Source organism: Sphingomonas aquatilis, from assembly GCF_014196115.1.
Lineage (GTDB): Bacteria > Pseudomonadota > Alphaproteobacteria > Sphingomonadales > Sphingomonadaceae > Sphingomonas > Sphingomonas aquatilis.
The window spans coordinates 341,026-447,938 of sequence record NZ_JACIDB010000003.1; the positions used below are offsets into that span (position 1 = coordinate 341,026).

Sequence of the window (106,913 nt, forward strand, 5' to 3'; positions counted from 1 at the left end):
ACGCTGCCGTCGCGCCGCGAGCACGAGCAGGACGTCAATAAGACGGCGCTCGATACGATCATGGGTGAAGTCGACGAGCTCAGCCGCGGGCGTTGAGGCACCCGCTGCTGGCGGGAATCAATGCGTCGCGCTATCGATCCGCTTCAATAGCACCGCGAAGTCATCGGGTATGCCGGGACTTCCGAATGCGCCGCGCAGGCTATGGCCGAGTGCGTCGGTCGAGCGCGGGCGACGGACGACATAGTCGCCCTGACGGCTTTTCTCGACGGGATGCGCATCGGCGTTCATAATCGTTCCAACGGCCGGATACGCGAATTGTTGCGTGCGAACGAAACCGGTCGTTCGCGAAGGATGTGACGCGATGCCCCCCGGTTCTGGCCCCGATTTTACCGACGCCATCCAGCGCGCGCGGTCACATGCGCCGTTCCTGTCGCTGCTACTTGATCGTGAGCCAGTGCTGGCGGAGCGACTGGCGGCGGGGCAGATCGAGCTGGGATTCACTAGCGCCGAGGCGGATATGCCAGTTGCACGGCAATTGCGATTGGATCGGAGAGCGCTGGCGCTGTCGGTAGCGATCGGCGATCTGGCCGGGGCGCTCGATCTCACCGCGGTCACACACGCCTTGACGGATTTCGCCGACGCAGCGCTCGATCGCGCGATCCGTGCCGCGATTGCGGAACGTACCCCGGGGGAGGAGCCGCGCGGCTTCGTCGCGATCGCGCTGGGCAAGCAGGGCAGTCGCGAGCTCAATTATTCGTCCGACATCGATCCGATCCTGCTGTTCGACCCCAGAACGCTGCCGCACCGGGCGCGTGAGGAACCGGAAGAGGCGGCGGTGCGGGTCGCCAAGCGTGTCGTCGAGTTGCTGCAGGCGCGCGACGGCGACGGCTATGTGCTGCGCGTCGATCTACGGCTACGGCCATCGCCCGAAGCGACGCCGATCGCGCTGCCGGTCGAAGGGGCGATCGGCTATTACGAAAGTCAGGCGCTGGCGTGGGAACGGGCGGCGTTCATCCGGGCCCGGGTAGCGGCTGGTGATAAGGCGCTCGGCAGCTATTTCCTCGACGCGATCCGACCGTTCGTGTGGCGGCGCGGTTTGGACTTTGGCGCGATCGGCGAAATCCGCGACCTGTCGCGGCGCATCCGCGACCATTATGCGAGCGGTCAACGCTTCGGCCCCGGCTACGACCTGAAGCGGGGGCGGGGCGGTATCCGCGAGGCGGAGTTTTTCGCGCAGATCCATCAACTGATCCATGGCGGGCGCGATCCTGCGCTGCGGGCACCGGCGACGCGCGATGGATTGGCGGCACTCGCCGGGGCCGGCTGGATCGGCGCGGACGAGGCTGCCGCGCTCGCCCAATCGTACACCTTGCTGCGCACGATCGAGCATCGCGTTCAGATGGTGGACGATCGGCAGACGCACACGCTGCCGACCGGCGAGGCGCTGGACGGGGTGGCGCGACTTCATGGGCTGGCGGACGGCGCAGACTTGGTCGAGCTGTTGCGCGAACCGGTGGCGACCGCCGGGCGTATTTATGATGCGCTCGACGACGGGCAGGCGGCGGGGCTGCCGCACGAGCCACAGGCGCTGGCCGATTGGCTCGAGACGGCGGGGTTCGCGGCAGACGGCGAGGGGGCGAGCAAGGCCGCCGCGCGGATCGCAGGGTGGCGGGCAGGGCGCTATCCCGCGCTGCGCAGCCCGGCGGCGCGTGCGGCGCTGGAGGCGGTGCTGCCGGTGCTGATGCCGGCGCTGGCCGGGGCGCCGGACCCCGCCGCGGCCCTGCTGCGGCTGGATGTCCTGTTCGAGCGGCTGTCGAGCGCGATCAACATCCTCCGCTTGCTGGAGGCGCGGCCGGGGCTGGCGACGTTGCTCGCGACGATCCTCAGCCATGCAGCGCCGCTCGCCGACGCTCTGGCGACACGGCCGGAACTGATCGACTGGTTGATCGACGCGAGCGCGTTCGAACCCCTGGGCAGCGTTGCCGAACTGGCCACCGAATTGGGGGCGGCGGACGAGGGCGATTATCAGGCGCTGCTGGATACCGTGCGGCGCTTGGTCGGCGAGAAGCGCTTTGCCGTGGGGGCGCAGATCGTCGCGGGGGCGGCGGACCCGCTCGACGCGGCGGGCGGTTATGCGCGGCTGGCAGAGGCGGCGATCGAGGTGCTGGCGGCGGGGACGGTCGCCGAATTCGCGCGGGCACATGGCCGGGTGCCGGACAGTGAATTGGTGATCCTTGCCTTCGGTCGCACGGGCGGTGGTGCGTTGACGCATGCCAGCGATCTCGATCTCGTCTATCTGTTCACCGGCGACTTTGCGGCGGAATCGGATGGCGCGAAGCCGTTGGGTGCGACGCTCTATTATAATCGGCTGGCGCAGCGGATCACGGCCGCGCTGTCGGTGCCGACGGCGGCGGGGCCGCTCTATCCGGTCGATACGCGGCTGCGGCCGTCGGGAACGCAAGGGCCGCTGGTGGTGTCGGTCGAGTCCTTCGCGCGCTATCAGCGGGAGGACGCCTGGACGTGGGAGCATATGGCGCTGACGCGGGCGCGGCCGGTGTTCGGATCGCCCGCGGCCCGTGCGGCCGTCACCGGGGTGATCGCCGAGGTGCTGGAGGGCGCGCGGCCCGAGCGGGATCTGCCCGCAGAGGCGGCGACGATGCGGGCCGATATGGCGCGGCACAAGCCGCCCGCCGGGCCGCTCGACGCGAAGCTACTGCCGGGAGGGCTCGTCGATCTGGAGTTCACCGTGCATCTGGCGCAGCTGCTGCATCGGAGCGGCTTCGACCCCGATCTGCGCGTCGCCATCCCAACGCTGACCGCAGCGGGGGCGTTGCCCGATGGGCTGTTGACCGCGCACGATCTGCTGACGCGGCTGCTCGTGACGCTGCGACTGGTCGCGCCGGATGCGCAGGAGCCGCCGCCCGCGACGCAAGCTTTGATCGCGCGGGCGTTGCGGCTGCCCGACTGGCCGGCGGTGCTTGCCGCCTTTGCAGCGACGCGGCAGGAGGTAGAGGCCGCATGGCGCGGCATGATAGGAGGATGTGATGGATGACGGCGCGCCGATCCCGGCGGTGAGCGTGACGACCCCCGATGGTCAGACGATCCGGCTGACCGATCTGCCGCTGCCGGCCGTCGTCTATTTCTACCCCAAGGACGACACCAGCGGCTGCACCCGCGAGGCGCAGGATTTCTCCGCGCTGGCCGAGGACTTCGCCGCCGCGGGCGCAAGTGTGATGGGGATCAGCAAGGATTCACCGGCCGCGCATACCAAGTTCATCGCCAAGCATGGCCTGATCGTGACCCTGGGCAGCGATGAGGACGGCAGCGTCTGCGAGGCCTTCGGCGTGTGGGGCGAGAAGAAGCTCTACGGCAAGACGTATATGGGAATCGAGCGCGCGACCTTCCTGTTCGGTGCTGACGGCACGCTGGTGCGCGCGTGGCGCAAGGTGAAGGTGCCGGGCCATGCTGCTGCCGTACTGGAGGCGGTGCGCGCGCTCTGACGGCGGGCCGGCGGCACCATCGGTGCCGTAGCGGGTTCCTGTTCGCGTCGCTTGCGCCTACAGGGAAGCCATCGTGACCCGTCAGACCTTGTCCACCGCGCCGGCCGTTGCCGGCGCCCCGTCCATCGTTGCCCCGGAACCTGCGGGCGCCCCGATCGGCTTCGTCGAGTTCGTCGCGCTGGTGGCGGCGCTGATGTCGCTGGCGGCGCTGGGTATCGACTCGATGCTCCCCGCGCTGCCGGCGATGGGGCGGTCGCTGGGCGTGGCGACCGAGAACCAGCGCCAGTTCATCATCACCGCCTTCATCCTGGGCTTCGGCATCGCGCAGCTGGCGCATGGGCCGCTGGCCGATCGCTATGGGCGGCGGGCGGTGCTGCTGTGGGCGATCGGGGGCTATGTGGTCGCCAATATCGCCTGCGCGGTCTCGGCGAGCTTCACGCTCCTGCTCGCGGCGCGCGTGTTCGGCGGTGCGATGGTCGCGGCGACGCGGGTGGCGACGGTGGCGATCGTGCGCGATTGCTATCACGGCCGGCCGATGGCGCGGGTGATGTCGATCGCGTTCATGGTGTTCATGGTCGTGCCGGTCATGGCCCCGGCGTTCGGGCAGACGGTGCTATTGTTCGCCAATTGGCGCGGCATCTTCTGGGTGGTCGCGGGGCTCAGCCTCGGCATCTGGATGTGGTTCTTTGTCCGGATGCCCGAGACACTGCGCCCCGAAGCGCGGCAGCCGCTGTCGGTGTCGCGGATCTGGGCGGGGTGGAAGCAGACGCTCGGCGACCGTTTGTCGTTGGGGTATACGCTGGCGTCGACGTCGCTGATGGGGGCGCTGTACGGCTACCTCAACTCGGTGCAGCAGATCATGTTCGATACGTTCGACCGGCCCAAGCTGCTCGCGGTGATGTTCGCCGTGACCGCGACGCTGATGGCGGGGGCGAACCTGACCAATGCGCGGCTGGTGATGCGGCTGGGCACGCGGCTGATCAGCCATAGTGCGGTGACGATGCTGGTGGTGCTGAGCGCGATCCACCTCGCCATCGCGCTCGCCGGATATGAGACGCTGGTCGGCTTCGTCGTGTTGCAGGCGCTGACCATGGGGTGCTTCGGCCTCGCCACGTCCAACTTCTCGTCGATGGCGATGGAGAATATGGGCGGGATCGCCGGCACCGCCTCCAGCGTGCAGGGGTTCACCAGCATCACCGTCGGCGCCGTGGTGGGCGTCGTCATCGGGCAGGCCTTCAACGGCACCACCGCGCCGCTGGCCGCGGGGTTCCTGATCTGCGGCCTGATGTCGCTGCTGGTCGTCGCGATCACCGAGCGGTTCCGCCTGTTCCGTCCCGCCTGACGGAACCCGGCCCGCATCCCCGCCGTTCGACCCGGGTAATCCAGGAGAGATACGATGGGTGGACATCAGGTGCAGAGCCACGGGTCGGGCGACGACGGCTATGACGAGGAAGGCTATGACGAGAGCCAGCGCGCCGAAATCCTGGAGGCGACGCGCAACGGCCCCAGCGACGGCCTGGTCCTGACCGATCTGAACCCGGACCTGGGCGATGACGATGTCGAGGACGAATCGATCGACGAGGTCGACATGGATTCCGAGGAGGTCGGCGAGACCGACGCCAGCGTGACCATGGACGAAGCCGACATGGACGAGGACGACGCGCAGGACGATTTCGACGCCGGCGCGACCGACAACGACACGCTGGACGACGCCGACGACGCCGCTCTGCGGCCCTGATCGTCCCCCCGTTCCATCATATGCTGACGGCGCTGCCTTCCGCCCGGAAGGTGGCGCCGTAGCCACGTCTGGCCCCGATCCTTTCGCACCTGCGTTAGTAGATTTGCCGGCGCCTTGATATTTCCGTCACAGCGAAATTGCGGCGCGACTAGGGCATATGCCTTGCAATTGCGCGCTTTCGTTCATCGGCTAGACAGGAACTGTGGCAAGTTTGTCACGTTTCCCGGCCGATCCGGTAAAAGCCGTCCCGCGCTGCAACAAAGCCGTAATCTCCGTGTTTGGAGGGGCCTGGGCAGCGAGTGGACACGGTCCCCGCCGCCCGAGTTGAGGCAATAAAGGTATTCACATCATGCGTAAGCTCGCCCTCGCGGCCGCCGTTGCGGCAGCGTCTTTTGCCGTCCCTGCCTTCGCGCAGGACATGTCGACCACCGCGACGACCGACGCGACCGCGCCGGCCCCCGTCGACGCGCAGGCCGACACCGCGCCCAAGGCTCCGGACGGCACGCGCGCTTTCGGTATCGAGCCCTATGTCGCCGTGATGGGCGGCTGGGAGCAGTTCGATCGTCAGACCGTCGCCGGCATCCCCGCGCAGCCCAAGGGCTATAACCTGGACGGCGCGCTGATCGAAGGCATCGTCGGCTTCAACGTGCCGCTGGGCCCCGTGTTCGTCGGCGCCGAGGGCGCGGTCGCCAAGGGCGTGTCGGGTGACATCGACTGGCAGTATGGCGCGTACGGCCGCTTCGGCTTCCGCGCCGGCGACAGCGGCCTGTTCTACGGTAAGGTCGGCTACCGCTGGAACAACTTCAACAACTTCGCACCGGGCGTGCAGGGCGACCTGAAGCGTGACTATCACGCGACCGTGTACGGCATCGGCACCGAAGTCGGCCCGAAGGACATCGGTCTGGGCGGTCTGACCGGCAATTCGGGCCTGCGCCTGCGTCTCGAAGTGTCGACCTTCGACAACGCGCACAGCTTCCGTCCGATGGGCGGCGTGGTCGCGCACTTCTAAGTGCATGACGCACCCGGCAACGGGTGACGACTGACACGCGAGGGGGCGGATCTGCTGCGGGCAGGTCCGCCCCCTTTGCATTGGGGCGGGGCGCGGGCGTCCCTATATCCGGGCGATGACCGGACGCGTGAAGCGCAAGGCGGGGTTGGCCGCCGCCGAGGCCCTGGCCGCCCGCACCACGGCGCCCGCGACGTGCGCGCTGTGCGAGCGGCCGCTGGGCGCAAAGGTGGAGTGGCACCATCTGGTCCCCAAATCCGAAGGCGGCCGCGTGACCGCGCCGGTCCATCCGATCTGCCACCGCACCATCCATGCGACCCTGCCCAACGCGCAGCTGGCCCGCGACTATGCCGAGCCCACCGTGCTGCGCGCGCATCCCGACATCGCGCGGTTTCTGGCGTGGATCGCCGACAAGCCCGCCGATTTCCAGGTGCCGGTGCGGCGGCGACGCTGAGCCGCGGACGGTTCGAAAAGTCACAAAAGTCACGCCGACGCACGTGTTTTACGGTTCGTGTTCGGGCGGCGGGTGCGGGCGGTAATCGTCGATGTCGATCAGGTCCGCCTCGACATCGGTGTCGGTGATCGCCTCCATCGCCGGTCCGAAGCCCATCGCGCGCACGGCGAGATGATGCGCCCGCAGGTTCGCCGCATCGCGTGAATCGAACAGCCCCGGATTGAGGTGCCGCAGCAGGAACATCAGCATCCGGTCCGACGGCCGGCAGATTTCGGCGGCGATGCGGCCTTCGCGCCAGACGACCTGCGGCGTACCGCTGATCGCGCGCTCCATCGCGACGCTGAGCAATCGGCCGCTGGCCCGCATCATCGCGGCATCCCACGCCTTGGCAAAGGCCGCGCCCTTCGGATGGTTGCGCAGGCGATAGGCGGAGCGCGGCGTGATGTCCGCCATCTCGGCCGCTTCGGTGACGCGGCCGGTGTTGGCCAGCGTGTTGAGGAAGATGCGCTGGCGTTCCGCGGTCCAGCCGTCGTGGCGACGGCGCAGCTCGACGGTCAGGCGATCCTCGACGATCTCGCGCGGCGCGCGGGGCGGGGGTTTGCGCTTGGGCCGGCGATAGGACGGTGGGTCGAAGGCGTTGTCGTCCGCATGCGAGCGCGGGATGGGGCCGGGATCGTCGTCGGGGAAGGATGACATACACGATGCTCCTGTTCGAGGAGCCGATCCAGCTACGCGCGATCGGGCGTGTAGGACAGGGGGCGTCGTGGGACGCAGGAAAAGCCGCCATCGGTCAGCGGCTTGGCCGGGCGGCGGGCGCGGTGCGATCCAACAGGCCATGCCGGACTGCCGCGGCGCAGCCCCGGTGCGCGCGATCAGGGGGCGAGCAGGTTGGCGACGGCGGCGACGTCGGCGGCATTGGCGCTGGTGGCCGTCGCATCGGTGGCGGCGCCGTTGCCGGCGGGCGCCGATCCGGCGACGTCATAGGCGAACCACAGGACGCCGCCCGCCCAGAGCAGCGCCGCCCAGCGGCTGCGGAAGAGGCGCGGGTTGGGGAGCATCGCACCAGTCTGGCCCGGCCCGTGTTGCCGGACGGTTGCGGGGGAGGGTTAATCGCCGTCCTTGACGACGGACAGGCATCGTGATGGTCTACCATCACATCGATAAGGAGACGTCAGGATGCCACGCAAGCGTGCCTTCTCCGCCCCGGCCGGCGCCGCCTTTGACGCGCCGCTGTCCGACCTCAACATCACGCCGCTGATCGACGTGATGCTGGTGTTGCTGGTGATGATGATCCTGACGTTGCCGACGGTGCTGCACAAAGTGCCGATCGACCTGCCGCAGGGCAAGGCACCGCCGTCCGAAACCGTGACGCACCCGCTGGTGCTGGCGCGCGACGGCACGGTGACGCTGGATGGCGTGGGCCTGAGCGACGCCGGCATGCCCGCGCGGTTCAAGGCCCTGGACGCCGACCCCAAGGCGCTGCTGGTGATGCGCACCGACCCGGAGGCGCGCTACGCCCGGTTCGACGCGGTGCTCGCCGAGGTGAAGCGCGCGGGGATCACGCGGCTGGGGTTCGCGGGGAATGAGGCGATGGTGGAGTGAGGGCGCGGGTCTTACATTGCAGCTGCGGATGAGGTATCCTTCTAGCATGGCATCCGTGGTCGATCAGCGCGACAAACTCGACGCCGAACCGGTCGCGACCGAGTCCGGGTACGACGCGTGGAAGCGCGCCAAGATCGAGCGGGGGCTGGAGCAGAGCCGCGATCGCGCTGCGATGATCCCGGTGGATCAGGTGCTGCGAAACCTCTCGCTTGAGGGTTAACTTCACGCCGCAAGCGCAGGATGACCTTCAGGCGATCCGCGACTGGATCGCTGAAGACGATCGCGCCGCAGCGGATCGAGTGGTCAGCCGGATCGCGCAGACGGCGATGATGTTCGGGCAGTTTCCGTTTCTAGGTCGTGTCGGTCAGGTGGACGGAACGCGGGAGTTTTCGGTCGTCGGCCTGCCCTATCTGATCGTGTACGCCATCGCCTCGGAAAGCGAGATCGATGTGCTGACCGTGCTGCATACGCGGCGGCGGTATCCGCCGCTGGCTTAGCGTGATTAGAGTCGGCGACGAATGAAGAGGTAAGCGCAGGTTAGGGCGGCGTTACGCCTACTTTACGTGCCTGTTGCAAAATGCTCCGATCTTCATGTCCTCTAAGCACGTTTGTATTAAGTGCCGCTTTGATATCAGGCGATAAGTATTCTTCGCGCGTTAAGCTGCAATTGACTTATGCCGCTTTGCTCTATTTCTTTCTACTAATTTTGGCAGAGTGAATACATATGTGAGAAAAGCCTCGGCAAACTTTTGCATTGCAGCAACATCATCATGCGTCTCTGGTGTTTCATCATGAACCGCATCATTGCCTTCCAAGCGAATTTCGTGAGCCCACTCGCCCATGGCCGGTGTTAGATGACCAGCAGTGACAAGTAGTTCGATTCGCTTGAAAAGCGTTGCTGTCCGTGCTTCGGGGCTGATTAATTTCGTTGCTACGTCTAACGACTTTCTAAACATGGCTCCGGCAGCATCCCATCGTTGAGCTGCCTGATTTTCCATGGCCTGCTGATAATAGTGCTCAACGTTTTCAGGAACATCGGCAAGCGTATAGGATGCGATGCTCGGCCATGTAGCCAATATTTTAAAACGGGTGCCCGGATAATGACTCACATATTGAGTCACATCCGGGTGTGCAGACGAACCAATATCAAGTGATAAAATTAGTAGCCCGTTGGCGCATACGCGGCAAACGCTAACAATATTTGCGTGGGCCCCACTAATCGTTGATGGCCACTGGCCAAGCATTCTGAATCCAGCAAGCTTGGTATTGCAGTGCGGACAGTCGTGCTGAAGCTCAGTGGACATCTTGATTCACTCCGCCGCCACACCAGCCCGCGAGAACATGTCGCCGCCGTCCAGCAGCCCCAGATCCTCGTTCGCCGGCTTGACCGCCTTGGCCTTCTGGCGCTTGTCGAAGCTGTCCCAGACGTCGTTCCACTGGCCCTTGGTCGCGGCCTTCGAATATTCGGTCGCGCGGGTTTCGAAGAAGTTGGCGTGCTCGACGCCGTTGAGCAGCGGGGCGAGCCAGGGCAGGGGGTGTTCGTCGATCATGTAGATCGGCTTCAGGCCGAGCTGGCCCAGGCGCCAGTCCGCGATGTAGCGGATGTACTTCTTGATCTCCTTGGGCGTCATGCCGTTGACCGGGCCCATTTCGAACGCGAGGTCGATGAAATTGTCCTCGAGCCGGATCGTAGTCTGGCAGACGTCGGCGATATCGTCCTTCACCGCCTTGGTCAGGCACTGACGTTCCTTCACGAAGGTGTGGAACATCTTGATGATGCCTTCGCAGTGCAGGGACTCGTCGCGCACCGACCAGCTGACGATCTGGCCCATGCCCTTCATCTTGTTGAAGCGCGGGAAGTTCATCAGCATCGCGAAGCTGGCGAACAGCTGCACGCCTTCGGTGAAGCCGCCGAACATGGCGAGCGTGCGGGCGATGTCCTCGTCGCTGTCGACGCCGAAGTTCTGCATGTAATCATGCTTTTCCTTCATCTCGGCATATTCGAGGAAGGCGCCGTACTCGCTCTCGGGCATGCCGATCGTGTCGAGCAGGTGGCTGTAGGCGGCGATGTGGACCGTCTCCATGTTGCTGAACGCGGTCAGCATCATCTTGATCTCGGTCGGCTTGAACACGCGGCCGTATTTCTCGTGGTAGCAATCCTGCACCTCGACGTCCGCCTGCGTGAAGAAGCGGAAGATCTGCGTCAGCAGGTTGCGCTCGTGATCGGTCAGCTTCTGCGCCCAGTCGCGGCAATCCTCACCCAACGGCACCTCTTCGGGGAGCCAGTGGAGCTGCTGCTGACGCTTCCAGAATTCGAACGCCCAGGGGTATTCGAACGGCTTGTACTGCTTGGAGGCTTGGAGGAGGGACATGGGGTTACTCCGGGATAAGCGATTAGAAATAATGGAAAGTGTGAAGGTAGAAAAGGCAGACAAGGAGGGTCACGATCGGCGCGGTAATGACCGCGCGGCGACCGCGGGCATTGATCTGCGCGACGGTGAGATGTCGGGGTAGCAGGCCAGGGCCGGGGCCTGAGAACAGTCCACCGAGCGGGGCATTTGCCCACGGGTTCTGGTCAAGCCGGCTCCAGCGATAGCCGTCGATCGTTTTGGCGACGCCGATCGTGACGATGAACGGCAGCATGAACAGGGCGCTCATCCGTGCGCGCTCCATTGCCACATTGCATAGGCTGAAAAGCCGAGGACGATGCCGCCGGCGACCATCATGATGCCGGCCATGCGATAGACGTAGACGCGCGCCGGGCCCTGGGGCGTGCGCAGCTGGAGCAGCAGCCACAGGCCGGCGAGGCCTAGCACCGCGGCGACGGCGAACATGATGAGGCTCTCGCGCGGCATCAGTGCTGCGCCTCCGATGCATCCATTTGGAACACGGGTCGTTTCACCGCCGAACCCAAGCCAGGAGACGCATGATGCACGATCACAGCAACATCAAGGAACATATGAAGGTCATCGGCGCGGACGGCGTCCACGTCGGCACCGTCGACCATGTCGAAGGCGAGCGCATCAAGCTCACCAAGAACGACAGCCCCAGCACCGAAGACGGGCAGGGCGCCAAGCACCATTACCTGCCGGCCGGCCTGGTCGCCGAGATCGAAGGCGACACGGTGCGCCTGTCGGCCACCGCGCAGAACGCCCAGGACATGTTCGAAGAGGCGTGATGGGCCGTCTCCCTCTCCCGGCGGGAGAGGGAGGGAGCCGCCGTCAGGCGGCGGAAGGGTGAGGGTGGTGCCGCTCATGCGGTGCCGCCCTTTTTCTTTGGTGCGACACCCTCATCCTTCCGCGGCTTCGCCGCTCCTTCCTTCTCCCGGAGGGAGAAGGAGATGTGTTCGATCACGCCGTCGAGATTGGTCATCACGTCCGTGTTCGAGACGCGGATCGTTCTGTAGCCTTCACGGGCCATGAAACCTGCGCGGGACGCGTCTGAGCCTTCCGCGCCGGCGTGGGTGTCGCCGTCGACCTCGATGACCAGCTTTTCGGAAAAGCACAGCATGTCGGCGTAGAAAGGTCCCAGCGGCGCCTGGTGGCGCCATTTCAGATGCGGATAGGCGTTGCGGAGCGCGCGGAGCAGGTGGCGTTCGGGCTCGGGGGCATTGCGGCGTAGGTTTCGGGCGCGTTGGACGGTGCCGGACGGTGCGTCTTCGTATCGCATGTCACCCTCACCCTTCCGCGCCCTGACGGGCGCTCCCTCCCTCTCCCAGGGGGAGAGGGAATTGGCGGCACCTCACCCCTCTCCCCCCGGGAGAGGGAGGGGCCCGCCCGCGTCAGCGGGTGGGAGGGTGAGGGCAGCCCTTCGCCGGCTACCCCACGCCGTCAGACATCGTCGGCTCATGCCGACGCTGCTGCCCGCCGTGGCGAGTCTTCGAATGGCTTACGCCATCCGAAGCCGCCCACACCTCACTGACACGCCAGGCACTCGTCATAGTCCGTCGTCTCGCCGATCTCGAACTTCGGCGCGGCGATGGTGTTGTCCGCTTCCACGCCGCCCGATCCAGCGAAGCCCGCGCGCTGCACGCTCTTCGAGCGCAGATAGTAGAGCGACTTGATGCCGAGCTCCCAGGCGCGGAAGTGGAGCATCAGGAGGTCCCACTTCTCGACGTCCGCCGGGATGAACAGGTTCAGCGACTGCGCCTGATCGATATAGGGCGTGCGGTCGCCGGCGAGTTCGAGCAGCCAGCGCTGGTCGATTTCGAAGCTGGTCTTGTAGCAGTCCTTCTCTTCCACCGACAGGAAGTCGAGGTGCTGGACCGAACCGCCGTGTTCGAGGATCGAATTCCACACCGCGTCGCTGTTCTTGGATTTCTCCTTGAGCAGCTTTTCCAGATACGGGTTCTTGACCGAGAAGCTGCCCGACAGCGTCTTGTGCGTGTAGATGTTCGCCGGGATCGGCTCGATGCAGGCGCTGGTGCCGCCGCAGATGATGCTGATCGACGCGGTCGGCGCGATCGCCATCTTGCAGCTGAACCGCTCCATCACGCCGACGTCGGCGGCGTCGGGGCAAGGCCCGCGCTCGGCGGCGAGCGTCATCGACGCCTGGTTCACCTGCGCGCTGATGTGCTTGAAGATGCGCAGGTTCCAGCTCTTCGCCATCGCGCCTTCGAACGGCAGGCCGCGCGCCTGGAGGAAGGAGTGGAAACCCATGACGCCGAGGCCGACCGAGCGTTCGCGTGCGGCGCTATAGGCGGCGCGTTCCATGCCCGGTTCGTGGCGGTCGATGTAATCCTGCAGCACGTTGTCGAGGAAGCGCATCACGTCTTCGATGAAGACCTTGTCGTCCTTCCACTCGTCCCACGTTTCGAGGTTGAGCGACGACAGGCAGCACACCGCGGTGCGATCGTTGCCGAGATGGTCGCGGCCGGTCGGCAGCGTGATTTCCGAGCACAGGTTCGACGTCGAGACCTTGAGGCCCAGGTCGCGGTGATGCTTGGGCATCGCCTTGTTCACGTGATCAGCGAAGACGATGTACGGCTCACCCGTCTGCAGGCGGGTTTCGACCAGCTTCTGGAACAGCGAGCGCGCGTCGAGCGTCGCGCGGACGGTGCCGTCCTTGGGGCTGAGCAGATTCCATTCGCGGCCGTCGCGCACCGCTTCCATGAAGGCGTCGGTCAGCAGCACGCCGTGGTGTAGGTTCAGCGCCTTGCGGTTGAAGTCGCCGCTGGGTTTGCGGATTTCGAGGAATTCCTCGATCTCCGGATGGCTGACGTCGAGGTAGCAGGCGGCCGAACCGCGGCGCAGCGACCCTTGCGAAATCGCGAGCGTCAGGCTGTCCATCACGCGGACGAAGGGGATGATGCCGCTGGTCTTGCCGTTGAGGCCGACGGGTTCGCCGATGCCGCGCACGCTGCCCCAATAGGTGCCGATGCCGCCGCCGCGCGATGCGAGCCAGACGTTCTCGTTCCAGGTGTCGACGATGCCGTTCAGACTGTCGGGCACCGAATTGAGGTAGCAGCTGATCGGCAGGCCGCGCCCCGTGCCGCCGTTCGACAGCACCGGCGTCGCGGGCATGAACCACAAGCGGCTGATATAGTCATACAGGCGCTGCGCGTGCGCGGCATCGTCGGCATAGGCCGAGGCGACGCGGACGAAGAGGTCCTGATAGCTTTCGCCCGGCAGCAGGTAGCGATCGTTCAGCGTTTCCTTGCCGAAATCGGTCAGCAGCGCGTCGCGGCTATGGTCGACCTCGACGGGATAGGGGCGGGCGTGGATCGCCTTGCTGCCGCCATTCGCCTCTGCGGCGGGCGCCTCGGCGGCGACGGTGGCGTCGATCGTATCGGTCATGGCCTCACCCTGCGTGTCCCTGAAATCCATCGATTACCGTCCCTTGTTCCATACATGTTCGACTCGGGGCGACATGCACAGCATATCACCCGGGCGCCCCGATGGTGAGAACAAAAAGGGGTCGCGGTTCACGGCCGCATTGTGCCCCATGGCGAATCCGGCACGGGATGCCGCCATCGATCTCTACCAGCGATTGGGTTCACCCCCGAACGCAACCCCCACAAATTGTGGCAAAGCGTCGCCGCGGGCAAGAGGCTTAATGACGCGGCAGCCGTGGGGTTCCGGTGCGAACGGGGCGCGGCGGGCCGGTCGAGGGGCCGCGACGCGTGGACTTCCGCGGCTTCCGGAAAGTGCAAGCGGCGAGTGGCGGCATGAAAATTTTTTTAGCGGCCGAAGAGGCCAATTCGGACGCGATTCAACCCATGTCGTCCCGTCCGCCAAACATGAACGAAAGTTTCGTTGCGGCGGCCCGGGATACCGTCGAAGCCGCGGCGATGCGCCGTCGTTCGTCCCTCGCCCTCGTCCTCTCCGCCCTGACGCTCGCCGGCTGTGCGTCGCGACCGGTGGCGGGGGTCGATATGCTAAGCCTGCTGGCCAAGGCGCGTGCGCACCAGACCCCGGCGCAGCAGCGCGCGGCGATGGTCGCCGACATCCGTGCCGACATTCGCAGCAACGATCCGGCGGCGGACACGCCGGCCCTGGCGCGCGCGCTAGCGGCGATCGGCACGATCCCGCGCGAGGACTTCGTCGACGCCAGGGGACGCGCGGCGGCCTATGTCGACCTGCCGCAGGACATCGGCCACGGCCAGACGATCTCCGATCCCTATGTCGTCGCGGTGATGACCGCGGCGCTGGACCTGCCTGCGGATCGCAGCGCCCATGTGCTCGATATCGGCACGGGATCGGGCTACCAGGCGGCGGTGCTCGCGACGGTCGCGGCGCGCGTCGCCTCGGTCGAGATCGTCGCGCCGCTCGCCCGCACGGCGGCCGCGCGCCTGCGCCGGATGGGCTATGCCACCGTCACCGTGCGGGCCGGCGACGGCTTCCTCGGCTGGCCGGAGCAGGCGCCCTTCGACGGGATCGTCGTCGCCGCCAGCGCCACCGCGGTGCCGCAACCGCTGGTCGATCAACTGAAGGTCGGCGGCCGCATCGTCATGCCCATCGGCCCGTCCGACACGAGCACGCAATTGTTGCGCATGACCAAGCGCGCTGACGGTACGCTGGATCGCTGCCGGCTGGGCCCGGCGCTGTTCGTCCCCTTCACCGGCGGCCGCGTTCCCCCGTTCGCGCTCCGCGCGCTGACCGACCGGTCGATCCCGCTGTGCTTCCGCGCGCCGATCGTGGGGGTGGTCTGAGGGGGGCGTCGTCGGTTTGCGCTGACCCCGCCGTCCGTCAAATGACGGTTGCGACCTTACCGCCGCAAGCCGTTGGCGCGGTAGAAGGCGGTCAGCGCTGCGGTGGACGCGATCTGTATCTTGGGCAGGGTGATGCCGTCGAACAGGGTGCGGTAGCGGGTCCGGTTGGCTCGGGTGGCGATGGCGATGTGCCGGATCATGTCCCATTTTACGCTGTCGCGACCGCCTTCCAGCCCGCCGCGGCGGTCGCGCTCGAACCAGCAGCGTCGGATGTATCGATACAGGCTGGTCGTCGTCGGAACGTCGAGCAGGATGACGCCGGTCGCCCGTTGCAGGCGTTGCGGGAGCAGCCGCGAGTAATTGCCGTCCATCACCCAGCGGTCGCCGGCGATCGCGGCATCATGGAGCGCCGCGAACTCGGCTGGCGGTCGTGGCACCCAATCGGTGTGCGGGAGATGGTGGAGCTGATCGAGGTGGACCACCTGCATGTCGCGGGCCTTCGCAATCGCCTGCGCGAGCGTCGACTTGCCGCTGTTCGACGGCCCCATGATGCAGATGCGTGTGCCCAGCTCGGTCAGCGTCATGGCGCAGCATAGCTCCTCGCGGAATGTACTATGCCTGCGGGTGGGGCTTCACAATGGATGATGGAGGGGGATCGGGACTTAACGCTCCGCGTCGTTGATGCTGCCCGGCATGGCATCATGCGCCCGCACCGCGGCGCCGATGCGCTGGTCGATGCAGGCGAGCAGGGCGGTACTGGTCCGCGGCCGCTGCGCGACGCAGGTGCGGGCGGCGGGGCAGGCCTGCGCGTCGATGAGCGCGTCGCCGCTGGAGACGGTGATGCGGCAGGCCTTCAGCACGCCGCCGTCGAGGTCGAGCGACAGGCGCAGGCGCGAGAGGTGGCGGCCGGTGACCTCTATGTCCGGTTGCGGCGGCGCGGCGGGCGCGGTGGCGAGCTGGGCGAGGAGGAGGGCGAGCAGCACCGGCGCGCCCGTGTCAGCGGCGGCCCTTCAGCGCGCGCATCGCGCGGACCGAGCTGTCGACGGCGGGGGGCGCTACCGGCGCCGGCGTGGGCAGCGGGCTGTTCCAGGGGCGCTCGCGGAACCACTTGGTGATGATGTACTTGGTGCCGGCGATCACCGGCTTGCCCTGATGGACCGTGTAAGGGTTGGGCTTGCCTTCGGCGTCGATGTTGTTCCAGCACAACATGGTGCCCATTTCGGGCACGAAATCGTGGTCGAGATGGTGGAAATAGGTCTCGCCGCCCGCCTCTGGTTCGTTGAGATAGATCATCGCGGTCCAGGTGCGCTGGCCGCAGCGCCGCAAGTGGGAGGTGTCTTCGGGATCGGTCGATTTGAAATAATCGGCGTGGCTGCGGAATTCCTGGCCGACGGCATAGCGCTGACCCTGCACGCTCTCGCCAAATTGCGGACCGACGCCGAGAAACAGCGAGATGCGCAGGTCGAGCAACTGGATGAGCGGTTCGTCGACATCGAACGCGCATGTTTCGCTGGTGCGCATCTGCGACACGCCATCGGCGACGCGCGACCGCTGGCGGTTGGCATCGATCATCGTACACATCAGCGCGCATTCGTCCGCGTTGAGGAAGCCGCGCGCCATGACGAGGTCGATGTAGGGATTGTGCAGTTCGACCCCGCCCGCGAAGCGCATGGCGTGGATGGCGGCTTCGTCGAGACCGAGCGTGGTGATGTCGATCGGCGCGTGCATGCTCATCGAGGGCGGTTCCTGCCACCCGGTCGGCGGAATGCCGGCGGGTGCGGACCGGGTTAGCGGGTGATGGTAAATGCGCGTTTAACGCCGGGAGGGCGTGAGGGCGGCGGCGCTGGGTGCGACTGTGGCGCGCGCGGCCGGGGTGACGTCGGGTCAGCCGTGGCGCAGGCGGTTCGGTAGAGTGCTGAGCCGGTCGAGGTCGATGCGTTCGTTGAAGGCAATGCCGGCGCGGCCGTCATGCGCCCAGGCGATGCGCGCGGCGACCATCATGTCCTCCGCCACTTCGAGCATCACGTCGACGCCCACCGCTTCGCCATCGATAGTGATGCCGTCGATCAGCGCGCCGCTGCTCGACATGTTGCGGATGCGCACGTCGCCCTGCTTGCGGCCGATTTCGATCCGGGCGGAGCGCAGCATGCGCGTGCGCGGCGCGCGACTGATGCGGCGGCCGACGGGGTGGGCGGGTGCGGCTTCGCCGAGCTGCGCCATGACGTCGGCGGCGGGCACGCCGCGGCCATAGACATAGCCCTGGATGTGGCTGCAGCCCAGATCGCGGACCAGATCGATCTCGTCCTGGATCTCGACGCCCTCCGCGGTCGTCTCCATGCCCAGCGTCTCGGCGAGCGAGACGATCGCGCGGATGATCGCGGCGTTGCGGTTGCCCGGCGCGGCGGCGCCGCGCACGAAGCTCTGGTCGATCTTGATCTTGTCGAACGGCGCGGTGCGCAGATAGCCGAGACTGGAATAGCCGGTGCCGAAATCGTCCAAAGCCAGGCGGACGCCGATCGCCTTCAGCGCCTTGAACATCGCATCGGTCGAGCCCGAGCCGGCGAGGAACACGCCTTCGGTGATCTCCAATTCCAGGCGGCGCGCGGGCAGGCCGCTATGCGCGAGCGCGGAGGTGACGAGCGCGGGGAAGGCGGGATTGCCGAACTGGATCGGCGAAACGTTGACCGCGACGCGCACGTCCCCCGGCCAGCGCGCGGCATCGGCGCAGGCGGTGCGCAACACCCATTCGCCCAAGGGCTCGATCAGTCCGCATTCCTCGGCAACCGGGATGAAATCGGCCGGCGAGATCGGCCCGCGGACCGGATGGTGCCAACGGATCAGCGCTTCATAGCCGACGATCTTGGCGTCCTTGGTCGACACGACGGGCTGATAGTGGAGGACGAAGCCGCCCTCGGTCAGCGCGAGGCGCATGTCGTCTTCGAGCGCCTTGCGGCTCTTCGCGCCGGCCAGCATGTCGTCGGAATAGAAACGGTGGACGCCGCGCCCGTCCGCCTTGGCGGCATAGAGCGCGAGGTCGGCGTTGCGGATCAGCGCCTCGGCATCCTTGCCGTCCTGCGGCGCGATCGCGATGCCGATCGAACAGCCGATCGTCACCGACGTGGCGGCGACGAAATAGGGCTGCGACAGGCCGGCGATGAGATCGCGCGCGAGAAGCGCGAGCGCGTCGCGGCGGTCGTTGCCGGGCAGCAGGACCTGGAATTCGTCGCCGCCGAGGCGCCCGACGAGGCCGGCATCGCCGACGATCCGTTGCAGGCGCTGCGCGACCTGTTTGAGCAGCTCGTCGCCCGCCTGATGGCCCAAGGTGTCGTTGACCGCCTTGAACCGGTCGAGGTCCATCAGGAACAGCGCGGCGGGGCTGTGCGTGATCGCCTGCTGCTGCAGCGTCTTGTCGAGGCTGTGGCGCATGCGCTGACGGTTGGCGAGGCCGGTCAGGCTGTCGAACAGGGCGAGGCGCGTGATCTCGGCATCCGAACGCCGCTTTTCGGTGAGGTCGCTGCCCGAACCGATGAAGCCGCCGAAGCGGCCGAGATCGTCGATCATCGGCCGGCCGGACATCGACCACCAGCGTTCGGCAACCTCCGGCGCGTCGCCCGCGCCGCAGATCATGTAATCGGCAAAGGCGGTACGCGACGACAGATGGAAGGCGAGCGTGCGCTCGGTCCCGATCGCGGCGCCATCCATGCGGAAGACGTCGGTGAGGAACTGGCCGATCGGATGCGGCTGGCCGTTCTGGACCAGATCGTCGGCGACCTTGCGCGACAGATAGGTCAGCCGGCCCTGCCGGTCGCTTTCCCAGAACCAGCCGGTGCCGTGATCTTCGAATTCGGCGATCATCTTGAGCGCGAGGCGGCCGTTGCCGCTGTCGATCATGTGATCATAAGCGGTGCGCGCATCGATCCGGGCGAGGCGCACGATCACAAAGCCGAAGGCGATGACGAAGGGGAGCGCGGCGAGCGTGGCGAGGATATGACCCGCCGCGGCCGGCATCAGCGAAAAGCCGACCGCCAGCGACAGCGTGGCGATGCGGATCGGCTGGAGCGCGAGGGCGACCAGCGCGATCGTCGCCGCGATGCTGACCCAGCAGACGATGGCAAACGACCCGGGCGGCAGATCGGCGGCGAGCACGGCGAGCGCGCCACCGATGGAGAGCGCGGCGACCCCGGTGACGCGCACGCGCTGGAACACCGGCCAGCGATCGCTATGCTGCCCGAACGCGGCGAACCACAGCACGCTGGCGCTTGCGATCATCAGCAGGATGGCGATGACGAAGGGCAGGGAGAGGCCCGTCGCATGGGCGCCGACGCCCAGCAGCACGGACATTGCGGCGAGCGACGCACAGGCCAGCGGCCACAGCGTCGCGACCATGCCGAGCCGCTGCCCGAGCGACACGACGACATAGTCCGGGCTGTCGTAGCGCACGCCCAGAATCGTCATCGCCGACGCGTCCGGTCCCCGCATATCGAGAGGTTGAGGTCGGGTCATGCGATTCATACGACCCGAATACCCCCCCGATCCTTGATAAATCCCTGCAAAGGGGCCCGAAGCGGCCGTATCGCGGCGATGCTTGGCGGGGGCGCAGCCGGGGGGTAAAGGCTGTTTCCCGAAGGAGCTTTCGCCCGTGACTAGCCTGCCCGTGACCATCCGCGCCGCCGACCTGATCGACAGCGTCGCCGACGCCCTGCAATTCATCAGTTACTATCACCCGATGGATTACATCCGCGCTCTGGGCGACGCCTATGACGCCGAACAGAGCCCGGCCGCCAAGGATGCGATCGCGCAGATCCTGACCAACAGCCGCATGTGCGCCGAGGGGCATCGCCCGATCTGCCAGGACACCGGCATCGTCAACGTCTTCGTCAAATGGGGCATGGACTGCCGTCTGGACGACAACAGCCGATCGATGCAGGAGGTGATCGACGAGGGCGTGCGCCGGGCGTACCTGCATCCTGAAAACAAGCTGCGCGCCAGCGTGCTCGCCGACCCCGCCTTCACCCGCCGCAACACCCGCGACAACACGCCGTGCGTGCTGCATGTCGAGATGGTGCCGGGCGCGACCGTTTCGGTCGATGTCGCGGCCAAGGGCGGCGGCAGTGAGAACAAGTCGAAGTTCAAGATGATGAACCCCAGCGATTCGATCGTCGACTGGGTGATCGAGATGCTGCCGCAGATGGGCGCGGGCTGGTGCCCGCCGGGGATGCTGGGCATCGGCATCGGCGGCACTGCGGAGCATTGCGTGCTGCTCGCCAAGCAGGCGCTGATGGAGCCGATCGACATGGGGCCGTTGAAGGCGCGCGGGCCGAAGAACGATATCGAGGCGCTGCGCATCGAGATTTTCGACAAGGTCAATGCGCTGGGCATCGGCGCGCAGGGGCTGGGTGGCCTGTCGACCATCCTCGACGTCAAGATCAAGGACGCGCCCTGCCATGCGGCGGGCAAGCCGGTGGCGATGATCCCGAATTGCGCCGCGACCCGCCATGCGCATTTCACGCTCAATGGCAGCGGCCCGGCTTATCTGGAGGCGCCGAAGCTCAGCGAATGGCCCGACGTCAACTGGACGCCCGACAAGGCCGCGATCCGCGTCGACCTCGACACGCTGACGCCGGAGGTGGTGCAGTCGTGGAAGCAGGGCGACCGGCTGCTGCTCAACGGCAAAATGCTGACGGGCCGCGACGCCGCGCACAAGCGCATTGCCGACATGCTGGCGAAGGGCGAGGAGCTTCCGGTCGAGTTCAAAGGCCGCGTGATCTATTACGTCGGCCCGGTCGATCCGGTCGGTGAGGAAGTGGTCGGCCCCGCCGGCCCCACCACTGCCACCCGCATGGACAAGTTCATGCGCATGATGCTGGATCAAGGCCTGCTCGCCTGCGTCGGCAAGGCGGAGCGCGGCCCCGCCGCGACCGATGCGATCCGCGAGGCGAAGAGCGCCTATCTGATGGCGGTCGGCGGCGCCGCCTATCTGGTGGCGCGTGCGATCAAGGGCAGCAAGGTCGTCGGGTTCGAGGACCTGGGGATGGAAGCGATCTACGAATTCGAGGTCAGCGACTTCCCCGTCACCGTTGCGGTGGATAGCGAGGGCAACAACGTCCACCAGCTCGCGCCGCTGGTGTGGCGCGAGAAGATCGCGAAGGAAGGGCTGCTGACGCCGGCGTGAGGCAGACGCCGGCGTCACACGGCTGAGGCCGCTGCTTCTGGGCTTGTGCGGTTCCGGCGCGCCACTTCACGTTCGTTATTGCTTCGCTGCGCTCGCAATGACGGATGAGGAGATGTCACCCCGCCTGATCGTCGTCCTGCTGCCAGCGGACCGCCCAGCTCGCTTGGGCGGCTGGGGTGGCGTTGAGGATGGTGAAGAGCAGGAATAGCGTCTGCGCTGCCCCCTGCATCAGCGCAGGCTTGGGCCAGTCCAAGGCGAGGCCGGCCATCAGCGCGAACAGCGCGAGCATCGTCGTGATCGCGAAGACGGCGAAGGTCGACAGATAGGCGCGGGCGCGAACCGCGCGGTCCCATTCGTCGGCCTTTTCGACACCGCCATACGGTTTCAGCGGGCCGACGATCTTGACGATCATGCCGACCATGAAGCCCAGCATCTCGATGCCATAGCCGGCGAGCGCGAGCGGCGTCTGCATGCCGCGGGTGAGCGACAGGGCGATGCCGGCGAAGGCCAGGACCAGCGCGATCGTTGCGGGCCAGCGCAAGGGGCGGCGGCGGGGCGGGTGCTGCGACAGCGCCGGAATGCCGGTCCAGCCGACGAGCGCGTCGAGGCGCTGAAGGGTCGTTTTGTCGGTCACAGCGGCTCATCCTCCGGGTCGGGCATCGGCACCATGAATTCGGCGAAGAGGACGGGGAGCGTCAGCATGGTCATCACCGTGGCATAGCCGATCGCGCCCCATTGGCTGGTAGTCACCGGCATCGGCCAGCCGAGACGGCTGGCGAGCATCAGCCAGATGAACAGCATGCTGACGGCGAGGATGTCGATCAGATAGGCGCGGCGCATCGCGTCCGACAGCGCGGTACGTTCGAACTCGTCGAAGGTCGCAAAACCGGCCGGACTCACCCACGCCTCGCGCGTGAAAGGGGACTGGAGCGAGGTGATGAGCAGCAGCATGCTCATCGGCATGACGTTCGGCAGCGTGGTGCCGCGATCATAGGCGCCGACCATCGCGAGGACGGGAATCGTGAGGACGAACAGGAGGCCAGCGCTCATGCCCCAGCGAACCCAGTATCGACGCGGACGCTGCTTGATCTCATTCGCCTGCCATTTGCGGATGTCGTAGCCGTCGCGGTAGCTCATGCGGCGTCCTCGGAATCGGGAAACGGGATCGCCCATTCGGCGAACAGGGTGGGCAGGTTGGAGGCGGTGGCGACAAGCGCGAGGCCCCAGACCGCCCAGTCGCCCCAGCGGTGCGGCATCGGCCAGCCGTAGGACGTGGCGAGTGCGCACCAGCCGAACGCGCCGGCACCGAGCAATGTGACGATCCAATAGGCGCGCTGTGTCGCGCGCATCAGGGCCGCGCGTTCGAACTCATCGTACGAGTCTTGCATCCAGCCTCCCTTGGCGAAGGGTGAGCGGCCCGAGCCCATGTTCATGATGCCGATGACGACGAACCATCCGATTGGCAGGCCGGTTCTTTGGTCGCCCGGCACCCAGAACTGGACGAGAGCTAGGCCAAGGCTGACGACCACGGCGGCCATCAGCCACCATCGCAAAGAACAACGCCGATAGGGCCGGCCACCGGCAAACTCCGGCGGCATCTCGCCCGGCGCATAACGCCCCGTCCAGCGGCGACTGTCATAGCCCATCAGGCGTCTCCGGCCCGGCGCAGCGCGTCGGTGAGCGAGGGGAAGGGGGCGAGCGAGAAGATCAGCTCGACCGGCACGTCAAAATAGGCGGCGATCTTCAGACCCAATTCCAGGCTGGGGTTGTAGTCGCCGCGTTCGAGATAGCCGATCGTCTGCGGATTGACGCCGACCGCCTCCGCCAGCTCGCGTCGCGACACGTTGCGGTCGTTCCGAAACAGGGCGATGCGGTTGTGCATGCGTCCATTCTGCACGATCTGTTGTGTTTACACAACGGTTCGTTCTGGCGCCGCTATGGAACGTAACAATGCCCCATATTTACCCGGCGGAAACCGAGGCGGCTTAGTATTTGATACTACGTCGAATCTGTGGGGGATGGCCATGCTGAGCAGGAAGACGCTCTCCGCCGAACATGACGAGTTGCGCGAGCTGGCCGCAGCGCTGCTGGCCTGCGTGGCGGCGCCGCATTGCGATCCGTCGCGTTTGGGAAAGGCGCGCTGGCTGTTGACCCGCAAGCTGCTGGCGCACCTCGCGAAGGAGGATGCGTTGCTCTATCCCCGGTTGCGCGCAGGGCGGGACCCGCGCGCGGCGGAGGTCGCGACGCGTTTCGCGGCGGAGATGGGGGCGCTGGCCGACCGCTACCGCGCCTATATCGCGGCCTGGCCGGCGGAGCGGATCGCGGACGACTGGATTGCCTTCGGGGCCGCCACGCGGCAGATCCTGCAGCAGCTGCTGCGTCGGATCGGAGGGGAGGAGACAATGCTCTACACGCTGATCGAGGAGACCCCGTCGCACCGGACAGCGGCGTGACGGCGCCGACGATCCGCGCGGCAAACCCCGACGACGTGGCGGGCACCGTCGTGATGCTCGCGCCTGTGATCGCCTTGGGCGAGGCCTATGCCCTGCCGCGCGACATGACCCCGGCGGCCATCGCGGACCATTGGTTCGCGGCGGCGCATCACGTGTTCGTGGCCGAGCGCGATGGCGTGCTGCTAGGCAGTTATTACATTCAAGCCAATCAGGCGGGCGGCGGCGCGCATGTCGCCAATGCGGGCTATGTCACGGCCGAAGCGGCGCGGGGGCAGGGCGTCGCGCGGGCGATGGCGGAGCATTCGTTCGACGCGGCGCGGGCCGCGGGCTTTCGGGCGATGCAATTCAATTTCGTGCTCGCCAGCAACACGGTCGCGGCGAACCTGTGGCAGGCGCTGGGCTTTGCGATCGTCGGGCGGGTGCCCGAGGCGTTCGACCATCCTCGGCTGGGCCCGGTCGATGCTTTGATAATGCACCGCTTCCTGTAGCCCGAAATGAGAAGAGGGTGCCGGACGCCTCCCGGCGACCCGACACCCCCCAAACATGGTCAGCGGCCGGAGAGCTCCAGCCCGGGAGACCATGAGGCCTCTTCAACCCATGACGGCATCGTTGATTGGGGGAGGATACCCCCCGGTGCCGCCGTATCGGGTGTTAGAAGCCAGTCCCCCGAACGAACTGAACCGACCCCACTGCTGAACCATGAGACATCGGATCACCTCCTTTCGCCTGTGATAGCCATGTGCCGGGGACCCCCGCCACACCGGCAATGTGCGCATCGCCGCGGCCACATGCAAGACTTGTAATGCAACGCGTTTTGCACGAGCATCGCGCCCCTTGGCCCCGGGCCTTTGGGCTAGCGCCGGCAATCCTCGGTCACGCGCTCGATCTCCGCCCAGGCGGGCAGGACCAACGTGCCGCTGCCGGGCTGCTCCACCACGAACCGTCCGCGGCTGAAGCCCATCGCGTCAAGCAGGCTGTCGTTGGGCGCGAGCGTGGTCGCGACATATGGCGGTGTGCCGCCGGTCGGGCGCATCGCCAGGGCGCGCGTGGTGCTGGTGGTACGGATCGTCACCGGTGCGAGCACGCTGCCGGCGCGCGACAGGAAGATCTGGCGGCCCGACAGGTCGCAGCGCAGCGTCACCAACGCGTCGCTGCCTGCCATCCCGAACAGCGCCAGGCTGCCGCGCGCATCGCGGCGATAGGTCCAGGTGCCCGGCGTCAGCGGCCAGTCGCGCCAGTCGCTGCCGCGCGGCGCCGAGACGGGCGCAGGCTGCGGGCGAACGGGCACGGGCGTCGGTGTGGCCGGCGGCGCGATCGGCTGGGGCACGCAGGCACCGAGTGCGGCGAACAGGGCGATGGCGAGACCGGAGGCAGGATTGAAGGCGAAACGGCGCATAGGCGGGGCTTATGGGGGAAGCGGCAGGCGCGCTCAAGGCGCGTGAACATGGAACCGGCGCGGCCACAAGGCGGTTCACCCGGCACGAAACAGGAGCTTTTCGATGTCCACCGACACGCAGACCGCCACCACCCAGCTGCTCGCGCAGGCCAATATCGCCCATTCGCTGAAGGTCGAAAGCCGCGACGGGGATCAGGTGGGCGCGGTCTATGCGCTGATGGTCCACAAGGGATCGGGCCGCACGACGCACGCCGTGCTGAGCCTCGGCGGGTTCCTGGGGATGGGCAAGAGCTTCTACCCGGTGCCGTTCGGCCTGTTGCAGTTCGATCCCGTCCGCGACCTGTACGTCATCACCATCGACCGCCGCATCCTGGAAGGCGGCCCGAGCTGGGCCAACAACGCCCCCGTGTTCGACCAGGCCTACGCCGATCGCGTCGCGAGCTACTACGGCGTCGGCAGCGAGAATCTTGCCGCGGGGTGAGCGGGATGCGGGCGCTCAGCCCGCATCCACCCGGAAAATATCGCCACCGGCATCGACGATATAGAGGGTGCCGCTGGCATCGGCGTTGATCGCCGTGGGTTCGTTCAGCGTCCCCACGTCCGGCGCAAAATCGGCCCGCCGCCGCTCGATCGTGCTGGCGGTGACGAGCGTGCCGCCCAGCTTCGCCGCACTCGTCGCGAAAATAGCGCCGCTGCGATCGGCAAAGACATATTGGCCCGACAGGCTGGCAATGGCGCCGCGATAGACGACCCCGCCGACGATGCCGGTGCCCATGCCGGGTCCCGTCCCGAAGCGATATTCCAGCGCGGGATCGACCAAGCCGGCCGGCGCGCCACTGCGCACGGTGATTGTACCTTCCTTATAGGGCCAGCCGAAATTGCTGCCGGCGGTAGGGTCGATCAGGTCGACCTCATGCCGGCTGTCGCCGCCGCGATCGGCGAGCAGCAAGCGGCCATCCAGCAACGTGGTGCCACGCGGATAGCGGAGGCCGCTGGCGATGCGGCGGGTGAGGAAATATTGCGGGCTGACCCCGGCAAAGGGATCGGGGTTGCGCTCGACGACATACAGTTTGCCGAACGCCGACGTCGCGGACTGGCTGCCCAAGGCGGGATCGGTGGCGCCGATGGCGTCGCTGGTGGCGATATAGAGTTTGCCGTCCGCAGCGAGCTGGGCGGTGCCCGTGGCACTTGCGCCGGCGGGCATGGCCGCAAACAACACCGTCTCGGACGTCAATGCCGGCGAACCGAAGATACCGGACCGCTGGCCGATCGCTGCTATCAACGCCCCGTTGCTCGCGGTGTACAGCACGACGAACTGCCCCGACTTCGCATAGTCCGCCATCGGCGCGATCGCGGCGACGCCGCCTTCGCCGGCGGTCGAGACATTGACCGTCAGAAAGAGCGTCTTGGTGCCGTTGGTGGGATCGAACAGGAAGATGCGCCCGCCGCGTTCGGGCACGAAGACGCGCGTGTCGCCGGGAATGGAGACGAACCCGACCGGGCGATCGAAGCCGGTGCCGATGCGGCGGACGACGACGCCTTCGCGGTCGTTGGTAACCGTTACACGCAGATCGAGCGTCGTCGTGGCCTGACCGTCGCTGGCGGTGATCTGGACGAGATAGACATTGTCCTCGTCGCTGTCGGTCGGCAGATCGTAATTCGGTGCGGTGGCAAAGCGCAGGCGATCGCCGTCCAAGACGAAGCGTGCGGCATCGCTGCCGCCGCTGATCGAATAGGTGATCGCATTGTTATCCGGATCGGTGGCTGCCGCCTGATAGAACGACCCGGCGAAATTTTCGGTGACGCTGGCAGTGGTCACCGAGGTGAACGTCGGCGGACGATTGGCGATCGGTGTCGTCCCGCCCCCGCCATTCCCGCCCCCGCCATTCCCGCCGCCGCATGCCGCCAATCCCAAGGCGCCGCTGAGCGTCGACAGTCGTAGAAGCAATTTCAAAGACTTCTTCCCGGCATTGCCGGCCGAACTACGATCCGTCACGCAAACACTCCCCCCTAAGTCTTTCGACTGTAAGGCGGAGCAGGCTGTTGTCCTAGAACAATTCGACAAGAATTTTCGCCGAGGGCCGCGGCGGCGAGATTACCGCCCCCGGCGACCACCCATCCGCATTTTCTGTTCCTTGCCGTACCGCGTTTTGCGCGTTCCCGGTTTGCCTTCGTTGCTGCGGCCCATGATCGGGGCCTTCTGTTCGTGTACGGGAAGGCCGAGTTCTTCGTTTTCGAGTTGGCGGATTTCGTCGCGCAGGCGGCCGGCGGTTTCGAATTCGAGGTCCGCGGCAGCCTTGCGCATCTGCCGTTCGAGGTCCTCGATATAGGCGCGCAGGTTGTGGCCGACCATGTGGGGGCGGTCTTCGTCGATGGGGACGGTGACCTGATCGCCCTGGCTGACGTGCGCGATGATGTCGCCGATGTTGCGGCGGATCGTCGTCGGCGTGATGCCGTGTTCGGCATTATACGCTTCCTGCTTCTCGCGACGGCGCTGCGTCTCGTTCATCGCCCGCTCCATCGAGCCGGTGATGCGGTCGGCGTAGAGGATCACGCGGCCATCGACGTTGCGCGCGGCGCGGCCGATGGTCTGGATCAGCGAGGTTTCGGAGCGGAGGAAGCCTTCCTTGTCGGCGTCGAGGATCGCGACCAGCCCGCATTCGGGAATGTCGAGGCCTTCGCGCAGAAGGTTGATGCCGATGAGGACGTCGTAGACGCCGAGGCGCAGGTCGCGGATCAGCTCGATACGCTCCAGCGTCTCGACGTCCGAGTGCATGTAGCGGACCTTGATACCCGCTTCGTGCATATATTCGGTGAGGTCCTCGGACATGCGCTTGGTGAGCGTCGTCACCAGCGTGCGATAGCCCTTGGCGGTGGTCGCCTTGCACTCCTGGATCAGGTCCTGCACCTGTTCCTCGACCGGGCGGATTTCGACGGGCGGGTCGATCAGGCCGGTCGGGCGGATGACCTGCTCAGCGAAGACGCCGCCGGTCTGTTCCATCTCCCAATTGCCGGGCGTCGCCGAGACGCTGACCGTCTGGGGGCGCATCGCGTCCCATTCGTTGAAGCGTAGCGGGCGGTTGTCGATGCACGAGGGCAGGCGGAAGCCATATTCGGCGAGCGTGATCTTCCGGCGATGGTCGCCGCGCGCCATCGCACCGATCTGCGGCACGGTCTGGTGGCTTTCGTCGACGAATAGCACGGCGTTTTCGGGGAGATATTCGAACAAGGTGGGCGGCGGTTCGCCGGGCAGGCGGCCAGTGAGGAAGCGGCTGTAATTCTCGATGCCGGCGCAGCTGCCGGTCGCCGCGATCATTTCGAGATCGAAGTTCGTGCGCTGTTCGAGGCGCTGGGCTTCGAGCAGTTTCCCTTCTGCGATCAGTTCCTTCAGCCGTTCGGACAGTTCGTGCTTGATCGCCTCGCCCGCCTGCTTGAGCGTCGGCCCGGGAGTGACATAGTGGCTGTTAGCGTAGACTCGCACGCTGTTGAGCGAGGCGACCTTCTTGCCGGTCAGCGGATCGAATTCGGTGATCTCTTCGATGTCGTCGCCGAAGAAGCTGATCCGCCACGCACTGTCTTCATAGTGCGACGGGAAGATTTCGAGCGTGTCGCCCTTCACGCGGAAATTGCCGCGCTGGAAGGCGGCGTCGTTGCGCTTGTACTGAAGCGCGACGAGCTTGCGCACGATCTCGCGCTGGTCGACCGTCGTGCCTTTTTTCAGATCGAAGATCATCGCCGAATAGGTTTCGACCGAGCCGATACCGTAGAGGCACGAGACCGAGGCGACGATGATGACGTCGTCGCGTTCGAGCAGCGAGCGCGTCGCCGAATGGCGCATGCGGTCGATCGACTCGTTGGTCGACGATTCCTTTTCGATATACGTGTCCGACCGCGGCACGTACGCCTCGGGCTGATAATAATCGTAATAGCTGACGAAATATTCGACGGCGTTCTCTGGAAAGAAACTTTTGAACTCGCCGTAGAGCTGCGCCGCCAGGATCTTGTTGGGCGCGAGGATCAGTGCGGGGCGCTGCAATTCCTCGATCACCTTGGCCATGGTAAAGGTCTTGCCCGAGCCGGTGACGCCGAGCAGCACTTGGTCCTTCTCACCCGCGCGCGCGGTCGCGGTCAGCTCGGCGATCGCGGTCGGCTGGTCGCCGGACGGCTGATATTCGCTGACCAGCTTGAACGGGCGGCCGCCCTCCACCTTGTCGGGGCGCGCCGGGCGGTGGGGGATGAAGCTCTGGCCGGTTTCCGGCTCGTCGAGGGTGGTGCGAATCTGGATGACCATATCGGGAACGGATATGGGGTGGGGGGCAAGGCTCGGCAATGTCCGGATAGGGTCCCGACAAGCTTTGCTTCGGTTGACCGTGGGGCGCGTGCTTCATATTGCGAACGCTTCTCGAACAACCCGAAGTCCTGCCCGCGATGACCGATACCCGCACGCCGAAGACGATCCCCGAAACCAAGGCGTTCGCCAACGTCAAGGTGCTGTGGGTGCGCCACTGGAACGACCGGCTGTTCAGCTTCGCGGTCGAGCGCCCGGCCAGCTTCCGCTTCCGCTCGGGCGAGTTCGTGATGATTGGCCTGCCCGGTGACGGCGAGGGCGCCAAGCCGATCATGCGCGCCTATTCGATCGCCAGCCCGCATTATGCCGAGGAATTGGAGTTCCTGTCGATCAAGGTCGAGGACGGACCGCTGACGTCGAAGCTGCAGCTGATCGAGGCGGGCGACGAAGTGTATATGGGGAAGAAGCCGACGGGGACGCTCGTCACCGACGCGCTGATCGGCGGCAAGCGGCTGTTCTTCTTCTCGACCGGCACCGGCCTTGCGCCGTTCCTCAGCCTGGCGCGCGACCCCGACGTGTACAGCATGTTCGACCAGGTGATCCTGGTCCATTCGGTGCGGCAGGTCAGCGACCTGGCCTATCATGACGAATTGCAGGCTCGCCTCGCCGACGATCCGTTGGTGTCGGAGGAAGCGGCGACGCAATTCCACTATATCCCGACGGTGACGCGCGAGCCGTTCCGCACGACGGGGCGCATCGGCGACCTGATCGAGAGCGCGGCGCTGTTCGGCGATCCGGTGCAGGGCGCGAAGAAGCTCGATCCCGAAACCGACCGCATCATGTTGTGCGGGTCGATGGCGATGATCCGCGAAACGGCGGCGATGCTGGACGGCATCGGCTTCGAGGAAGGCTCGAACGCCAAGGCCGGGACGTATGTGATCGAGCGCGCGTTCGTCGACTGATCCCTAGCGCCCTGCCGGCCCGAGCCGGCGGGGCGCGCAGGCTGGCGGCTCAGCCGTCCTGGAGCAGTTTGCCGATCGTCATCGCCTGTTCGGCCCCGGTCTTCGGCACGATCTCGCCCTCGCGGTCGGCGATGGCGTCCCATGCATCGGCGACGCCTTCGGGCGAGAGCGCCTCGCCGGTCAGCAGCGTACCGGGGGTGAGCGTAACGTAGGAGGCCTGGAAGACGCCGGCGCCGGCGCCCAAGATGACGTTGCTCGGCGCATTTTCGCTGACGAGATACAGCGCGCCGGGCGCGACCTTTTCGGGGGCGAAGGCTTCGAAAGCAGCGGCGGGGAACAGATCCTCGGTCATGCGCGTGCCGGCGGTGGGGGCAATGGTGTTGACGCGGATGTCGTTCTTCGCGCCCTCGATCCCCAGCGTCTTGGCGAGGCCGGCGAGGCCCAATTTGGCGGCGCCGTAATTGGCCTGGCCGAAATTGCCGAACAGGCCGCTGGACGACGAGGTCATCAGCACGCGGCCGTAATTCTGCTCGCGGAACGTCTCCCAGCACGCCTTGGTGGCGAAGGCCGAGCCGAGCAGGTGGACGCGGACCACGAATTCGAAATCGGCGGGCTCCATCTTTGCGAAGGTCTTGTCGCGCAGGACGCCGGCATTGTTGATGAGGACGTGGACGCCGCCCCAAGCCTCTTTGGCGCGGGCGACCATCTCGACCATCTGGTCGTATTCGGCGACGTTGCCGCCGTTCGACATCGCCCCGCCCCCAGCCGCGCGGATTTCCTCGACCACGGCCAGCGCCGCGTCGGAATGGCCCGTGCCGTCGCGGGCGCCGCCGAGATCGTTGACGACGACCTTGGCGCCACGCTTGGCAAGTTCGCGGGCGTAGTGGCGACCGAGGCCGCCGCCGGCCCCGGTGACGATGGCGACGCGATCATCGAAGCGGATCGGACTGGACATGGAAAAGGCGCTCCTTCCACGATGGGATGAAGCGCCTTCCATACCGGGCCTTCGAACGGGCGCAACACAGGATGTCGCGCCCGCCGATGGTCAGCCTTGCTTAGCGACGCGCGCGGCGCTTCGCCTTGTGCGGGGCCTGGCTCGCCTGCATGCAGCCGTCATACTGACCCTTCTTGCAGATCGGGTAGCTTTCCTTCGCCGGGGGCGGCGGGAAGGCCTGATCCGGGGTCGGCGCCTGACGGAAGACCGGGGGCAGCGTCGAACCCGGCGTACCGCCGGTCACGGCCGGGCCGGTCGGCGCATAGCCGCCGGCGGGCGAGCCGGTGGTTTCGGCGGGCGGCATGCTCGCCTGCGGTGCCGGGGCGGCGGGCGGCGGCGGCGGGGTCTGCGCGTCGGCGGGCGCCGCGGCAGGATCGGCCGGAGCCGGGGTCATCGTCTGGTCGGCGGGCGCGGGGGCCGGCGTGGTCTGCGCCATCACCGGCGCTGCGATCATCGCCGTGGCGGCGAGCAGAATGAGCTTCATCGCGGGAATCTCCTTTGAAACCTCATGCGCCGACAGGTGTCAGCACCGAGGCCCAACGTCCCATCGCAGACTTTTCTCCTTCGTTTCGCCGCCGATTCGATTCTTTGCGATTAAGTCCCTGAATCGAGGGAATAACCCGCAGAGCGCACGGTGCGGATCAGATCGGGCCGGTCGCCGATGTTGATCGCTTTGCGCAGGCGGCGGATGTGGACGTCGACCGTCCGGCTCTCGATATCGCTGTCATGGCCCCATACCGCGTCGAGCAGGCGTTCGCGGCTGAACACCCAGCCGGGGTGTTCCAGGAAGTGCTTGAGCAGGCGGAATTCGGTAGGCCCCAGCGGCACGACCTCGCCGCCGCGGCGGACCTTGTGGCCGACCGTGTCCATCTCGATATCGTCATAGGTCAGCGCTTCGCCGGCGAGCGCCGGGCGGACGCGACGCAGCACCGCGCTGACGCGGGCGACGAGTTCGCGGGGCGAGAAGGGCTTGGTGACATAATCGTCGGCGCCGGTTTCCAGGCCGCGGATGCGATCCTCTTCCTCGCCCCGCGCGGTCAGCATGATGATCGGCACGTTCTGCGTTTCGGTCATGCGGCGCAGGCGGCGGCAGACCTCGATCCCCGACAGCCCTTCGACCATCCAATCGAGCAGCACGATGTCGGGCGTCTTTTCCTTGGCGAGCAGCAACGCCTCCTCGCCATCGGGGGTATGGGCGACGTCGAAATCCTCACGCTTGAAGTGATAGATGAGCAATTCGGCGAGAGCGGCATCGTCCTCGACGAGCAGCATGGATGCGCGTGCCATCAGAATATGTCCTCATGCGTAGCGCCGTCGCGGTCGCGATCGGCCATCTGGGTTCCGGTTGCGGCGAAATAGACCATCTCGGCGACGTTGGTGGCGTGATCGCCGACGCGCTCCAGGTTCTTGGCGACGAACAGCAGGTGGGCGACCTGGCTGATCGTGCGCGGGTTCTCGACCATGTAGGTCACGAGCGTGCGGAAGATGCTGTCGTAGAAATCGTCGAGCGCGGCGTCGCTTTCGACGACGCGGATCGCGGCTTCCGGATCACGCGCCGCGAAAGCGTCGAGCGCGGCGCGGACCATGTCGCTCGCCATGCGCGCCATGGAGGGGAGCAGCGACAAAGGCTCGATGCGGTGGCTGCCGCCATCGGCATCGATCATCGGCACGCGCTTGGCGATATTCTTGGCGTAATCGCCGATGCGTTCGACGACGGCGGCGATCTTGAGCGCCGCCACCACCTCGCGCAGATCGACCGCCATGGGCGCGCGCAGCGCGATGATGCGGACCGCGAGCCGCTCCACCTCCGCCTCGATCGCATCGATCGCCTTGTCGTCGGCGCGCACGCGCGCGGCGAGTTCGGGATCGGGGCGGGCGAGCGCCTGCATGGCGAGCGCGATGGCGTCTTCCGCCAGTCCGCCCATCTGCGAGATCATGCCGCGCAGCTGGCCGATATCGGCGTCGAATGCCTTGACCGTGTGATCCACCATTAGCCGTACCGTCCGGTGATATAGTCGCGGGTCCGTTCCTCCCGCGGGTTGGTGAAGATGTCGCTGGTCGCGCCGCATTCGACCAGCTGGCCGAGATGGAAGAAGGCGGTGCGCTGGGATACGCGCGCGGCCTGCTGCATGTTATGCGTGACGATGACGATCGCGTAGCGGCCGCGCAGTTCGTGGATCAGCTCCTCGATCCGCGCGGTGGCGATGGGATCGAGCGCGCTGCACGGTTCGTCCATCAGAATGACTTCGGGTTCGACCGCGATGGCGCGGGCGATGCACAGCCGCTGTTGCTGGCCCCCCGATAAGGCCGTGCCGCTGTCGGACAGGCGGTCCTTCACCTCGTCCCACAGGCCGGCGCGCAGCAGCGATTCCTCGACCAGATCGTCCAGGTCGGCGCGTGCGGTCGCCAGGCCATGGATGCGCGGACCATAAGCGACGTTTTCATAGATCGACTTGGGGAAGGGGTTCGGCTTCTGGAACACCATGCCGACGCGCGCGCGCAGCTGCACGACGTCCATGTCGGGGGCGTAGATATCCTCGCCGTCGAGCAGGATCTGGCCCGTGACGCGCGCGCTCGCGACCGTGTCGTTCATGCGGTTGAGCGTACGCAGGAAGGTGGACTTGCCGCAGCCCGACGGGCCGATGAAGGCGACGATATTGTCCGAATCGACGTCGATCGAGACATGGTCGATCGCCTGCGTGTCGCCGTAGCGGACGCTGACGTCGCGAGCGGAAATCTTGGGGGTCACCAGCGGGTCTCGAAACGGTTGCGGAGGTAGATGGCGAGGCCGTTCATCGCGAGCAGGAAGACGAGCAACACGATGATCGCGGCGCTGGTCTTTTCGACGAAGCCGCGGTCGACCTCATCCGACCAGAGGAAGATCTGCACGGGCAGGACGGTGGCGGGATCGGTCAGGCGCGAGGGCGGCGCGGCGATGAAGGCGCGCATGCCGATCATCAGCAGCGGTGCGGTTTCGCCCAGCGCGCGGGCCATGCCGATGATCGTGCCGGTCAGGATACCGGGCAGCGCGAGGGGGAGGACATGGTCGAACACCACCTGCACCGGCGAGGCGCCGATCGCGAGCGCGGCGTCGCGGATCGACGGCGGCACCGCCTTGATTGCGTTGCGGCCGGCGATGACGATGACTGGCATCGTCATCAGCGCCAGCGTCAGCCCGCCGACCAAGGGCGCGGATCGCGGCAGGTGGAAGGTGTTGAGGAAGACCGCGAGGCCGAGCAGCCCGAAGATGATCGAGGGCACGGCGGCGAGGTTGTTGATCGATACCTCGATCAGGTCGGTCCAGCGGTTCCGCGGTGCATATTCCTCGAGGTAGAGCGCAGACAGTACGCCGATCGGGAAGGCGAGGCCGAGTGTCACCGCCATGGTGAGCAGAGATCCCTTGAGCGCCCCCCAGATGCCGACGCGCACCGGATCGGTCGCATCGGCGCCGGCGAGGAAGCGCATGTCCCACCCTTCGGACAGCACGCCGCGTGCCTGCAGCCGGGCGATGATCGCCTCGGCCCTGCGCGTGCCGTCATGCTTGGCGGCGACGTCGATCTCGGTCGCGGTGGGCAGGGCGAAGGTGGTGCGCGTGGCGAGCAGCGCGGGATCGCTCTTGATCGCGTCGCGCACGGTGAGCCAGGCGGCGTCGGACAACAGCTCGGGCCCGCGCGGACCATAGGCACGGATCGCCGCGGCATCGACCAGCTGTTCGAGCCCCGCATCGGCAAGCGCGAGATTGGCGCCGCGGCCCTTCAGCTGCACCGGCGTGATCGGCAGGTGCGCGGCAGCGAGGTCGATCGGCAGCGCGATGCGGGTTTGGCGGAAGCCGCTCGCCCCCTGCCAGATCATCGTTGCGAGCAGGAAGGCAAGGAACCCCGCCGACAGCCACACCGCGGCAAGGCCGAGCCGGCGAAAGCGACGTTCCGCGGCATAGCGACGCTGCGTCCGCCGCTTCACCGCGGCGGGATCGCGGACGGGGCGGGGATCAGTCATAGGCCTCCCGATACCGCTTCACGACGGTCAGCGCGACGACGTTAAGTGCCAGCGTGATGACGAACAGGGTAAGGCCGAGCGCGAAGGCGGCGAGCGTCTTGGCGCTGTCGAACTCCGCCTCGCCGGTCAGCAGGTCGACGATCTGCTTGGTGACGGTGGTGGTGCTGGCGAAGGGGTTGGCGGTGAGCGTCGCGACGCCGCTCGCCGCCATGACGACGATCATCGTCTCGCCGATCGCGCGGGAGACGGCGAGCAGGATACCGCCGACGACGCCGGGCAGGGCCGCGGGCAGGATCACCTTGCGGATCGTTTCCGATTGCGTGGCGCCCATCGCCAGGCTGCCGTCGCGCATCGCGGCGGGGACGGCCGCGATCGAATCGTCGGCCATCGACGAGACGAAGGGGATGATCATGATCCCCATCACCACGCCCGCCGCCAGCGCGCTTTCGGACGAGGCGTTCGCGATGCCGAGCGCGAGGCCCAGCTGGCGGACCGCGGGCGCGACGGTGAGTGCGGCGAAATAGCCGTAGACGACGGTGGGAACGCCCGCGAGCATCTCCAGCACCGGCTTCATCCAGCGGCGCGTCGCGGCATGTGCATATTGGGTGAGGTAGATCGCGCTCATCAGGCCGAAGGGGACGGCGACCGCCATCGCGATCACCGCGCCGATGAAGAACGTGCCCCAGAACAGCGGCACCGCGCCCAGGCTGGCGCCGGGATCGTCGGGCAGGATGACCTGCGGGCTCCAGTGCGTGCCGAACAGGAACTGGCCGATCGGCACGATGCCGAAGAAGCGCCCGGATTCGTACAGCAGCGACGCGACGATGCCGACCGTGGTGAGGATCGCGATGAGCGACGCGCACAGCAGCAGCAGCATGACGACGCGCTCAACCTGCGTGCGGGCGGCGAAATCGGGGCGGACGCGCGTGAAGGCGAAGGCGCCGCCGCCGATCGCGAGGCACAAGGCCAGCGCAGTGGCGATCCAGTCGTAGCGCGCCTGCGCGGCGGCATAGGCGGGGGCGAGGCGGACCGAGAGCGCGTGGAACGGTACATGGCTGCGCCCGCTCGCCAGCGCGCGTGCTTCCGACAGGATCGAGGCACGCTCGAAGCCCGGCGGGGGCAGCGTCGCCGCGGCGGGCGTCGCGATCACTGCATCGGTGACGAGCGCGGGCGAGGTGAGGCTCCATGCCGCGAGGAACAACAGCGGCGGCACAAGAGCGGCGAGCGCGACGAAATAGCCGTAATGGACGGGCAGAGCGGTGAAGCGCGCGACCCCCGGCTTGCGGAACGTCGCCGCCCGGATCCGCGCGGCGAGCCAGCCGATCAGCGCCAGGCCGAAGACGATGATGACGAGCGCGAGGCCGCTCATGCGGCGGCTCGCTTGGGGTTTGGGACGTAGGCCATACAAACACCGTCACCCCGGACTTGGTCCGGGGTCCACTCTGCGGCCAGGGGGCAGGCTAGAGGCTCCGGCGCCGCCCTCGCGGCCCGGTGGACCCCGGAACAAGTCCGGGGTGACGGGACGAAATTGGCGAAGGTCACGACGGCAGGTCCGCCGGGTTCAGCGGCGTCTCGTTCGCGATCACCGCCGCCGACGCCGCACGCACCGCAGCGGGCGCGGCGATCAGGCCGCGGCGGACCAGCGGGCCGCCCGGTCCCCATGCTGCGGCATACAGGCGCAGGAACGTGTCGAGGCCGGGGATGGCGCGCAGATGCCCCTTCTTGACGTAGAGGTACAGCGGGCGCGACCCCGGATAGCGGCCATTGGCGATCGCGTCATAGGTCGGCAGGACGCTGTTGATCGCGACGCCGTTCACCGTATCGGCATTGTGTTCGAGGTAGCTGTAACCGAACACGCCGATCGCATCGGGGTTGGCGCTCAATTTCTGGACGATCAGATTGTCGTTCTCACCCGCGTCGACATAGGCGCCGTCCTCGCGCACCCGCGTGCAGAGTGCGCGATGTGCGTCGGGCTTGGTCCGTGCCAACAGGCGCGCGCGCGGATCGATCGCGTCGCAGCCGCGCGTCAGGATCAGTTCGGCGAGCGCGTCGCGCGTGCCGCTGGTCGCGGGCGGGCCATAGACCTGGATCGGCGTCGCGGGCAGCGCCGGGTTCACGTCGCGCCACGTCTTCGCGCGATTGGGCTTGCCGAAGGGCGTCGCGGCGAGCGCGCGATACAAATCGGCGGGGGTCAGGCGCATGCCGGGCCCGTTCTTCCCCTCGGCAAAGGCGATGCCGTCGATGCCGATCTGGATTTCGAGCACCGGCCCGACGCCGTGTGCCTCGCAGGCGGCATATTCGCTACGCTTCATCCGGCGCGAGGCATCCTCGATATCGGGATGCCCCGCACCGATGCCGGCGCAGAACAGCTTCATGCCGGCGCCCGTGCCGGTCGATTCGATCACCGGCGATCGTGCGTCGGGATTGTCCGCGACGAACGCCTCGGCCACCGCGGTGGTGAAGGGATAGACGGTGGACGAGCCGACGACGGCAATCTGATCGCGCGCGCCGCTGCCGCCGCCATTCGCCTGATCCTTGCACCCTGCAAGGCAGAGCGCCAGCGTCAGCAGAGAGCCGGCCAGCAAGCGGCCGGAAGGAAGACAGCGCATCGGATCCCCGCGGGCGACTCGCGCGTCGCCCAATCCGCCTCTGTGACGGTTTTGTTGCCTTTTGATGACATGGGTGGCGGGTGCCTCATTTGCTTCGTCACCCCGGACGTGTTCCGGGGTCCACCGGGCCACGGGGGGCAGCGTGCGAGCCTCTTGCCGTCCCCCTCGCCGCGGAGTGGACCCCGGAACAAGTCCGGGGTGACGGGGTGTAGGGGGACGCGTCCCGTGATTCGGTAGCGGCTCGCGTCAGGCCTTCGCCGCCGCCGGCGTGGCGACCGCCGTCTCCGCCTCCGCTGCCGGCAGTGCGATCGTCACCGTGGTGCCGATGCCGACGCGGCTCGCGATATCCAGCCGGCCGCGGTGGCGTTCGACGATATGTTTGACGATCGCGAGGCCCAGCCCCGTGCCGCCGACGCTGCGGCTGCGGCCGGCATCGACGCGGTAGAAGCGTTCGGTGAGGCGGGGGATGTGCTGCGGCGCGATGCCTTCGCCTTCGTCGCGGACGACGAGCTGGACCAGTTTCGAGCGGTTGAGGCTCAAGGACACGCGCACCGGCGTGTTCGCACGGCCGTATTTCATCGCATTGCCGATGACGTTGTGGAACAGCTGCGACAGCTGCGCCTCGTCGCCGGTGACCGCGGGCAGGCCGGGATCGATCGTGACCGACACGTCGCCAGCGCGCGGGCTGCGCGCGGCAGCGATCTCTGCGGCGACGTCCTCCAACAATTCGCCAAGGTCCAGCCGTTCGCCGGGCAGGCGGTATTTCTCCGCCTCGATGCGGGACAGCGAGATGAGGTCCTCGACCAGCCGCTGCATGCGTCGCGCTTCGTCGAACATCACCTTCAGGAAGCGGGCGCGCAGGGCGGGCTCTTCGCCGGCCTCCTCGTTCAGCGTCTCGATGAAGCCGAGGATCGAGGCGAGCGGGGTGCGCAATTCATGGCTGGCGTTGGCGACGAAATCGACGCGCATCTTTTCGGCGGCGTAATTGCCGCTCTGGTCGACAAGATGGACGATGCGCATGCCGTCGGCGGTTTCGCCGGTGCGCATCTCCCAGCGCTGGTCGGGCGCGCCGACCCCGACCAGTTCGACCGGGCGGCCGGCCAGCGTGCCACTCGGGCCCAGGCGGTCGGCGGCGGCGGGATGGCGGATCGCGACGCGCACGTCCTCGCCGACGATATGCTTGCCCAACACGGAGCGGGCCGAGGCGTTGGCGCAGGTGACGATGCCGCGGCGGACGAGCAGCACGGGTTCGGCGATGACGTCGAGCACCTCGCCGAGCAGCGTATCGGCGTCGGGTCCCCGTGCGCGGGCGGCCGCCTGCCCCTGATCGCCGCGGCCCATGGCGGCGAGCGCGGCGGCCATGGCGCCGACCACCGTCACCGCCGCGCCGTCGACGCTGCCGCCGACCGCATAGACGCCCACGCCCGTGCCGAGCGCGATGACGAGCGCGCCGCTGAGCCGCCGGGCGAATCGGGTTAGCATGGCGCCCTCGCTAGCCGAGGATGACCGCTTGCGGGAGGGGGGCGCGCAACGCAATTTGCGGGCCGCGCGGCGCCGATGCCGCGGCAGACCGTCCCGTCACGGTACGCGCGCCATACTTGCCAGTGGCTTACGAATATGAAAGGCACGCTTGCGATAACAGGGGTGTCATGAGCGACGAAACGCCGATCGACGGTGCGGACCAGACCGCCGGACAGCCTGATGCTGCGCCGGTGACGGAGGGCGTGTCGACGCGTCGCCGGGTGTTGATGCTGGGTGCGGTGACCGCGGGTGCGGTCGTCTCGATCCGCCCGGCGCTGGCACAGAGCGCGGCGTCGGTGATGACATGCGAGATCCCGGTGCCCGACCTGGGCCGGGCGGGCCAGTATATCGACCAATATGGCAATGTCGTGCCGGCGGGCACCAAGGGCGCGTTCGCGCCGCCGGGGCGCCCGTTCAAGGGCGACGAGGTGAAGCGCGCGCTCGCCGGCGGGCAGCTACCGGGCACGACGTATGACAGCAGCCGCGCCTATATGGCCTATATCCGGCGGCTGCAGCGCGGGCAGGGCGGCTTCACCTGTTTCGCCTCGTTGCAGATGCCGCGCTGACCCGATGCGCTATCGCGCCGCGGCGCCCGACACGCTGCTGAGCCGCGAGCTGGATATGCTGGTCGCGGTCTTCCACCGATCGTCGGGGATCACGCATCTGCTTGCCAGCCCCGCGCCCGAAATTCTGGAGACATTGGCTGCCGGACCGCTCGATCGGGACGCGCTGCTCGCGCGGCTGGGCGAGGCGTTCGAGCTGGGCGATGCCGGTGCCGATGCACTGGCCGCGCGGCTCGACGAACTGGTTGCGGCCGGGCTGGTCGAAGCGGAGCTGATCGGGGCGGCATGAGGCACGTCTTCTGTGTTCGGATCGGGCCGGTCGGCTTTCGGATCGGTAGCGAATGGCGCGCGCCGATTGCGGCGCTGGAAGAGCTGTATCGCTATTACCCTTCGCCCAATCTGCCCGACTTCACCGTGCGGCTGGAGGCGACGCGGCCGTGGCGGCGCTGGGTGCGGCCATCGGTGCGGATCGGCGGCGATTACATGCTGCCCGAAGCCGCGCCGCTGCCGCTGGCGCAGGGGCTGCTCGCCGCCGAGATGGCGATGAACCTGCAATTGGCGCTGGGCTGCCGGCGCTATCTGCTGATCCATGCCTCGTGCGTCGAGCGCGATGGGCGGGCGCTTCTGATGACGGGCGAATCGGGGGCGGGCAAATCGACGCTGGCGACGTTGCTCGCCACGCGTGGGTGGCGCTTCATGGGCGATGAATTCGCGTTGATCGATCCCGAAACGGGTCTGGTCCACGCCTTTCCGCGGCTTATCAGCCTGAAGAACAACGGGATCGCGGCGGCGATGGCGGCCTGGCCGAGCGCGCGCATGGGGCCACTGCTCGCCGGGACGCCCAAGGGTGACATCCGCCACATGGTGCCCGATGCGCTGAGCGTCGGCGCGATGGACGAGCCGGCGCGGCCCGCCCTGCTGCTGTTCCCGCGGCACGGCTTTGCGGCGGAGACGCGTGCGGTCGCCGTATCTGAGGCGTTCGTGCGGCTGACGCAGGCGTCGACCAACTACGTCATGCTGGGCGAGACCGGGTTCGATGCCCTGACCCGCTTGGTGTGCGACACGCCGGCGATGGCGATCGACTATCCCGACGGCGCCGCGGCGGCCGAGCAGGTGGAGGCGCTGTGGCGGACGCTCTGATCCTCGCCCGCGCGCTCGCCGATCCGACCAGTCTGGCGCTCGACACCGATTGGGCGGGCCTCGTCACCATGGCGCGCGCCGAACAGTTGCTGGGCACGCTCGCGTGGCGGCTGCACGGCCTGCCGCTGCCCGAGGATGTCGCGCTGCTGCTGAGCGATGCGCGCGCCGCGGCCGAGAATGGGCGCCGCACGGCCTTGTGGGAGGCGGAGATGGCGCGGCGGGCGCTGGCGCCGCTCGGTGTGCCGGTGGTACTGCTGAAGGGCACCGCTTTCGTCGCAGCGGGCTTGGCGGCGGGGCAGGGGCGGTCGATCGGCGACCTCGATATCCTCGTACCGCGCGAGGCGCTGGATGCCGTCGAGGCGGCGCTGATCGCAGCGGGCTGGGAATGGGTGAAGCCCGATCCGTATGACGACGCTTATTACCGGCGCTGGATGCACGAATTGCCGCCGCTGATCCACGCGGAGCGTGACCGGATGATCGATGTGCACCATACGATCCTGCCGCTGACCGCGCGGGTACGGCCAGACGCGGCGGCGCTGATCGCGGGGGCGGTGCCGCTGGGCAACGGGCTGTCGGTGCTGTCGCCCGCGGCGATGATCGTCCATGCGGCGGCGCATCTGCTCGCCGACGGCGATCTGGCGGGGGGCCTGCGCAACCTGTGGGATATCCACTGCCTGTATGGCGAGGCGGCGGAGGGCGATCCCGCTTTCGGCCTGACGTTGGTGGACGAGGCAGGGCGCCATGGCTTGTACGAGGCGGTGGTGCGCGCGCTGCGGCTGTCGCAGCAGCTGTTCGGGACGCAGGTGCGGGCGTACGAAAGTTCGGGCCGTATCCGTCTGACGCCCCGGGTGAGCGACCGACTCTTCCGCCGCCGCCTGCTCGCGCGGGATGATTGGGGGCGGGCGACGCGGCCGGTGACGCGGCTGGCGTTCTACGTGCGTTCGCACTGGCTGCGTATGCCGCCCGCGATGCTGGCGCGGCATCTGTGGATCAAGTGGCGGCGTGGGGTGCGACCTTAGGCCCACCCACCCCGTCACCCCGGACTTGGTCCGGGGTCCACCGGGCCGCGGGGGCAGCGTACGAGCCTTAAGCCGTCCCCCTCGCCGCGGAGTGGACCCCGGAACGAGTCCGGGGTGACGGAGTGGGTGGGGCTAGCGCGCTGCCAGCCGCTCGAGCGTCGGGATCAGTTCGTCGAAGCCGTCGATGATCGCGTCCGCGCCGAGTTCCTCGACCGGCTGCATCAGGAATCCGAACGAGCACGCTATCGTCGGCAGGCCCGCCGCATGGCCCGCCTGCACGTCGAAGATCGAATCGCCGACGAATGCCGCGGTGCCCCCGCCGCAGCGGGCGAGCATTTCGTAGATCGGCTTGGGACTGGGCTTGCCGTTGCCCGGGCCCATCGTATCGCCGCCGATGATGCACGCGAAGCGCCGCGTCAGGTCCAGCGCGTCGATCACCTTGCGGGCGAGCGATTCCAGCTTGTTCGTGACGACGGCGATCCGCACGCCGCGCGCCGCCAATGTGTCGAGCGCCGCGAGCGTGCCGGGATAGGGGCGGGTCAGGACCGCGATGTTCGCTTCATAATGGTCGAGGAGCCGCCGGTGCAGCACGTCGAGCGTCGCATCGTCGCACCCGCCGGTCGCGGCGAGCCCCTGTGCCAGCATGTGCCGCGCGCCGCCGCCGATCATCGGCTTCACCTGTTCGACGGTCAGCAACGGCCGGTCGATGGAGGCGAGTGCATGGTTCACCGCCGCCGCCAGGTCGCCGCTCGTATCGAGCAACGTGCCGTCCAGGTCGAAGCCGACAATGTCGAAAAACGGATCGGGCGATGAATTTAGCGTCATATGCCGCGCCGGTGACGTCTCCCTATGGAAATGGCAAGTCTTCCGTGGCAGGCGACGTCGCCATGACCAGTCCTCTCGCCGTCATCATCCTTGCCGCGGGCAAGGGTACGCGCATGAAGTCCGATCTGCACAAGGTGCTGCACCCGATCGCCGGGCGGCCGATGCTGATCCACCTGATCGACAGTTTGAACCAGGCCGGGGCGACGCGCCGCGTCGTCGTGGTCGGCGCGAGCGGCGAGCAGGTCGAAGCGGCGGTCGCCGCCACGGGTGTCGAGATCGCGTGGCAGCGCGAGCAGCTGGGCACCGCGCATGCCGCGTTGCAGGCCAAGGACGCACTGGCCGATTTCGACGGCGTCGCGATCGTCTGCTTCGGCGACACACCTTTGCTCGCGACCGAGACGGTGGCACGGCTCGCCGCGCGGTTGGAGGCGGAGGATGCGCCGACCGTCGCGGTGCTCGGCTTCCGCCCCGCCGATGCGCGCGCCTATGGCCGGATCATCGCGGACGCGGACGGCACGATCGCCAAGATGGTCGAGTTCAAGGACGCTTCACCCGAGGAGCGCGCGGTCGACCTGTGCAATTCGGGCGTCACCGCGGTGCGCACCCGCGACCTGTGGCGGCTGCTGGAGGCGGTCGGCAACGACAATGCCGCGGGTGAATATTATCTGCCCGATATCGTCACGCTCGCCGTCGCGGAGGGCGGCCGCGCGGTGGTGATCGAAACGGGCGAGGACGAGGTCGCGGGCGTCAACAGCCGCGCCGAACTTGCCGCGGTCGAGGCGGGCTGGCAGGCGGCGCGCCGTGCCCAGGCGATGGCGGACGGCGCCACGCTGATCGCGCCCGACACGGTGTGGTTCAGCCACGACACGCAAATTGGTCGCGATGTCGTGGTCGAGCCCAACGTCGTCTTCGGCCCCGGCGTGTCGGTGGCGGACGGCGCGACGATCCGGGGCTTCAGCCACCTGGAGGGCGCAAAGGTCGGCGCCAGGGCCGACGTCGGCCCCTATGCCCGCCTGCGCCCCGGCGCGGACCTGGCCGAAAAGGCGAAGGTCGGCAATTTCGTCGAGGTGAAGAAGGCGACGATCGGCAAGGGCGCCAAGGTCAACCATTTGTCCTATATCGGCGATGCCGATGTGGGGGCGAACGCCAATATCGGCGCCGGCACGATCACCTGCAATTACGACGGCTTCTTCAAGTACAAAACCAGCATCGGCGCGGATGCCTTCATCGGCTCGAACTCCGCGCTGGTCGCGCCGGTGTCGGTCGGTGACGGCGCGATCGTCGCGGCGGGATCGGTGCTGACGAAGGACGTCGAAGCCGGCGCGCTCGCGCTCGTCCGGCCGCCGCAGATTGCCAAACCCGGCTGGGCCACCAAATTCCGCGCCATGATGCGCGCCAAGAAGGAAGCGAAATAACATGTGCGGAATCGTTGGAATCGTCGGGGCCGAGGCCGTTGCCGACCGTCTGCTCGACGGATTGAAGCGGCTGGAATATCGCGGCTACGATTCGGCGGGCATCGCCACCGACCATGACGGGCAGATCGAGCGGCGCCGCGCGAGCGGCAAGCTGGTCAACCTCGCCAAGGAACTCGCCGCCGCGCCGTTGCCCGGCACGACCGGCATCGCGCACACCCGCTGGGCGACGCATGGCGGCCCGACCACCAACAACGCCCACCCGCATGCGACCGACGAGGTCGCGGTGGTCCACAACGGCATCATCGAGAACTTCAAGGCACTCCGCGACGAACTGATCGCGCGCGGCCGCGTGTTCACCAGTGAGACCGACACCGAAGTCGTCGCGCATCTGGTGAGCGAGAAGGTGGAAGCCGGCCTCGATCCCGTCGGCGCCGTGCGTGAGGTGCTGCCGCGCCTGCACGGTGCGTTCGCGCTCGCCATCCTGTTCCGCAAGCACCCCGACATGCTGATCGGCGCGCGCCTCGGCTCGCCGCTGGTCGTGGGCTATGGCGAGGGCGAGACCTATCTCGGCTCGGACGCGCTGGCGCTCGCCCCGCTGACGCAGCGCATCGCCTATCTGGACGAGGGCGACTGGGTCGTCTGCACGACCGAGGGCGCGCAGGTCTATGACCGCGACAACCATCCCGTCGAGCGGGCGATCACCATCTCGGGCGTCACGGGCGAGCTGATCAGCAAGGGCAATCACCGCCATTACATGCTGAAGGAGATCTACGAACAGCCGATCGTCGTCGCGCAGACGCTGCGGTCGTACCTGCAGCGGATGGAGGATCGCGTGACGCTGCCGATCCCCGAATTCGACCTGGCGGGCATCAAGCGCGTAACGATCGTCGCGTGCGGCACGAGCTTCTACGCCGGTATGGTCGCCAAATATTGGTTCGAGCAGTTCGCGCGCGTGCCCGTCGATTTGGATGTCGCCTCCGAATTCCGTTACCGCGCGCCGGTGATGGAGCCGGGCGGCCTGATGATCGTCATCAGCCAGTCGGGCGAGACGGCGGACACGCTCGCCGCGCTGCGCCACGCCAAGTCGGAAGGGCAGACGATCGCCGCGGTGGTCAACGTGCCGACCAGCAGCATGGCACGCGAGGCGGACCTGCTGCTGCCGACGCATGCCGGGCCGGAGATCGGCGTCGCATCGACCAAGGCCTTCACCTGCCAGCTCGCGGTGCTCGCCGCGCTCGCCGCGAACCTCGCCCGCGCCAAGGGCAAGTTCAAGGACGGCGAGGAGCGCGAGATCGTCAAGCATCTCGCCGAGACGCCGGCGGCGCTCAACGCCGCGCTCGCCTATGATGAATCGATCCAGGAGATGGCGGGCGTCGTCGCCGCGGCGCGCGACGTGCTGTATCTGGGCCGTGGCACCGATTATCCGCTGGCGCTGGAAGGCGCGCTGAAGCTGAAGGAGATCAGCTACATCCACGCCGAGGGCTATGCCGCGGGCGAAATGAAGCACGGCCCCATCGCGCTGATCGACGAAAACGTCCCCGTCATCGTCATCGCGCCGTCGGGTCCTTTGTTCGAAAAGACCGTCAGCAACATGCAGGAAGTGCAGGCGCGCGGCGGCAAGGTCGTGCTGATCAGCGACTATGACGGCATCCAGGCGGCGGGCGAGAATTGCGTCGCGACGATCACGATGCCCAAGGTCCATCCGCTGATCGCGCCGCTGGTCTATGCGGTGCCGGTCCAGCTGCTCGCCTATCACGTCGCGGTAGCGAAGGGCACCGACGTCGACCAGCCGCGCAACCTCGCCAAATCGGTGACGGTGGAATAAGCGCGGGTCCCGCGCGATCGTTGCTGTCTCGCTCGAACATAGTTCTGGAAATTCGGACATAGTTCTGATCGCCGTCCGGACCGGGTAGCGCCGGCCGGTGCCGGGACTCGAACATAGTTCTGCGCTGAGAAGCCCCGCGTCGTAGCGGGGATAGAGGAAAAAAGAGACTTCTCGACCCGATCCGGCACCGCCGGGTCGAGCAACGTCGCTTGCGCCCAATCCGCACATCGAAAGGAGCATCCATGGACGAGACGACTCTCGAGCCGGGGACGCGTGTCCGCAGCAAGTTCCGGCGGTTGAAGCAGGGGTCCGCGACGGACCCTCTCGGCAACACCGCCGCGATCGAGGCCAGCCTGCCGGACGATCCGCGCAGCGACGACGGACTCACGCCCCGGGCCTACCTCGAAACCACCCGGGAGCGGCTGCGGCGACAGGTGGCCGAGGATCCGGACAGCGTCGGCGACAGGTGGACGGCACTGCCGTCCGGACACCTGCATGTGTTCGCCTGGGAGCGCGGAAAGATCCTGGACGACTTCGTCGTCGAGAACGATCCCGTTGGCATCAAGCACGGCACCCTGAAGGCGGCGCTCATGCAGACGCTCGGCATCCGCGCGGAAGGCGAGGGTCCCTTCAACTCGCGCATGCGCACCTTTCTCCAGCTCGGGCTCTTCGGCCCGGTCGGCGTGCAGCGCGATCGGCGCAACTATGGCTACGCGCTGAGCTCCGCGCTCAAGTGGGCGATCGCCATGACGCTCCAGCGCGCCTACGTTCCGCCGAGCGCGGTCGTCGACTTTCTCAGCCGCCACGACCACGACCTCTACGCGCTCTTCCGCCAACTGCGCCGCGGTGACGGGCCGCCACTCCGGCTCAGGATCAGCGTCGAGGCGCTGCAGGCCCTCGGCGACGAGGAGCGGTCGAAAGGCAGGGGGTCGCGCGGCGGCGACACCGGGACGCTGCACATGAACGGCCCCACCCATCAGCCGTTCGACGCGGCCGCTTCGGCACCAATGCTCGACATCGACCTGCGCGAGCTCGGCAACAAGCTGATCGCCAACCTGATCGAGGCCGGCGTGAGCAAGGTCAGGATCACACGCGCGCAGCGCATCCTACCCGACCTGAGCGCCCGGCCGATGCCGTCCCCGTCGCCATCACCATTGCCTGCTCGATCATAGGGAGGTGCACGGACCTGAGGCCGGCAGACCGCATGACCTCCCACGCCCGGCAACCAGGTCCAAGCACCGTGATCCAGTGCTGCACACGGCGCAGCCGAAAGTCGTCCAGCGCTTCCTCGGTTGCGGAGAGCGCGGCTATGGCGAGCGGGACCTTGGCCTTCCGCTTACCGAACCAGCCGGGCTTCGCGATCCTCCGCTCGATCTCGGCAGCCGTGACGCGGACCGGCGGCGCCTCAGCGCGAATGACTTCCATCTCCCGGCCGACGCGACGCACCAGCTCCCCGTCCATCGTCGCCCAGTCCACCCTGGTACGACGCCCCGTGACCGGATTGATCGCAACCGCAATCGCAACCGGCTTCGACCTCGATGCACTGGTCGCCCTCGCTCCCTCGAGCGACGCGCTCCCACCCGCCTCCAGATGGTCGAGGAAGCCCTCCATCATAAGGTGGAGCAGCGGGTGCATCGCCTTCCTGTGCCCGCGCACCATGGCCGCCGCCCAGCCCCGTTCGCCAAAGGTCGAGCAGGGCTGGGGCAGATAGGGGAGGGCGGGACCCCAGAAGCCCACCAGCCCCCCGTTCAGCAGCGCCTGATCCACCTTGCGCGGCGACCTCATCAGACCAACGGACGAGAGCCGGGAGACGTAGTGCTCCCGCCAATGGTCGAGGGGAAAGGCTGGACGCAGCATCGTCGTGATCGCGGCGGCGCGGCGAGCCAGGTCCGTTAGAAGGGCACCAGCCCGCCCGTTCGGACGCATCGCGGTCCTCTCCGGGCAGTTCGCCTCGGACGGCGGCACGTAGCCATGCCTACCCGCCGACGCGCGGGTGACCAGGCTGTCCGCCAGCATGCAGCCGTGAACGGCGCACACCGGCACGCCGGGAAGCTGGTGGACCACCATCCACGTCGGGGAGCCGAGCCACTTGTTCTGCTCGGCCATGCACTCGGCGCAGTAGCGCAGAGCGGGGCTCGAGCTGATGCGGAATGCGGCCACGCCAAGCCTGTGGTGCGCGTTGGGCACCTCGCTGGCGAGCATATCGTGCCGACCGGCCGACCGGCCCTCCTCAGGCTGGAAGGTGGCGTAGAAGGGATAAAGCGTGTGGGTGAGCAGCGCCTCCACACCCAGCCCAGATGCGGCTGGCAGCCGCGCCGCAAGCGCCGCCAGGCGGCACGGCAGATCGAAGGTCGCCACTGCCGCCCGGCGTCCGAAGAGATCGGTCGCGTGCGTCGCCGCGTCCGGCGAGCCGTCGAGGACGCCGTGCCGGGCGAGCACCCCGTAGAGGAGTTCGCCCGGCACGGGCACGGGGAAGCAGCCCAGCGTCACTGGTCCAGGATCTGGTCGGGCGTCGCGACAATGCCGGCCTCGGTCAACGCCGCGACGGCATCCTGCGCCTCCGCCGCGATCGCGCACATCTCATCGGGGTGCGCGTCCTTCGGCTTGCGACCGCCGCCCGGGCGCTTCACCTTGGCCGGGCGCGGGGCGGGCTCGGCCGCGAGCAGGTCGTTGACGGCCTCCACCATGCCCAGCATGTCGCCGGGCGCGATCCTATTGGAGGCGGACGCCTGCTCCACCACGCGCTCGACGACCTCGGGCGCGTGCCCACGCTGGACGAGGCTGGCCTTCAGCGCCGTCCAGGGCGCGTCCTTGGCCTTCGCCTCGGCGGCGGCGATCCGCTGCTGCAAGTCGCGCAGGTAGCGCAGCTCACGCGCCGAGCGGCCGGTCTCCTGGCACAGCAGCCGCTCGACGTGCTGGTGGAGCGGCTCGAGGTCCTCCCACTTCGAGAGCAGGTCCTGGCGGCCCTCGCGTAGCGCCGTGATCATCGGGCGGATCAGCGCGAACTCGTCGGCAGCCACGGAGCGGAACAGCTCCGCGGTCAGGATCTCCGGCGCATCATAAACCTCGCCGCGGCTGATCGCGCGCATCTGCGCCAGCAGGATGAGCTTGACCGCGATGTCCATGATGCCCTGCGACTCGTCGTAGATCGCGTCGCTGATCTCCCGCGTCAGATCAGTCGGCACCGCCGTCCACTGATACGGCCACAGCCGGGCGAGCCAGCCGTCCCATTCCTCGCCCTTGGGCATGCGGAACCAGTTGGGCTGGCCCAGGCCGGAGGCGCGGCGCGCCTCCCGGAACGCACCGTCCACGATCGGCCGCGCCTCGTTCGTGCCGATCAGCATGACCGGCACGCCCAGCCTGTTCACCAGCGTCACGAGGAAGTTGATGAGCGGCTTCACGCCCTCGGTGGACTGGCGGGCGTGCTGGATCTCGTCGATGACGATCAGCCCCACCGCGTGAAGCGTCGCCAGATGCTGGACAAACAGCATCATCTGGTCGCCCGAGACGCGCTTGCCCTCCGCCCCGAAGCGTTCCGCATACCGGGTGCCGAGGACCTCGTCGAAGGCGGCGAGCAGCGCGATGCACTGCTGCTTGCGACCACCCGTCGAGGGACACTCCACCTTGAGCCATCCGACCTGCTTGATCGTGGCGTAGGGCAGCGACTGCTCGATCACCTGCGGGATGCTGGCGAGCGTGCGCAGCGTGATGGTGGTCTTGCCCGTGCCGGGATCGCCGATCAGCGCGAACGCGGGCGGATTGCTGTGCGTCAGCGCCGGCAGCGCCGGCATGGCCGCGTCCGCCTCCTCCACCGTGGCGCCCGCCGCCAGCTTCTGGATGGCGGCGGCGCTGGCCATGAGCGCGGGCCGGTGTCCGCCGCGCGCCGGATCGCGTGCCTTGTAGCCCTGGCGGATGACCATCCCGACCCGCTCGGCGAGGTCCACCTGGTTGCCGTTCGGGAAGACGGCGTCCAGCAGACGCAGGCAGCAGTAGCGACGCTGCGTGTGGGAGAGCTTGCGCTCCACTTCCGAATGATCGGGCACGACCGTCAACGCGTCGAGGTGCTCGAGCCAGGTCGGCGGCACCCCCAGCTCGCGCGTGAACGGATTCCGCCACAGCTCGGGGAGCCAACCCTCGGGCACCGCCTGATCGCTGATCGGGGCGTCGACCTCGGCGAGCACCGCCTGGTCGGTAGTCGGGGCGTCCATCCCGGCAGGCACCGCGCCCTTCACGGGCGACCGCGTGGCGTTCGACGCCGAGGTGGTCGGGGTATCGATGACGAGCTCCGTGCTGAACTCGTCCCCGGCCTTCAGATCCAACATCTCACTTCCTCCTGTTGAGGCGGGCCGCCAGCGACGGCGCCGCGTAGTTGTCGTTGTTCGGCTGCTGCCCCTTCGGGGCTTCCGGTGCCGACGACGGCGGCGAGGGAACCGTGGGCGCGAAGACGGCGGCCGGCGCCATGTCCGCATGGTAGTCCGCGACCTGCTCGACGGTTTCGAACTCGCGCTCGGCGCGGGTGCTCTCGCGGATACCGGACACCTCGGCGGCTGCCGACGGTGCTGGCGGGGTCCGCGCCATCTCCGCTTCCGCGTTCGAGCGGATGCCATGCAGGGCGGTGTCGTTCTGGGTGTCGTGCGCCGCCTCCTTGAGGTCGGCCCAGGCAGCGGTCGCCCCGGCGACCTCGTGCTCGTCGAGCAGCTCCCAGTGCGAGGTGTTGCCGTAGCGCTCCTCGTCGATGGCGTGGGCCACGTGGAAACCGAACGGAGCCTTGGTCTGGTCCGGTTCGTGGACGTAGATGACCCCGCTGAACCGGCGGTCGAAGCTGATCGGGACCCTGCCGCGACCGGTCATGCTGACGCGGTCGAACCAGCCGTCGTCGAGCGCGCCCTGGAACGAGTAGGTGACGCCGTTAAAGTAGAGGCCGTTCCGGCGGACCGACGCGAAGCCCTGCTCCAGGAGCGCGAACTTGACCGCCTGCGGGTTGGGCTGCGGCGGGATCCCGAACGCCGCGACACCCCAGCGCCACATCTCGGCCGGCACCGCCGAAACACCGTCCGCAATCATCTCCGGCAGGAGCGGATAGTCCTCGATGCGGTGATGGTTGTTGTGTTGCAAGATGCACCGGATGACGGCCTGCGTGAGCTCGTGAAGGGTAAGCTCCGCCTGCCGCCGGTAGTCCTCGGCTCCGCGCTCGCGGAAATCAGGGCGGACAAAGCCCGGGACATGCGGGCTCAGCATCGCGTGGATCAGGCCGAAGCGGCGCTCGACGATGCCCTTCCAGTCGGCGCGATACGCGGTGACGTTGCCGACCGTCACGCCGAACTGCTTGATGAACCCGAGGACGCCGGAAAACTTCATCTCCCCGTTGTCGCCCTCGAGGATCGCGCAGAGGTGGTGGCAGGGCCAGTCCTCGTCATCGATCTCGATCCCGTACTTCGCGCAGAACTCGCGCTTGTCGGTCATCCCATTGGCCAGCGCGGTCATCGCCCCGATCCACGACGGCGGATCGAGCGACAGCGCGAAGCCCACGATCATCCGGCTCCAGACGTCGACCACGACGTAGAGCGTGGGACGCCACAGGAGCCGGCGCCGGTTGCGGCCCGATCGGACGTAGACGTCGACCTGGGTCGCGTCGATCTGGAAGCGGGCGCCAGGCCCCCATGCCTCGTCCGTCGAGTTCTTCAGGATCGGACGGTGGCGAAGCGCGTAGACGCGATGACCGAGACGCTTGATCAGCGCCTTCCAGGCCTTCCGCTCGCGATGGTAGTGGTAGAGATACTGCTCGTAGCGGGGCAGCCCGAGCGCCTCGTAGGCGTGGTCGGGAATCTCGGAGCCGTGATCCTCGACCAGCTTCGCCACGGCATCCGCGAAGCCGATGCGCATGCAGTAGCGGTAGCAGTCGACGTGCTTGAGGTTTCCGTCGGCGTCGTGAATGTCCCAGCCCTGCCGGAAGAGCATCTTCAGCTCCTCCGTCACGGCGACGCCATTGGGCCTGTTTTCCTTCGGCGGAGGGCCGGACTTCTTGCCGCCTTCCTTCACGGGGCGCGGCTGGCCCGGCGCGCCGCACTCGGCATACCTCGGGCGAAGCGCGTCCGGTACCATGCCGCCGTGGAAGACCTTGGACAGGTTGGCCGTGATGGTGGCGACGCTGGCGCCCCGCTTGCCGGCCGCGACCGCCGCCTTAGACGCCTCGCTGATCAGCCGCGCCCGCCGCTTCCGGTCGAACACGCCGTCGTCCGCGAGGATTGGTTGCAGGACCGACCACGCCTCATCGCGGCGGTCCAGATGCTTTTTACGTGCCTTGCCTCGTTCGGACTCCGGATCCCCGATGTAGACGTGGTCGGGGATGGAGGCCGGCGCCTGGCCCGCCTCCACCTTCCACCGCTCGACCAGGATGCGCCGCTCCAGCCCCGCGCCGACGTGGACCTCCGGCTCGGAACCGGGATCGTCGGCATCGACCGTGACCACCGCATCCTTGGACCAGTCGGTCCAGATGACCTTCAGGCGACCGAACGCCTCCCCGGTGTCGATGATCGCGTGTTGGGCGACGGCGGCCATGGCTCAGGCGACCCGCAGCTGCGTGACCGGCCCGAAGGGCATCAGGCGCGCGACGCCGTCGAGCCGGACGAGCCGCCGAGCGAGCAGCCGGCGCACAGCCGACATGCCGGTTCCGGGCACCCAGTCGTTCTGACGCTCAGCCGCCTTGCACGCGTCGGTCAGGCTGCCGTTCGCGCGGTCCGCCAGCTCGATGAGCATCACGTCCGCGCACTCGTCCCAGCCGATCGCATTGGGCGACTGGAGCATCCCGACCTTCGCCCACTGCGCGCGCTCTTGCGCCCCGATGCGCTCGGCCCGGGTGACGCTGTAGTCGAGCACCAGCTTCCACTCGACCCCGCGCCGGCGCCAGAACTCCCGCTCGATGGCGAGCTTCTCCATGACACGGCGCTTGCCGACCTCGCTGGCCGGCTTGACCGCGATCGCGACCTGCCGGCCACCAAACATGTCGATCACGAGGTCGGTCGTGACGGGCACGTCGACGCCGCGGTCGGCCGGGTGGCGCACGCCGAGCAGGTCGGCGATCACCATCGTCTCCGCGCGGCAGAGCGGATACTGCTCGCGGATGTCGATCACGTCCGGGCGCCCGTCGAACTTGAGGAACACGTCCTCCTCGACATCGGAAAACAGGTGCACCACCCGTCCCGAGGTCTGGCTGAGCCGGCGATGGACTCGGCCCCTGGAGGAGAAGTCGGTGATGGTCAGCCACGGCTTGTAGTCCGCGCCGTGGCCGCGCCCGCGACCCTCCCGGTGCATGCGCGCGATGCGCTTCTCGGTCATGCGGCGCGCCATCACGACCTCCCGCCGCGGCGGCGGACGAAGACGTCCGACCGCATGCGGACCTGACGCGAAGACGCGCCGTCCATGCCGGGCGACCCGCACGGCGAGAGGCTGAGGGTGATGAAGGCGCGCTCCACGACGCCCTTGGCGTGGGAGTGACCCGAAGTCGGGGTGTTCTGCATATCGTTCACTCGCGACGAGGCGTTCGCCCCGGCACGCGAGCCGCGGGCGTCCGCCAAGATTCATGAACGCCGTCCCGGACAGGACAGCGGGCTGGGCGAGGGGCCGGCGGGTGCCAGACGCGCGCATGCGCCATCGCAGTCGACACGGCGATGCCGGCCGTCTGCGATCTTGACCTCTCAGGTCATCACATGCGATTAGTTGTAGCGGCTGGACTGGCGACCGGCGCCTTCGCGCCGGGTGCTAGGTCATCTCGGGTTCCTCCTTCCTCTGTTCGCCCTGGTAGGCACGGTTGAAGCGCGATCCTGGAACCACGCCGCTCGCGGGGGTCGTCCGTTGGCGCGGACGATCCCCGTATCCCTATTCCTTGCGACCGGTCGCCTCGCCTCGTGCGAGCGTCCACTTGTCGCCGATGTGCTCCACCTCGCCGCGGCCGAGCATCTTGCGCAGGATGGGCGAGACGCTGGTGCGCGCAACGGTGGCGCCGAAGCTCGCCTTCATCGCGTCGATCATCTGCCGGATGCCGATCGGCTCCCCGGCCTGAGCCAGCACCTCCTTCAGCATCTCGCGGATAGTGCGCGTCCGCGCGGCTGCTTCGCCTTCACCGCCCGGGAAGTAGCGCAGCAGCGCTTTCTCGACCTCGATAGCGCGCGCGACATCGGCCAAGCGCGCTGCGAGCGCGTCATGCTCATCCGTCAGCGTCGCGATCTTGGCCAGCACGTCGCTCCTCCTCAGCGTCACGCTGACGTCGGGGCCGGGTTCCGAATCATCATTATCCATGACTTGGCATGATTCCCGTAACCCGGCCCCGAGTCAACGGTGAAACTACACGAAATCCGTAGTCGGACTACGCCGGGACTACATAGATGTTCCGGATTGGATGATCAACCGTGCAAATCGTAATCCGGCGCAACGAGTATGTGAGCGGTGGTGGGCCGCTCATCCGCCGGGGCTAAAGGTGGGCGAAGGTAGTCCATAACGTAGTCCCGAGCCCGACGGCCACAGCATCGTAGCTCCGACCAGAAGAGGGGAAAACACATGCAGATACAGGTTGAAGGCGCTGTGCCCCAGCGCCGAGCGCGGGGTCGCAAGGACCTTAAAGGGCATGGCTTCGACCTGCAGGCCAAGCGCATCATCCGCGACGAACTGATCCGAACTGGCGTAAGCCACGAGGATTTGGTGAAACGACTGGCGCGGATGGGCGTGCACGAGAACGTGTTGAACCTACGCAACAAGCTCGCGCGAGGGCGGTTCACCGCGTCTTTCCTTCTCCAGGTGATGGCGGCGCTCGGCGTCAAGACCATCGATCTCGAGGAGGCCGAGCGGAATACCATAGGGCCGACTTGACCGGCCTTCAGTGACTTGACACGTGTCGTCTCCATAGCGACATATGTCGTCCAACGATTGAGTGAGGTGACCATGGCACAGACGGCAGCAGCGACGGCGGACCCCGGCGTCGGCCGCGTGGTTGACCTGCTCGGGGGCCGGTCAACCTTCGAGCATCCGTTCTCGACGCCGCTTGAGGCGCACGAGTCGATTCAGCAGGGCTTCCCCAGCAAGTCGCTCGTCGTCTTCATCCAGCGCTTCCCCGCGATCGGGCGCGAGGACACCATCGACAAGGTCGTGGGTGTCAGCCTGCGCACCCTCCAGCGGCACAAGAAGCCCGGCGCTCGCGAGCGGCTCAGCCGCGAGCAGAGCGGCAAGCTCTACAAGGCAGCCGAGATCGTGGCCAAGGCGGTTGACGTGCTTGGCTCGCCGGAGGCGGCCGAGCGCTTCCTCGAGGAGCCCGCCATGGCGCTCGACGGCAAGCGCCCCATCGACCTGCTCTCGACGCCTGCAGGTGCCGAACTCGTCGAAAAGCACCTCGGCCGCATTGACTACGGCGTCTACACGTGACGCCCCTTCCGGCTGCGCTTGGCGGGACCGAGCTGGTCGGCTGGCGACTGGACCGCGCGAAGCACGCACCCACCTGGGACATCGGCGAGGGCGCCTTCCTGTTCGGCGGCCGCTGGAACAGCGCGGGCGTGCGCGCGGTCTACTGCGCGATCGACCCCGCCACCACGATCCTGGAGGTTGCGGTCCACAAGGGCTTCAACGTCCTCGACACCGATCCGCACATCATAACCCGCTTCCGGGTGGACGCCGCGAGCGTGCACATCGTCGAGCCGGCCGACGTGCCGAACCCGAACTGGCTCAAGCCCGGCGTGCCGAGCGCCGGCCAGCAGAAGTTCGGAGACGACCTACTCGCCGCCCACCCCTTCGTGCTGATCCCGAGCGTGGTCTCGGCCTTCAGCTGGAACCTGCTGTTTGTCGCGACCAACGCGGCGGGGCGCTACCACCTCATCGAGCAGCACCCTTTCGCGCTCGATACGCGCCTCAACCCGCCCGCAAAGAAGCCCTGAATGTCGGAAGGCTAAGCCAGGCCGCCCTCGAACGTCGCCAGGATGGGGCAAGGCTTTAGCAGGAGGTAAAGGGGAACGGCCGATCATCGCACATGATGATCCCCGATTCGCAGCCATCGCGCGCCTCGAAGTTTCCGGCCGTCCATGACGACGAGCTGCTCTACAGCATCGTCGCGCGTTACGGCGTCCTGGCGGGGAACATCGACGCCCAGTCGACGAACCTGGACTTGTTCGGTCGCGCGTTCGGTCATGCGGGCACCCACCTCCCGGCCAACCTCCAGTCAATGGCGGATAGACTCCCCGCCAGCCTTACGTTGAGCGGTCGAGACCTAGTGCAGCGACATACGCTGCTGCCCTATCAGTGTGCGTTCCTGCCACACGAGGCTATGGAGCGCACCATCGCCGCCGCGCTCGCCGATGGTGGTCGCCGGGGGCGCCCAGCGGGCTCCGCCGATCGGCCGTTGCCGCGCCCCCGCAACCTGAGGTTCTGCTACCCGTGCGTCGAGCAGATGCTTCGCGACCGCCAGGACCTGCACTGGAAGCGCGTCCACCAACTCGCGGTCGTCACCGTCTGCCCCAAGCATGAGTGCGATCTCCTAGAGAGCGCCGTGTCGCCCGGGCCGCACGACACTCGGCTGCATCCGCCCACGCTGGCCGTCTGCGATGCCGGCCAACCCAGCGTCATTCCGTCGGGTACGAACGTGGACCGCGCCGCACTCGCGGAACTCGCCCGCGACGCCGCCATGCTGCTGCGAGGCGAGTATCCAGCCGGGCTCGAGCGGCGCAGCGGGCCAGACTACGCCCAGATGTTCCGTGATCTCGGATATGGCGGCCGCGCGAGACTCGACTGGACGATCATGGAGCCCGCAATCCGAACGGCCCTCGCCGACATATCGCCAGCGATGCCGGGCGTGACCTCCGCGGCGAACAGACGTCGAGGCTGGTTCGTGGAGCTGATGAGCGAGCGGCACCCCGGGCACACGGATCGCGTGCTGATCGCCGCGTTCGTCCTTCGCCGCATCGAGTCAGTCGCCCCGCGGTTCTGGGCCGCGCTCGACGAGATAACCGGCCGACCGCTGCTTTTGCTCAAGGACGTCGCGTAGACCAAAATCCCGAGACTATGTTCCAATCTTTAGGACAATGTTCGAACGAAACCGCCTCCCGACCGGGGCGGTAGACCGACCGGACGCAGAACTATAACCTCTGATCGATGGCCAGCCGAGGCCGTTGGGCCCCAGCCTACGAGGGGGACGGCTAGGTTGGATGGAAAACTATGTTCGACCTTCACAGTTGCGCTGCTTTCATGGGATGGGATGACAGAATGGATCGTGTGCCCCCGTTGGTTGCCGGCATCGAATTGGGGGGCACGAAGATCGTCTGCATCCTCGCGCGCGGACCGGACGATATTCAGGACCGCGTGCAGATCCCGACGACCCGGCCCGACGAGGCGCTGGCGGCGGTCGAGGCTGTGCTGGACGGTTGGGGCGGGTTCGAGGCGCTGGGCATCGCGAGCTTCGGCCCGATCTCGATCGACCGGCATGCCGCCGATTACGGCCACGTCACCTCGACCCCCAAGCCGCATTGGGCGGGCACCGACGTCGCGGGCCGTTTGTCCGCGCGCTATCAGGTGCCGACCGGCTTCCACACCGATGTGGTCGGCGCGGCGCTGGCCGAGGCGCGCTGGGGCGCGGCGAAGGGGCTGCCCGATATCGCCTATGTCACCGTCGGCACCGGCATCGGCGTTGGCCTGATCGCGGGCGGCAAGCCGGTCGACGGCCTGACGCATAGCGAATTCGGCCATATCCGGCCGCAGCGTATGCCGGGCGACGACTGGATGGGCATCTGCCCGTTCCACGGCAGCTGCCTGGAGGGCCTGGCCGCCGGGCCGGCGATCGGCGCGCGCGCCGGCTGCAAGGGAGAAGACATTCCCGCGGACCATCCGGTGTGGGAACCCGTCGCGCATGTGCTGGGCCAGTTGTGCCATACGCTGGTGCTGACCGGCGTGCCGCGGCGGATCGTGATGGGCGGCGGCGTGATGGTCGGGAACGACCATCTGTTCCCGCGCGTCCGCGACGCGATGGTGCAGAGCCTCGCCGGCTATATCGCGCTGCCCGAGATCGCCGAACCCGCGTTCATCGTGCCGCCCGCGCTGGGGGGCAATGCCGGGCCGCTCGGCGCGATCGTGCTCGGTGAGCAGGCGCTGGCCGAACGCATGGGCACGGCCGCGTCGGCGGGGGCGTTTACGACGCCTTAACCGCATCTGCTTACTCCCTCGTCAACCATAAGAGGGAAGTTGCTGCAGATGACCGCCGCCGTTTCGAAGCGCCTGCTGATCGTCGATGACGAGCCGGCCATGCACGACAGCTATGCCCGCTGCTTCGCGGTGCAGCGCGGTGCGGCGGAGAATGCGCTCGACGCGATGGCGGCGGAGCTGTTCGGCGACGACGCGCCGGCGGCGGATGCGGCGGCGGACGACAGCTTCGACCTGACGCATTGCCATCAGGGCCTCGACGCGGTCGCGGCGGTGGAGGCGGCGCTGGCGGCGGGCACGCCCTATGCGGTCGCGTTCATCGACGTGCGCATGCCGCCGGGCATCGACGGCCGCGAGACCGCGCGTCGCATCCGCGCGCTCGATCCCGAGATCAACCTGTGCATCGTCACCGGCTTTTCCGACTTTTCGCCGATCGAGATCAGCAAGGTCGCAGGGCCGGCCGATAAGATCTTCTACATCGCCAAGCCGTTCGAAGTCGCGGAGATCGTGCAGACCGCGACCGCGCTGGCGCATCGCTGGCAGGTCGATCGCGAACTGGCTACGGCGCGGGAGCAGCTCGCGGCCCAGATCGTCCAGCTCGAGGAGCAGAGCGCCGAACTCGCTGCGAACGAAAGCCGCGCGATCCACATGGCGACGCACGATTCGCTGACCGATGCGCCCAATCGCCTCGCCTTCCTGCGCGCGCTGGGTGATCGCGCCAAGCGGCCCGGCCTGTTCGCGACCGCGATGTTCGATCTCGACCGATTCAAGATCGTCAACGACACGCTGGGCCACCTCGCCGGCGACGCGCTGATCCGCGAAGTGTGCAGCATCCTCCATGCGCAGGCGCCCGAGGGGGCGATCGTCGCGCGTCTGGGTGGCGACGAATTCGGCGTGCTGTTCGATGCGCCGGGCGACGAGGCGGCGGTCATGGCCTGCGACCGCATCGTCGCGGCCTGTGCCGGCACGCATCAGGTGTTCGGCAATTCGGTGCAGAGCGGCGCGTCCGCCGGCCTCGTCGTGGTCGAGGGGGCAGGGGTGTGCGATCCCATCGACGCGCTGCGCCGCGCCGACCTGGCGCTCAACGATGCCAAGCGCGCCGGCCGCGGCGTGACCCGCCTGTTCGACGAGAGCATGGACGAGGGCATCCGCTTCCGCCGCCGGATCGAACATGGGCTGGGCCAGGCGATCGCGCGCGACGAGCTGAGCCTCGTCTATCAGCCGATCGTCGCGCGCAACCAGCTGGAGGTGACGGGCTTCGAGGCGCTGGTCCGCTGGAACACGCAGGAATATGGGCCGATCAGCCCGGCGACCTTCATCCCGATCGCCGAGGAATCGAACGTCATCCACGAACTGGGCGACTGGATCCTCGATACCGCGCTCGCCATGGTGACGCGCTTCCCCGGCCAATATGTCTCGGTCAACTTCAGCCCCCGCCAGTTCCGCCGCCACAATTTCGTCGGCCACATCATGGAGGCGGTGCAGCGCGCCGGCGTGACGCCGAACCGCGTGCAGATCGAGATCACCGAGACCGCGATCTTTGACGACGCCGAACGCGCCGCCGAAACGCTGTACAAGCTGCGCCAGATGGGATTCCGCATCGCTCTGGACGATTTCGGCACCGGCTATTCGTCGCTCTACAATATCCGGAAATTCGCGCTCGACAGCCTGAAGATCGATCGCAGCTTCATCGACGGCATGGGCCGCGAGCGCGAGAGTGCGGCGATCGTCCATTCGATCATCCATCTGGGCCGCGCGCTGGGGCTGGAGGTGATCGCCGAGGGCGTCGAGACGGAGGCGCAGGTGCAGGCGCTGCGACTCGCGGGGGCGAGCCATTTGCAGGGCTATTTCTTCTCGCGGCCGGTCGCGCCCGATGCGGCGCTGGCGCTGGCTGAGCAGCGGTTCCTCAATCAGGACCTGGTCGAAGCCGGAGCCGCCACGGGCACGCACGGATGATCCCCGCGCTACGGACCCGGTGGCCCTTCGGGCGCCGGCGACCGATCGGTCCTGCCTCGCTCGGTGCCAAGCTGGTGCTGATCCTGACCGCGGTCGGCGTCGCCGGCGCGCTGGGGATCACGCTGCTGCTCGCCAGCGTCATCACGCCGAGCTTCTCCGCGCTGGAGGCCAAGGCGATTGCCGGCCATATCGAACGGACGCAGGCGGCGCTGGGCGAATATGCCGCCAAGGTCGAAAACGCCGTGCGCGACTATGGCGACTGGACGCAGAGCTACGATTATATGGCGACGCCGCCGGGGTCGCCCGCGGCGGCAACGTTCGAACGCGACAGCTTTTCGCCGCTGGCGATGACCAATCTCGGCGTGCAGGGCATGGCCTATGTGACGCCGCAGGGGACGCTGCGTATTGCACGCTGGCTCGACCCCGCCAGCGGACGCGAACGGGCGCGGCTGCGCACGGCGCTGGTGCAGCTGGCGACGCATGCCGATCTTGCCAGGGTGATCGGACGTAACAATTCCGGGCATTTCTATGCGCGGCTGGGGCCGGTGGTCGCGGCGATCGGCGTGGCGCAGGTGCGGCGTTCCGATGGGACGGGAAGCCCGCGCGGCTATGTGCTGATGGCGCGGCAGGTGACGTCGCGTCAGCTGTCCGACCTGATCCGCCTCGACGCGCGCATCGACCGGTCCGGGCTGGGTGATGCGCCGATGGTCACGCCGGGCAAGCGCACGATGGCGATTGCCGTGCCGATCGCGGGTGTCGATGGCCACGCCGTTGCCGCGGCACGATTCCATGTCGTGCGCGACGTGTCGCTGCTGGGACGGCGGATGCTGCTGCTCGCCATCGCCGGGTCGACGCTGCTGCTGCTGATCGTGCTGCTCGTCCTGCGCCGCGTCATCGCGCGGCTGGTGCTGGCGCCGCTGCTGCGCGTGGAGCGGCATATGCAGCGGGTGCGCGCGTCGGGATCGATGGCGCTGTTCCAGGACGACGGGCGGCGCGACGAATTCGGTTCGCTGGGCCGCAGCCTCAACGCGATGCTGTCGCAGCTGAAGGACCTGCGCGAGCAGATCGAGGTGCAGAGCTTTGCGCTCGGCCGCAGCGAGAGCGCAGTCGCGGTGATGCATAATGTGCGTAACGCGCTCAATCCGATCAGCACGATCCTGAGTCAGGGCATCGCGCAGGCGCCGCCGATCGATCGCGCGACGCTGGAACGGGCGATCACCGAACTTGCGCGCGACGATCTGCCGGCCGAGCGCCGCGCCAAGCTCGCCGCCTTCGTCCAGGCCGCCTTCGCCGCCAAGATGGCGAGCCGCGAGGCGATGCGCCGCGAGCTGGAGGTGGGGCGCGAGGCGATGGCGCATGTGCTGGAGATCATCGGCCAGCAGCAGAAGCAGGCGCACGAGCGCCCCAGCCTGGAACGCTGCGACCTCAGCGAGATCGTCGCGCGCAACGCGGCCATCGCGCGCTATTCCGACAGCGCATCGATCGCGTTCAGCTTTCCGGCGGAGGCGCATCTGGCCTTGGCGAACCGCGTGATCCTGAGCCAGGTGATCGGCAACCTGCTGGGCAATGCCGCGGAGTCGATCGCGGCGACCGGGCGGCAGAGCGGCTCGATCGGGGTGACGATCGACGAGGAGGGCGATCAGGTCGTCGTACGCATTCGCGACGATGGCGAGGGCTTCGACGCGGCGACGGGCGCGACCTTGTTCCAGCGCGGTTTTTCGACGCGCGCGCACAAATCGGGCGGGCTCGGCCTGCACTGGTGCGCCAATTCGATGACCGCGATGGAGGGCAGCCTGCGCCTCGAGAGCGACGGCAAGGGCCTGGGCGCGACGGCGGTGCTGACACTGCGCGGCGGAACGGGACGAGATCGCGCAGGCGGCGTGATCGCGTCCCGTGCTAACCAGCGGGATCAGAAGTCGAAGCGGACCCGGCCGAGCAGCCTGTCGCCGGCATGGCCCGCATCGGCGAACGGCCCGAACGCATCGGCGCGCGTGACGTCCGTCCCGACATAGTCGACGCCCAGCGTCAGGCGATCGCGGCGATATTCGACGCCGAGCCGCCAATCGGTATAGTCGCCGCCGGGGCGCAACCGCTGCGCGCGCAGCGGATCGGTGACCGTCCCCGACGAATGGCCGAGGCCGGCGATCGCGGTCAGCGGCGTGCCGGGCAGGCCTGCACTCGCATTGGCGTAGAGGTACAGGTTGCTGCCCCCGATCGCACGCTGCTCGGGTGCCCAGATCGCCCCCGCGGTCAGATCGGCGGGGCCATAGGTGTAGCTCGCCGATCCGCCGAGTTCGGCATAGTCCATGTTCCCACGCGCGCCGCCGAACACGTGCGCGGTGGCCTGTGGGCGCAGCCGCACCGCCCCGACGTCCCATCCGCTGCCGAGCGTCAGGTCGGCGACCGCGTCCGCGCCCCCGTGCCGGTCCGATCCGCGCAGCGCCGCGACGCGCGCGGTGAGATCGAGGTCGTAGCCGCTCACCGTGGCATCCCCCGCGATCGAGGCGCGGCCCTCGCTCCAGCTGATGCCGCGGCGATTCTCGTCCGTCGTCGCCTCGACTCCTGCGCTGGTCGCGAGTTGCGCCATGGCGGGCGTGGTCGCCAGCAGTGCGCCGGCAGCGAGGGCGGCTTTCGCAAGGATGTCGATCATCCGGCGGCAACGCTGCCGTGCAGACGGTCGAGCTCGGCACGCAATACGTCATGATCCTCGCGGGCGACCGCCTGGATGTGGCGGTCCAGAGCGATGGACTGCGCGGCGACGTCACGCGCGATGGCGTCACGCTGGGCGGCGCACCAGCCGGGACGATGGCCGGATAGCGACCGATCGCTCACAAAGCTGCGCTGCGTGGTGGCGCCGGTCGCGGTGGTGGCATGGCGCTCGACCGCGAGCTGAGCGGTCCAGTGGCAGCGCAAGCTGGAGGCGCGGCCGGCGGGTGCGACGGCGCCGATCTGGCGATGGTCGACCACCAACGCGCCGCGATACCGGGCGGTGACGGGCCCGCTGTGATGATCGAGCTGTGCGCTGTGGTCGATCGTAACCGCCGGCGCGACATCACGCGCCATGGCAGGTGCGGCCAGACCAAGCGTCAGGGCCAGCACGGGAAGATGAGGGGGCATCATGGGTCTCCTGCGGCGGTCCCGACCTTGTGGCCGGTGACCGTGATGCAGGCACAATGGCCGAGCGCGTGCCGGGTTGCCACCACGGGGTCCTGGCCGGTCAGCCGGAAACACAAAAAAACCGGAGCCTAAGCCCCGGTTTTCCCGTGTGTTTCTGCAAGATTGCCAGCGCCAGGCGCCGGCAGGTCTTACTTGCTGCGTTCGACCTGTTCGAAGTCCAGCTCGACCGGGGTCGCGCGGCCGAAGATCGACACCGACACCTTGACCTTCGCCTTGTCGAAATCGAGTTCCTCGACGACGCCGTTGAAGCTCGCGAACGGACCCTCGAGCACCTTGACCGCATCGCCGATCTCGTAATCGACCTTGATCTTGGTCTTGGGCGCGGCGGCCGCTTCTTCCTTGCTATTGAGCATGCGCGCGGCTTCCGCCTCGCTGATCGCCTGCGGCTTGCCCATGCTGCCGAGGAAGCCGGTGACCTTGGGCGTGTTCTTGACGAGGTGGTAGACGTCGTCGTTCATGTTCAGCTTGGCGAGCACATAGCCCGGCATGAACTTGCGCTCGACCGCGATCTTCTTGCCGCGACGGGCTTCCGTCACCGTCTCGGTCGGCACTTCGATCTGCTCGACCAGCTGCTCAAGGCCGAGGCGCGTCGCCTCTGCCATGATCGCGTCGCGAACCTTACCCTCGAAGCCCGAATAGGCGTGAATGATGTACCAGCGCGCCATTGCCTGAACCTTTACTTCGCGAGCTTGAGCAGCGCCTGGACGACCGCGTTGAAGAACGTATCGACGCCCAGGAAGAACAGCGCGAGGATGGTCGTCATGATGACCACCATGACGCCCGTCATGATCGTCTCGCGCCGGGTCGGCCAGACCACCTTCTTGGTTTCGGCCTGGACCTGGCGGATGAATTCGATGGGGGTCGTCTTTGCCACTGTTTTTCTCAGAAACCCGCTGGAATCACGAAAATCCGTACCGCCGGGGCATGAGCCTTCCGCCGCTTTCCCGTGATGGGAAACCGGCGCTGCCCGTCCTCAGCTGTCGGATGGCCTGCGCAAATAGCCGTACGGGGCGCCGAACGCAAGGGCGCCCCGCCTGCCTCGCGCGATCAATGGCCGTAGCGTTTGATCCCGCGCCGCCGCAGCTTGTCCCGCTTGCGCTTGCGCAACTTCAGGATGAGCACTGGCGTGCCGATCAGAAGCAGAACCGCGATGATCGCAATGACGAGGGTGTGGCGGGTCGCTTCATCCATGATGCGGGCGCGTGTAGGGATGCCCGACGGCGGCGTAAACAACCTTCGTCAAGGATTATGACAGATCATTCATCTGTCAGTCTTATTTTTCGAAGTGTTCGTCGCGATGCGCGTGTTCGCCGTCATGTGGCGAACTGGCAGGAGTGCACGGACTCGAACCGTGGGCCCTCGGTTTTGGAGACCGATGCTCTACCAACTGAGCTACACTCCTGCAGCCGGGGGCGGCCTCTAGCGCTGTCCGGGCGAAACCGCAAGCGGCTCGTGTGACGAAAGACGCCGCGCGGGCCGAATGCGTCAGGCGGCGAGGCGGATCGGGCGGCGCACGACGACATTGTCGTTCGCCGCTTGGCACCGGACGGGGGTCGGCAGCGGGAGGGCAAGGATCATCACGACGAAGCCGAGGACGCCCGGCGGCAGAGGCAAGAGCATGGCCAGCACGACGATCCCTAAGCGGGCTTCGGCGAACAAGGCGGCTGGACGGGTGATCGTGCCGCGTGCCGCCAGCCACGCACTCGTGCCGACGCCGATCGCGGCGACCAAAGCGAGGCTTGCCGGCCATGCTGCGGGAAGCAGCGCCAGATTCGGCAGCTGGGCGGCCGGCGTCGTCCACGGCAAGCGGGTGGCGACCAGCAGCCCGATGATGGCAGCCACGGGCAGGTGTCGGATCGCGCCGCGGCCGATGGCGAGGCCCAGGCATAGCGGCGCCAGTAGCAGTCCCGCCGGGGACAACGCGACGCTCAGCGCCGCGGCGATCAGCATGTCGCGATGGCGGCGTTCGTGCGCGGCGAACAGCGCGGCGGTGATGGCCAGCAATGCCAAGGCGTCGCTCCAGCCGGTATCGGGCAGCAGGCCCGCCAATACCGCCGCGCTCGCAAGCGCCGCGACCGGCATGGGGGGAGGGGCAGATCGGAACGGCGGCATGGGCGCGTTCTGCACCCGGACCGGTTGCTGCGTGGTTAAGGCGTCGTCATAGCCGTGCGGCAGCGTGCCCGGAGCGCCCCGGATTGACCGCCGGCCCGACTCTGCGTATAGGCCCGCCCGTTCCATCGGAGCGATCCGGTGGGCAAGCTTGAACATTGCTGGATGCAAAAGTTGTGGGGCCGGGGTGGCGTTTCGCCGTCCGCGTCCCTTTTTGTATTCCGAAGTGCTGTGATGGCTCCAGCAAAGTAACCCATATACGAGGTGAAGGCTTCATGCCGACGATCAACCAGCTGGTCCGCAAGGGCCGCGACCCGCAGAAGGCCAAGTCGAAGGTCCCTGCGATGGAGCAGAACCCCCAGAAGCGCGGCGTCTGCACCCGCGTCTACACGACGACCCCGAAGAAGCCGAACTCGGCGCTTCGCAAGGTGGCTAAGGTCCGCCTGACCAACAGCCGCGAAGTCATTTCGTACATCCCGGGCGAAGGCCACAACCTGCAGGAGCACTCGGTGGTGCTCATCCGCGGCGGCCGTGTGCGCGATCTTCCCGGCGTGCGCTACCACGTCCTGCGCGGCGTGCTCGACACGCAGGGCGTCAAGGATCGCCGCCAGTCCCGCTCCAAGTACGGCGCCAAGCGTCCGAAGTAAGCCGGTCGGCCTCCCGAGAGGCTCGTCCAGAAGGCTGAAGTTTGAAAGGTTTTTGAAATGGCACGTCGTCGTCGTCCCGAAAAGCGGGTCATCCTGCCTGATCCCAAGTTCGGGGATGAGGTTCTGTCGAAGTTCATGAATTCGGTGATGCTGGACGGCAAGAAGTCCGTCGCAGAACTCATCGTGTACGGTGCTCTGGAAACCGTCGAGCAGCGCGCGAAGCGCGAGCCGATCGGCGTGTTCCACGACGCGCTGAACAACATCAAGCCGGGCATCGAAGTGCGTTCGCGCCGCGTCGGTGGTGCGACCTACCAGGTCCCCGTCGAGGTCCGTCCGGAGCGCGCACAGGCGCTCGCGATCCGTTGGCTCATCGCCGCGGCGCGTGCCCGCAGCGAGAACACCATGTCGGCCCGCCTCTCGGGTGAGCTGATGGACGCCGCCAACAACCGCGGCAACGCGGTGAAGAAGCGCGAAGACACGCACCGCATGGCGGAAGCGAACCGGGCGTTCTCGCACTACCGCTGGTAAGGCTTGGAAGCGCACCGCTTTTAAACTATATCATGGGGAGCCGGCGAAAGCTGCGCTCCCCATATCTCTAAGGAAATCACGATCATGGCCCGCAGCCATCCGCTCGAGCGCTATCGCAATATCGGCATCATGGCGCACATCGACGCCGGCAAGACGACCACGACCGAGCGCATCCTCTATTACACCGGCAAGTCCTACAAGATCGGCGAAGTGCACGAAGGCACCGCGACGATGGACTGGATGGAGCAGGAGCAGGAGCGCGGGATCACGATCACGTCGGCCGCCACCACCTGCAAGTGGAAGGCCGAAGAGGGTCAGGGCCCTGAGCACCTGATCAACATCATCGACACGCCGGGCCACGTCGACTTCACGATCGAAGTCGAGCGTTCGCTGCGCGTCCTCGACGGCGCGGTCGCCTGCTTCGACGGCGTTGCCGGCGTCGAGCCGCAGTCGGAAACCGTGTGGCGTCAGGCCGACAAGTACGGCGTGCCGCGCATGTGCTTCGTCAACAAGCTCGACCGTACCGGTGCCGACTTCTACTTCTGCGTCAATTCGATCATCGATCGTCTGGGTGCGAAGCCGGCGGTCCTGTATCTGCCGATCGGCGTCGAGGGCGGCTTCAAGGGCCTGGTCGACCTGGTCGAGAACCGCGCGATCATCTGGCTCGAAGAGTCGCTGGGCGCGAAGTTCGAATATCAGGACATCCCGGCCGACATGGTCGAGAAGGCGGCGAAGTATCGCAACGACCTGATCGAACTCGCCGTCGAGCAGGACGACGAGGCGATGGAAGCGTACCTGGAGGGCAACGAGCCCGACACGAAGACGCTGAAGGCGCTGATCCGCAAGGGCACGCTGTCGATGGCGTTCGTGCCGGTCGTCTGCGGCTCGGCGTTCAAGAACAAGGGCGTGCAGCCCCTGCTCGACGCGGTCGTCGACTATCTGCCGAGCCCGCTCGACGTGCCGGCGATCAACGGCGTCAAGCTCGACGGCGAAACGCCGGACGAGCGTCCGTCGTCGGACGAGGCGCCCTTCTCGGCGCTGGCGTTCAAGATCATGAACGATCCGTTCGTCGGCTCGCTCACCTTCGCGCGCATCTATTCGGGCGTCCTGGTCAAGGGCGGCTACCTGAATTCGGTGAAGGACAAGAAGGAAAAGATCGGCCGTATGCTCCTCATGCACGCGAACTCGCGTGAGGACATCGAAGAGGCGCGTGCGGGCGACATCGTCGCGCTGGCGGGTCTCAAGGAAACGACGACGGGCGACACACTCTGCGATCCGGCGCACCCGATCATCCTGGAGCGCATGGAATTCCCCGAGCCGGTCATCGAGCTGTCGGTGGAGCCGAAGACCAAGGCCGACCAGGAAAAGATGGGCATCGCGCTCAACCGCCTGGCTGCCGAGGATCCCTCGTTCCGCGTGTCGACCGATCACGAATCGGGCCAGACGATCATCAAGGGGATGGGCGAACTCCACCTCGAGATTCTCGTCGACCGCATGAAGCGCGAGTTCAAGGTCGAGGCAAACGTCGGTGCGCCGCAGGTGGCGTATCGCGAATACCTCAAGAAGGCCGTGGACATCGACTACACGCACAAGAAGCAGTCGGGCGGCACCGGCCAGTTCGGTCGCGTGAAGGTGAAGCTGACGCCGGGCGAGCGCGGCGCGGGCATCGTCTTCAAGGACGAGATCAAGGGCGGTAACATTCCGCGCGAATATATCCCCGCGATCGAAAAGGGCTTCCGCGAGACGGCGGCCACGGGTTCGCTGGTCGGCTTCCCGATCATCGACTTCGACATCACGCTGTATGACGGCGCGTACCACGACGTCGACTCGTCGGCGCTGGCGTTCGAAATCACCGCGCGCGGTGCGATGCGTGAAGGCGCCCAGAAGGCGGGCATCACGCTGCTCGAGCCGGTCATGAAGGTCGAGGTCGTCACCCCCGAGGACTATCTCGGCGACGTCATCGGCGACATGAACTCGCGTCGTGGCCAGATCCAGGGCACCGATACGCGCGGCAACGCGCAGGCGGTGACCGCGATGGTCCCGCTGGCGAACATGTTCGGCTACGTGAACTCGCTGCGCTCGTTCACGCAGGGCCGCGCCAGCTACTCGATGCAGTTCTCGCACTATGACGAAGTGCCGCAGAACGTCGCAGACGAAGTGAAGGCGAAGATGGCCTGAGGCGCATAGGGCCAAGCCTGCTTGGCCCTAAGTCGCCGAAAGGCCGGCTGGCGGGTCGACGCAGTCGAGCCCGTCCGACGACCGGGGATTTACTCCCCGGTCGGCCTCTCCCACGAGGGGCTGGCATTACCCACAAACTCCCGCTAAAGGGCCGCGTTCGCGTAGCCCCCCGGCGGCACCGAATTCGAATCAGAAGGTAGGAAAATGGCTAAGGCAAAATTCGAGCGGAACAAGCCGCACCTCAACATCGGCACCATCGGTCACGTCGACCATGGCAAGACCTCGCTGACCGCAGCGATCACGAAGGTGCTGGCCGACCAGGGTCTGTCGGAAAAGGTCGATTTCGAAAACATCGACAAGGCTCCGGAAGAGCGCGCTCGCGGCATCACCATCTCGACCGCGCACGTCGAGTATGAGACGGCCAACCGTCACTATGCGCACGTCGACTGCCCGGGTCACGCCGACTACGTGAAGAACATGATCACCGGTGCCGCCCAGATGGACGGCGCGATCCTGGTCGTGTCCTCGACCGACGGCCCGATGCCGCAGACCCGCGAGCACATCCTGCTCGCCCGTCAGGTCGGCGTGCCGGCGATGGTCGTGTTCATGAACAAGGTCGACCTGGTCGACGACGAGGAAATCCTCGAGCTGGTCGAGCTGGAAATCCGCGAGCTGCTCAGCTCGTACGAATTCCCGGGCGACGACATCCCCGTCATCAAGGGTTCGGCGACCTGCGCGCTGTCGGGCTCGAACGACAAGTTCGGCAAGGAAGCCGTGCTCGAGCTGATGGCCGCCGTCGACGACTACATCCCGCAGCCGGAGCGTCCGCTCGACAAGCCGTTCATGATGCCGATCGAAGACGTGTTCTCGATCTCGGGTCGCGGCACCGTCGTCACCGGCCGTGTCGAAACCGGCATCATCAAGGTCGGTGAAGAAGTCGAAATCGTCGGCATCCACCCGGAAGTCCGCAAGACCACCGTCACCGGCGTCGAAATGTTCCGCAAGCTGCTCGACCAGGGTCAGGCGGGCGACAACGTCGGCGCGCTGATCCGTGGCGTCGCTCGTGACGAAGTCGAGCGTGGCCAGGTGCTCTGCAAGCCGGGTTCGATCAAGCCGCACACCGACTTCAAGTCGGAAGTGTACGTGCTGTCGAAGGAAGAAGGCGGCCGTCACACCCCGTTCTTCGCGAACTATCGTCCGCAGTTCTACTTCCGTACCACGGACGTGACCGGCACCGTCGAGCTGCCCGAGGGCACCGAGATGGTCATGCCTGGCGACAACATCGCGCTCGGCATCAAGCTGATCGCGCCGATCGCCATGGACGTCGGCCAGCGCTTCACCATCCGTGAGGGCGGTCGTACCGTCGGCGCGGGCGTTGTGAGCGCGATCGACAAGTAAGAACCAGACGGGGCGGGGGTCTTCCCCGCGCCGACCGGAACAGCAGCAGCCCGGCTCTCCTAAAAAAGGAGAGTCGGGCTGTTGCCTTTTTATGAGGGCCGCCGTATTGGGCCGCCCTTCAGTTTTATTGAGTTTCGGCTCTTTCTCGTCGTCCCGCTGTTTCAGTGGGATCTCATCCCGCCGGTCCAGGACCTGCGGCACGAGTCCTCCGCATCACCGCGGTGGAGACGGCCGGGGTCGTGCTCCTCGCATCGGTAGGGATCATGGACAGCAACATCCGTATTCGCCTCAAGGCGTTCGACCATCGCGTTCTCGACCAGGCGACCGGCGATATCGCCGACACCGCGCGTCGCACCGGCGCGCTCATCCGCGGCCCGATCCCGCTGCCGACCCGCATCGAGAAGTTCACCGTCAACCGCGGTCCGCACATCGACAAGAAGTCGCGCGAGCAGTTCGAAGTGCGCACCTACAAGCGCATGCTCGACATCGTGCAGCCGACCCCGCAGACGGTCGATGCGCTGATGAAGCTCGACCTCGCCGCTGGCGTTGACGTCGAGATCAAGCTGGCGTAATGGCCCGCATCCCCGCGGTCGACGTGAGTCCCGCGGGTTTGCTGTTTTCCGCGTGATGCGGTGGCAGCCGGTTGGGAACCCCGCCTCGCGGGGCCCCTGACAGACACGAGATACCGCCGGCTCTACGGAGCCGGGCCAGCGTCTCCCGTCACGTCCCCGGCAACGGGGGCATCCAGCCCGGGACGGGGCCGACGCAGTTACACACGGGTTGGATGATCCTTCTTCGGAAGGGTCGCACGCACGTTCGGGAATGGTCCCGGCGTGCCTCTGTAAAAGGAGTGCAGGATCATGCGTACCGGCGTGATCGCGAAGAAAATGGGGATGACCCGCCTGTTTCAGGACGACGGCCGCCACGTGCCCGTCACCGTCCTGCAGCTTGAAGGCGTTCAGGTCGTCGCCCGTCGCGAAATGGATCGTGATGGCTACACCGCCGTCCAGCTCGGTGCTGGCGTCGCCAAGGCCAAGAATGTCGCCAAGCCGCAGCGCGGCCACTTCGGCAAGGCCGAAGTCGAGCCCAAGGCGGTCGTCTGCGAGTTCCGCGTGACCGAGGACAACCTCCTCGACGTCGGCGCCGAACTGTCGGCCGACCACTTCGTTGCCGGCCAGCTGGTCGACATCCAGGGCCGTACCCAGGGTAAGGGCTTTGCCGGCGCCATGAAGCGCTGGAACTTCGGCGGTCTGCGCGCGACGCACGGCGTCTCGGTCAGCCACCGTTCGCACGGTTCGACGGGTAACCGTCAGGATCCGGGCCGCGTCTTCAAGAACAAGAAGATGGCCGGTCACATGGGCGACAAGAACCGCACCCAGCAGAACCTGGAAGTCGTCGGCACCGACGTCGAGCGCGGCCTGATCTTCGTGAAGGGCTCGGTGCCCGGTTCGAAGGGTGGCTGGCTGTTCGTGAAGGACGCCGTCAAGGTGAAGGCGCACGCCGACACCCCGTATCCCGCCAGCCTGAAGCAGGCTGCCAACAGCAACACCGCCGCCGACACGCCCGCTGAGACGAGCGCGCCGGAAGCGACCGACGGCCAGGAGGGCTGAACGTGAAGGTCAAGGTTCAATCCTTCGCCGGCACCGCCGCGGCGGACGTCGAGCTCAACGACGAGGTCTTCGGCCTCGATCCGCGCGCCGACATCCTGCACCGCGTCGTGACCTGGCAGCTGGAAAAGCGTCGCGAGACGGCACGTGGCACGCGCGAGCGCGCCGATGTCGCCCGTTCGGGCAAGAAGCTCGGTCGCCAGAAGGGCGGCGGTGTGGCCCGTCACGGCGATCGCCGGGCTCCGGTGTTCGTCGGCGGTGGTAAGGCGCATGGCGCCCGCGTCCGCGACTTCAATCCGTCGCTGAACAAGAAGATTCGCGCCCTCGGTCTCAAGATGGCTCTGTCGAGCCATGCGAAGGCCGGCTCGCTGATCGTCATGGACAGCCTGGCGGTGGAGAACGGCAAGACGAAGACGCTGGTCGGCGATCTCGCCAAGGTCGGCTTCGGCAAGACCGCGCTGGTGATCGACGGTGACGCCGTCGAGACGAGCTTCGCGCTGGCCGCCGGCAACCTGCACGGCATCAACGTCCTGCCGTCGGCTGGTGCCAACGTCTATGACATCCTGAAGGCTGACACGCTGGTGCTGACCCGCGCGGCGGTCGAAAAGCTGGAGGCTCGCTTCAATGGCTAAGCAGCAGAAGGCCGTCGACAACCGTCATTATGACGTGATCGTCGCGCCGCACATCACCGAAAAGGCGACGTTGCTCTCCGAGCATAACGCCGTCGTCTTCAAGGTCGCAGGCGATGCGACCAAGCCGCAGATCAAGGCTGCCGTCGAAGCGCTCTTCGACGTCACCGTGACCGGCGTGAACACGATCGTCCAGAAGGGCAAGACCAAGAAGTGGAAGGGCGCTCCGTACCAGCGCTCCGACATGAAGAAGGCCATTGTCACCCTGAAGGACGGCCAGTCCATCGACGTGACGACGGGGATCTAAGGGTCATGGCACTCAAGCATTACAACCCGACGACGCCCGCGCAGCGCGGCCTCGTCCTCGTCGACAAGTCCTCCCTGTGGAAGGGCAAGCCGGTCAAGGCGCTTACCGAAGGCAAGCGCAAGAGCGGCGGTCGCAACAACAAGGGCCATGTGACCTCGCGCGGCATCGCCGGCGGTCACAAGCAGAAGTACCGCTACGTCGACTTCAAGCGTCGCAAGTGGGACGTCGAGGGCACTGTCGAGCGGCTCGAATATGACCCCAACCGCACGGCGTTCATCGCGCTGGTGAAGTATGCCGACGAAGAGCTGGCCTACATCATCGCGCCGCAGCGTCTGGCGCCGGGCGACAAGATCATCGCCGCCAAGAAGACGGACACCAAGCCGGGCAACGCGATGGAGATCGGTCAGGTCCCCGTCGGCACCATCGTCCACAACGTGGAGATGAAGCCGGGCAAGGGCGGCCAGATCGCCCGTTCGGCCGGCACCTACGTGCAGGTCGTCGGTCGTGACCGCGGCATGGTCATCGTCCGCCTGAACTCGGGCGAGCAGCGCTACATCCGTGGCGAGTGCATGGCGACGGTCGGTGCGGTGTCGAACCCGGACAACCAGAACCAGAACCTGGGCAAGGCCGGTCGTTCGCGCTGGATGGGCAAGCGTCCGCTGACCCGCGGTGTCGCGAAGAACCCGGTCGACCACCCGCACGGCGGTGGTGAAGGCCGGACCTCGGGCGGCCGTCATCCGGTCACGCCTTGGGGCAAGCCGACGAAGGGTGCGCGCACCCGTCACAACAAGTCGACCGACAAGATGATCATCCGGTCGCGTCATTCGACCAAGAGGAAGGGCTAAACCATGGCTCGTTCAGTCTGGAAGGGCCCGTTCGTCGAACTGAGCCTTCTGAAGAAGGCGGAAACCGCGCAGGATGCCGGTGGCCGCGCGCCGATCAAGACCTGGTCGCGTCGTTCCACCATCCTGCCGTCGTTCGTCGGCCTCACGTTCAACGTCTACAACGGCCGCAAGTTCGTGCCGGTGTCGGTCAATGAAGACATGGTCGGCATGAAGCTGGGTGAGTTTGCGCCGACGCGCTACTTCCCGGGTCACGCCGCTGACAAGAAGGGCAAGCGCTGATGAGCAAGCCTGCATCCCCCCGTAAGGTCGGCGACAAGGAAGCCCTGTCGGTCGGCACCCAGATCCGTGGCTCGGCGCAGAAGCTGAACCTGGTCGCTGGCCTCATCCGCGGCAAGAAGGCCGGCGATGCGATGAACATCCTCTCCTTCTCGACGAAGGCGATGGCGGTCGACGCGCGCAAGGTCCTGGCTTCGGCCATCGCCAATGCCGAAAACAACCACAACCTCGACGTCGACGCGCTTGTCGTCGCCGAGGCGTCGGTCGGCAAGTCGATCACCATGAAGCGCTTCGCGACCCGCGGCCGTGGCAAGTCCACCCGCATCCTGAAGCCGTTCAGCCGTCTGCGCATCGTCGTGCGCGAGCAGGAAGAAGCATAATGGGTCACAAGAGCAACCCGATCGGCATGCGGCTCCAGATCAACCGGACCTGGGACAGCCGCTGGTTCGCCGAGGGCCATGACTATGGCCAGCTGCTGCTGGAGGATCTGAAGATCCGCCAGTACATCGTGAAGACGCTGCCGCAGGCGGCGATTTCGAAGGTGGTGATCGAGCGTCCGGCGAAGCTGTGCCGCATCTCGATCTTCGCTGCCCGTCCCGGTGTGATCATCGGCAAGAAGGGCTCGGACATCGAGAAGCTGCGCAAGACGCTCGGCGCGATGACCAAGTCGGACGTGTCGCTGAACATCGTCGAAATCCGCAAGCCGGAAATCGACGCGCGCCTCGTCGCGCAGGGCATCGCCGACCAGCTCGAGCGTCGTATCGCCTTCCGCCGCGCCATGAAGCGCGCGGTGCAGTCGGCGATGCGCCTGGGTGCCGATGGCATCAAGGTGATGTGCGGTGGCCGTCTTGGCGGCGCCGAGATCGCTCGTACCGAGAGCTATCGCGAAGGTCGCGTTCCGCTGCACACGCTGCGCGCGAACATCGACTATGCCGAGGCCGAAGCCCACACGTCCTATGGCGTGTGCGGCGTGAAGGTCTGGGTCTTCAAGGGCGAGATCCTCGGCCATGACCCGATGGCGACCGACCGGCTGATGATGGAGGCTCAGACCTCCGGCGTCCGTCCGGCTCGTGACGACCGTCGTTAAGGACTGACACACCATGTTGCAGCCAAAGCGCACCAAATTCCGCAAGGCCTTTAAGGGCCGCATCCATGGCGATGCAAAGGGCGGCACCAGCCTGAACTTCGGGTCGTACGGCCTGAAGGCGATGGAGCCGGACCGGATCACCGCCCGTCAGATCGAAGCGGCCCGCCGCGCGATCACGCGTCACATCCGCCGTCAGGGCCGGTTGTGGATCCGCGTGTTCCCGGACGTGCCGGTCTCGTCGAAGCCTGCCGAAGTCCGCATGGGCTCGGGTAAGGGTTCGCCGGAATTCTGGGCCGCCCGCGTCAAGCCGGGCCGGATCCTGTTCGAGCTGGACGGCGTCGAGGGCAAGATCGCCGCGGAGGCGTTCGAGCGCGCCGCGATGAAGCTCCCGATCAAGACCAAGGTCGTTGCCCGCCTGGGCGACACCTCGCACCTCGGAGGCGAGTAAGATGGCCAAGACCGATTTCGTCAGCCAGAGCGACGATCAGCTCGCCGAGAACCTCGGCCAGCTGAAGCGCGAGCAGTTCAACCTCCGCTTCCAGGCGGCGACGAACCAGCTCGAAAAGTCGAGCCGCGTGCGTGAAGTCCGTCGCGACATCGCGCGGATCAAGACCCTGCAGTCGCAGCGCACCCGCGCCGCGGCCGCCAAGTAAGGAATTAGCACATGCCGAAGCGCGTGCTGACCGGACTGATCGTCTCCGATAAGGGCGACAAGACGGTGGTTGTGAACGTCGAGCGTAAGGTGAAGCACCCGCTCTACGGCAAGATCATCCGCCGTTCGAAGAAGTACCACGCCCATGACGAGGCGAACGAGTACAAGCAGGGCGAGACCGTGCGCATCGAAGAGACTGCGCCGATCTCGAAGCTGAAGACCTGGAAGGTGATCGATCGGGTGAACACCCATGCGACGCCGGAACGGGTCGACGTCGACGCATAAGTCACGCCGCCGGCCTTGGTGCCGGCGGATGGCAAGGGCAGGGCTTGCGTCCTGCCAGCGGAGCGGTTACAGGGCCGCTCCCCCGGTGCAGTCCGCTGCGCCGGGGTCATTGTTTTAGGCGGGGTTGGGTCGGTATCCACCCCATTGACGAGAAGGAAATGGATCAATGATCCAGATGCAATCCAATCTCGACGTCGCTGACAACAGCGGCGCGAAGCGGGTGCAGTGCATCAAGGTGCTGGGTGGCTCGAAGCGCCGCACGGCATCGGTCGGCGACATCATCGTCGTGTCGATCAAGGAAGCGCAGCCCCGCGGCAAGGTGAAGAAGGGTGACGTGCATCGCGCGGTCATCGTTCGCACCGCCAAGGACATTCATCGTGCCGATGGCTCGACCATCCGCTTCGACGGCAACGCCGCCGTCCTGGTCAACAAGAACGAGGAGCCGATCGGCACCCGTATCTTCGGCCCGGTCGTGCGCGAGCTGCGTGGCAAGAAGCACATGAAGATCATCTCTCTGGCGCCGGAGGTGCTGTAATGGCCGCCGCGAAGATCAAGAAGGGCGATCGCGTCATCGTCCTGTCCGGCAAGGACAAGGGCAAGACCGGCACCGTGACCGTCGCCATGCCGAAGGACGGCAAGGTCGTGGTCGAGGGCGTCAACGTCGCGACCCGTCACCGCAAGCCGACCCAGGCGAACCCGCAGGGTGGCCTGGAGCGCACCGAAGCGCCGATGCACATCTCGAAGGTCGCGCACGTGACCGCCGACGGCAAGCCCACCCGCGTCCGTTTCGAGACGCAGGACGGCAAGAAGGTCCGCGTGGCCGTGAAGTCCGGGGAGAAGATCGATGGCTGATGCCTACAAGCCCCGGATGAAGGGCATTTACGAAGACACGATCATCAAGGCGATGGTCGAGAAGTTCGGCTACAAGAACGTCAACGAGATCCCCCGGATCGAGAAGATCGTGCTGAACATGGGCGTTGGCGAAGCGACCCAGGACAAGAAGCGCGTCGATCAGGCCGCGTCGGAAATGGAGCTGATCGCGGGCCAGAAGCCGGTGATCACCAAGGCCAAGAAGTCGATCGCGCAGTTCAAGCTGCGTGAAGGCATGCCGATCGGCGTCAAGGTGACGCTGCGTCGCGAGCGCATGTACGAGTTCCTGGACCGTTTCATCACGATCGCGCTGCCCCGCGTGCGCGACTTCCGTGGTCTGAACCCCAAGTCCTTCGACGGTCGCGGCAACTATGCCTGCGGCATCAAGGAACAGATCATTTTCCCCGAGATCAACTATGACCGCATCGACAAGGTGCGCGGCATGGACGTGATCGTCACCACCACCGCGAAGACGGACGACGAGGCGCGCGAGCTGCTCCGCCTGTTCGGCTTCCCGTTCCCTCAGCCCGAGGCTGAGCAGCAGAAGCAGGCCGCGTGAGCGGTCTGGCTTCCCTGAAGTAAGGAAGAGAGCTTAAGTCCATGGCGAAACTGAGTTCGATCAACAAGAACGAGCGTCGCAAGAAGCTGGTAAAGCAATATGCTCCCAAGCTTGCGAAGCTGAAGGCCCAGGCAAACGACAAGAGCCTGGACGAGAACGAGCGTCTGATCGCTCGCCTCAAGATGGCGGAACTGCCGCGCAACGCGAACCCGACCCGTATCCGCAACCGCTGCGAGATCACCGGTCGTCCGCGCGCATATTATCGCAAGTTCCGTCTTGCTCGCGTGATGCTGCGTGATCTGGCCAACAAGGGCATGATCCCCGGCCTGACCAAGTCGAGCTGGTAAGGATTTATCATGGCAGTGACCGATCCCCTGGGTGATTTGCTCACCCGCATCCGCAACGGCCAGCGCGCGAAGAAGGACAGCGTCCTTTCGCCCGCGTCGAAGCTGCGTCTGCGCGTCCTCGACGTGCTGCAGCGCGAAGGCTACATCCGTGGCTACAGCGACGAACAGATGGGCCCGGCCGCCGGCGTCCGCATCGAGCTGAAGTATTTCGAAGGCCAGCCGGCGCTCAAGCACGTCGCGCGCGTCTCGAAGCCCGGCCGCCGCGTCTATTCCGGCTCGCAGGAACTCCCGCGCGTCCGCAACGGCCTCGGCATCACCATCGTCTCGACGCCGCGTGGCGTTCTCTCGGACGCGGAAGCGCGTGAGCAGAACGTCGGTGGCGAAGTGCTCGCGGAGGTGTTCTGATGAGCCGCATCGGTAAGAAGCCGGTCACCGTACCGGCTGGCGTGACCCCGACGATCAACGACGGCATCATCAGCGTGAAGGGCCCCAAGGGCACCCTCACCATGCCGCTGCGTGACGAGATCAGCTACACGCTCGAAGACGGCGGCATTTCGGTGCAGCCGGCCAACGACACCAAGCGCGCCCGCGCCTTCTGGGGCATGCAGCGTACAATGGTGCAGAACCTGGTGACGGGCGTCACCGACGGTTTCACCAAGAAGCTGCTCATCACCGGCGTCGGCTATCGCGCCGCGGCCCAGGGTCGTACCCTGAAGCTGCAGCTCGGCTACAGCCACGACGTCAACATCGACGTGCCGGAAGGCATCGAGGTGAAGACGCCGGACGCCACCACCGTCGAAATCAGCGGCGCGGACAAGCAGAAGGTCGGCCAGCTGGCCGCTGAGATCCGCCGCTGGCGCAAGCCGGAGCCGTACAAGGGCAAGGGCATCAAGTACGACGGCGAGTTCATCTTCCGCAAGGAAGGGAAGAAGAAGTAATGACCAAGGGTCTTTCTCTGTTCGCGAAGCGCCGTCGGCGCAATCGTACCGCGCTGAAGGCGCGTGCCGGCACCCGTCCGCGGCTGTCGGTCCATCGCTCGGGCAAGCACATCTATGCCCAGGTCATCGACGACGTCGCCGGCAAGACCGTCGCGTCGGCTTCGACGCTGGAAAAGGACGTGCGCGGCACCTCGGGCGCCAACATTGCGGCAGCGACCGCAGTCGGCACCCGCGTGGCGGAAGCGGCGAAGGCAGCGGGCGTGACGCAGGTCGTGTTCGATCGCGGCGGCTTCCTGTTCCACGGCCGTGTCAAGGCGCTGGCGGAAGCCGCGCGTGAAGCCGGATTGGAGTTCTGACGATGGCTGACGAAAACAACGTGCAGCCCGCAGCGGCTGAAGGCGCGCCTCAGGACGCGCAGCAGGGCCAGGGCGGCTTCGGCGGTCCGGGCGGTGGTCGCGGTCCGCGTGGCGGCCGTGGTGGCGGTCGTGGTCCCGGTGGTCCGGGCGGCAATCGCGGTGGCCGTGACGGCGGCCGTGGCGGTCGTCGCGATGATCGTCGTGGTGGCCAGGACGACGGCGGCGAAGAGCTGATCGAGAAGCTGGTCCACATCAACCGCGTCTCGAAGACGGTGAAGGGCGGTAAGCGCTTCGGCTTCGCAGCGCTGGTCGTCGTGGGCGACGGCAAGGGCCGCGTCGGCTTCGGTCATGGCAAGGCACGCGAAGTGCCGGAAGCCATTTCGAAGGCGACCGCATCGGCGAAGAAGGCGATGGTTCGCGTTCCGCTGAAGGACGGCCGCACGCTGCATCATGACGGCAACGGCCACTTCGGTGCCGGTCGCGTGACGTTGCGCTCAGCGCCGCAGGGCACCGGCATCATCGCCGGCGGTCCGATGCGCGCGATCTTCGAGTCGCTCGGCGTCGCGGACGTCGTGACCAAGTCGGTCGGCACGTCGAACCCCTACAACATGATCCGCGCCACGTTCGAAGCGCTGGGTGAGCAGACTTCGCCGAAGTCGGTCGCACAGCGTCGTGGCAAGAAGATCGCCGACCTACTCGGCCGCGGTGGTTCGCAGACCGCCGAGGCGGACGCAGCGGCCGTCACGGAGTAACTCGACATGGCGACGATCAAGATCAAGCAGACCGGTTCGCCGATCCGCCGCACGAAGGATCAGCGCGCGACGCTGATCGGCCTTGGCCTCAACAAGATGCACAAGGTCTCGGAGCTGGAAGACAGCCCCGAAGTGCGCGGCATGATCCGCAAGGTCCAGCATATGGTCGAAGTGCAGGGCTGAGCCCTCGCATTTCGATGGACAAAAAGAAGGGGTCGGTTCGCCGGCCCCTTTTTTTGTTTGGTGGAGGTGGGCTCGCGCGGCGTGGAGCTATCGCCTTTGTCATCGGGAGTGATCAGCAAGCTCAGGCACATGGTGCATTACCCGCTGCCACTCCTCCCGTGGGCGTTCCCGCGGAGACGGGCATCTCGTGCGGCCAGCGTCAGTCGCTAGCGTGTCTGGATCCCCGCCTCCGCGGGGATGAAGGGAGGAGGAGGCGACGAGCTGTGTTTCGACGCCTAGCGCCCTCTATCGCGCAATCCATCCTATGGGCAAAGGGCAGCGATCTGTGCCACCTAGTCGCATGATCCCTGCACGACGTTTGCGCGACCGGCTTTGATGACCGCCAGGCCGCAGCCCCCCGCGCTGAGCCCCCACGTCCGCGCGCTGCTCGACGCCGCGCGCGCCTGCGCCGCGCTGTACGTCGTCGCGCACCATGTCGCCAAAGGCTATGGATTCCCCGGATTGACCGGGCACCTGCTGCGCTTCGGGCAGGAGGCGGTGATCGTCTTTTTCCTGCTCAGCGGCTTCGTGATCTTCGCGAACGAACGTATCCGGGCGCTGTCGCCGCGGGGCTATGCGTGGCGACGCGTGCGGCGCATCTATCCGCCGCTGATCGTGGCGATGATCGTCTCGACGCTCGTCTATTGGGACAATGGCACGCTCGCGCGGCATTTCGACGCGGGGCGGCTGATCGGCACGTTGCTGGCGATACAGGACGTGTCGACGCTGAAGCCCGGCGTGTGGGCCGATCCGTATCTGGGCAACGATCCGCTATGGTCGCTGTCGTATGAGATCGCCTTTTACATCATCTTCCCCCCGACGCTGGCGCTATGGACCAAGCGGCCGGCGCTGACGACGCATGCGGTGGGCGCGATCGGCTGCGCGGCCTATGCGCTGTTCGCCATAATGCCGAACCACTTGGCGTTGGTGATCGCCTATTATCCCTTGTGGTGGGCGGGCGCGATGGCAGCACAGGCCTATCTCGATGGGGCGCGGAGCGTCCGGGCGATCGCAGTACCACTGGCGTGGTTGGTCGCGCTGTGCGGCGTCGCGCTGGTGGTGGCGCTGGTGCAGCCGCGATATGGGATCGGCCTCTATCCGATCTTGCCGCTGCGGCATTTCGTGGTGGCCACCGTCGTGGTCGCGGTGATGTTCGGCCCTATCGGTCGGCTGATGGCGCGCGCCAGCGCATGGTCGCCGGCGCTCTGGTCCGGGGTCGCGAGCATCTCTTATGGCCTCTATGTCCTGCACATGCCGCTGTTGGTCGATTGGCAGCGTGCCAAGGGGGCAGGGGGCTTCGCGCTGGCGGCGGTGCTGCTGATCGTGCTCGCGTGGGCCGTGGAGCGCTGGCTTCCGCGTCTGCTGCCGCGGGCGCCGTCGCGCTGAAAGCACGTGACAAGCGGGGGCGATGCCGCTATGCGCGCCGGCTTCCAATCCATCAGCGCGTAACAAGCGAAAGCGAGTGCATATCATGAAGCTCAACGAACTCCGCGACAACCAGGGTGCCCGCAAGTCCAAGATCCGCGTCGGTCGCGGTATCGGCTCGGGCAAGGGCAAGACCGGCGGCCGCGGCGTCAAGGGTCAGAAGAGCCGCGAGGGCGTCAGCATCGCCGGCTTCGAGGGCGGCCAGATGCCGCTCCACATGCGTCTGCCGAAGCGCGGCTTCAACAACATCTTCGCCAAGGACTACGCCACGGTGAACACCGGCGCGATCCAGAAGGCGATCGATTCGGGCAAGCTGTCGGCCGAGGGCACGATCGACCAGGCGGCGCTGAAGGCGGCCGGTCTGGTGCGCGGCGGCAAGGACGGCGTGCGCGTGCTGGGCAAGGGCGACCTGACCGCCAAGCTGTCGTTCCACGTCGCGGGCGTTTCGGCCGGTGCGCGTGAGATGATCGAAAAGGCCGGTGGCTCGCTCGACATCCCGACGGTCGTCCCGGCGTCGGAGAAGGCCGCTGCCAAGAAGGGCGTCGCTCACAAGGCGCGCCAGGAAAAGAAGGCGTCGTTCAAGGCGTAAGCCGCTCTCGTCTCATCCTTCGTCATGCCGGGCTTGGCCTGGCATCCATCGGCCCGCTAGCGACACTGCGGCGGGCGAATGGACCCGGGGCCAACGACCCCGGGGGGACGAAGGGATGAGAAACGAGGGGCGTCGCGATTAGACAAGGCGCGCGTAGCGCCTATATGAGCGGCGGGGGCGGACAGACGCTTACCCGCCGTTTTCGTTTCAGGACACCGACACGCATGGCATCCGCAGCCGACCAGATGGCGCAAAGCATCAGCCTCGCGAAATTCGCGCAGGCGACCGACCTCAAAAAGCGGCTGTGGTTTACGATCGGCGCGCTGATCGTCTTCCGCCTGCTGTCCTACGTGCCGCTGCCGGGCATCGATCCGACCGCATTGGGCCTGCTGAGCCAGCGCACCACGGGCGGCGTGCTCGACTTCTTCAACACCTTCTCCGGTGGCTCGCTCAGCCGCATGTCGCTGATCGCGCTGGGCGTGATGCCGTACATTACGGCGTCGATCGTCGTGCAGCTGTCGACCTCGCTGTCGCCGCAGCTCGCCGCGATCAAGAAGGAAGGCGAATCGGGCCGCAAGAAGCTCAATCAGTACACGCGCTACGGCACCGTCGCGCTGACCGCGATCCAGGGCTATTTCATCGCCGTCGGCCTCGAAGCGCTGTCGGCCACCAATGGCGTGCAGGCGGTGATCGAGCCGGGCATGACCTTCCGCATCGCGGCGGTCATCAGCCTGATCGGCGGTACGATGTTCCTGATGTGGCTGGGTGAGCAGATCACCAGCCGCGGCATCGGCAACGGCGTGTCGCTCATCATCATGGCGGGCATCGTCGCCCACCTGCCGACCACGCTGGTCAACCTGCTGGAAGGCGGTCGGTCTGGCTCGATCGACGCGGTGCGCCTGATCGGCATCATCGTCGCGGTCGTCGCGCTGATCCTGTTCATCTGCTTCATGGAGCGCGCCCAGCGTCGCATCCTGATCCAGTACCCGAAGCGCCAGACGCAGCGCGGCATGCAGGCGGATCGCAGCCACCTGCCGCTGAAGATCAACACCGCGGGCGTCATTCCGCCGATCTTCGCCTCGTCGCTGCTGCTGATGCCGCTGACGATCTCGCAGTTCGCGGGCCAGCGCGTCGCGGGCCAGTCGAAGTGGGGCGATTTCATCATCGCGCTCAACCAGTATCTGGCGCACGGCCAGCCGGTGTACATGGCGCTCTATGCTGCCGGCATCATCTTCTTCTCGTTCTTCTACACCGCCGTCGTCTTCAATCCCGAAGAGACTGCGGACAATCTGAAGCGCTATGGCGGGTTCATTCCCGGCATCCGCCCGGGCAAGAACACCGAGACCTATTTCGACTATGTGCTGACGCGCATCACGGTGATCGGCGCGGCCTATCTGGTCATCATCTGCCTGCTGCCGGAATATCTGGTCTCGGCACTGTCGATCCCCTTCTACCTGGGCGGCACGAGCCTGTTGATCGTCGTCAACGTGACGATGGACACGGTGACGCAGATCCAGAGCCATTTGCTGGCGCATCAGTATGGCGACCTCATCAAAAAGGCGAAGCTGAAGGGCGGGCGCCTGCGTTAACGCCGCGACGACGATTGCACCGACGACAAGGGGACACGCGTGAACATCATCCTTCTCGGGCCGCCGGGGGCGGGCAAGGGCACCCAGGCGCAGCGGCTGATGGCCTCGCGCGGCATGGTGCAGCTCTCGACCGGCGACATGCTGCGCGCCGCTGTGAAGGCGGGCTCGCCCGTCGGGCTGCAGGCGAAGGCGGTGATGGATGCGGGCGAGCTGGTGTCGGACGACATCGTCTCTGCGCTGATCGGCGAGCGGCTGGACCAGGGCGTTGGCGGGGGCGCGATCTTCGACGGCTATCCGCGCACCGCGGCGCAGGCCGCCTCGCTCGACTCGCTGCTCGAAGCGCGGGGCATGACGCTGGATCACGTCATCGAGCTGGAGGTCGACGAGGCTGCGCTGATCGAGCGCGTCGAGGGTCGCTACACCTGCGCCAAGTGCGGCGAGGGCTATCATGACCGGTTCAAGCTGCCCAAGGTCGCGGGCGTTTGCGACGTGTGCGGATCGACCGAGTTCAAGCGCCGGCCGGACGACAATGCCGAAACCGTGCGCACGCGGATGAACGAATATCGCGCCAAGACCGCGCCGATCCTGCCGATCTACCAGGCGCGCGGCCTGGTGCAGCGGGTCAACGGCATGGCCGACATCGAGCATGTCGCAAACGAGATCGCGACGATCCTCGACGGCGAGTGAGCCCGCTCAGGTTCGAATAAGGAAAGGGCGGTCCGGTGGGGCCGCCCTTTTCGTTTGCCGGACATGTCGTCATTCCCGCGCAGGCGGGAATCCATAACCTCTGACCTTTCGGCTCTTGCGAGAATCTGCGCGTCTGGATTCCCGCCTGCGCGGGAATGACGGAGTGGGTGACGCGAGGCGCTCACCCCAATCGACCCGACCCTCGATACCCACTCGAATGACGCTTTTGTCATGTCGCGGTCATCGCCCCTCCACCTCGCATTCCGTACACCGGACCCATGGTCGCAAAGCGGCCGAACGGTTCGACGAGATCGGCGCCCGACACTCCCGGGGGTGCCGTGGCGGCCGGCGGAGGGCTTGCTTTCCGCCGGCCGTTCCCGTTTGAAGGCAGACGGTTGCAGACAGGCGAAAGGAGCGCGCATGACCCGCAAGATCCTGGTGGTCGAAGACGATGCGTCGACCTCGGCCTATCTCGCCAAGGGCCTGTCCGAAGCCGGTTATGCGGTCGAAGCCGCGCATGACGGGCGTGACGGCCTGTTCCTCGCCAGCGAGGGCATCTTCGACCTCATCATCGCCGACCGCATGCTGCCGGGCCTGGACGGCCTCGCGATGGTCAGCGCGATTCGCGCGGCGGGGCTCGATACGCCGGCGCTGATCCTGTCGGCGCTGGGCGCGGTGGACGACCGCGTCGACGGCCTGAAGGCAGGTGCCGACGATTACCTCTGCAAGCCCTTCTCATTCGCCGAACTATCGGCCCGGATCGAAGCGCTCGTCCGCCGATCGGACCGTGCCGGGGCGGAGCCGACCAAGACGCGCCTGTCGGTCGGCGACCTTGAGATCGATCTGCTCTCCCGCGCCGTCACCCGCGCCGGCCGGTCGATCCCGCTCGGCGCGCGCGAATTCAACCTGTTGGAATTTCTCGCGCGGCACGCGGGGCAGGTGGTGACGCGCACGATGATGCTGGAGAAGATCTGGAACTACCATTTCGATCCCGGCAGCAACGTGGTCGACGTCCATATCGGTCGCCTCCGCCGCAAGCTGGAGGAAGGCTTCCCGACCCCGATCCTCCACACCGTGCGTGGTGCGGGCTACCGTCTGGCGGCCGATCCCGCCTGACTTCGCCGGTAGCGGTTGTCCCTGGCAAGGGGCCGTCCCGGACTGTCCGCTGACCGCCGGATGCGATAGGGCGAGCCATGCGCCTGTCCGTCACCGCCCGTATCGCCCTGCTGTCGATCCTGTTGACGCTGGCCGCCAATATCGTGCTGCTCGGATTCGTCTGGAAACAGACCGATGCGGTGGTCGTCGACACGGTGCGCCGCGACACGATCGAACATGCCGAGGCGATGCGCGCGCTCTACCGCATCGGCGGGCTGCCGCCGGTGGTGGCGGCGACCGCCCAGGCCCATACGGGCGACGACAGTTCCTTCTTTATCGCGGTGCTGGATCGCAAGGGGCGAACGGTGGCGGGCTCGCTGCCCCCCGGGCTGTCGCCAGCCTTGCTGCCCACCGCGTTCCGGATCGGCGATGTCGTTTCGCCGACCACGCGCGACGGTATCGGCTATGTGCTGCGCCCGATCGGCGACCATTGGCTGTTCGCCGGCCGCCGGCTCGACGTGGTGGATACCGAACGGCGTGCGATCGAGGATGCGCTGGTGATCGCGGTGCTGCTGTCGCTGTTGCTCGGGGTGGTCGCGGCGCTGATCCTCGCGCGCTACGTCGGCCGGCGGTTGACCCGCATCGCCGCGGTGGTGGAGGCGGTGAGCGAAGGCGACCTGTCGCGACGCGTGCCGCTGACGCCCGCCCACCGCGATGCCTTCGACCGATTGGCGGACCGATTGAACCAGATGCTGTCGAAACTCGAACGGCTGATGGTCGAACTGCGCGTCGTCACCGACAGCCTCGCGCACGACCTACGCTCTCCGCTCGCGCGTCTGCGGACAAAGACCGAGCAGGCGGTGCTGATCGCCGATCCGCAGGCGCGCGAGGCAGCGCTGGGCGGGCTGCTCACCGAAACCGACCTCGTGATGCGGATGCTGACCATGGTGATCGAGATCAGCCGATCCGAATCGGTGTCGCGCGACCGGTTCACCGAGGTGGCACCCGCCGAACTGGTACGCGAGATCGCCGATCTCTACGAACCGGTCGCAGAGGACGCAGGGCTGGTCTTCACCGTCGCGATCGACGACTCGGCGCCGGTGATGCGAGTCCATCGCGAATTGCTGAGCCAGGCGATCGGCAACCTGATCGACAATGCGTTGAAACATGCCGGCGATGGCGGCGCGCTGACGCTGCGGCTGGAACGGCAGGCGACGGCAATTGCGATCCAGGTCGAGGACCGCGGCGCAGGGATCGCCGAGGCGGATCGCGAACAGGCGCTGAAGCGCTTCGGACGGCTGGATGCGGCGCGTACCACACCGGGGGCGGGCCTCGGCATGGCGCTGATCGAGGCGGTCGCACGGTTGCACGACGGGCGTTTCGAGCTTGCCGACAACGCGCCGGGTCTGATCGCGCGGATCGTGCTGCCGGTGACGCGGACCTGACCACCGGGCCGATCCGCCCACTCGTCGTGTTTTCCCCACCGCCGATGGTTAACCACTTGTCAGGGCGCGGCGCTTAGTGTGTCGGGCAGGACGCGGCCGGGGGGCTGCATGTGGGGCTTTTGCGCCGGAGACGGCAAGAAGGAGCGTTATGCTGGGGGCCATCGTTTTCACCTATGGCATGCTGATGAGCTTCGTGTTCCAGGGCGCGGCCCGGAACGCCAAGTTGAAGCGGCCCAATCCGCCGATGCTGCAATATGTCGGCTATCTGCTGGTCGGTCTGTCCGCCGGCCTGTCGGGCATGTTGCTGCTGATGGCGTTCACCGCGAAGGCGCCGTTCCCGCTGGTGTGAGGGCGCGCGCTACCGCTTTAAGGGGGGGGCGCTACCGCGTCCTCTAGCGGTTCCCGTAACCCGTTCGCCCTGAGCCTGTCAAAGGGCGCCTCACCGCAAGCGGATCGCTCGTGGGTAGGCGCCCTTCGAGAGGCTCAGGGCGAACGGCGATATATACGGTAAGGAAAGTAGGCCCTTACGCTGCCCGGCGCGTCGCGAGGGCGGCCTCAATCCGCGCGATCAGCTCGCTCATCGAGGGCGCCGACCAGGGCACCGTAGCAGGCGCGGGCATCTGCACCTTCTGGGCGATCCGGCGATAGGCGTGTTGCGACAGGGCCATGACATCTTCCTCGGACTGACCCGTGGAACGATGCCGCCAACATGCTCACCAAAAGGTTAACGGCTGGCCTCGGCGTCGCAAAGCGGTACAGCGATCGGCATGACTGCGCTCAATCTGTTCGGCCTGTTTGCCATCCTGTTCATGCTGCTGTGCTACCTGATGGAGGAGCGGTCGCCGTGGTGGACATTGGGCTTCGCCTTCGGCTGCCTGCTCAGCTCGGCCTATGGGTTCCTGCAGGGTGCCTGGCCGTTCGGCGCGGTGGAGCTGCTCTGGACGGCGATTGCCATCCGCCGCTGGTGGGTGGGGCTGAGGAAGGTGCGCGCGAATGCGGAACCGCTCGCTTGACAGGGCGTTTGCGCGCGCCTACCTGCCTGTCCTTCCGAAGCACCGGTCCCGGCGGCGCCTGTTGGCGCGCGTCGCGTGCATGCGTACAGGGCAGGTGTTGCTCGGAAGATGCGACGAGATGGGGTTTGTGCGGCCATGCCAAACCCTGTGGAGCTAGGAGAAACGTTTCATGGCACGTATCGCGGGTGTCAATATCCCGACCAACAAGCGCGTGGTGATCGCGCTGACCTACATTCACGGCATTGGCCCGGCCAAGGCCAAGGAAATCACGGAAAAGCTGAACATCGCCGCCGAGCGTCGCGTTCAGGACCTGACCGATCAGGAAGTGCTGCAGATCCGCGAGACGATCGACGCCGATCACACCGTGGAAGGTGACCTTCGTCGCGAAACCGCGATGAACATCAAGCGCCTGATGGATCTCGCCTGCTATCGTGGTCTGCGTCACCGCAAGGGCCTGCCGGTCCGCGGCCAGCGCACGCACACCAATGCGCGCACCCGCAAGGGCAAGGCGAAGCCGATCGCAGGGAAGAAGAAGTAAGCGCCTGCGCGCTTCCTTCTCCGCCGGAAGCTGGTCGGCAACGATCGCCCGGCGTTTCAGCTAGTTAAGGTCAGGACATAATCCATGGCACGTGAACCGCAGCGTCTTCGCCGTCGCGAACGCAAGAACATCACCGCCGGCGTCGCGCATGTGAACGCCAGCTTCAACAACACCATGATCACCATCACCGACGCGCAGGGCAACGCCATTTCGTGGTCGTCCGCCGGCATGATGGGCTTCAAGGGCAGCCGCAAGTCGACCCCGTACGCCGCTCAGGTGGCCGCGGAAGATGCCGGCAAGAAGGCCGCCGAGCACGGCGTCCGCACCCTCGAGGTCGAGGTGAAGGGTCCGGGTTCGGGCCGCGAATCGGCGCTGCGCGCGCTGCAGGCGGTCGGTTTCCAGATCACCTCGATCCGCGACGTCACCTCGATCCCGCACAACGGTGTGCGTCCGTCGAAGCGTCGCCGCGTCTGATTACCCACGCGCCGGCTGACGAGCCGGCGCGTCTTTCTCCCGGCTGGAGCTGCCCCCGTTCCGGCCCAAATTAGGGGACACCTGTGTCTGTCAATGCAAAGAACTGGCAGGAACTGAAGAAGCCCAACGGCCTTGAGAAGAAGGGCGGCGATGGCAAGCGCAAGGCGACCTTCGTGGCCGAGCCGCTGGAGCGTGGCTTCGGCCTGACGCTCGGCAACGCGCTGCGTCGCGTGCTGCTCTCGTCGCTGCAGGGCGCCGCGGTCACCTCGATCAAGATCGAGAACGTGCTGCATGAGTTCAGCAGCCTTGCCGGCGTGCGCGAAGACGTCACGGACATCGTCCTGAACGTCAAGCAGATCGCGCTCAAGATGCAGGGCGAAGGCCCGAAGCGTCTCCAGCTGTCCGCCACCGGTCCGGCCGAGGTGAAGGCCGGCGACATCGCCGTGTCGGGCGATATCGAGGTGATGAACCCCGATCTGGTCATCTGCCATCTGGACGAAGGCGCGACGCTCAACATGGAGCTGACCGCCGACATCGGTAAGGGCTACGTGCCCGCGACCGCCAACCGTCCGGCCGATGCGCCGATCGGCCTGATCCCGGTCGATGCGCTGTATTCGCCGGTGCGCCAGGTGTCGTACAAGGTCGATCCGACCCGCGTCGGTCAGGACCTCGATTACGACAAGCTGACGCTGACGATCGAAACCGACGGCACGGTGACCCCGGAAGACGCGGTGGCCTATGCCGGCCGCATCCTTCAGGACCAGCTAGCGCTGTTCGTCCACTTCGACGATTCGGCGATCACGCGCTCGTCGGCACCGATCGGCCAGGCGGCCGCTCCGGCAGCCGGTGGCGAGACGGCGGGCGACACGCAGCAGATCAACCGTTACCTCCTCAAGAAGGTCGACGAGTTGGAGCTGTCGGTGCGTTCGGCGAACTGCCTGAAGAACGACAACATCATCTATATCGGCGATCTGGTCGGCAAGACCGAAGCCGAGATGCTGCGTACCCCGAACTTCGGCCGCAAGTCCTTGAACGAAATCAAGGAAGTGCTCTCGTCGATGGGGCTGCGCCTGGGTATGGAAATCCCCGGCTGGCCGCCCGAGAACATCGAAGAGATGGCCAAGAAGCTCGAGCAGGAGATCATGGGCTAAGCTGCCTCGGGATAGCGATGCTATCCCGAAGACGGCGTCAGCCCGGCCGACGGGTCGGGGAGCGGCAACGCCGCAACCCGAACCCGATCGACGTGATCGGTGCGGCTTCGCCGCACCGCCACCCGGCCACCAAAAGACACCCTCCTCGGCGTGACTTTTGTGACTTTCCAAAAAGGGGCGAACGGCGGTCCCCTGATATCAAACCGCCAGCCTTGGGGTTCCGTGACACGGCCCCCTGACAAACGAAGGAAATACCCATGCGTCATCGCGTCGGCGGCCGTAAGCTGCAGCGTACCTCGGCCCATCGTACGGCCCTGTTCCGCAACATGTCGGCCGCGCTCATCAAGCATGAGCAGATCACCACCACCGTCGCCAAGGCGAAGGAACTGCGTCCCTACGTCGAAAAGCTGGTGACGCTGGCGAAGAAGGGCGGTCTCTCGAACCGTCGTCTGGCCCATGCTCGCCTGCTCGACGACGCGCAGCTGGTGAAGCTGTTCGACGTTCTCGCGTCGCGCTATGCCGACCGTAACGGCGGCTACACCCGCATCATCAAGGCCGGCATCCGCGCGTCGGACGCGTCGCCGATGGCGATCATCGAATTCGTCGACCGCGACGTCTCGGCCAAGGGTCAGGATTCGGGCCCGGTGATGTCGGACGAGGATTTCGACGAGGCGGCGTAAGTCGCAGCCCGGCTGCGACGCGGCTCAAGCCTCGTCCGGCCGGCGTCGCGGAAAGCGACGTCCGACGACTCGGCTTTGCCGAGTCGTCCTTCGAATACGAAAGGCCGCACCAGCGATGGTGCGGCCTTTTTCGTGTTTGTCAGTCACTTGGCCCGCCGCGGCAAAGCCGCGTCGTCGGACGGGGCCTTCGCCCCGCCGGCCGGGCTTGGCCTTATGCGGCTGCGCCGCTAAGGCCGGCGCCATGCAGCACAGCGACAGCATTCTCATCGTCGATTTCGGCAGCCAGGTCACGCAGCTCATCGCCCGCCGGGTGCGAGAGGCCGGGGTCTATTCGGAGATCGCGCCCTTCCAGTCCGCCGACGAGGCCTTCGACCGGGTTAAGCCTGCCGGCATCATCCTGTCCGGTGGTCCGGCCTCGGTCACTGCCGAGAACAGCCCTCGCGTGCCGCAGCGCTTCTTCGACGCCGGTCTGCCGATCCTCGGCATCTGTTACGGCCAGCAGGTCATGACCGCGCAGCTGGGAGGCCACGTCGTCGTCTCTGGCGACGGTGGCGAGTTCGGCAAGGCCTTCGTCGATGTGCAGACCAGCTGCGGTCTGTTCGACGGCCTGTGGGCCGAGGGTGAGCGCCACCAGGTGTGGATGAGCCACGGCGACAAGGTCGACGCGCTTGCGCCCGGCTTTACCCCCGTCGCCGTATCGGAAGGCGCGCCCTTCGCGATCGTCGCCGACGAGGCGCGCCGCTTCTATGGCGTGCAGTTCCACCCGGAGGTCGTCCACACGCCGGACGGCGGCAAGCTGATCGCCAATTTCGCCCGCCACGTCTGCGGCCTGACCGGCGACTGGACGATGGCCGAGTTCCGTGAGGCCAAGATCGCTGACATCCGCGCCCAGGTCGGTAGCGGCAAGGTGATCTGCGGTCTGTCGGGCGGCGTCGATTCGGCGGTCGCCGCACTGCTGATCCACGAGGCGATCGGCGACCAGCTGACCTGCGTGTTCGTCGACGGCGGCATCCTGCGCGCCGGTGAGGCGGAGCAGGTCGTCGGCCTGTTCCGGGGCCATTACAATATCCCGCTGGTCCATGTGCAGGCGCAGAGCCTGTTCATGAACGGCCTCGCCGGAGTCACCGACCCCGAGGCGAAGCGCAAGTTCATCGGCAAGACCTTCATCGACGTCTTCGAAGCGGAAGCGAAGAAGATCGGTGGGGCGGCGTTCCTCGCGCAGGGCACGCTCTATCCCGACGTGATCGAAAGCGTCAGCTTTACCGGCGGCCCGTCGGTGACGATCAAGAGCCACCACAATGTCGGCGGCCTGCCCGAGCGCATGAACATGAAGCTCGTCGAGCCGCTGCGCGAGCTGTTCAAGGACGAGGTCCGCGCGCTAGGTCGCGAGCTGGGGCTGCCCGAAATCTTCGTCGGCCGCCACCCGTTCCCCGGACCGGGCCTCGCGATTCGTATCCCCGGCGAGGTCACGCAGGAACGCTGCGACATCCTCCGGAAGGCGGATGCGATCTATCTCGAAGAGATCCGCAACGCCGGCCTGTACGATGCGATCTGGCAGGCGTTCGCGGTGCTGCTGCCGGTCCGCTCGGTCGGCGTGATGGGCGACGGTCGCACCTATGACAGCGTGCTGGCGTTGCGTGCGGTCACCTCGGTCGATGGCATGACCGCGGAGGCGTTCCAGTTCCCGGGCGACTTCCTGCCGCGGGTCGCGACTCGGATCATCAACGAGGTGAAGGGCGTCAACCGCGTCGTCTACGATTACACCAGCAAGCCCCCCGGTACGATCGAGTGGGAGTGACCGGGCCGCGATCCTGCGGGGCAGGATCGCGGCCCGGTCACTCAGCGGCGAGCAGCCGCCGCTGGCTGAGTTGCACGGCGGTCCTATTCCGTTCGTGCTGAGCCTGTCGAAGCACGCCTCGCCACACGCGGTGGCGTCGCGCGCGGCGGGCTGCCCTTCGACAGGCTCAGGGCGAACGGCGGAGTTTGGGTGAGCCGCCTACGCCACGTCCACCAGCACCAGTTCGCTGTCCTCCAGCGCGGTCACCCGCAGCACGTCCTGGTCCGCGATCGCCGCGCCGTCGCGGGCGTTGACCCGCACGCCATCGATCTCGACCGCGCCCGTTGCCGGCACCAGATAGCCGCGCCGATCCTTGCCCAGCGAATACTCCGCGCTTTCGCCCGCCTTCAGCGTCGCTGCGACCACCCGGCCGTCCGTGCGAATGCGCAGCGCATCGCCGTCCTCCTCGTAACCGCTCGCCAACACGACGAACTGCCCCGCGCGCTCGCCCTTGGGGAAGGGACGGGCACCCCAGCTCGGCTGTTCGCCGCGGCTGGTCGGCTGGATCCAGATCTGGAAGATCTTGGTCGTCACATCCTCACGATTATATTCGGCATGCGCGATGCCGGTGCCCGCGCTCATGACCTGCACGTCGCCTGCCTCGGTCCGGCCGAGGTTGCCGAGATTGTCCTGATGCGTGATCGCGCCTTCGCGGACGTAGGTGATGATTTCCATGTCGCGATGCGGGTGCGGCGGGAAACCCGATTGCGGCGCAATCGTATCGTCGTTCCAGACGCGCAGATTGCCCCAGCTTTCGCGCTTGGGATCATAGTAATTGGCGAAGCTGAAATGATGCTTGGCGTCGAGCCAGCCATGGTTGGCACCGCCCAGCGACGCGAAGGGACGAAGGTCGATCATGATACGTCTCCCGATGAGGGGCGGCGGATCGCCGGCGGCCCTCGTTGAATCGCAATATGGCGCGGGTGGGCGAGGCGATGAAGGGCGGCAAACGGCAACGGTCCGTTCGCGAATTGACGTGCGTTGACGCGGGCGCCGACACGCGAGAGGAGGGGGCATGACCAAGCCTCCTATCGGCCGCGACACGCGGCTGTGTATGTCCCTGTCGGCGCGTCCCGGCAATTTCGGCTCGCGCTTCCATAACCGGCTGTACGAGCTGACGGGGCTGGACTTCGTCTACAAATCCTTCTCGACCACCGATCTGCCCGCGGCGGTGGGCGGCATTCGGGCGCTGAATATCCGCGGCTGCGCGATCTCGATGCCGTTCAAGGAGGCGGTGATTGCGCTGCTCGACGGCCTCGCGCCCTCCGCCGCGGCGATCGACAGCGTCAACACGATCGTCAACGACGATGGCGTGCTCACCGGCCACAATACGGATTACGGCGCGGTGGTGGATCTGCTGCGCGACATCGACCCTGCCACGCGATTCGTGCTGCGCGGATCGGGTGGTATGGCCAAGGCGGTCGCTGCCGCGCTGCGCGACAGCGGCTTTGCCGACGGCACGATCGTCGCGCGCAACCGGGCGGCGGGCGAACCGCTCGCGACGCTGTACGGCTATCGCTGGGCGCCGGAGCTGACGGAGGGCGCGGCGCTGCTGATCAACGTGACGCCGCTCGGCATGACGGGTGCCGATGCCGATGCGCTCGCCTTTCCGGCCGAGATGATCGCGGACTGCACGATTGCCTTCGACGTCGTGCAATATCCGCCCGAAACGCCTTTCCTCCGCGCGGCGCACGAGGCGGGCAAGCGCTGCATCACCGGCACCGAGGTGGCGACGTTACAGGCCTTGCAGCAATTCATCCTGTACACGGGTGTGACGCCGACCGACGCGCAGGTCGCCGAGGCCGCCGCCTTCGCGCGCGGCTGAGCCGGATCGGCGAGACACCGAGTCACATTCATCGATATTTATAAAATGGCGCGCCCGGAACGATTCGAACGTCCGACCCTCAGATTCGTAGTCTGATGCTCTATCCAGCTGAGCTACGGGCGCTTGGCCGTGGCAAAAGCCACGGCGGGTATTTGGGCTGCGGGTGGGACCCGCAGCGGATATATGGTCGGGAAGAGAGGATTCGAACCTCCGGCCCCTGCCTCCCGAAGACAGTGCTCTACCAGGCTGAGCTACTCCCCGACGGAGTCCGTCCGGGTCGTTTTCGGCGACCCGACCGTGCTTGGAGGCGCGCCTATAGCCACGCCCGAAACGGGATGCAAGCGCCCCATGCACTCTCTTGCGAAATCATGCGTGTCCGCCGTAGCAGGTGGCGCGTGAACATGATCGAAGCCCTTGCTGCGGCACTGGTAATCCTGAACGTGGCGCTCGTCGCAGGCCGCAGCCTGTGGAACTATCCGGTCGCGCTGATAGCGGTGGCGATCTACGCGAGCGTCTTCTTCGAGGCGCGGCTGTATAGCGACTCGCTGCTTCAGGGCTTTTTCTTTGCGGCGAATCTGTACGGCTGGGCGAACTGGTCGCGCAGTCGGCAAGCGGCGGGCGAGGTGGTGGTCGACACGCTCGATTCGCAGGGGCGAACGCGCTGGTTGGCGGGCGGTATCACCGCCTGGGTGATCTGGAGCGCATTGATGCATCGTTACACCGATGCCTCTTACCCCTGGTGGGACGGCGCGATCGCCATCGCGTCGGTGGCAGCCCAGCTGTTGCAGGCGCGCCGTCGCATCGAAAGCTGGTGGGTGTGGATTGCGGTCGATATGGCGAGCGTGCCGCTCTACGTCGCCAAGGGGCTGTGGTTTACCGCCGGCGTGTACGGGGTGCTGCTCGCGCTGGCGGTGTATGGTTACGTCGATTGGCAGCGCGCGGCGTCGCGACGCCAGCTGGCGGTGGCGGCGTGACGCCCCGAACGATCTGCCTGCACGGGCCGGAAAGCACCGGCAAGTCGGCGATGATCCCGCGTCTCGTCCAGCATTTCGGTGGCGTGCCGCATGTCGCCGAGTTCGGGCGCACCTATTGCGAGGCGTTCGGCACCGATCTGACGATGGCCGATCTGGTCGAGATCGCGAAGGGGCATGACGGCAAGACACGCGGCGCGCTGTCAGAACGCAGCTATCCCGTGATCCTGGACACCGATCCGCTGATGACGGCGGTGTGGGCGGACATGATGTTCGGTCGCCGCGATCCCTGGTTCGCGACCTGGACCAATACGGCGGACATCTACCTCCTGTTCGATATCGATCTGCCCTGGGTCGACGATGGCACGCGGATGTTCGGCAGCCCCGCGCAACGCCAGCGTTTCTTCGATCTCAGCCGCAAGATTCTGGAGGAACGCGGCGTGCGCTGGGCGCTGGTGAGCGGGCAGGGCTCAACGCGTTACATCAACGCGCTGCACGCGATCGAGGCGCTGAGCCGCGACTAGCGCAAAGCCGTCGTCCCCTGCTAGGGGCGGCGCATGACGACCCCGCTTTCGCAGATCCGTAACTTTTCGATCATCGCCCATATCGACCATGGCAAGTCGACGCTTGCCGACCGCCTGATCCAGCGCACCGGCGGCCTGACCGACCGCGAGATGTCGAGCCAGGTGCTCGACAACATGGACATCGAGAAGGAACGTGGCATCACGATCAAGGCGCAGACCGTGCGCCTCTCGTATCCCGCGAAGGACGGCGTCACCTATACGCTGAACCTGATGGACACGCCGGGCCACGTCGACTTCGCGTACGAAGTGTCGCGGTCGCTGGCGGCGTGCGAGGGCGCGCTACTGGTGGTCGACGCAGCGCAGGGCGTCGAGGCGCAGACGCTGGCCAACGTCTATCAGTCGATCGAGCATGACCATGAGATCGTGCCCGTCATCAACAAGATCGATCTGCCCGCCGCCGAGCCCGAGAAGGTGCGCAAGGAGATCGAGGACGTCATCGGCCTCGATGCGTCGGAAGCGGTGCTGGCCAGCGCCAAGTCGGGGATCGGCATCGACGACATCCTCGACGCGATCGTCACCAAGATTCCGCCGCCCAAGGGCGATGCGACCGCGCCGCTCAAGGCGATGCTGGTCGATTCGTGGTACGATCCGTATCTCGGCGTCGTCATCCTCGTCCGCGTGATCGACGGCACGCTGAAGAAGGGGCAGCAGGTCGCCTTCATGCAGGCGGGCACCACCCACCTCGTCGATCGCGTCGGCTGCTTCCGCCCGAAGATCGAGCAGCTGACCGATTTGGGGCCGGGCGAGATCGGATTCATCACCGCGCAGATCAAGGACGTCGCGCAGGCGCGCGTCGGCGACACGCTGACCGACGCCAAGAAGCCCGCGGCCGAGCCGCTGCCGGGGTTCAAGGAAGTGCAGCCGGTGGTGTTCTGCGGCCTGTTCCCGGTCGATGCCAATGACTTCGAGAAGCTGCGCGAGTCGATCAGCAAGCTGCGGCTGAACGATGCGAGCTTCAGTTTCGAGATGGAGACGAGTGCGGCGCTGGGCTTCGGCTTCCGCTGTGGCTTCCTCGGCCTGCTGCACCTTGAAATCATCCAGGAGCGGCTGACCCGCGAATACGACCTCGACCTGATCACGACCGCGCCGTCGGTGGTCTATCAGATCGACCTGACGCATGGTGGCGGCCAGATCGACCTGCACAACCCCGCAGACATGCCCGATCCCAACAAGATCGAGAGCATCAGCGAACCGTGGATCGAGGCGACGATCTACGTCCCCGACGAATATCTCGGCAGCATCCTGAAGCTGTGCCAGGACCGCCGCGGTATCCAGAAGAACCTGACCTATGTCTCGGGCCGCGCCCAGGCGACGTACGAACTGCCGCTCAACGAAGTGGTGTTCGACTTCTACGATCGCCTGAAGTCGCTGTCGAAGGGCTATGCCAGCTTCGATTATCACCAGATCGGCTATCGCGAGGGCGACCTCGTCAAGATGAGCATCTTGGTGAACGAGGAGCCGGTCGACGCGCTAAGCATGATCGTTCACCGCGGCACCGCCGAAGTGCGCGGGCGTGGGATGGTCGAGCGGCTGAAGGAGCTGATCCCGAGGCACATGTTCAAGATTCCGATCCAGGCGGCGATCGGTGGCAAGGTCATCGCGCGCGAGACGATCAGCGCGATGCGCAAGGACGTGACCGCGAAATGCTATGGCGGCGACGCGACGCGTAAGCGCAAGCTGCTCGACAAGCAAAAGAAGGGCAAAGCCCGGATGCGGGAGTACGGCTCGGTGAGCATCCCGCAGGAGGCGTTTATCGCAGCGTTGCGGATGGGGGATGAGGGCTGAGGCTGAGGTGAGCGCCCGAGGCTAAGCGGCGCAGCTGCTTAGCCGAGGACCAGCGCCAGCTCGGCCGACGACCGCGTGACCATGTCGTCGCGCGTGTCGATCGACGACGCGGCTTTGCCGCGGCGTGGGCGTGTTTCGAAGTGTCTTCTTTCTTCGTCACTCCGGACTTGTTCCGGAGTCCACTCTGCTGCGAGGCTTGCGCTTCGAGCCTCCGGGCATCCCCTTGCCGCCTGGTAGACCCCGAACAAGTCCGGGGTGACGGGTTTGATGGGGCCGAAGTTGGTCTTCAGCGCGCCAACGCCGCGGCGAAGCCGCGTGGTCGATCGACACGGGCGAGGGTGAACTCGCCCGGTCGTCGGCCGGGCTGGCGCTGGTCCTTGACTAAGCTGTGCTTAGTCTCGGGCGCGCAGCCTTACATATAATTCTGGGGATCCGGGCTCGGCAGGTTGCAGGCGCGGGTCTTGCCGCGTTCGCAGGCATCGACCTGCGCGCGCCAGTCGGCCATCGCCATCGCATAAGCGCGCTCGCGGTCTGCCTGAAGCGCGGCATTCGCTACGATCGTCTGACGACGGGCACGCATCGCGGCGCGATAGGCGGCGACGTCGGCCTGATAGCGCGCGTCGTTGGCGGCGTTGACCGCGGTCACGGCATGGCCGTCCATCCGCGCCTGCGCCGCGACGTCGCGATTGGCGGCGGCGACGCCCGGCGCGCTTTCGGCGGCGATTGCGTTGCTGCGTGGGGTGTTGCTGTCGTGACCCGGATCATAGGGCAGCGGCGTGCTGGGCTGATCGGCGGGATTGGTGCTCTGGGTCTGCGCGATGGCCGGGGCGGCGATCACCAGGGCGGCACCAATAAGTAACGGACGAAACATGGAGAATGCTCCTTGTTGGACTGCCCGCGATAATCGGTGAACGACAGGTCCGGTTCCGAACCCCGTGTCGGCGTCAGCGTTGCAGCTTGGCCAGCATCGTGTCGAGGGTCTGCAGAAAGCGGCTGCGGTCGGAGGCGGCGAAGGGTTTGGGGCCGCCCAATTGCTCGCCGCCCGCGCGGAGGTCCGCCATGATCGCTCGCGTCGCGATCGCGCCACCGATCGACGCGGTCGTGAAGGGCTTGCCGGTAGGCGCCAGCACGGACGCGCTCGCCTTCAGGCAGCGATCGGCCAGCAAAATGTCCGCAGTGATCACCAAAGCTGCGGCATCGGCGCGCTCCGCGATCCAGTCATCGGCGGCGTCGAAGCCGTCGCTCACCACGACGCGCGTGATGAGCGGGTGCTGCGGGATGCGGAAGGGCGCGTTGCTGACCAGCGTCACGGGCACCTCCCGGCGCCACGCGACTTTGTAGATTTCGTCCTTCACCGGACAGGCGTCCGCATCGACGAGGATGCGGACGCCTGGTGCCGCCGGATCGGACGTCATTGGTCGCGCGCCTTAACCGCGGGGGCCCTTGCGATACGGCTTGGCCTGATGCCGTGCGGGTGCGCCGCCGGTACGTGGGCGACCGGCATTGTCACGCGGCGCGCGCGGACCACGCGGACCGCCGCCATGACCGCCCTCGGCGCGCGGATTGCCGGCGAAGGGGACGATCTGCAGGCTGCCTTCGTCGCTTTCCGGGTTGGCGGTACGCTGTACGCTGGCGAGCACCCGGTCGGCGACGGTGCGCGGCACTTCGAACAGCGTGTCGTTCGGGTTGATGCGGATCGCGCCGATTTCCGCCTTGGTGATATGGCCGCGGCGGCAGATCAGCGGCAAGAGCCAGCGCGGGTCGGCATTCTGGCGGCGGCCGATGTCCATGCGGAACCACACGGTATCCTCGAACCCGGGGCGGGGACCCTGCTGACGCTCACTCTGCTGCGGCGCTGCCGAATCGAGCAGGTCTTCCGCCTGTGGCATCGCAGCGCGGTGCGCGTGGACGAGCGCGGCGGCGATATCCTCGGGCGACTTTTCGGCGATCAGGCGCTGCGCCAGCTCGCGATCCTCGTCGTCATATTCGATCGGTTCGAGCAAAGTCGCGATCAGGCGCTCGCGATCCTGTTTGCGGATGTCGTCGGCGCTGGGGGCGGGGATCCAGTCGCAGGCGATCTTGGCCTGCTTCAGCATCATGTCGACGCGGCGGCGGCGCGGATAGGGGACGATGAGCACCGCGGTGCCCTTCTTGCCGGCGCGCCCCGTGCGGCCCGAGCGGTGCTGCAGCGTTTCGGCGTCGCGCGGCATTTCGACGTGGATCACGAGCGTCAGGCTGGGCAGATCGATGCCGCGCGCGGCGACGTCGGTCGCGACGCAGACGCGGGCGCGGCGATCCCGCAGCGCCTGCAACGCCTGGTTGCGCTCATTCTGGCTGTGTTCGCCCGACAGCGCGACCGCCGCGAAGCCACGCTCGACGAGGCTGGCGTGGAGGTGGCGGACGTTGTCGCGGGTGGCGCAGAACAGGATCGCCGTCTCGGCTTCGTGGAAGCGGAGCAGGTTGATGACGGCATGCTCGATATCGGCCGGCGCGACGGTGACCGCCTGATATTGGATGTCGCCGTGGCCACGCGTCTCTCCGACGGTCGAGATGCGCAGCGCGTCATTCTGGTAGCGCTTGGCGAGCGCGACGATCGGCTTGGGCATGGTCGCCGAGAACATCAGCGTGCGGCGTTCGGACGGCGACGAATCGAGGATCTGCTCGAGGTCTTCGCGGAAGCCCATGTCGAGCATCTCGTCCGCCTCGTCGAGCACGGCGACGCGCAGTGCGGACAGATCGAGCGCGCCGCGCTCGAGGTGATCGCGCAGGCGGCCCGGCGTGCCGACGACGATATGCGCGCCGTGGCTGAGCGAGCGGCGCTCCTTGCTGGCGTCCATGCCGCCGACGCAGGTGGCGATGCGCGCATGCGCTTCCTTATAGAGCCACATCAGCTCACGGCTGACCTGCAACGCGAGTTCGCGCGTCGGCGCGATGATGAGCGCGAGGGGGAGGCCCGGCGGCGGCAGCGTGCCGTCGACAAGCAGTTCGCCCGCCATGGCGAGGCCGAAGGCGACCGTCTTGCCCGAACCGGTCTGGGCGGAGACGACGAGGTCGCGGCCGGCGGCTTCGGGTTCGATCACCGCGGCCTGGACGGCGGTGGGCGCTTCATAGCCACGGGCGACGAGCGCTTCAGCGAGAAGCGGGGGCAGGGAGGAAAAGGGCATGGGAAACCTAAAATAAAAGCGGGCCCCGAAGCCCATGCCGACAGGGCAGGGCTGGAGCGCAGCAGGACAACAAAATCGCGATGGAAATCGCGGGCCAATGCGGGCGGCAATACGGGTAATGTGGCGCTTATCGCGTGCGCATCATGGCCGTGGCCGTAACCCCAAGAGACCCTGCCTGCGCGCCAAATCCGCGAAGCCGAGGCCGAGCGAGGCCGCGCGGGCTCCCTACGCCAAACCGCGCCTCGGCGCAACTCGGGCAAAATCGGGGGGCGCCACCACCACGCGCGCTGCAACATTCCGTAACATTTATTAGTCCGATGCGGGATCAAAGCCCGGCGATTGCCGTTGGGCGGCGACGGATTGGAACGGGGCCGCCGCGGCGCCGACCATCGCGGTGAGGACGACTGCATGGCGACACTGGCTCCCCCGGCCCCCCGGCACGCCCCCAGAGATCGCGGTGGTCCGCATGGCGCCGGGCGCACGCTGGATGCGCTAAACTTTTTCTTGGCGGATGTGCGCGATGGGCTGGGCCCGTATCTTGCCATCTATCTGCTCGCGGTGCGCGGGCCGGCGCATGGCTGGAACGAGGCGACCGTCGGCATGGTGCTGACCATCGCGGGCATCGTCGGGCTGGTATCGCAGACGCCGGCAGGCGGCCTGATCGATCGCAGCCGCAACAAACCGGCGATCGTCATCGCCGCCGCCTTGCTGGTGACGTTGACCAGCGTATCGCTGCCCTTCGTCCATGGTTTCGCGATGGTCACCGCGACCCAGTCGCTCGCGGCGGTGGCGGGGGCGGTGTTCGCCCCGGCGATCAGCGCGATCACGCTGGGTCTGTTCGGCCCCAAGCTGTTTTCGAAGCGCGTCGGGCGGAACGAGGCGTTCAACCATGCCGGCAACGCCGTATCCGCCGCATTGGCCGGGGCGCTGGCGTGGAAGTTCGGCCCGGTCGTCGTCTTTTGGTTGATGGGCGCGCTGACGGTGGCGAGCGTCGCCGCGGCGCTGCGGATCCGCAACGGCGACATCGACAATGCGGTGGCGCGCGGCCTCGATTGCGAACCGGACGAGACCTGCGAGCAGCCCGGCGGCTGGCGTGTACTGGTCGAGAACCGGCCGCTGCTGCTGTTCGCCGCCATCGCGTTCCTGTTTCACCTGGCCAATGCGGCAATGCTGACGTCGGTCAGCCAGCTGCTCGCAAAGACGGTGGGCAAGGATTCGGCGACCTCGCTGACCGCCGCCTGTATCGTCGCAGCGCAATTGGTGATGGTGCCGGTCGCCGTCATCGTCGGCCGCAACGTCGATAGCTGGGGGCGAAAGCCACTGTTCCTCGTCGCGTTCGGCGTGCTGGCGGCGCGCGGTGCGCTGTATACGCTGTCGAACGACGCCTGGTGGTTGGTTGGGGTGCAGGCGCTCGACGGGGTAGGGGCGGGCATCTTTGGCGCACTGTTTCCGGTGGTGATAGCGGATCTGACCAAGGGGTCGGGCCGATTCAACGTCGCGCAAGGCGCGGTCGCGACGGCGCAGGGGCTGGGCGCGGCGCTCAGCGCGACGCTGGCGGGGACGATCATCGTCGGCGCCGGCTATGCCGTAAGCTTCCTGACGTTGGCAGCGATAGCGGCGGCCGGCCTCGCGCTCTATGCGATGGCGATGCCCGAAACGAAGCCGAAGCATCCTGCGCCCAAGGCGAAGGGGCACGCCGTATGATCGCGACGGTCGCCATCTGTGCAGGCGCCACCGCAGGCGTCATCGCGCGGCCGTTCCGTTGGCCGGAGGCGATCTGGGCGGTCGGCGGCGCGTTGCTGCTGCTGCTCACCGGGTTGATCGCGCCCGCGGCGGCGTGGGGCGCGGTGCTGAAGGGCAGCGACGTCTATCTATTCCTGATCGGCATGATGCTGCTGTCCGAGGCGGCGCGTGAACAGGGCGTGTTCGACTGGGTCGCCAATCTCGCGGCGGCGCGCGCGAACGGATCGGCCACGCGCCTGTTCACATTGGTGTTCCTGACCGGGGTGGTCGTGACCACCTTCCTGTCGAACGATGCGACCGCAGTGGTGTTGACCCCGGCGGTCTATGCCGTGGCGCGACAGGCGGAGGTGAAACCGCTGCCGCTGCTGTTCGCCTGCGCGCTGGTCGCCAATGCGGCGAGTTTCGTGCTGCCGATCTCCAACCCCGCGAATCTGGTGCTCTACGCCAGCGACCTGCCGCGCCTGGGCGCGTGGCTCGGCGCGTTCGCGTTGCCGTCGGTGTTGGCGTTGGTCGCGACCTATGCGGGCCTGCGCGTCCTGTTCCGCGGTGCGTTGAGCGGAACGGCGGCGCAAGGCGAGGGGGTGAGCCTGTCGACGGGCGGCCGGCTGGCGCTGATCGGGATCGGTGCGACGGCGACCCTGCTGACGATCGCGTCGGCGGTCGGTTGGGACCTGGGCTGGCCGACCTTTGGTGCGGGCCTTGCCACCGCGATCGCGGTGCAGGCGCGGGCCGGCGAGACGCCGCTGCCCTTGCTGCGGCGCGTGTCCTGGTCGGTGTTGCTGCTGATCGCCGGGTTGTTCGTGATGGTCGAGGCGCTGGCGGAAACGGGGTTGATCCAGTGGCTCGCCACACAGTTGATGCACGGCGCCGCGACCGACCTGCGCGCGACCGCAGCGGCGGCGGGCGGTCTGCTCGCGGTCGGCAGCAATGCGATCAACAATCTGCCCGCCGGGCTGATCGCGGCGCAGACGATCGCGGCGGCGCACCCGCCCAAGCTGATCGTCGATGCGCTGCTGATCGGCGTGGACCTCGGCCCCAACCTGTCGATCACCGGTAGTCTTGCGACGATCCTGTGGCTGATCGCAATTCGCCGCGAAGGCGAGGACGTCAGCTTCTTCCAGTTCCTCCGCGTCGGTGTGGTGACCACGGTGCCCGCGCTGATTCTGGCGATCGGCGTGCGGGTGTTGCTCGGTTGACGTGATTCGCCCGAGTCGAATCGGCCGTCGTCCTAACGCGGGCTAGGATATTCGGTCGGGGCGGGCGCCAGAGGTCGAGAAAGGTCCCAGCCGTCTGGGGTGACGTTTTTCGGGACGGGGCAAATTTCAGAGCGCCTGCGCTGCGGCCCAGCCGCTCGCCCAAGCCCATTGGAAATTGTAGCCGCCGAGCCACCCGGTCACGTCCACCGCTTCGCCGATCGCGTGAAGGCCCGGCACCCGGCGCGCCTCGAGAGTCTGCGACGATAGATCGGCGGTGCTGATCCCGCCAACGGTGACCTCCGCCTTGGCAAAGCCCTCGCTGCCGTTGGGCGCGAAACGCCAGTCGGCAAGGCGCCGCGCTGCGTCGTCCAGCCGCCGGTCCGGCGTGTTGGCGAGCTCCGTGCTCACGCCGATTCGCTCGGCCAGTGCCTCGGCGAGCCGGTCTGGCAGATGCGCGGCCAGCGCGCGCCGCAAGGTGGTGCGGGGCTGCTGGCGCTTCGCCTCGATCAGCCAGCCGGGCGCTGCATTGGGCACGAAGTCGATGCCGATCGTTTCGCGGGGGCGCCAATAGCTCGACACCTGCAGGATGGCGGGACCCGACAGGCCGCGGTGGGTGAAGAGGGCGGCCTCGCGGAACCGCGCCTTGCCTGCGCTGGCGACGACCTCCGACGCGACACCAGACAGCGTGGCGAACAACGCCTCCTCGCCGCCCAGCGTCAGCGGCACCAGCGCCGGACGGGGCTCGACCACCTTCAATCCGAATCGGCGGGCGAGATCATAGGCAAATCCGGTCGCGCCCAATTTGGGGATGGAAGGACCACCGGTGGCGATGACCAGCTTCGGCGCGGTCACGGTGCGGCGGGGCAGGGCGACGCGATAGGCGTGGCCGTCATGATCGACCGTGCCGACCGACGACGACAGTGCATAATCGACGCCGCCCGCCGCGCATTCGTCGCGCAACATTGCGACGATCTGCTTGGCCGACCCGTCGCAGAACAATTGGCCAAGCGTCTTTTCGTGCCAGGCGATGCCGTAGCGATCGACGAGGGCGACGAAGTCTGCCGCCGTGTAGCGGCCCAGCGCCGATTTGGCGAAATGGGGGTTGGCGGACAGATAGCGGTCGGGCGCCGTGTGGATATTGGTGAAGTTGCAGCGCCCGCCACCCGAGATCAGGATCTTGGCGCCGACCGCGTCATTGTGGTCGACCAGCAATATGCGGCGGCCGCGTTGTCCGGCGACCGCGGCGCACATCAGACCGGCGGCGCCGGCGCCGAGGACGATCGCATCATAGGTATCGGGGCTCGTCATGCCGCGCCGGTAGCCGCTGGCGGCGGCGTCGGCTAGCACGGCGCGTCTAAGGAGAGAGCGATGCGACTGAGATCCCTGCTGTTCGTACCCGGCGACCGCCCGGAGCGATTCGCCAAGGCGGCGGCCAGCGGCGCGGATGCGATCATCCTCGACCTGGAGGATTCGGTCGCGATCCCGGCGAAGGCGGCGGCGCGCGAGGCGGTGGCGCGCTATCTGGCGGAACCGGCGGACCTGATCCGGTTCGTCCGCGTGAATCCGCTGGGGAGCGGGGACCTCGACGCCGATCTTGCCGCGGCGCGCGGCGCGGATGGCGTGATGCTGCCCAAGGCGGAGGGGGCGAAAGACATCGCGGCGCTCGTTGCGCGGATGGGCGATGCGATCGTGCCGATTCTGCCTGTGGCGACCGAGACGCCGCGCGCGGTATTTGCGCTCGGGGGCTATGACGCGGTGGCAGAGCGGCTCGCCGGCCTGACCTGGGGGGCGGAGGATCTGCCCGCCGCGATCGGCGCAAGTGCGGCACGCGAATCGGACGGGCGCTATACGCAGCCCTATGAGGTGGTTCGGACGCTCGCGTTGATGGGCGCACATGCCGCGGGGGTGGCCGCGATCGAAACCGTCTATCCGGCGATTCGCGATGCGGACGGGCTTGCAGCGTATGCCGCCCGCGGGGCGCGCGACGGCTTTACGGGTATGATGGCGATCCACCCGACCCAGGTTGCCGCGATCAACGCCGCCTTCACGCCGGGGGAGCAGGCGCTGGCCGACGCGCGTGCGGTGGTGGCGGCCTTTGCTGCCGCACCGGGGGCGGGGGCGCTGCAACTGGATGGGCGGATGATCGATGCCCCGCATCTCAAACAGGCGCGGGCGCTGCTGGCACGGGCCGGCGAGGTGCAAGACGCCAAGGGAATGTGACACTCAGGCGGCGGCCCGGGAAACCGGCCGCCGCTGGTGCGTTGAGACGCGGCGAACCCCGAGACCGGGGATCGACACCGGATCGACGCGTAGAGGGCCTCAGCAGGCCTTCTCAGCGACTTTTTTGGGTGTCCGCAAAAAATCTGCAATTTTTGTGTTGACGGCCCAGGCGCCCCCGCCTAGATGGGTGTCACCGCAGCGGTGGCCGACACGGTCACCGAGGCAGTCACAAAAAACCTGGCGCGCTGGCCGCCCCGAGAAAAAGGGGTAAGGTAGCTGTGCCGGTGTTTTTGTCGGCTCTTTGACATTGTAGGTAAGATGAAGGGACATGTGGGCGGCGGCTCGTGTGTTTCGGGTCCTCAAGGCTCGAAGCGCACGTTA

Annotated in this window: 122 protein-coding genes and 3 tRNA genes (1 of these 125 running past the window's edge); 75 read left to right on the plus strand and 50 right to left on the minus strand. The window is 66.9% G+C overall.

The window, feature by feature from the left end; genetic code table 11:
• On the plus strand, nucleotides 1-96 hold the end of the coding sequence (locus GGR47_RS10190; protein ID WP_017979558.1) for a sigma-70 family RNA polymerase sigma factor. Its footprint begins 561 nt before the window's first position; only the last 96 of its 657 coding nucleotides appear in the window; its start codon lies off the left edge, out of view; its stop codon occupies nucleotides 94-96.
• Between the two features lie 21 nt (nucleotides 97-117).
• Here GGR47_RS10190 and GGR47_RS10195 read toward each other — a convergent pair whose 3' ends face one another.
• The gene (locus GGR47_RS10195) at nucleotides 118-288 is read right to left on the minus strand and encodes a hypothetical protein (RefSeq protein ID WP_167509764.1); all 171 of its coding nucleotides are present in this window, start codon (nucleotides 286-288) and stop codon (nucleotides 118-120) included.
• A 73-nt stretch (nucleotides 289-361) separates the two neighbouring features.
• On the opposite strand from GGR47_RS10195, the gene GGR47_RS10200 reads away from it, so the two are divergent.
• The 6 genes from GGR47_RS10200 (at nucleotide 362) to GGR47_RS10225 (ending at nucleotide 6,698) form a co-directional block, all read left to right on the plus strand.
• The gene (locus GGR47_RS10200; protein ID WP_183949535.1) at nucleotides 362-3,052 is read left to right on the plus strand and encodes a bifunctional [glutamine synthetase] adenylyltransferase/[glutamine synthetase]-adenylyl-L-tyrosine phosphorylase; all 2,691 of its coding nucleotides are present in this window, start codon (nucleotides 362-364) and stop codon (nucleotides 3,050-3,052) included.
• On the plus strand, nucleotides 3,045-3,500 hold the full coding sequence (locus GGR47_RS10205; protein ID WP_147036229.1) for a peroxiredoxin: 456 nt from the start codon (nucleotides 3,045-3,047) through the stop codon (nucleotides 3,498-3,500). Before GGR47_RS10200 ends, GGR47_RS10205 begins: the two co-directional genes overlap by 8 nt.
• A 73-nt stretch (nucleotides 3,501-3,573) precedes the next feature.
• On the plus strand, nucleotides 3,574-4,842 hold the full coding sequence (locus GGR47_RS10210) for a multidrug effflux MFS transporter (protein WP_043060723.1): 1,269 nt from the start codon (nucleotides 3,574-3,576) through the stop codon (nucleotides 4,840-4,842).
• 54 nt (nucleotides 4,843-4,896) lie between these two features.
• Nucleotides 4,897-5,238 carry a DNA primase gene (locus tag GGR47_RS10215; RefSeq protein WP_147036228.1) on the plus strand — a complete coding sequence of 114 codons (342 nt, stop codon included), beginning with the start codon at nucleotides 4,897-4,899 and terminating at the stop codon, nucleotides 5,236-5,238.
• A gap of 349 nt (nucleotides 5,239-5,587) precedes the next feature.
• Nucleotides 5,588-6,247 (plus strand): hypothetical protein, encoded by a 660-nt coding sequence (locus GGR47_RS10220; protein WP_017979552.1) that lies wholly within the window; start codon nucleotides 5,588-5,590, stop codon nucleotides 6,245-6,247.
• Between the two features lie 115 nt (nucleotides 6,248-6,362).
• Complete coding sequence (locus tag GGR47_RS10225) at nucleotides 6,363-6,698, plus strand: HNH endonuclease (protein WP_244305068.1); 336 nt, start codon at nucleotides 6,363-6,365, stop codon at nucleotides 6,696-6,698.
• A gap of 48 nt (nucleotides 6,699-6,746) precedes the next feature.
• Here the strand turns inward: GGR47_RS10225 and GGR47_RS19135 are convergent, their stop codons facing one another.
• The gene (locus GGR47_RS19135) at nucleotides 6,747-7,394 is read right to left on the minus strand and encodes a hypothetical protein (protein ID WP_244305066.1); all 648 of its coding nucleotides are present in this window, start codon (nucleotides 7,392-7,394) and stop codon (nucleotides 6,747-6,749) included.
• 176 nt (nucleotides 7,395-7,570) lie between these two features.
• A complete protein-coding gene (locus tag GGR47_RS10235; RefSeq protein ID WP_147036227.1) occupies nucleotides 7,571-7,756 on the minus strand; it encodes a hypothetical protein in 186 nt (61 codons plus the stop codon).
• 118 nt (nucleotides 7,757-7,874) lie between these two features.
• Between GGR47_RS10235 and GGR47_RS10240 the strand changes: the two genes are divergently transcribed.
• From GGR47_RS10240 to GGR47_RS10250, 3 genes are read left to right on the plus strand one after another with little or no spacing between them, the layout of a single operon-like run.
• Nucleotides 7,875-8,300 (plus strand): ExbD/TolR family protein, encoded by a 426-nt coding sequence (locus GGR47_RS10240; protein ID WP_147036226.1) that lies wholly within the window; start codon nucleotides 7,875-7,877, stop codon nucleotides 8,298-8,300.
• Between the two features lie 46 nt (nucleotides 8,301-8,346).
• Entirely contained in the window at nucleotides 8,347-8,520 is a 174-nt protein-coding gene (locus GGR47_RS10245) for a hypothetical protein (RefSeq protein WP_167509744.1), read from the plus strand.
• A complete protein-coding gene (locus tag GGR47_RS10250) occupies nucleotides 8,510-8,797 on the plus strand; it encodes a type II toxin-antitoxin system RelE/ParE family toxin (protein ID WP_147036225.1) in 288 nt (95 codons plus the stop codon). The genes GGR47_RS10245 and GGR47_RS10250 overlap by 11 nt, the downstream gene beginning before the upstream one ends.
• Nucleotides 8,798-8,956: 159 nt before the next feature.
• Here GGR47_RS10250 and GGR47_RS10255 read toward each other — a convergent pair whose 3' ends face one another.
• The 4 genes from GGR47_RS10255 to GGR47_RS10270 are packed head-to-tail and all read right to left on the minus strand — an operon-like array spanning nucleotide 8,957 to nucleotide 11,155.
• Entirely contained in the window at nucleotides 8,957-9,604 is a 648-nt protein-coding gene (locus tag GGR47_RS10255) for a DUF4145 domain-containing protein (RefSeq protein WP_147036224.1), read from the minus strand.
• Between the two features lie 6 nt (nucleotides 9,605-9,610).
• Complete coding sequence (locus GGR47_RS10260; protein WP_017979546.1) at nucleotides 9,611-10,672, minus strand: ribonucleotide-diphosphate reductase subunit beta; 1,062 nt, start codon at nucleotides 10,670-10,672, stop codon at nucleotides 9,611-9,613.
• A gap of 22 nt (nucleotides 10,673-10,694) precedes the next feature.
• Entirely contained in the window at nucleotides 10,695-10,958 is a 264-nt protein-coding gene (locus tag GGR47_RS10265) for a hypothetical protein (RefSeq protein ID WP_147036223.1), read from the minus strand.
• Nucleotides 10,955-11,155, minus strand: coding sequence for a hypothetical protein (locus GGR47_RS10270; protein WP_147036222.1), 201 nt, complete (start codon nucleotides 11,153-11,155; stop codon nucleotides 10,955-10,957). Before GGR47_RS10270 ends, GGR47_RS10265 begins: the two co-directional genes overlap by 4 nt.
• Before the next feature lie 74 nt (nucleotides 11,156-11,229).
• Between GGR47_RS10270 and GGR47_RS10275 the strand changes: the two genes are divergently transcribed.
• On the plus strand, nucleotides 11,230-11,478 hold the full coding sequence (locus tag GGR47_RS10275) for a DUF2171 domain-containing protein (protein ID WP_043060737.1): 249 nt from the start codon (nucleotides 11,230-11,232) through the stop codon (nucleotides 11,476-11,478).
• A gap of 74 nt (nucleotides 11,479-11,552) precedes the next feature.
• On the opposite strand, the gene GGR47_RS10280 is transcribed toward GGR47_RS10275, so the two are convergent.
• Both GGR47_RS10280 and GGR47_RS10285 read right to left on the minus strand, forming a co-directional pair.
• Nucleotides 11,553-11,969, minus strand: a complete 417-nt coding sequence (locus tag GGR47_RS10280) for an endonuclease domain-containing protein (RefSeq protein WP_147036221.1) — start codon at nucleotides 11,967-11,969, stop codon at nucleotides 11,553-11,555.
• Nucleotides 11,970-12,214: 245 nt separating this feature from the next.
• Entirely contained in the window at nucleotides 12,215-14,125 is a 1,911-nt protein-coding gene (locus GGR47_RS10285) for a ribonucleoside-diphosphate reductase subunit alpha (protein WP_017979541.1), read from the minus strand.
• A 392-nt stretch (nucleotides 14,126-14,517) separates the two neighbouring features.
• Here GGR47_RS10285 and GGR47_RS10290 point away from each other — a divergent pair, with 392 nt between their 5' ends.
• Nucleotides 14,518-15,450, plus strand: coding sequence for a protein-L-isoaspartate(D-aspartate) O-methyltransferase (locus tag GGR47_RS10290; RefSeq protein ID WP_246342993.1), 933 nt, complete (start codon nucleotides 14,518-14,520; stop codon nucleotides 15,448-15,450).
• A gap of 56 nt (nucleotides 15,451-15,506) precedes the next feature.
• On the opposite strand, the gene GGR47_RS10295 is transcribed toward GGR47_RS10290, so the two are convergent.
• The 4 genes from GGR47_RS10295 to GGR47_RS10310 all read right to left on the minus strand — a co-directional run bounded on the left by GGR47_RS10295 (nucleotide 15,507) and on the right by GGR47_RS10310 (nucleotide 19,929).
• Complete coding sequence (locus GGR47_RS10295) at nucleotides 15,507-16,034, minus strand: P-loop NTPase family protein (protein ID WP_147036219.1); 528 nt, start codon at nucleotides 16,032-16,034, stop codon at nucleotides 15,507-15,509.
• Between the two features lie 78 nt (nucleotides 16,035-16,112).
• Nucleotides 16,113-16,433, minus strand: a complete 321-nt coding sequence (locus GGR47_RS10300; protein ID WP_147036218.1) for a hypothetical protein — start codon at nucleotides 16,431-16,433, stop codon at nucleotides 16,113-16,115.
• Between the two features lie 13 nt (nucleotides 16,434-16,446).
• Nucleotides 16,447-17,184, minus strand: a complete 738-nt coding sequence (locus GGR47_RS10305) for a prolyl hydroxylase family protein (RefSeq protein WP_063685765.1) — start codon at nucleotides 17,182-17,184, stop codon at nucleotides 16,447-16,449.
• A 150-nt stretch (nucleotides 17,185-17,334) separates the two neighbouring features.
• The gene (locus GGR47_RS10310) at nucleotides 17,335-19,929 is read right to left on the minus strand and encodes a putative bifunctional diguanylate cyclase/phosphodiesterase (protein WP_147036231.1); all 2,595 of its coding nucleotides are present in this window, start codon (nucleotides 19,927-19,929) and stop codon (nucleotides 17,335-17,337) included.
• A gap of 160 nt (nucleotides 19,930-20,089) precedes the next feature.
• Between GGR47_RS10310 and GGR47_RS10315 the strand changes: the two genes are divergently transcribed.
• Entirely contained in the window at nucleotides 20,090-21,622 is a 1,533-nt protein-coding gene (locus tag GGR47_RS10315) for a fumarate hydratase (protein ID WP_371859737.1), read from the plus strand.
• A gap of 115 nt (nucleotides 21,623-21,737) precedes the next feature.
• Here GGR47_RS10315 and GGR47_RS10320 read toward each other — a convergent pair whose 3' ends face one another.
• Genes GGR47_RS10320 through GGR47_RS10335 form a run of 4 tightly spaced genes read right to left on the minus strand, consistent with a single transcriptional unit; the run spans nucleotide 21,738 to nucleotide 23,504 of the window.
• The gene (locus tag GGR47_RS10320) at nucleotides 21,738-22,256 is read right to left on the minus strand and encodes a hypothetical protein (RefSeq protein WP_147036217.1); all 519 of its coding nucleotides are present in this window, start codon (nucleotides 22,254-22,256) and stop codon (nucleotides 21,738-21,740) included.
• Nucleotides 22,253-22,759 (minus strand): hypothetical protein, encoded by a 507-nt coding sequence (locus GGR47_RS10325; RefSeq protein WP_147036216.1) that lies wholly within the window; start codon nucleotides 22,757-22,759, stop codon nucleotides 22,253-22,255. Before GGR47_RS10325 ends, GGR47_RS10320 begins: the two co-directional genes overlap by 4 nt.
• On the minus strand, nucleotides 22,756-23,268 hold the full coding sequence (locus GGR47_RS10330) for a hypothetical protein (RefSeq protein WP_147036215.1): 513 nt from the start codon (nucleotides 23,266-23,268) through the stop codon (nucleotides 22,756-22,758). The genes GGR47_RS10325 and GGR47_RS10330 overlap by 4 nt, the downstream gene beginning before the upstream one ends.
• Entirely contained in the window at nucleotides 23,268-23,504 is a 237-nt protein-coding gene (locus tag GGR47_RS10335) for a helix-turn-helix transcriptional regulator (RefSeq protein WP_167509743.1), read from the minus strand. The genes GGR47_RS10330 and GGR47_RS10335 overlap by 1 nt, the downstream gene beginning before the upstream one ends.
• A gap of 142 nt (nucleotides 23,505-23,646) precedes the next feature.
• Between GGR47_RS10335 and GGR47_RS10340 the strand changes: the two genes are divergently transcribed.
• Both GGR47_RS10340 and GGR47_RS10345 read left to right on the plus strand, forming a co-directional pair.
• Complete coding sequence (locus tag GGR47_RS10340; RefSeq protein ID WP_147036214.1) at nucleotides 23,647-24,075, plus strand: hemerythrin domain-containing protein; 429 nt, start codon at nucleotides 23,647-23,649, stop codon at nucleotides 24,073-24,075.
• Complete coding sequence (locus tag GGR47_RS10345) at nucleotides 24,072-24,563, plus strand: GNAT family N-acetyltransferase (protein WP_147036213.1); 492 nt, start codon at nucleotides 24,072-24,074, stop codon at nucleotides 24,561-24,563. Before GGR47_RS10340 ends, GGR47_RS10345 begins: the two co-directional genes overlap by 4 nt.
• Nucleotides 24,564-24,928: 365 nt before the next feature.
• Here GGR47_RS10345 and GGR47_RS10350 read toward each other — a convergent pair whose 3' ends face one another.
• On the minus strand, nucleotides 24,929-25,471 hold the full coding sequence (locus GGR47_RS10350) for a hypothetical protein (RefSeq protein ID WP_147036212.1): 543 nt from the start codon (nucleotides 25,469-25,471) through the stop codon (nucleotides 24,929-24,931).
• Between the two features lie 103 nt (nucleotides 25,472-25,574).
• Here GGR47_RS10350 and GGR47_RS10355 point away from each other — a divergent pair, with 103 nt between their 5' ends.
• Nucleotides 25,575-25,952, plus strand: a complete 378-nt coding sequence (locus tag GGR47_RS10355; RefSeq protein WP_017979527.1) for a PRC-barrel domain-containing protein — start codon at nucleotides 25,575-25,577, stop codon at nucleotides 25,950-25,952.
• A 15-nt stretch (nucleotides 25,953-25,967) separates the two neighbouring features.
• On the opposite strand, the gene GGR47_RS10360 is transcribed toward GGR47_RS10355, so the two are convergent.
• The gene (locus GGR47_RS10360; protein ID WP_183949536.1) at nucleotides 25,968-27,467 is read right to left on the minus strand and encodes a PQQ-dependent sugar dehydrogenase; all 1,500 of its coding nucleotides are present in this window, start codon (nucleotides 27,465-27,467) and stop codon (nucleotides 25,968-25,970) included.
• 99 nt (nucleotides 27,468-27,566) lie between these two features.
• Nucleotides 27,567-29,762: an excinuclease ABC subunit UvrB gene (gene uvrB / locus GGR47_RS10365; RefSeq protein WP_116461807.1), complete on the minus strand. Its 2,196-nt coding sequence runs from the start codon at nucleotides 29,760-29,762 to the stop codon at nucleotides 27,567-27,569.
• 137 nt (nucleotides 29,763-29,899) lie between these two features.
• On the opposite strand from uvrB, the gene GGR47_RS10370 reads away from it, so the two are divergent.
• Nucleotides 29,900-30,721 carry a ferredoxin--NADP reductase gene (locus tag GGR47_RS10370; protein ID WP_043060734.1) on the plus strand — a complete coding sequence of 274 codons (822 nt, stop codon included), beginning with the start codon at nucleotides 29,900-29,902 and terminating at the stop codon, nucleotides 30,719-30,721.
• Between the two features lie 49 nt (nucleotides 30,722-30,770).
• Here the strand turns inward: GGR47_RS10370 and GGR47_RS10375 are convergent, their stop codons facing one another.
• From GGR47_RS10375 to GGR47_RS10415, 9 genes are all read right to left on the minus strand, one after another.
• Nucleotides 30,771-31,676, minus strand: a complete 906-nt coding sequence (locus tag GGR47_RS10375) for an SDR family NAD(P)-dependent oxidoreductase (RefSeq protein ID WP_147037379.1) — start codon at nucleotides 31,674-31,676, stop codon at nucleotides 30,771-30,773.
• Nucleotides 31,677-31,776: 100 nt separating this feature from the next.
• Nucleotides 31,777-32,199 (minus strand): hypothetical protein, encoded by a 423-nt coding sequence (locus tag GGR47_RS10380; RefSeq protein WP_017979521.1) that lies wholly within the window; start codon nucleotides 32,197-32,199, stop codon nucleotides 31,777-31,779.
• A gap of 110 nt (nucleotides 32,200-32,309) precedes the next feature.
• Nucleotides 32,310-33,002 (minus strand): phosphate regulon transcriptional regulator PhoB, encoded by a 693-nt coding sequence (phoB, locus tag GGR47_RS10385; RefSeq protein WP_020486556.1) that lies wholly within the window; start codon nucleotides 33,000-33,002, stop codon nucleotides 32,310-32,312.
• Entirely contained in the window at nucleotides 33,002-33,706 is a 705-nt protein-coding gene (gene phoU / locus GGR47_RS10390) for a phosphate signaling complex protein PhoU (RefSeq protein ID WP_017979519.1), read from the minus strand. The genes phoB and phoU overlap by 1 nt, the downstream gene beginning before the upstream one ends.
• Nucleotides 33,706-34,467: a phosphate ABC transporter ATP-binding protein PstB gene (pstB, locus tag GGR47_RS10395; protein WP_221204744.1), complete on the minus strand. Its 762-nt coding sequence runs from the start codon at nucleotides 34,465-34,467 to the stop codon at nucleotides 33,706-33,708. The genes phoU and pstB overlap by 1 nt, the downstream gene beginning before the upstream one ends.
• Nucleotides 34,461-35,711, minus strand: coding sequence for a phosphate ABC transporter permease PstA (gene pstA, locus GGR47_RS10400; protein ID WP_147037280.1), 1,251 nt, complete (start codon nucleotides 35,709-35,711; stop codon nucleotides 34,461-34,463). The genes pstB and pstA overlap by 7 nt, the downstream gene beginning before the upstream one ends.
• Nucleotides 35,704-37,080, minus strand: coding sequence for a phosphate ABC transporter permease subunit PstC (gene pstC / locus GGR47_RS10405; protein WP_147037281.1), 1,377 nt, complete (start codon nucleotides 37,078-37,080; stop codon nucleotides 35,704-35,706). Before pstC ends, pstA begins: the two co-directional genes overlap by 8 nt.
• Nucleotides 37,081-37,249: 169 nt before the next feature.
• A complete protein-coding gene (locus GGR47_RS10410; protein WP_147037282.1) occupies nucleotides 37,250-38,320 on the minus strand; it encodes a substrate-binding domain-containing protein in 1,071 nt (356 codons plus the stop codon).
• A gap of 246 nt (nucleotides 38,321-38,566) precedes the next feature.
• A complete protein-coding gene (locus GGR47_RS10415) occupies nucleotides 38,567-39,802 on the minus strand; it encodes an ATP-binding protein (protein ID WP_183949537.1) in 1,236 nt (411 codons plus the stop codon).
• 167 nt (nucleotides 39,803-39,969) lie between these two features.
• Here GGR47_RS10415 and GGR47_RS10420 point away from each other — a divergent pair, with 167 nt between their 5' ends.
• The 4 genes from GGR47_RS10420 to GGR47_RS10435 are packed head-to-tail and all read left to right on the plus strand — an operon-like array spanning nucleotide 39,970 to nucleotide 42,563.
• Entirely contained in the window at nucleotides 39,970-40,407 is a 438-nt protein-coding gene (locus GGR47_RS10420) for a hypothetical protein (protein WP_017979513.1), read from the plus strand.
• Nucleotides 40,408-40,411: 4 nt separating this feature from the next.
• Nucleotides 40,412-40,693, plus strand: coding sequence for an HPr-rel-A system PqqD family peptide chaperone (locus tag GGR47_RS10425; RefSeq protein WP_043060699.1), 282 nt, complete (start codon nucleotides 40,412-40,414; stop codon nucleotides 40,691-40,693).
• Nucleotides 40,690-41,544 carry an HprK-related kinase A gene (locus GGR47_RS10430; protein WP_147035627.1) on the plus strand — a complete coding sequence of 285 codons (855 nt, stop codon included), beginning with the start codon at nucleotides 40,690-40,692 and terminating at the stop codon, nucleotides 41,542-41,544. Before GGR47_RS10425 ends, GGR47_RS10430 begins: the two co-directional genes overlap by 4 nt.
• Nucleotides 41,529-42,563, plus strand: coding sequence for a nucleotidyltransferase domain-containing protein (locus tag GGR47_RS10435; RefSeq protein ID WP_147035628.1), 1,035 nt, complete (start codon nucleotides 41,529-41,531; stop codon nucleotides 42,561-42,563). The genes GGR47_RS10430 and GGR47_RS10435 overlap by 16 nt, the downstream gene beginning before the upstream one ends.
• Nucleotides 42,564-42,695: 132 nt before the next feature.
• Here GGR47_RS10435 and GGR47_RS10440 read toward each other — a convergent pair whose 3' ends face one another.
• Nucleotides 42,696-43,388, minus strand: a complete 693-nt coding sequence (locus GGR47_RS10440; RefSeq protein WP_147035629.1) for an HAD-IA family hydrolase — start codon at nucleotides 43,386-43,388, stop codon at nucleotides 42,696-42,698.
• A 62-nt stretch (nucleotides 43,389-43,450) separates the two neighbouring features.
• Between GGR47_RS10440 and glmU the strand changes: the two genes are divergently transcribed.
• From glmU to GGR47_RS10455, 3 genes are all read left to right on the plus strand, one after another.
• The gene (gene glmU / locus GGR47_RS10445) at nucleotides 43,451-44,803 is read left to right on the plus strand and encodes a bifunctional UDP-N-acetylglucosamine diphosphorylase/glucosamine-1-phosphate N-acetyltransferase GlmU (RefSeq protein WP_167509719.1); all 1,353 of its coding nucleotides are present in this window, start codon (nucleotides 43,451-43,453) and stop codon (nucleotides 44,801-44,803) included.
• A 1-nt stretch (nucleotide 44,804) separates the two neighbouring features.
• Entirely contained in the window at nucleotides 44,805-46,628 is a 1,824-nt protein-coding gene (gene glmS / locus GGR47_RS10450; RefSeq protein WP_147035631.1) for a glutamine--fructose-6-phosphate transaminase (isomerizing), read from the plus strand.
• A 242-nt stretch (nucleotides 46,629-46,870) separates the two neighbouring features.
• Nucleotides 46,871-47,800, plus strand: coding sequence for a hypothetical protein (locus GGR47_RS10455; RefSeq protein WP_147035632.1), 930 nt, complete (start codon nucleotides 46,871-46,873; stop codon nucleotides 47,798-47,800).
• On the opposite strand, the gene GGR47_RS10460 is transcribed toward GGR47_RS10455, so the two are convergent.
• From GGR47_RS10460 to GGR47_RS10480, 5 genes are all read right to left on the minus strand, one after another.
• Nucleotides 47,715-49,118 (minus strand): TnsD family Tn7-like transposition protein, encoded by a 1,404-nt coding sequence (locus tag GGR47_RS10460; protein ID WP_167509720.1) that lies wholly within the window; start codon nucleotides 49,116-49,118, stop codon nucleotides 47,715-47,717. The two genes, GGR47_RS10455 and GGR47_RS10460, sit on opposite strands and share 86 nt — an antisense overlap.
• Nucleotides 49,115-50,950: an ATP-binding protein gene (locus GGR47_RS10465; RefSeq protein WP_167509721.1), complete on the minus strand. Its 1,836-nt coding sequence runs from the start codon at nucleotides 50,948-50,950 to the stop codon at nucleotides 49,115-49,117. Before GGR47_RS10465 ends, GGR47_RS10460 begins: the two co-directional genes overlap by 4 nt.
• A gap of 1 nt (nucleotide 50,951) precedes the next feature.
• Complete coding sequence (locus GGR47_RS10470) at nucleotides 50,952-53,186, minus strand: DDE-type integrase/transposase/recombinase (RefSeq protein WP_147035635.1); 2,235 nt, start codon at nucleotides 53,184-53,186, stop codon at nucleotides 50,952-50,954.
• A 3-nt stretch (nucleotides 53,187-53,189) separates the two neighbouring features.
• Nucleotides 53,190-53,975 carry a TnsA endonuclease N-terminal domain-containing protein gene (locus GGR47_RS10475; RefSeq protein ID WP_167509722.1) on the minus strand — a complete coding sequence of 262 codons (786 nt, stop codon included), beginning with the start codon at nucleotides 53,973-53,975 and terminating at the stop codon, nucleotides 53,190-53,192.
• Nucleotides 53,976-54,503: 528 nt separating this feature from the next.
• A complete protein-coding gene (locus tag GGR47_RS10480) occupies nucleotides 54,504-54,923 on the minus strand; it encodes a hypothetical protein (protein ID WP_147035637.1) in 420 nt (139 codons plus the stop codon).
• Nucleotides 54,924-55,181: 258 nt separating this feature from the next.
• On the opposite strand from GGR47_RS10480, the gene GGR47_RS10485 reads away from it, so the two are divergent.
• From GGR47_RS10485 to GGR47_RS10515, 7 genes are all read left to right on the plus strand, one after another.
• Nucleotides 55,182-55,490: a DUF6471 domain-containing protein gene (locus GGR47_RS10485; protein ID WP_147035638.1), complete on the plus strand. Its 309-nt coding sequence runs from the start codon at nucleotides 55,182-55,184 to the stop codon at nucleotides 55,488-55,490.
• Between the two features lie 72 nt (nucleotides 55,491-55,562).
• Entirely contained in the window at nucleotides 55,563-56,039 is a 477-nt protein-coding gene (gene parS, locus GGR47_RS10490) for a type II RES/Xre toxin-antitoxin system antitoxin (protein ID WP_147035639.1), read from the plus strand.
• A complete protein-coding gene (locus GGR47_RS10495; protein WP_147035640.1) occupies nucleotides 56,036-56,545 on the plus strand; it encodes an RES family NAD+ phosphorylase in 510 nt (169 codons plus the stop codon). The genes parS and GGR47_RS10495 overlap by 4 nt, the downstream gene beginning before the upstream one ends.
• A 92-nt stretch (nucleotides 56,546-56,637) precedes the next feature.
• A complete protein-coding gene (locus GGR47_RS10500) occupies nucleotides 56,638-57,648 on the plus strand; it encodes a TniQ family protein (protein WP_147035641.1) in 1,011 nt (336 codons plus the stop codon).
• A 218-nt stretch (nucleotides 57,649-57,866) separates the two neighbouring features.
• Nucleotides 57,867-58,799 carry an ROK family protein gene (locus GGR47_RS10505; protein WP_017979506.1) on the plus strand — a complete coding sequence of 311 codons (933 nt, stop codon included), beginning with the start codon at nucleotides 57,867-57,869 and terminating at the stop codon, nucleotides 58,797-58,799.
• A gap of 48 nt (nucleotides 58,800-58,847) precedes the next feature.
• The gene (locus GGR47_RS10510) at nucleotides 58,848-60,752 is read left to right on the plus strand and encodes an EAL domain-containing protein (protein WP_147035647.1); all 1,905 of its coding nucleotides are present in this window, start codon (nucleotides 58,848-58,850) and stop codon (nucleotides 60,750-60,752) included.
• Nucleotides 60,749-62,764, plus strand: a complete 2,016-nt coding sequence (locus tag GGR47_RS10515) for an ATP-binding protein (RefSeq protein ID WP_147035642.1) — start codon at nucleotides 60,749-60,751, stop codon at nucleotides 62,762-62,764. The genes GGR47_RS10510 and GGR47_RS10515 overlap by 4 nt, the downstream gene beginning before the upstream one ends.
• Here the strand turns inward: GGR47_RS10515 and GGR47_RS10520 are convergent.
• The 7 genes from GGR47_RS10520 to GGR47_RS10550 form a co-directional block, all read right to left on the minus strand.
• On the minus strand, nucleotides 62,662-63,402 hold the full coding sequence (locus tag GGR47_RS10520; protein WP_147035643.1) for a TorF family putative porin: 741 nt from the start codon (nucleotides 63,400-63,402) through the stop codon (nucleotides 62,662-62,664). The genes GGR47_RS10515 and GGR47_RS10520 overlap by 103 nt on opposite strands.
• Complete coding sequence (locus tag GGR47_RS10525; RefSeq protein ID WP_244304990.1) at nucleotides 63,399-63,872, minus strand: hypothetical protein; 474 nt, start codon at nucleotides 63,870-63,872, stop codon at nucleotides 63,399-63,401. The genes GGR47_RS10520 and GGR47_RS10525 overlap by 4 nt, the downstream gene beginning before the upstream one ends.
• Nucleotides 63,873-64,057: 185 nt before the next feature.
• Complete coding sequence (gene nusG / locus GGR47_RS10530) at nucleotides 64,058-64,594, minus strand: transcription termination/antitermination protein NusG (protein ID WP_017979501.1); 537 nt, start codon at nucleotides 64,592-64,594, stop codon at nucleotides 64,058-64,060.
• A gap of 11 nt (nucleotides 64,595-64,605) precedes the next feature.
• The gene (gene secE / locus GGR47_RS10535; RefSeq protein ID WP_017979500.1) at nucleotides 64,606-64,803 is read right to left on the minus strand and encodes a preprotein translocase subunit SecE; all 198 of its coding nucleotides are present in this window, start codon (nucleotides 64,801-64,803) and stop codon (nucleotides 64,606-64,608) included.
• 173 nt (nucleotides 64,804-64,976) lie between these two features.
• Complete coding sequence (locus GGR47_RS10540) at nucleotides 64,977-65,120, minus strand: hypothetical protein (protein ID WP_167509723.1); 144 nt, start codon at nucleotides 65,118-65,120, stop codon at nucleotides 64,977-64,979.
• A 135-nt stretch (nucleotides 65,121-65,255) separates the two neighbouring features.
• Nucleotides 65,256-65,331, minus strand: a tRNA-Trp gene (locus GGR47_RS10545).
• An 83-nt stretch (nucleotides 65,332-65,414) separates the two neighbouring features.
• Nucleotides 65,415-66,041, minus strand: coding sequence for a hypothetical protein (locus tag GGR47_RS10550; protein WP_244304991.1), 627 nt, complete (start codon nucleotides 66,039-66,041; stop codon nucleotides 65,415-65,417).
• Between the two features lie 272 nt (nucleotides 66,042-66,313).
• Between GGR47_RS10550 and rpsL the strand changes: the two genes are divergently transcribed.
• The 31 genes from rpsL to GGR47_RS10705 all read left to right on the plus strand — a co-directional run bounded on the left by rpsL (nucleotide 66,314) and on the right by GGR47_RS10705 (nucleotide 87,700).
• A complete protein-coding gene (gene rpsL / locus GGR47_RS10555; RefSeq protein ID WP_010185487.1) occupies nucleotides 66,314-66,685 on the plus strand; it encodes a 30S ribosomal protein S12 in 372 nt (123 codons plus the stop codon).
• Between the two features lie 57 nt (nucleotides 66,686-66,742).
• Nucleotides 66,743-67,213, plus strand: coding sequence for a 30S ribosomal protein S7 (gene rpsG / locus GGR47_RS10560; protein ID WP_017979497.1), 471 nt, complete (start codon nucleotides 66,743-66,745; stop codon nucleotides 67,211-67,213).
• An 84-nt stretch (nucleotides 67,214-67,297) separates the two neighbouring features.
• The gene (gene fusA, locus GGR47_RS10565; protein WP_043060690.1) at nucleotides 67,298-69,391 is read left to right on the plus strand and encodes an elongation factor G; all 2,094 of its coding nucleotides are present in this window, start codon (nucleotides 67,298-67,300) and stop codon (nucleotides 69,389-69,391) included.
• A gap of 204 nt (nucleotides 69,392-69,595) precedes the next feature.
• Nucleotides 69,596-70,789: an elongation factor Tu gene (tuf, locus tag GGR47_RS10570; protein ID WP_017979495.1), complete on the plus strand. Its 1,194-nt coding sequence runs from the start codon at nucleotides 69,596-69,598 to the stop codon at nucleotides 70,787-70,789.
• 263 nt (nucleotides 70,790-71,052) lie between these two features.
• The gene (gene rpsJ, locus GGR47_RS10575; RefSeq protein ID WP_007406109.1) at nucleotides 71,053-71,361 is read left to right on the plus strand and encodes a 30S ribosomal protein S10; all 309 of its coding nucleotides are present in this window, start codon (nucleotides 71,053-71,055) and stop codon (nucleotides 71,359-71,361) included.
• A gap of 288 nt (nucleotides 71,362-71,649) precedes the next feature.
• Nucleotides 71,650-72,399: a 50S ribosomal protein L3 gene (rplC, locus tag GGR47_RS10580; RefSeq protein WP_018250686.1), complete on the plus strand. Its 750-nt coding sequence runs from the start codon at nucleotides 71,650-71,652 to the stop codon at nucleotides 72,397-72,399.
• A 2-nt stretch (nucleotides 72,400-72,401) separates the two neighbouring features.
• Nucleotides 72,402-73,028, plus strand: coding sequence for a 50S ribosomal protein L4 (gene rplD, locus GGR47_RS10585; protein WP_017979493.1), 627 nt, complete (start codon nucleotides 72,402-72,404; stop codon nucleotides 73,026-73,028).
• On the plus strand, nucleotides 73,021-73,332 hold the full coding sequence (locus GGR47_RS10590; protein WP_017979492.1) for a 50S ribosomal protein L23: 312 nt from the start codon (nucleotides 73,021-73,023) through the stop codon (nucleotides 73,330-73,332). Before rplD ends, GGR47_RS10590 begins: the two co-directional genes overlap by 8 nt.
• Before the next feature lie 5 nt (nucleotides 73,333-73,337).
• Nucleotides 73,338-74,177, plus strand: a complete 840-nt coding sequence (rplB, locus tag GGR47_RS10595; protein WP_017979491.1) for a 50S ribosomal protein L2 — start codon at nucleotides 73,338-73,340, stop codon at nucleotides 74,175-74,177.
• Nucleotides 74,178-74,180: 3 nt separating this feature from the next.
• A complete protein-coding gene (gene rpsS, locus GGR47_RS10600; protein ID WP_017979490.1) occupies nucleotides 74,181-74,456 on the plus strand; it encodes a 30S ribosomal protein S19 in 276 nt (91 codons plus the stop codon).
• Nucleotides 74,456-74,833, plus strand: coding sequence for a 50S ribosomal protein L22 (gene rplV, locus GGR47_RS10605; protein ID WP_017979489.1), 378 nt, complete (start codon nucleotides 74,456-74,458; stop codon nucleotides 74,831-74,833). Before rpsS ends, rplV begins: the two co-directional genes overlap by 1 nt.
• The gene (rpsC, locus tag GGR47_RS10610; RefSeq protein ID WP_017979488.1) at nucleotides 74,833-75,540 is read left to right on the plus strand and encodes a 30S ribosomal protein S3; all 708 of its coding nucleotides are present in this window, start codon (nucleotides 74,833-74,835) and stop codon (nucleotides 75,538-75,540) included. Before rplV ends, rpsC begins: the two co-directional genes overlap by 1 nt.
• Before the next feature lie 13 nt (nucleotides 75,541-75,553).
• A complete protein-coding gene (gene rplP, locus GGR47_RS10615; protein ID WP_017979487.1) occupies nucleotides 75,554-75,988 on the plus strand; it encodes a 50S ribosomal protein L16 in 435 nt (144 codons plus the stop codon).
• 1 nt (nucleotide 75,989) lies between these two features.
• Complete coding sequence (gene rpmC / locus GGR47_RS10620; protein ID WP_017979486.1) at nucleotides 75,990-76,193, plus strand: 50S ribosomal protein L29; 204 nt, start codon at nucleotides 75,990-75,992, stop codon at nucleotides 76,191-76,193.
• A gap of 11 nt (nucleotides 76,194-76,204) precedes the next feature.
• Nucleotides 76,205-76,477 carry a 30S ribosomal protein S17 gene (gene rpsQ / locus GGR47_RS10625; RefSeq protein ID WP_017979485.1) on the plus strand — a complete coding sequence of 91 codons (273 nt, stop codon included), beginning with the start codon at nucleotides 76,205-76,207 and terminating at the stop codon, nucleotides 76,475-76,477.
• A 166-nt stretch (nucleotides 76,478-76,643) separates the two neighbouring features.
• Nucleotides 76,644-77,012 carry a 50S ribosomal protein L14 gene (gene rplN, locus GGR47_RS10630; RefSeq protein ID WP_017979484.1) on the plus strand — a complete coding sequence of 123 codons (369 nt, stop codon included), beginning with the start codon at nucleotides 76,644-76,646 and terminating at the stop codon, nucleotides 77,010-77,012.
• Nucleotides 77,012-77,329: a 50S ribosomal protein L24 gene (rplX, locus tag GGR47_RS10635; protein WP_017979483.1), complete on the plus strand. Its 318-nt coding sequence runs from the start codon at nucleotides 77,012-77,014 to the stop codon at nucleotides 77,327-77,329. The genes rplN and rplX overlap by 1 nt, the downstream gene beginning before the upstream one ends.
• Nucleotides 77,322-77,906 carry a 50S ribosomal protein L5 gene (rplE, locus tag GGR47_RS10640; protein WP_017979482.1) on the plus strand — a complete coding sequence of 195 codons (585 nt, stop codon included), beginning with the start codon at nucleotides 77,322-77,324 and terminating at the stop codon, nucleotides 77,904-77,906. Before rplX ends, rplE begins: the two co-directional genes overlap by 8 nt.
• 41 nt (nucleotides 77,907-77,947) lie before the next feature.
• Nucleotides 77,948-78,253, plus strand: a complete 306-nt coding sequence (gene rpsN / locus GGR47_RS10645) for a 30S ribosomal protein S14 (protein WP_017979481.1) — start codon at nucleotides 77,948-77,950, stop codon at nucleotides 78,251-78,253.
• A 9-nt stretch (nucleotides 78,254-78,262) separates the two neighbouring features.
• A complete protein-coding gene (gene rpsH / locus GGR47_RS10650) occupies nucleotides 78,263-78,658 on the plus strand; it encodes a 30S ribosomal protein S8 (RefSeq protein ID WP_147035644.1) in 396 nt (131 codons plus the stop codon).
• Nucleotides 78,658-79,191, plus strand: a complete 534-nt coding sequence (gene rplF / locus GGR47_RS10655; protein ID WP_017979479.1) for a 50S ribosomal protein L6 — start codon at nucleotides 78,658-78,660, stop codon at nucleotides 79,189-79,191. Before rpsH ends, rplF begins: the two co-directional genes overlap by 1 nt.
• Nucleotides 79,191-79,547, plus strand: a complete 357-nt coding sequence (rplR, locus tag GGR47_RS10660) for a 50S ribosomal protein L18 (RefSeq protein WP_017979478.1) — start codon at nucleotides 79,191-79,193, stop codon at nucleotides 79,545-79,547. The genes rplF and rplR overlap by 1 nt, the downstream gene beginning before the upstream one ends.
• 2 nt (nucleotides 79,548-79,549) lie before the next feature.
• The gene (rpsE, locus tag GGR47_RS10665) at nucleotides 79,550-80,299 is read left to right on the plus strand and encodes a 30S ribosomal protein S5 (RefSeq protein ID WP_017979477.1); all 750 of its coding nucleotides are present in this window, start codon (nucleotides 79,550-79,552) and stop codon (nucleotides 80,297-80,299) included.
• A gap of 6 nt (nucleotides 80,300-80,305) precedes the next feature.
• Nucleotides 80,306-80,482 carry a 50S ribosomal protein L30 gene (gene rpmD, locus GGR47_RS10670; RefSeq protein ID WP_017979476.1) on the plus strand — a complete coding sequence of 59 codons (177 nt, stop codon included), beginning with the start codon at nucleotides 80,306-80,308 and terminating at the stop codon, nucleotides 80,480-80,482.
• Between the two features lie 375 nt (nucleotides 80,483-80,857).
• On the plus strand, nucleotides 80,858-81,907 hold the full coding sequence (locus GGR47_RS10675) for an acyltransferase family protein (protein WP_147035645.1): 1,050 nt from the start codon (nucleotides 80,858-80,860) through the stop codon (nucleotides 81,905-81,907).
• 85 nt (nucleotides 81,908-81,992) lie between these two features.
• Entirely contained in the window at nucleotides 81,993-82,535 is a 543-nt protein-coding gene (gene rplO, locus GGR47_RS10680) for a 50S ribosomal protein L15 (RefSeq protein ID WP_147035646.1), read from the plus strand.
• 224 nt (nucleotides 82,536-82,759) lie between these two features.
• Nucleotides 82,760-84,124 carry a preprotein translocase subunit SecY gene (secY, locus tag GGR47_RS10685; protein ID WP_017979472.1) on the plus strand — a complete coding sequence of 455 codons (1,365 nt, stop codon included), beginning with the start codon at nucleotides 82,760-82,762 and terminating at the stop codon, nucleotides 84,122-84,124.
• Nucleotides 84,125-84,163: 39 nt separating this feature from the next.
• A complete protein-coding gene (locus GGR47_RS10690; RefSeq protein ID WP_017979471.1) occupies nucleotides 84,164-84,811 on the plus strand; it encodes an adenylate kinase in 648 nt (215 codons plus the stop codon).
• Nucleotides 84,812-85,231: 420 nt separating this feature from the next.
• Entirely contained in the window at nucleotides 85,232-85,927 is a 696-nt protein-coding gene (locus tag GGR47_RS10695; RefSeq protein ID WP_147036503.1) for a winged helix-turn-helix domain-containing protein, read from the plus strand.
• A gap of 77 nt (nucleotides 85,928-86,004) precedes the next feature.
• A complete protein-coding gene (locus GGR47_RS10700; protein WP_147036502.1) occupies nucleotides 86,005-87,351 on the plus strand; it encodes a sensor histidine kinase in 1,347 nt (448 codons plus the stop codon).
• 148 nt (nucleotides 87,352-87,499) lie between these two features.
• Nucleotides 87,500-87,700 carry a hypothetical protein gene (locus GGR47_RS10705; RefSeq protein WP_017979468.1) on the plus strand — a complete coding sequence of 67 codons (201 nt, stop codon included), beginning with the start codon at nucleotides 87,500-87,502 and terminating at the stop codon, nucleotides 87,698-87,700.
• Nucleotides 87,701-87,875: 175 nt separating this feature from the next.
• On the opposite strand, the gene GGR47_RS10710 is transcribed toward GGR47_RS10705, so the two are convergent.
• Nucleotides 87,876-88,019: a hypothetical protein gene (locus GGR47_RS10710; protein ID WP_167509751.1), complete on the minus strand. Its 144-nt coding sequence runs from the start codon at nucleotides 88,017-88,019 to the stop codon at nucleotides 87,876-87,878.
• 99 nt (nucleotides 88,020-88,118) lie between these two features.
• Here GGR47_RS10710 and GGR47_RS10715 point away from each other — a divergent pair, with 99 nt between their 5' ends.
• From GGR47_RS10715 to guaA, 6 genes are all read left to right on the plus strand, one after another.
• On the plus strand, nucleotides 88,119-88,364 hold the full coding sequence (locus tag GGR47_RS10715; protein ID WP_017979466.1) for a hypothetical protein: 246 nt from the start codon (nucleotides 88,119-88,121) through the stop codon (nucleotides 88,362-88,364).
• 169 nt (nucleotides 88,365-88,533) lie between these two features.
• Nucleotides 88,534-88,902 (plus strand): 30S ribosomal protein S13, encoded by a 369-nt coding sequence (gene rpsM / locus GGR47_RS10720; RefSeq protein ID WP_017979465.1) that lies wholly within the window; start codon nucleotides 88,534-88,536, stop codon nucleotides 88,900-88,902.
• 84 nt (nucleotides 88,903-88,986) lie between these two features.
• On the plus strand, nucleotides 88,987-89,376 hold the full coding sequence (gene rpsK / locus GGR47_RS10725; RefSeq protein ID WP_017979464.1) for a 30S ribosomal protein S11: 390 nt from the start codon (nucleotides 88,987-88,989) through the stop codon (nucleotides 89,374-89,376).
• Nucleotides 89,377-89,459: 83 nt separating this feature from the next.
• Nucleotides 89,460-90,527, plus strand: a complete 1,068-nt coding sequence (locus tag GGR47_RS10730; RefSeq protein ID WP_017979463.1) for a DNA-directed RNA polymerase subunit alpha — start codon at nucleotides 89,460-89,462, stop codon at nucleotides 90,525-90,527.
• Between the two features lie 257 nt (nucleotides 90,528-90,784).
• On the plus strand, nucleotides 90,785-91,207 hold the full coding sequence (rplQ, locus tag GGR47_RS10735; protein WP_043060684.1) for a 50S ribosomal protein L17: 423 nt from the start codon (nucleotides 90,785-90,787) through the stop codon (nucleotides 91,205-91,207).
• 241 nt (nucleotides 91,208-91,448) lie between these two features.
• Entirely contained in the window at nucleotides 91,449-93,005 is a 1,557-nt protein-coding gene (guaA, locus tag GGR47_RS10740) for a glutamine-hydrolyzing GMP synthase (protein WP_147036501.1), read from the plus strand.
• A 198-nt stretch (nucleotides 93,006-93,203) separates the two neighbouring features.
• On the opposite strand, the gene GGR47_RS10745 is transcribed toward guaA, so the two are convergent.
• Complete coding sequence (locus tag GGR47_RS10745) at nucleotides 93,204-93,902, minus strand: pirin family protein (RefSeq protein WP_147036500.1); 699 nt, start codon at nucleotides 93,900-93,902, stop codon at nucleotides 93,204-93,206.
• 157 nt (nucleotides 93,903-94,059) lie between these two features.
• Between GGR47_RS10745 and GGR47_RS10750 the strand changes: the two genes are divergently transcribed.
• Entirely contained in the window at nucleotides 94,060-94,869 is an 810-nt protein-coding gene (locus GGR47_RS10750; RefSeq protein ID WP_147036499.1) for a shikimate 5-dehydrogenase, read from the plus strand.
• 46 nt (nucleotides 94,870-94,915) lie between these two features.
• Here GGR47_RS10750 and GGR47_RS10755 read toward each other — a convergent pair.
• Both GGR47_RS10755 and GGR47_RS10760 read right to left on the minus strand, forming a co-directional pair.
• Nucleotides 94,916-94,992: transfer RNA gene (locus GGR47_RS10755), tRNA-Arg, on the minus strand.
• 61 nt (nucleotides 94,993-95,053) lie between these two features.
• Nucleotides 95,054-95,130 (minus strand) — tRNA-Pro (locus tag GGR47_RS10760).
• A gap of 140 nt (nucleotides 95,131-95,270) precedes the next feature.
• On the opposite strand from GGR47_RS10760, the gene pnuC reads away from it, so the two are divergent.
• The 3 genes from pnuC to lepA are packed head-to-tail and all read left to right on the plus strand — an operon-like array spanning nucleotide 95,271 to nucleotide 98,209.
• On the plus strand, nucleotides 95,271-95,843 hold the full coding sequence (gene pnuC, locus GGR47_RS10765) for a nicotinamide riboside transporter PnuC (protein ID WP_244305114.1): 573 nt from the start codon (nucleotides 95,271-95,273) through the stop codon (nucleotides 95,841-95,843).
• The gene (locus GGR47_RS10770) at nucleotides 95,840-96,364 is read left to right on the plus strand and encodes an AAA family ATPase (protein ID WP_147036497.1); all 525 of its coding nucleotides are present in this window, start codon (nucleotides 95,840-95,842) and stop codon (nucleotides 96,362-96,364) included. Before pnuC ends, GGR47_RS10770 begins: the two co-directional genes overlap by 4 nt.
• 33 nt (nucleotides 96,365-96,397) lie before the next feature.
• Entirely contained in the window at nucleotides 96,398-98,209 is a 1,812-nt protein-coding gene (gene lepA, locus GGR47_RS10775) for a translation elongation factor 4 (RefSeq protein ID WP_017979455.1), read from the plus strand.
• A gap of 412 nt (nucleotides 98,210-98,621) precedes the next feature.
• Here the strand turns inward: lepA and GGR47_RS10780 are convergent, their stop codons facing one another.
• From GGR47_RS10780 to GGR47_RS10790, 3 genes are all read right to left on the minus strand, one after another.
• Entirely contained in the window at nucleotides 98,622-99,080 is a 459-nt protein-coding gene (locus GGR47_RS10780; protein WP_226341824.1) for a hypothetical protein, read from the minus strand.
• Between the two features lie 73 nt (nucleotides 99,081-99,153).
• Entirely contained in the window at nucleotides 99,154-99,624 is a 471-nt protein-coding gene (locus GGR47_RS10785) for a YaiI/YqxD family protein (RefSeq protein ID WP_147036496.1), read from the minus strand.
• A 12-nt stretch (nucleotides 99,625-99,636) separates the two neighbouring features.
• Nucleotides 99,637-101,373, minus strand: a complete 1,737-nt coding sequence (locus tag GGR47_RS10790) for a DEAD/DEAH box helicase (protein ID WP_017979452.1) — start codon at nucleotides 101,371-101,373, stop codon at nucleotides 99,637-99,639.
• A 408-nt stretch (nucleotides 101,374-101,781) separates the two neighbouring features.
• Here GGR47_RS10790 and GGR47_RS10795 point away from each other — a divergent pair, with 408 nt between their 5' ends.
• Both GGR47_RS10795 and GGR47_RS10800 read left to right on the plus strand, forming a co-directional pair.
• Nucleotides 101,782-103,077, plus strand: coding sequence for an MFS transporter (locus tag GGR47_RS10795; protein ID WP_244305110.1), 1,296 nt, complete (start codon nucleotides 101,782-101,784; stop codon nucleotides 103,075-103,077).
• Nucleotides 103,074-104,312, plus strand: a complete 1,239-nt coding sequence (locus GGR47_RS10800; protein ID WP_147036495.1) for an SLC13 family permease — start codon at nucleotides 103,074-103,076, stop codon at nucleotides 104,310-104,312. The genes GGR47_RS10795 and GGR47_RS10800 overlap by 4 nt, the downstream gene beginning before the upstream one ends.
• 126 nt (nucleotides 104,313-104,438) lie before the next feature.
• Here GGR47_RS10800 and GGR47_RS10805 read toward each other — a convergent pair whose 3' ends face one another.
• Complete coding sequence (locus GGR47_RS10805; protein ID WP_147036504.1) at nucleotides 104,439-105,620, minus strand: BaiN/RdsA family NAD(P)/FAD-dependent oxidoreductase; 1,182 nt, start codon at nucleotides 105,618-105,620, stop codon at nucleotides 104,439-104,441.
• A 60-nt stretch (nucleotides 105,621-105,680) separates the two neighbouring features.
• On the opposite strand from GGR47_RS10805, the gene GGR47_RS10810 reads away from it, so the two are divergent.
• Nucleotides 105,681-106,532 (plus strand): HpcH/HpaI aldolase/citrate lyase family protein, encoded by an 852-nt coding sequence (locus GGR47_RS10810; RefSeq protein WP_147036494.1) that lies wholly within the window; start codon nucleotides 105,681-105,683, stop codon nucleotides 106,530-106,532.
• Nucleotides 106,533-106,913: the final 381 nt, after the last annotated feature.

Coding starts and splice junctions, on each gene's coding strand:
- GGR47_RS10195 (WP_167509764.1), bottom strand. CDS start 288: ATGAACGCCGATGCGCATCCCGTCGAGAAAAGCCGTCAGGGCGACTAT.
- GGR47_RS10200 (WP_183949535.1), top strand. CDS start 362: ATGCCCCCCGGTTCTGGCCCCGATTTTACCGACGCCATCCAGCGCGCG.
- GGR47_RS10205 (WP_147036229.1), top strand. CDS start 3,045: ATGGATGACGGCGCGCCGATCCCGGCGGTGAGCGTGACGACCCCCGAT.
- GGR47_RS10215 (WP_147036228.1), top strand. CDS start 4,897: ATGGGTGGACATCAGGTGCAGAGCCACGGGTCGGGCGACGACGGCTAT.
- GGR47_RS10220 (WP_017979552.1), top strand. CDS start 5,588: ATGCGTAAGCTCGCCCTCGCGGCCGCCGTTGCGGCAGCGTCTTTTGCC.
- GGR47_RS10225 (WP_244305068.1), top strand. CDS start 6,363: ATGACCGGACGCGTGAAGCGCAAGGCGGGGTTGGCCGCCGCCGAGGCC.
- GGR47_RS19135 (WP_244305066.1), bottom strand. CDS start 7,394: ATGTCATCCTTCCCCGACGACGATCCCGGCCCCATCCCGCGCTCGCAT.
- GGR47_RS10235 (WP_147036227.1), bottom strand. CDS start 7,756: ATGCTCCCCAACCCGCGCCTCTTCCGCAGCCGCTGGGCGGCGCTGCTC.
- GGR47_RS10240 (WP_147036226.1), top strand. CDS start 7,875: ATGCCACGCAAGCGTGCCTTCTCCGCCCCGGCCGGCGCCGCCTTTGAC.
- GGR47_RS10245 (WP_167509744.1), top strand. CDS start 8,347: ATGGCATCCGTGGTCGATCAGCGCGACAAACTCGACGCCGAACCGGTC.
- GGR47_RS10255 (WP_147036224.1), bottom strand. CDS start 9,604: ATGTCCACTGAGCTTCAGCACGACTGTCCGCACTGCAATACCAAGCTT.
- GGR47_RS10260 (WP_017979546.1), bottom strand. CDS start 10,672: ATGTCCCTCCTCCAAGCCTCCAAGCAGTACAAGCCGTTCGAATACCCC.
- GGR47_RS10265 (WP_147036223.1), bottom strand. CDS start 10,958: ATGAGCGCCCTGTTCATGCTGCCGTTCATCGTCACGATCGGCGTCGCC.
- GGR47_RS10270 (WP_147036222.1), bottom strand. CDS start 11,155: ATGCCGCGCGAGAGCCTCATCATGTTCGCCGTCGCCGCGGTGCTAGGC.
- GGR47_RS10275 (WP_043060737.1), top strand. CDS start 11,230: ATGCACGATCACAGCAACATCAAGGAACATATGAAGGTCATCGGCGCG.
- GGR47_RS10280 (WP_147036221.1), bottom strand. CDS start 11,969: ATGCGATACGAAGACGCACCGTCCGGCACCGTCCAACGCGCCCGAAAC.
- GGR47_RS10285 (WP_017979541.1), bottom strand. CDS start 14,125: ATGGATTTCAGGGACACGCAGGGTGAGGCCATGACCGATACGATCGAC.
- GGR47_RS10290 (WP_246342993.1), top strand. CDS start 14,518: ATGTCGTCCCGTCCGCCAAACATGAACGAAAGTTTCGTTGCGGCGGCC.
- GGR47_RS10295 (WP_147036219.1), bottom strand. CDS start 16,034: ATGACGCTGACCGAGCTGGGCACACGCATCTGCATCATGGGGCCGTCG.
- GGR47_RS10305 (WP_063685765.1), bottom strand. CDS start 17,184: ATGAGCATGCACGCGCCGATCGACATCACCACGCTCGGTCTCGACGAA.
- GGR47_RS10310 (WP_147036231.1), bottom strand. CDS start 19,929: ATGCGGGGACCGGACGCGTCGGCGATGACGATTCTGGGCGTGCGCTAC.
- GGR47_RS10325 (WP_147036216.1), bottom strand. CDS start 22,759: ATGAGCTACCGCGACGGCTACGACATCCGCAAATGGCAGGCGAATGAG.
- GGR47_RS10330 (WP_147036215.1), bottom strand. CDS start 23,268: ATGGGCTATGACAGTCGCCGCTGGACGGGGCGTTATGCGCCGGGCGAG.
- GGR47_RS10335 (WP_167509743.1), bottom strand. CDS start 23,504: ATGCACAACCGCATCGCCCTGTTTCGGAACGACCGCAACGTGTCGCGA.
- GGR47_RS10340 (WP_147036214.1), top strand. CDS start 23,647: ATGCTGAGCAGGAAGACGCTCTCCGCCGAACATGACGAGTTGCGCGAG.
- GGR47_RS10350 (WP_147036212.1), bottom strand. CDS start 25,471: ATGCGCCGTTTCGCCTTCAATCCTGCCTCCGGTCTCGCCATCGCCCTG.
- GGR47_RS10355 (WP_017979527.1), top strand. CDS start 25,575: ATGTCCACCGACACGCAGACCGCCACCACCCAGCTGCTCGCGCAGGCC.
- uvrB (WP_116461807.1), bottom strand. CDS start 29,762: ATGGTCATCCAGATTCGCACCACCCTCGACGAGCCGGAAACCGGCCAG.
- GGR47_RS10370 (WP_043060734.1), top strand. CDS start 29,900: ATGACCGATACCCGCACGCCGAAGACGATCCCCGAAACCAAGGCGTTC.
- GGR47_RS10375 (WP_147037379.1), bottom strand. CDS start 31,676: ATGTCCAGTCCGATCCGCTTCGATGATCGCGTCGCCATCGTCACCGGG.
- GGR47_RS10380 (WP_017979521.1), bottom strand. CDS start 32,199: ATGAAGCTCATTCTGCTCGCCGCCACGGCGATGATCGCAGCGCCGGTG.
- phoB (WP_020486556.1), bottom strand. CDS start 33,002: ATGGCACGCGCATCCATGCTGCTCGTCGAGGACGATGCCGCTCTCGCC.
- phoU (WP_017979519.1), bottom strand. CDS start 33,706: ATGGTGGATCACACGGTCAAGGCATTCGACGCCGATATCGGCCAGCTG.
- pstA (WP_147037280.1), bottom strand. CDS start 35,711: ATGACTGATCCCCGCCCCGTCCGCGATCCCGCCGCGGTGAAGCGGCGG.
- pstC (WP_147037281.1), bottom strand. CDS start 37,080: ATGAGCGGCCTCGCGCTCGTCATCATCGTCTTCGGCCTGGCGCTGATC.
- GGR47_RS10410 (WP_147037282.1), bottom strand. CDS start 38,320: ATGCGCTGTCTTCCTTCCGGCCGCTTGCTGGCCGGCTCTCTGCTGACG.
- GGR47_RS10415 (WP_183949537.1), bottom strand. CDS start 39,802: ATGCTAACCCGATTCGCCCGGCGGCTCAGCGGCGCGCTCGTCATCGCG.
- GGR47_RS10420 (WP_017979513.1), top strand. CDS start 39,970: ATGAGCGACGAAACGCCGATCGACGGTGCGGACCAGACCGCCGGACAG.
- GGR47_RS10425 (WP_043060699.1), top strand. CDS start 40,412: ATGCGCTATCGCGCCGCGGCGCCCGACACGCTGCTGAGCCGCGAGCTG.
- GGR47_RS10430 (WP_147035627.1), top strand. CDS start 40,690: ATGAGGCACGTCTTCTGTGTTCGGATCGGGCCGGTCGGCTTTCGGATC.
- GGR47_RS10440 (WP_147035629.1), bottom strand. CDS start 43,388: ATGACGCTAAATTCATCGCCCGATCCGTTTTTCGACATTGTCGGCTTC.
- glmU (WP_167509719.1), top strand. CDS start 43,451: ATGACCAGTCCTCTCGCCGTCATCATCCTTGCCGCGGGCAAGGGTACG.
- glmS (WP_147035631.1), top strand. CDS start 44,805: ATGTGCGGAATCGTTGGAATCGTCGGGGCCGAGGCCGTTGCCGACCGT.
- GGR47_RS10455 (WP_147035632.1), top strand. CDS start 46,871: ATGGACGAGACGACTCTCGAGCCGGGGACGCGTGTCCGCAGCAAGTTC.
- GGR47_RS10465 (WP_167509721.1), bottom strand. CDS start 50,950: ATGTTGGATCTGAAGGCCGGGGACGAGTTCAGCACGGAGCTCGTCATC.
- GGR47_RS10470 (WP_147035635.1), bottom strand. CDS start 53,186: ATGGCCGCCGTCGCCCAACACGCGATCATCGACACCGGGGAGGCGTTC.
- GGR47_RS10475 (WP_167509722.1), bottom strand. CDS start 53,975: ATGGCGCGCCGCATGACCGAGAAGCGCATCGCGCGCATGCACCGGGAG.
- GGR47_RS10480 (WP_147035637.1), bottom strand. CDS start 54,923: ATGGATAATGATGATTCGGAACCCGGCCCCGACGTCAGCGTGACGCTG.
- GGR47_RS10485 (WP_147035638.1), top strand. CDS start 55,182: ATGCAGATACAGGTTGAAGGCGCTGTGCCCCAGCGCCGAGCGCGGGGT.
- parS (WP_147035639.1), top strand. CDS start 55,563: ATGGCACAGACGGCAGCAGCGACGGCGGACCCCGGCGTCGGCCGCGTG.
- GGR47_RS10500 (WP_147035641.1), top strand. CDS start 56,638: ATGATGATCCCCGATTCGCAGCCATCGCGCGCCTCGAAGTTTCCGGCC.
- GGR47_RS10505 (WP_017979506.1), top strand. CDS start 57,867: ATGGATCGTGTGCCCCCGTTGGTTGCCGGCATCGAATTGGGGGGCACG.
- GGR47_RS10510 (WP_147035647.1), top strand. CDS start 58,848: ATGACCGCCGCCGTTTCGAAGCGCCTGCTGATCGTCGATGACGAGCCG.
- GGR47_RS10515 (WP_147035642.1), top strand. CDS start 60,749: ATGATCCCCGCGCTACGGACCCGGTGGCCCTTCGGGCGCCGGCGACCG.
- GGR47_RS10520 (WP_147035643.1), bottom strand. CDS start 63,402: ATGATCGACATCCTTGCGAAAGCCGCCCTCGCTGCCGGCGCACTGCTG.
- GGR47_RS10525 (WP_244304990.1), bottom strand. CDS start 63,872: ATGATGCCCCCTCATCTTCCCGTGCTGGCCCTGACGCTTGGTCTGGCC.
- nusG (WP_017979501.1), bottom strand. CDS start 64,594: ATGGCGCGCTGGTACATCATTCACGCCTATTCGGGCTTCGAGGGTAAG.
- GGR47_RS10540 (WP_167509723.1), bottom strand. CDS start 65,120: ATGGATGAAGCGACCCGCCACACCCTCGTCATTGCGATCATCGCGGTT.
- GGR47_RS10550 (WP_244304991.1), bottom strand. CDS start 66,041: ATGCCGCCGTTCCGATCTGCCCCTCCCCCCATGCCGGTCGCGGCGCTT.
- rpsL (WP_010185487.1), top strand. CDS start 66,314: ATGCCGACGATCAACCAGCTGGTCCGCAAGGGCCGCGACCCGCAGAAG.
- rpsG (WP_017979497.1), top strand. CDS start 66,743: ATGGCACGTCGTCGTCGTCCCGAAAAGCGGGTCATCCTGCCTGATCCC.
- fusA (WP_043060690.1), top strand. CDS start 67,298: ATGGCCCGCAGCCATCCGCTCGAGCGCTATCGCAATATCGGCATCATG.
- tuf (WP_017979495.1), top strand. CDS start 69,596: ATGGCTAAGGCAAAATTCGAGCGGAACAAGCCGCACCTCAACATCGGC.
- rpsJ (WP_007406109.1), top strand. CDS start 71,053: ATGGACAGCAACATCCGTATTCGCCTCAAGGCGTTCGACCATCGCGTT.
- rplC (WP_018250686.1), top strand. CDS start 71,650: ATGCGTACCGGCGTGATCGCGAAGAAAATGGGGATGACCCGCCTGTTT.
- GGR47_RS10590 (WP_017979492.1), top strand. CDS start 73,021: ATGGCTAAGCAGCAGAAGGCCGTCGACAACCGTCATTATGACGTGATC.
- rplB (WP_017979491.1), top strand. CDS start 73,338: ATGGCACTCAAGCATTACAACCCGACGACGCCCGCGCAGCGCGGCCTC.
- rpsS (WP_017979490.1), top strand. CDS start 74,181: ATGGCTCGTTCAGTCTGGAAGGGCCCGTTCGTCGAACTGAGCCTTCTG.
- rplV (WP_017979489.1), top strand. CDS start 74,456: ATGAGCAAGCCTGCATCCCCCCGTAAGGTCGGCGACAAGGAAGCCCTG.
- rpsC (WP_017979488.1), top strand. CDS start 74,833: ATGGGTCACAAGAGCAACCCGATCGGCATGCGGCTCCAGATCAACCGG.
- rplP (WP_017979487.1), top strand. CDS start 75,554: ATGTTGCAGCCAAAGCGCACCAAATTCCGCAAGGCCTTTAAGGGCCGC.
- rpmC (WP_017979486.1), top strand. CDS start 75,990: ATGGCCAAGACCGATTTCGTCAGCCAGAGCGACGATCAGCTCGCCGAG.
- rpsQ (WP_017979485.1), top strand. CDS start 76,205: ATGCCGAAGCGCGTGCTGACCGGACTGATCGTCTCCGATAAGGGCGAC.
- rplN (WP_017979484.1), top strand. CDS start 76,644: ATGATCCAGATGCAATCCAATCTCGACGTCGCTGACAACAGCGGCGCG.
- rplX (WP_017979483.1), top strand. CDS start 77,012: ATGGCCGCCGCGAAGATCAAGAAGGGCGATCGCGTCATCGTCCTGTCC.
- rplE (WP_017979482.1), top strand. CDS start 77,322: ATGGCTGATGCCTACAAGCCCCGGATGAAGGGCATTTACGAAGACACG.
- rpsN (WP_017979481.1), top strand. CDS start 77,948: ATGGCGAAACTGAGTTCGATCAACAAGAACGAGCGTCGCAAGAAGCTG.
- rpsH (WP_147035644.1), top strand. CDS start 78,263: ATGGCAGTGACCGATCCCCTGGGTGATTTGCTCACCCGCATCCGCAAC.
- rplF (WP_017979479.1), top strand. CDS start 78,658: ATGAGCCGCATCGGTAAGAAGCCGGTCACCGTACCGGCTGGCGTGACC.
- rplR (WP_017979478.1), top strand. CDS start 79,191: ATGACCAAGGGTCTTTCTCTGTTCGCGAAGCGCCGTCGGCGCAATCGT.
- rpsE (WP_017979477.1), top strand. CDS start 79,550: ATGGCTGACGAAAACAACGTGCAGCCCGCAGCGGCTGAAGGCGCGCCT.
- rpmD (WP_017979476.1), top strand. CDS start 80,306: ATGGCGACGATCAAGATCAAGCAGACCGGTTCGCCGATCCGCCGCACG.
- GGR47_RS10675 (WP_147035645.1), top strand. CDS start 80,858: ATGACCGCCAGGCCGCAGCCCCCCGCGCTGAGCCCCCACGTCCGCGCG.
- rplO (WP_147035646.1), top strand. CDS start 81,993: ATGAAGCTCAACGAACTCCGCGACAACCAGGGTGCCCGCAAGTCCAAG.
- secY (WP_017979472.1), top strand. CDS start 82,760: ATGGCATCCGCAGCCGACCAGATGGCGCAAAGCATCAGCCTCGCGAAA.
- GGR47_RS10695 (WP_147036503.1), top strand. CDS start 85,232: ATGACCCGCAAGATCCTGGTGGTCGAAGACGATGCGTCGACCTCGGCC.
- GGR47_RS10700 (WP_147036502.1), top strand. CDS start 86,005: ATGCGCCTGTCCGTCACCGCCCGTATCGCCCTGCTGTCGATCCTGTTG.
- GGR47_RS10705 (WP_017979468.1), top strand. CDS start 87,500: ATGCTGGGGGCCATCGTTTTCACCTATGGCATGCTGATGAGCTTCGTG.
- GGR47_RS10710 (WP_167509751.1), bottom strand. CDS start 88,019: ATGGCCCTGTCGCAACACGCCTATCGCCGGATCGCCCAGAAGGTGCAG.
- GGR47_RS10715 (WP_017979466.1), top strand. CDS start 88,119: ATGACTGCGCTCAATCTGTTCGGCCTGTTTGCCATCCTGTTCATGCTG.
- rpsM (WP_017979465.1), top strand. CDS start 88,534: ATGGCACGTATCGCGGGTGTCAATATCCCGACCAACAAGCGCGTGGTG.
- rpsK (WP_017979464.1), top strand. CDS start 88,987: ATGGCACGTGAACCGCAGCGTCTTCGCCGTCGCGAACGCAAGAACATC.
- rplQ (WP_043060684.1), top strand. CDS start 90,785: ATGCGTCATCGCGTCGGCGGCCGTAAGCTGCAGCGTACCTCGGCCCAT.
- guaA (WP_147036501.1), top strand. CDS start 91,449: ATGCAGCACAGCGACAGCATTCTCATCGTCGATTTCGGCAGCCAGGTC.
- GGR47_RS10745 (WP_147036500.1), bottom strand. CDS start 93,902: ATGATCGACCTTCGTCCCTTCGCGTCGCTGGGCGGTGCCAACCATGGC.
- GGR47_RS10750 (WP_147036499.1), top strand. CDS start 94,060: ATGACCAAGCCTCCTATCGGCCGCGACACGCGGCTGTGTATGTCCCTG.
- pnuC (WP_244305114.1), top strand. CDS start 95,271: ATGATCGAAGCCCTTGCTGCGGCACTGGTAATCCTGAACGTGGCGCTC.
- lepA (WP_017979455.1), top strand. CDS start 96,398: ATGACGACCCCGCTTTCGCAGATCCGTAACTTTTCGATCATCGCCCAT.
- GGR47_RS10780 (WP_226341824.1), bottom strand. CDS start 99,080: ATGTTTCGTCCGTTACTTATTGGTGCCGCCCTGGTGATCGCCGCCCCG.
- GGR47_RS10785 (WP_147036496.1), bottom strand. CDS start 99,624: ATGACGTCCGATCCGGCGGCACCAGGCGTCCGCATCCTCGTCGATGCG.
- GGR47_RS10790 (WP_017979452.1), bottom strand. CDS start 101,373: ATGCCCTTTTCCTCCCTGCCCCCGCTTCTCGCTGAAGCGCTCGTCGCC.
- GGR47_RS10795 (WP_244305110.1), top strand. CDS start 101,782: ATGGCGACACTGGCTCCCCCGGCCCCCCGGCACGCCCCCAGAGATCGC.
- GGR47_RS10800 (WP_147036495.1), top strand. CDS start 103,074: ATGATCGCGACGGTCGCCATCTGTGCAGGCGCCACCGCAGGCGTCATC.
- GGR47_RS10805 (WP_147036504.1), bottom strand. CDS start 105,620: ATGACGAGCCCCGATACCTATGATGCGATCGTCCTCGGCGCCGGCGCC.
- GGR47_RS10810 (WP_147036494.1), top strand. CDS start 105,681: ATGCGACTGAGATCCCTGCTGTTCGTACCCGGCGACCGCCCGGAGCGA.